This window comes from Staphylococcus microti, assembly GCF_000934465.1.
Taxonomy (GTDB): domain Bacteria; phylum Bacillota; class Bacilli; order Staphylococcales; family Staphylococcaceae; genus Staphylococcus; species Staphylococcus microti.
This window is the reverse complement of record NZ_JXWY01000042.1, coordinates 1-115343: the sequence shown is the minus strand read 5'-3', so window position 1 is coordinate 115343 and position 115343 is coordinate 1. Positions and strand designations below refer to the sequence as shown.

Below are 115343 nucleotides of genomic sequence, written 5' to 3'. Positions count from 1 at the left end.
TAAATGCGACACCTTGTGCATGGTTACCTGCGCTTGCACACGTAATGCCTTGTGCCTGCTGCTCTTCTGGTAAGACGGAAATAGCGTTGTAAGCACCTCTCAATTTGAAAGAGCGTACCCACTGCAAGTCTTCACGTTTCAAGTAGACGTTACAGTCATATTTCATTGATAAGTAATGATCTTTCTCTAATGGTGTTTGTTTGACGGTTTGTTGTATGCGTAAAAATGCCTCATCGACATCTTTCGCAGTAACGGTTTGTGTTTTTACAGTCATATCTTTCACTCCTTAGTGTTGTTGTTCATATTCAGTTATTGCTGATTCATATTGTAAAGTGATCGCAATGTCGTCTAAGCCATTAACGAGCTTATGTTTCCACGTTTCATCAATATCAAAGTTGAATGATTCGTGTGCTGTTTTAATTTGTTGGTTCGGTAAATCAATCGTGAGTTCTGTCTCTTGTGCCAGACGCTCACGTGTTGCTTGATCCAGTGCGATAGGGAGTAGTGCATTTTTCGTACAGTTCATATAAAAAATATCACTGAAGCTCCCTGCGATAATCACTTGAAAACCGTAATCTTTTAACGCCCATGCGGCATGTTCACGACTTGAGCCACAGCCAAAGTTTTCGCCTGTAATCAAGATAGTTGCGCCTTTGGCTTCCGGTTGATTCAACGCAAAGTCAGGGTTATCTGAGCCATCTTCTAAATAGCGCCATTCGTCAAACAGGAACGGTCCAAAGCCTAGTTTTGAGATACGTTTCAAATGGACTTTCGGAATAATTTGATCGGTATCAATATTGTTGTGAAATAAAGTAACCACTTTTCCTGTATATTCTGTAATTGGTTTTACTTCCATTATGCGTGCACCACCTTTCTAACATCTACAAAATGACCGTGTATTGCTGCTGCGGCTGCCATAGCAGGTGATACAAGGTGTGTGCGTGCGCCTTTACCTTGACGACCTTCAAAGTTACGGTTGCTCGTTGATGCACAGTGGACACCAGCAGGGACTTGGTCTGGATTCATACCGAGACACATGCTACAACCGGGTTCACGCCATTCAAATCCCGCGTCTTTAAATACTTGATCTAGTCCGAGTGCTTCTGCTTGTTGTTTCACTTGTCTTGAACCTGGCACGACAATGGCTGTAATGTTTTCGTGGACACGTTGACCTTTGACAAACTTGCTCGCTTCAATTAAATCAGATAGGCGTGCATTTGTACATGAGCCTAGGAATACATAACCAAGTGGTATATCCGCTGCAGTTTGTCCTGGTTGTAAGCCCATATAATCATAGGCACGTGCATCATTGCTGTTTTCAATCGTAGGGAATGGTGTTGAGAAGTTTACACCCATTTCCGGACTTGTGCCCCATGTCACTTGTGGTTCGAGTTCTGTCACATCAAGTGTAATCACTTTGTCAAAAACAGCGTCGTCATCGCTATAAAGTGCTTCCCATGCTGATTTTTTCTCTTCAAGGTTTCCTGCATATGGGCGACCAGCGATGTAGTCAAATGTTGTGTTATCTGGACGCATTAAGCCGTATTTTGCCCCAGCTTCAATCGCCATATTACAAATTGTCATCCGTGCTTCCATAGATAAGCTGGCAATTGTTTCGCCGGCAAATTCAATTGCATAGCCTGTACCAAAGTTTACGCCATGTTGGTTAATTAAATGTAAAATAATGTCTTTCGCATAAACGCCTTTAGGCAATTCGCCTGTAATATCAACTTTTAAGTTTTTCGGTTTCGTTTGCCAAAGTGTTTGTGTTGCGAAGACGTGTTCTACTTCACTCGTTCCGATACCGAATGCGATGGCACCAAAAGCACCATGTGTTGCTGTATGTGAGTCGCCACATACAATTGTTTTACCTGGTTGTGTCAATCCTGTTTCAGGTCCGACCATGTGAACGATCCCTTGTTCGTCTGAGCCCATATCAAAGAGGGTCACACCAAATTCATCACAGTTTTTTTGTAACGCTTGAATTTGTTTGTTCGCAATTTCATCTTTAATGTTAAAAATATCAACTGTTGGGACGTTATGATCGAGTGTACCAAACGTCAAATCAGGTCGGCGTAATGGGCGCTTTTGTAATCGCAATCCTTCAAATGCTTGTGGAGAAGTGACTTCATGAATTAAATGTAAATCAATGTATAACAGTTGTGGTTCTCCTGCTTGTCCTGTAATGACGTGGTTGTCCCAAATTTTATCGAATAGTGTACGTCCCATTTTTATACCTCCTTGATACGTGTTTGTAGTGCTTCAAAAATATCGGTTGTTGTTGCGTTACCGCCTAAATCAGGTGTTGTGATTTGTTGTGCAATCAACGAATATACGGCGTTTTCTAACCATGTTGCCATATCGTCACGTTGTGCTGAAATACGTAAACACATGGCAAGGGATAGCAGCATGCCGAATGGATTGGCTTTGTTTTGACCTGCAATGTCGGGTGCTGAGCCGTGAATCGGTTCATAAAGTGCGGGGCCTGATTCGCTGAAACTTGCAGACGGAGACAGTCCAAGTGACCCTGGTAGCATAGATGCTTCGTCGCTTAAAATATCGCCGAATAAGTTTTCAGTAACGATGACATCAAAGTCAGTAGGGCGTTTGAGCAAGTGCATGCTACAAGCGTCTACAAGTAAATGTTCAACCGTTACATCAGGATATTGTTCAGCAATACGATTGACCGTTTGTCTCCATAGCTTACTAGAAGCTAAGACGTTTTCTTTATCAACGGATGTCAACTTTTGACGTCGTTGCTGTGCGAGTTGAAATGCTTCATGCACGAGACGTTCGATTTCATGTGTCGTATATGTCAACGTGTCAACTGCTTCATTATTGTTCCAGTGGCTTGGTTGACCGAAATAAATGCCACTCGTCAATTCACGCACGATGACTAAGTCAGTTTGTGCAACGATGTCCGCTTTCAATGGCGATAGGTTGACGGTATGCTCACTGACACGTGTTGGCCGAATATTGGCAAATAACCCGAGTGATTTACGCAATTGCAATAAACCGTGTTCGGGGCGATTATTCGGATCTTGCCATTTAGGACCACCAATTGCTGCTAACAAAACCGCATCCGCTTGTTGACAGGCCTCTAAAGTCGTTTCAGGTAGGGGATGCCCCGTTGCATCAATCGCACTCCCGCCCATAAGATATTCTGTAACGTCATAATCAAAGTTGAATTTTTTGGATAAATCAGCGAGAACATCAAGTGTTCCCTCCATAATTTCAGGTCCAATACCGTCACCCGGTAAAGTTACGATATGAAAGGTCATTCTGTTTCACCTTCTTTATTGTTAGGTGCAGCAGCTAATTGTGAAGCAGCTTCTACATACGCTTTGCATGAGGCATACAAAATATCATGGTCAAAGCCGACACCAGTGACTTGTTTGTCATCTAGTTGTAAGCTGACGTGTACTTCTGCTTGTGCATCACGGCCTTCTGTAACAGCGTCAATACGATAGTCAATAAGTTCAGGCTGACATTGTAAAATACGATCAACGGCATTATAAATGGCAATAATAGAACCTGTGCCAATGCTGCTATCTTGATACGTATTGCCTGCTTGATCTTTTAAGACGACGACAGCACTTTGAAGGCCTTTTGAAACGAATTGTAATTGTAATGAATCCAATTGATATGCAGCGTGTTTTTCATGTTCTGAACCTTGAATCAATGCATGGATATCACGATCTGTGACATGTTTTTTCTTATCAGCAATGCCTTTAAATGCTTTGAAAAGTCCTTTTTGTGTTTCAGCATCAATGTCATAACCGAGTTGTTTCAGCTTATCTTGGAACGCATGTCTGCCAGATAGCTTACCGAGTGGCAGTTCTGTATTTTTAACGCCGACAAGTTGTGGCGTCATAATTTCATACGTTTCTGGATTCTTCAAGAAACCGTCTTGGTGAATACCTGATTCGTGACTAAATGCGTTTTTCCCAACAATCGCTTTATTACGTGGCACACGTAGTCCTGCATAGCGTGCGATCAAATCCGATGTTTGTTTTGTCGCATCTAGCTGAAGATTCGTCTGAATACCATAGTGATCTTGACGGACGTAAAGACCAAGTGCGACTTCTTCTAATGCGGTATTGCCGGCACGTTCGCCGATACCGTTGACGGTTCCTTCAATACGTGTCGCACCATTTTCAATCGCTGCCATACTATTTGCGACTGCTAGGCCGAGGTCATCGTGACAGTGGGCGCTATACGTAATCGGATGGGGCGCTTTTATTTCATCAATGAGTGTTCTGAAAATCTGACCATATTCTTGAGGATACGTGTAGCCGACTGTATCTGGGATATTGATAACTGTCGCACCAGCATCAACAGCAGCTTGGACACTTTGGATAAGAAATGGTAATGGTGTACGTGTTGCATCTTCAGGTGAGAACTGTACGATGTCAAAACGTTCTTTTGCATAACGTACATGTTTGTCGATGGAATCTAAAACTTCTTGTTCTGTCATATTGAGTTTAGATGTTAAGTGGATAGGGCTCGTTGCGATAAAGACGTGTATGGATGGAGAGACAGCGTCTTTTGTTGCTTCGTATACCGCATCGATATCTGATTTCAAGCAACGTGCGAGTCCTGTGACGGTTGTGCGTTTTAAATGACGTGCAATCGCTTGGACGGATTGGAAACTTCCTTCACTTGAAGCGGGGAATCCAGCTTCAATCACATCAACGCCCCATTGTTCTAACTGAGTTGCAATTTTAAGGCGTTCATCAAATGAAAAACTGACGCCTGGTGTTTGTTCACCATCTCGTAGTGTCGTATCAAAAATTTGAATATGGCTAGACATTTTAAACAGCTCCTTATAATAACTTGAATTTGTGTGAGTAAGCGGTCAGGGGGAGCGGGACAGAAAGTTCATTTTTACAAAAAGCTTTCGCCGTCCCACCCCGGCAAGGGTGTATCGAGGTTGTGAGCAAAGCGTTTAGGATTCGAGCAGAACCCGAGCGATGAGCAAAATTGCTTTCTAATTTTGCCGAATTGCGAAGTTCTGCCGAGAATACTGCTTTGCGAACACTGACAATAGAAGTGAAACAAGTTTGTTAAAACGCAGTTTCACTTCAGACACCTACTGCCAATTAGTGCTTTTCCTTATGTCCCCAACGCTCACTTTATTTTATTTAGAAATACGTTTTGATTTGATAAATGGCATCATTTCACGTAATGTTTGACCAACGTCTGTGATCGCATGGTCTTGTTGTGCAGCGCGCATTTCTTTAAATGATGCGAAACCATTTTTATTATCTTCAATGAAACGATTGCTGAATGTACCATCTTGGATATCTTTCAATACAGCTTTCATATTTTCTTTTGTTTCTTCAGTGATGACACGTGGGCCTGAAACATAATCGCCAAACTCTGCTGTATTTGAGATAGAGTAACGCATATTTTCAAGACCGCCTTCGTACATAAGGTCTACGATTAATTTCATTTCATGTAATACTTCAAAGTACGCAATTTCTGGTTGATAGCCAGCTTCTACTAACACTTCAAAACCACTTTGGATCAGACGTGTGACACCACCACATAATACAGCTTGTTCACCGAATAAATCAGTTTCTGTTTCTTCTTTATACGTTGTTTCTAACACACCCGCACGCGTTGCACCGATGCCTTTAGAGTAGCTTAATGCAAGATCACGTGCATGACCTGTCGCATCTTGTTCTACGGCGAATAATGCAGGAACAGCAGAACCTTCAACAAATGTACGGCGCACAAGGTGACCAGGGCCTTTCGGTGCGACTAAAAATACGTCAACATCGCTTGGTGGTTGGATAACATTGAAATGAATGTTGAAACCGTGTGCGAACGCTAAGGCATTGCCAGCTTCTAAGTTTGGTGCGATTTCGTTTTCATACACGTCGCCTTGAATTTCATCAGGTAATAATACCATTACGACGTCGGCTTGTTTCACCGCTTCTGCTACTGTAAATACGTCAAAACCATCTTCTTTCGCTTGATCGAATGAACGACCAGGGCGAATACCAACAACGACATCATAACCGTTATCTTTTAAGTTTTGTGCATGGGCATGACCTTGTGAACCATAACCTACGATTGCGACTTTTTTACCTTGTAATACATCTTGTTCTACTGAATTGTCATAATATACTTGTGCCATAAAAACATTCCTCCATTATTTATTACTTAATTTTTTTATTTTAAATTAGACGATAGCGGCAGTGCCGGTACGAGAGATTTGTTGAATACCAAAAGCAGTTAAGTCTTCAAGCAATTGATCTAACGTATCTTGCGGTCCGACAGCTTGTAAATATAATGTGCTGTCGTCTTCTTTTAAAAGCGTTACTTGTGATTGATAGTCATTTAATACATGTGTGAATTGTGTGTGATTTTCAGGTTGATTGAGCTTGATAAGTAACAATTCACTGTTAAATGTGTTGGTATCTGTAATATCTTCAACCGTGAGTGTGTTTACTTGCTTTTTCAACTGTTGAATAATCGTGCGTAAAACTTGATCGTCTGGTACTTCAGCGACGAACGTAATTTCAGTGACGCCAGCTTCCAAAGTTGGACCCGCTGTGATATTAACAATGTTGAATTGACGTCTTACGAAAGTGCTCGTTAAACGATTGAGTGTACCGGCTTTATCGAATACTGTTAATTTGAATGTACGTCTCATTCTAATCCCTCCATTTCATGGTTTGCTTTGCCACTTGGAACCATTGGTAATACAGGTTCTGTAGGGGAGATGCGAATGTCGATTAAAGCAGGTCCCTTATAACTAAATGCCGCATCAAGTGTCACTTCTAAGTCATTTGCGTTTGAGATGACAAAACTTTTAACACCATACGCTTCTGACATTTTGGCAAAATCAGGTTGATTGTTAAAAATCGAATGTGAAAAACGTTTGTCGAAAAACTTATCTTGCCATTGTTTTACCATACCGAGTGTGCCGTTATTGATGAGTACGATTTTGATGTCTAAGTTGTACTCGTTCAGCAACGCCATCTCTTGGTTCGTCATTTGGAAACCACCATCTCCGACAAAAGCAACGACTGTCTGATCTGGTTTAGCAAATTTGGCACCGATGGCAGCTGGAATACCGAAGCCCATCGTGCCAAGGCCACCGCTTGTGATAAGCTGACCGTGCGTTTTAAATGGATAAAATTGTGCTACCCACATTTGATGCTGACCCACATCCGTTGCAACGAATGCATCGCCATGTGTCAGTTTGCCGATATATTCAATTGCACGTTGTGGTTTACTAAACGCAACGTCATCTGTTTCACGGTATGAAAATGGATGTTTCGCTTTGTATTGTGCCACTTCATCCAACCATGCTTGGTGTTCACCATACGTATCGTCAAAGGCAAGTAATTGTTCAAGTACTTCTTTTACATCGGCGACAATACCTAAATCTGTACGAATAATTTTGTTAATTTCAGATGGGTCGATGTCAACATGAACGACTTTGGCATTCGGTGCAAATGCATCCGGTTTACTTGCGAGACGATCATCAAAACGTGATCCTAAGTTAATTAATAAATCACATTCAGTTAATGCCATATTGCTGGCGTAAGAGCCGTGCATACCACCCATGCCTAAAAATAGAGGGTTTTCATATGGTACAGCACCTAAGCCGTGTAACGTTGTAACAACAGGCACTTGATGACGTGTCACAAAACGTTGAAGTAAGTCATTCGCCTGTGCAAAGTTAACGCCTGCACCAGCAAGGACGAGCGGTTTTTGTGACGCACGTAATGCTTCACGTAATTGCTGGATATCTTCAGCAGCTGGTGTCGATGTGACTTGATAGCCAGGTGTGCTGACTGTTGCATCATTCGGTGTGGCAGTTGTCAGTGTGCCCATATCTTTTGGGAAGTCAATGACAACAGGGCCTTTACGACCAGAGTTAGCAACGTGGAACGCTTCTTTAATAATTTTAGGAATTTCATTAACATCACGTACTTGATAGTTGTGTTTCGTAATCGGTGTGGTAATTGATAAAATATCCGCTTCTTGGAACGCATCTTTTCCGATACCTGGAGAGGCAACTTGTCCGGTAAAGACGACGAGTGGTAAAGAGTCACTATACGCATCCGCAATACCTGTGATTGCATTTGTTGCCCCTGGACCACTTGTTACAACAACAACGCCTGGTTTACCACTCACACGTGCATAACCTTCAGCTGCGTGTGTGGCACCTTGTTCGTGTCGATAAAGAATATGTTTTGGGCCTTTTTCATCATAAAAGGTATCGTAGAGTGGTAAAACGGCACCGCCCGGATAACCGAAAATATATTCCACATTTTCTTCTATTAATGCATCGACTAATAACTCTGATCCCGTTTTAAAAGTCGTTGATGTAGGTGCTGTTTCTTGTTCTTGATCGGTTGTGTTTACTTGTGTCATAAAAATCTGCCTCCATTTCCTTGCTCGGATTTATAATAAATCTTCAGGTACTTTCATAACGCCTCCTGTATTAGCACTTGTTACCAGTGCTGTGTAGCGTGCCAAGTAACCTGTTTTGACTTTTGCTTTAAATGACGCTTGTGACGCCTTACGTGTCGCTAAAGTCGCTTCATCAACATGTAAATCGAGTGTACGTGCTGTTAAGTCGATTGTAATTTCATCGCCATCTTCAATCAGACCAATTGGGCCACCAGATGCAGCTTCAGGAGAAATGTGACCCACTGCGATACCACGTGTGGCACCTGAGAAACGTCCATCTGTAATTAAAGCAACATCTTTACCTAAACCGCGACCTACGATAGAAGAGGTAGGGGCTAACATCTCTGGCATACCTGGTCCGCCTTTAGGACCTTCATAGCGGATAACAACGACATGACCTGCCTTAACAGTATGGTTATCAATTGCTTCAACCGCTTCATCGTGGCTATCGAAACAAATCGCTTTACCGGTAAATGTTTTAATACTTGGATCAACACCACCGACTTTGATGACAGCTCCGTCTGGTGCGATGTTACCGTATAAGATTGAAAGACCACCTTCTTTGTCGTAAGGGTTGTCCAGCTTACGGATAACAACATCATTCGTAATTTCTTTGCCTTCATTGTTTTCGCGTAATGTTTTACCTGTGACCGTGATGCGATCTGGGTGTAAGACACCTTCTTTTTTCATCAGTTCGTTGATAATTGCTGGTACACCACCTGCTTCATGGACATCTTGCATAGAATATGAAGAACTCGGTGCAATTTTCGAAAGGTAAGGTGTTTTCTTCGCAATATCATTGATACGAGATAAGTCGTAATCAATACCGGCTTCTTGTGCGATCGCTAGTGTATGTAACACAGTGTTTGTAGAACCACCCATCGCCATATCTAATGCAAACGCATCGTCAATCGCTTCTTTCGTCACAATGTCACGTGGTTTAATATCGTGATTCACATTGTAAACAAGTTGTTTCGCAGCTTGACGAATCATTTCACGACGTTCGTCACTGACGGCTAAGGCAGTCCCGTTATATGGTAAAGCGAGACCGAGTACTTCCATTAAGCAGTTCATTGAGTTTGCGGTGAACATACCTGAACATGACCCACAAGTCGGGCAAGCATTTTGTTCCATTTCTAAAAATTCGTCTTTAGACATCGTGCCTTCTTTAAAAGCGCCGACTGCTTCAAACATAGATGAGAGTGTTAATGCTTTCCCTTGTGAAGAGAGACCTGCTTTCATTGGGCCACCAGAACAAAATACTGCTGGGACATTCGTTCTCATCGCTGCAAGCATCATGCCCGGTGTGATTTTGTCACAGTTCGGAATGTAGAATACACCGTCGAACCAGTGGGCATTGATGACTGTTTCAGCTGCATCGGCAATGATTTCACGGCTCGGTAATGAATAGCGCATGCCGATATGTCCCATTGCGATACCATCATCGACGCCAATTGTATTGAACTCGAATGGGATGCCGCCCGCTTCACGAATTGCTTCTTTGGCAATATCGCCAAGCTCACGTAAATGGACGTGGCCGGGAACAATATCAATATATGAGTTACAAATTGCGATAAATGGTTTGTTCATATCTGTGGGTGATTTAATTTGTCCTGTTGCATGTAATAAACTTCTGGCAGGTGCTTGGTGATCACCTTTTTTGATCATGTCACTTCTCATGTTTGTTGCCTCCTTGGTTGTTTACGGAAAATAAAAAATACGCCCCAATTTGAATTGGGACGTATTATGGAAAGTCCCATTCAACTAGAAATAGGACTTAAGCAATTTTAGTAAAAAGTTCTTACTAAAGCTCCAGTCCTGGGCGTAATAATAAAATAATGATATTAAGTTGTTGGTTAGGGAATGAATACTTGGTCATCATATTTTTACGCTCCTTAATAAGTTGAATGGTTTGTTTCTCAAATAAGCTGTTGCTAATTAAATGAATTATCTGAAAAAAGGATAAACTTAATTTAACGCATCCACATAAATAAGTCAACAGTAATTTTAAAATTTTCTGAAAAATAATGAATCGTGTTCTAAAAAGATACATATAAAGTGCGCGTGTTATATTGCTAATCAGTTTTTCAAAAACATGAAGACCTGCTTGTTAATTTTGGGGCATTAGCATTAGACACAAGTATTCCCAATTCTCCAAAGGACGAAAATTTGATACAATAGATAGGAAAATCGAGTCAGGAGTGCACATAATGAAAAAGATTCATAGTTTAGCGGATATGGAAACATTTGCACAGCAACTTGCAGGGCACCTTGAAGCGGGTGATGTGTTGTTGTTAGACGGAGATCTCGGCGCAGGCAAAACGACGTTCAGCCAATTTTTAGGGCGTGCCTTAGGGGTCACACGGACGATTAGTTCACCAACGTTTAATATTATTAAGTCGTATAAAGGATCGACATTATACTTCCATCATATGGATTGTTATCGCTTAGAAGACTCAGAAGAAGATTTAGGCTTTGATGAGTATTTTAATGATGAAGCGGTAACGGTTATTGAATGGAGTCAGTTTATTGCTGATTACTTACCAGAAACGTATTTAAAAATTACGATTAAGGTGATAAGTGAAACAGAACGTGCATTACAATTAGAAGCACAAGGTGCACATTTTGAAAAGATAAAGGAGGCACTCGAACATGTATAGCTTGTTGATCGATAGTTCGAATCAGCCATTAGCCGTTGCACTTATGAAAAACGAGCGAGTTTTAGCTACGTACACGTCAGCGATGAAAGAAAATCATTCTGTTCAATTAATGCCACAAATTGTGTCGCTAATGGAAACCGCGAGTATCACACCACAAGATTTGACAAACATCGTGGTTGCGCAAGGGCCAGGTTCTTATACAGGTTTACGTATCGGCGTCACAACAGCTAAAACTTTAGCCTATACACTTGGGATTAATTTATATGGTGTATCATCATTAAAAGCACTTGCTGCGGTGTTGCCTTACAGTGATCGTTTAATCGTGCCAATTATGAACGCTCGTCGTGAACACGTGTATGCGGGTGCCTATCAATGGCGAGATGGGCAATTAGTCCAAGTGATTGACGACCAATATATGGCATTGTCAGATTTAATAGACAGAGTCAAAAATCAAGCAAATGTATTGTTCGTTGGCGAAGATGTCCGCCAATTTGAAGCGCAGTTACAAAACTTTGATGTGTTACCATTATTGCCGCGTGCTGAAGCGATGTGGCAACATAAAGGCGAACCACAAAATATCCATACATTTAGTCCGCAATATTTAAAATTATCGGAGGCAGAACAAAATTGGTTGAACCAGCAGAACTCAAAGACCAACTAAATATTCGTCGCATGGTCAAAGAAGATGTCCCTGCAATCTTTGATATAGAGCGCGTCAGTTTTCAACAAAGTTCGTGGACGATTGATGCGTTTTATCATGAATTGGAACAAAATAATTTTGCACACTATTTTGTGATGACATACGACGAGAAAATTATCGGCTATATTGGTCTTTGGATTGTCGTGGACCAAGCACAAATTACCACAGTAGCAGTAGCGCCTGAATATCGTGGTTATGGGCTTGGACAATTGTTGCTCAACTATGCCAAAAACTTTGCGTCAACAATCGCAACGATGATGAGTTTAGAAGTGCGAGAAAACAATCATGTCGCACAGCATGTTTATCAAAAAATGGGCTTTGAATTTGGTGGCAAACGTAAAAATTATTATGGTGATGGAGAGGATGCATACGTCATGTGGGTGAATTTAGATGACTAAACAAACATTAATTTTAGCAATAGAAACAAGCTGTGATGAAACAAGCGTGAGCGTCGTTGCTGACGGGCAGTACATTTTAAGCAACAGCGTCTTAAGTCAAATCGACAGTCACAAACGCTTCGGTGGCGTTGTACCTGAAGTAGCAAGTCGTCATCATGTCGAAAATATGACTTTGATGATAGAAGATGCTTTGCAAACAGCACAAGTCACAATGAATGAGATAGACGCCATTGCAGTAACGCAAGGACCCGGTTTAATTGGTGCGCTATTAGTCGGTGTGAATGCAGCAAAAGCATTGGCATTTGCACATAATAAACCATTGATTCCAGTCCATCATATTGCTGGGCATATTTATGCGAACCAATTGGATAATGGTCTAATTTTCCCGTTAATGGCACTCATCGTATCAGGTGGTCATACAGAACTCGTTTTGATGCGTGATCATTTAGACTTTGAACTGATTGGTGAAACACGTGATGATGCAGTTGGAGAAGCATATGACAAAGTTGCACGTACGATTGGTTTACCTTATCCGGGTGGACCACACGTTGATCGATTAGCTGCACAAGGGACGGATAGTTATGACTTTCCGCGTGTATGGTTAGAGCCGGATAGCTTTGACTTTAGTTTTAGTGGGTTGAAAAGTGCGGTTATTAATAAATTGCATAACTTGAAACAAAAAGGGGAAGCGCCTATACCAGAGAATGTTGCAGCAAGCTTCCAAAACAGCGTAGTCGAAGTGTTAGTAGGGAAAGCAATCCGTGCATGTGAACAGTATGGTGTGAAGCAATTGGTTGTTGCTGGCGGCGTGGCAAGTAATCGTGGGCTACGAGCAGAACTCGAACGTGCGACACAAGCACACGACATTATGTTGTCCATTCCAGAACCAAAGTTATGTACTGATAATGCTGCAATGATCGGTGCTGTCGCTTATCATTTATACGAAAAAGGTATCACAGCAAATATGACATTAAACGGTAAAAGCAATATTTTTTTAGAAACTGTATAAATTTGAAAACACCTTAACATTGTTTAGAAAATCGCGTTAAGGTGTTTTATTTTTGGTTGAAATGTGAAGCAATTAAGTGCTTTGTAAACGCCATAGATGATAATAGGCTTGTTGTTTTTTTATCAATGATTTATGATTTCCATTTTCTGCAATTTTACCGTCTTTAAGAACGTATATCATATCAGCATTTTTGATTGTTGATAATTTATGTGATATAACGATAGCTGTTTTTTCTTCCTCCTGTATTAAAGCATCTAAATGATTCATTATTTTATTTTCTGTAGCACTATCTAAAGCACTTGTTGCTTCATCAAAAATAAAAATACTAGGGTTCTTCAAAAATGTTCTTGCTATTGATAGTCTTTGTGCTTGCCCACCAGATAAATTGGCACCGCCTTTTTCTAGCATTGTCTGTAACTGATTAGGTAACTGATTGATAAAATCCCAAGACTCAGACAGTTGACAAGCCTGTATAATTTCCTTTTCCGTTCGATGCTTATTAATACCATTTTTTAAGTTATTGCGGATAGTATCAGCAAATAGAAATGTGTCTTGTGAGACATAACCAATCTCTTTTCTTAGTTCTGATATGTTAATCTCTTTGATATTTTGTTGATCAATTAGAATTTCTCCTGCATTAGTATCATAATATCTTGCTAATAGTTTACCTATTGTACTTTTCCCACTACCACTTTCACCTACAATAGCAATTTTTTGACCTTTTTTAATTTCTAAATTGATATTTTTTAAAGTCGTTTTTCTAAATCCATATTGAAAAGAAATATTTTTCATATTGATAGATTTTTTGAAGTGATAGGGCAAAGAATTTGTATAGAGATTCTCTTCTCTATCTAAGTCTGTAATTTCAGCGATACGTCTTGCTGCAACAAATGATGCTTGTAGAGAAGGTTGAATATTAATCAGTCTTTCGAGAGGTCCCAAATAATAAACAGTTAACACATTGAAAGCTAAGAGGCTTCCTAAAGACATTTTATTTTGTATTACTAAGAATCCACCCAACCATAAAATAATTACACTTATAAAAAGCTTCAAAAAATTATTATAAGTGAGTTGTATATTAGAAAAATGTCCTAGTTTTAGCAAATTTCCGATGAGTTGATTAAATTTATTCACACCCTTATTATAAATTTCATTTTCTGACTGAAAACTTTTAATTGTTTGATTCCCTTCAAAAGATTCTATTAAGTATGAACTTAATTCTGCTTCATTTTCCGATGATTTTTGATTATAACGTTCAAAAGGTTTTTTAAGTGCATAAGATCCAATTATAAATAGCGGAATAAAAAAGACAGTGACAGACAGAAGTATAGGACTTTGTAGATATAGCAAAATACCACCTATAATCATCATCAAGCTATCGACTATTAGTGTAACTGTTGATGAAGAAAGTACTTCACGAATTTTTGAAATGTCCATAAATCTCTGCAGAATTTCACCGCTTTTACGAGTGTCAAAAAAGCTGGTAGGCAAATGTATAACATGGTAGAAATAATCTTTCATTAAATTTATATCTATCTTTAAACTGAGTTTTAAAATCAATTGATACCTTATATACATAACAATTGTATTGATGATGTAAATGAATAATATCGCTAAACCGAATATATGAAGACTATTAACGAGATTAGAAGGAATGATATGATCAGTTAAATTTTTAAAAAATAGAGCACCAAGTATACCTACAATATTAATAACGATGGAAAAAAGTACAATGACTAGTAAATTGATATAATTTTGTTTGAAAATATTAATGAAGATAGTCGAATAAGATGGTGCATCATTATTAGTTTTAAAATCGTCACGTTTCTCTGCTAAAACAACAATATTCGTCCATATATTTCTAAATTCATTCTCTGTTAGACGGTATCTTCCTTTTCCTGGATCAACGATATATAGTTTATTTTTTTTAATCTTTTCAATCACAACAAAGTGTTCGTATCCTTGTTGATTTATGATATGAGCGATTATAGGTGAATTTACCTTTTTTAATTCTGAGAATGTATCTACACGCATACCCGTTAGTTCAATACCAATTTTTTCTGCAGCATGTATTAATCCATAGATATTAGTTCCCAGTTTGTCAGTTTTAGCCCAATCTCTTAACTTAGGGATAGAGACTCTTTTCCCAAAATATTGAGAAATCATTGCTAAACATGTAGGACCACAATCTTTTTCATCATATTGTTCAATATATTTTAATTTTTTCATAGATTACTCCTATTTGTTATGTAAAATTGAATAATAGCGGAAAAGGATTAACTTTCCCACTATTACTTTTATGTTGTTACTTTTTAGTTTTAGGGTTGTATGGAATGCGCTTTGGTGCAGGTACATAATAGTCATGAATAATTTTGCCTAAGTCTCTAAAGAAATCGCCACCATTAATCTTTTTTAGTTCAGATGTGTTCAATTTTTTCATAATTAAAACCTCCAATATTTTTTGTGAGTTATCCGTTTGCTATCCCATCAGCGAGGCTTCTTACACCACCAGCTACTTTGCCTGCAATTCTACCAGCCCAGCCATTTTTATTAGTGTCACCTTGCCATTCGTCTAAACCTTCTGTGTAGCCTACTCTCATATCAGAAAGACCATCTTTAACATTGCCCCAAGTATCGCCGCCATTAATACCTTTTAATTCTGTTACGTTTAACTGTTTCATAACTGATTCCTCCAATGTTTTTGTTTTTTCAAACTATCCATTTGCAAAATCAACAACAATAGGTCAAATCTTACTAGTGAATTTTAGTATTTTAACCTAATCATTGAAGAGCACCTCCTTTGAAATGAGGTCACTTTTATTATTGTGCAAAAATATTAAGGAGGTATTAATTTATCCTTAAGTAAACTTAAAGAATGATTTTCAAGCAATTCAAAGTATTGACGAGGGGAAAATCTAAGGTAATATGTGAATTAATTATTTAAAATTAAATAGTTATTTGAATAATTAAGACGGATTTTTTGAGTATATTTCCGTGTCTATAATTAAATATATTTCAAAGAATAGAATAAATTACTTTGCCAAACTGTGATAAGTAATATAGAAAGCATTATAAAACATTAATGTAAGCGCTTTACTTTTGTTATAGCGTTTGATAAAATGACATTAAACATGTATACTTTTTATATACAAGGAGATGAACTATGGAAGCCATTTTCAATTTTTTAGGCTCGATTTTTAGTTCAATTGCATCTGCATTGTGGAAACGAAATGAAGAATCAGAAGATGAGAAACAGCTCAAATAGGCTGTAATAGTTAAAAATATAAGAGTTGAAATGCTTGAGAAGAAAACAAGTTTTTAACTCTTTTTTATATGCCTCTAGTATTCTTAAAAAATTATTAATATAAAATTAATAATATAAAGAAACTCCAATTTAATAATACTCCCAACTTAATATAATCAATAAAATACAGAGAATTTTAATAGTATTAAGTATTCGCTTAAATCCCTTAATAAAATAAGTTAAAACAACTATATAAACACATTTAAATAATTAAAAACAATTAAATGTTGTAAAAGATTGTTATTTTTGTAATGTTTGCCAATAAAAGACATTTAACGCTCTTTTCGACAATTAGTAATTATTTTATTACAATAATAATATTGTGCTAGATTAAATGCCTAATTAGAATAATAGATATTTCCAAATAATTTAAAATCTATTGAATTGAAGGTGTGAAAAATGAAATCTAGCAAGGGAAATAGCAAGCGTTTGGACTTTTTACCAAACATTCAAAACAAGTACTCCATTCGAAAGTTCACTGTAGGGACGGCATCCATTTTAGTAGGGGCGACATTAGTATTTGGTGTTAATAATGACGCACATGCAGAGGAAATGCCTTCACAACTGAATCCAACTGAAAGCACCGTAGCCACTACAGCCGATGAACCTTCTAGTCAAAATCAATCAGTGACAACAGAGACACCTACTTCACAACCAACTTCAGAACAGACAAACAACGAAACAACAATTGAAGAAAATACATCAGCAGTAGAAGAGAACACAAATCATGTAGACACACCAGCTAGTACTGACAATGAAAATGTAACTAAAGAAACACAACCTCAACAAGAAGCGAATACAACACAAGCTGAGCCTCCGAAAGAAAACGCAACCTCTCAAGAAACTGAAACTTCACAAGCAATAGACAAAACACAAGCAACAGAAGCACCTAAAGAAACAACACAATTCAAATCAACACCAGGAACAACTACTGCACAGTTAGGATCAATTTCTGAAGCGGATATTGATAGTCTTGAAGCACCAAAAACATTCGTTGATTTATATAACACATCTGCTAACCGCGAAGAATTAGTCCGCAACTTATTAGGAGACACATATGGTGAAGCGGATGTAGAAAACATTTTAAAGAATGTCAACGTAGACTATAATAATGCGTCAGCTGAAGAAGCTTTCAAAGCAGTCATTTATGCAGGCTTACAACATGCGAAAGATCAACAATCTATTTTCACATCTTATGCAATTATCAATGGTAAAGAAGCAGAAACGTTAGATGAATTTGAAGAAGCCATTTATTTAGATCCAAATAAAGGTTTAACTGCGAAAGGCACAGGAAAAACAGCGGTTAGTCAAAAACCAACAAACTATACAGTAACGGCAGTACCAAACCGTGCCAATAATACAGTAGATTTTACAGTGAACTGGAAAGTAGATAAAACAGCTACTGAATCAGGACATGAAGCGGACATTGGTGGATTGAAATTTGGTACCGGTTTCAACGTACCATCATCAATTACAGGTACGGCAATTGTAACAGGTGGTAAAACAACACAACAAACTAATAGAGTATTAGCTCCTGCGACGAGAACAAGTTACCCAGAAGGTTACGCATTAATTTCACCAATTGCGATTAATAAACAGCAATTACAGAATAACGGTGATATTACATACAAATTCAGTATCCCTGTTAAAGACTGGAATGGTGATTTGAGCTTTAACGGGCAAGTGATGATGTATACATCTGGTAATAACAATTATGATCCAGCAACATTTGATAACTACTACTATGAAACAGGTTTATTTATTGGTGATAACCATCCTGAAAATCACTTAGTAACGAAAGATGACGCGTCAGAAGTAGAAAATATTCCATTCCAAACGGACTATACAATTAGTAAAGATATTCCATTAGGCGAACAAAAAGTCGTTAAAGAAGGTAAAGATGGTAAACGTGGTAAGTTATATACTGTTATTAGTTTTAACGGTAAAGAAGTCGGACGTGTTTTAAAAGATACGTATGATGAAGCACCAACAAACAGAGTTGTAGCACTAGGTATTGGTGGTATGAATGATTCAAATATTGAAGGACCAATTGCGCCGGTTTTAGAACCACAATTATCAGGCTCTAAAGTAATCAGCGGTGAAACAAGTCCAAATGCGCAAGTTGAAATTAAAGTTGGCGATAAAACTTATACAACTCAAGCAGATGAAACAGGTCGTTTCACGACAACATTACCAGACTATACATTACAACAAGGCGACATCGTTACAGCGACATCAACAGTTGATGGCAAAACAAGTCAACCAGGAAAAGTCATTGTCCCTAGAGATGGGCGTACACCATCAATTAAAACAGATGTGCAACGTGGCGTAGATGATTCAAACAATCCAGGTAGCTGGGTTACAATCACTAATGAAGAAACAGGCGAACAAATTAGTCGATTCTTTGTGCCAGATGGTGCAGCAGGTAAAGATGGACAATCTGTCACAATCACGAACGACTATGTAGATCCAAAAACAGGCGACACGGTTATCAAATTTAGTGACGGTCGTACAATTAGAATCCCTAAAGGCGAAAAAGGTGAAAGTGGAGAAAATGGTGTTGATGGTCAAGATGGTCAATCTATCACTATTACAAGCACTTCAGTAGACCCTGATGGCAATACAATTGTCCGCTTCAGCGATGGTACAGAAATTAAAATTCCAGCAGGTCAAAAAGGCGAACAAGGTGAAGCAGGTCCACAAGGAGAAAAAGGCGAATCTATTCGTGTTGATCACACAGATGTAGATCCAGAAACAGGCGACACAACAGTTACATTCACAGATGGTTCAACTGTTAAAATTCCAGCTGGTAAAGACGGCAAAGACGGTCAGTCTATTGGTATTAAAGAAATTGTACCGTTAGAGAATGGCGATCAACGTGTTGTATTCACAGATGGTAAAGAAATGGTTATCCCTAAAGGTGCACAAGGCGAAAAAGGGGATAAAGGTGAAGATGGCACATCTATTACAATTGAGAAAACAGAAACATTAGAGAATGGTGATACGAAAGTAACATTCTCAGATGGTTCATCGATCACAATTCCAAAAGGCCAAGACGGTGCGAATGGTCAAGACGGACAATCCATCACAATTAAAAATACAGAAACATTAGAGAATGGGGATACAAAAGTAACGTTCTCAGATGGCACATCTATTACAATTCCAAAAGGTAAAGATGGTGCGAATGGTCAAGATGGAAAAGACGGTACATCAATCACAATTGAAAACACAGAAACATTAGAGAATGGCGACACGAAAGTAACATTCTCAGATGGTTCATCGATCACAATTCCAAAAGGTAAAGATGGTGTGAATGGTCAAGATGGACAATCAATTACAATTGATAAAACAGAAACGTTAGAGAATGGGGATACAAAAGTAACGTTCTCAGATGGTTCGTCTATCACAATTCCAAAAGGTGAAAAAGGCGACAAAGGAGAAGACGGAAAAGACGGCGCATCGATTACAATTGAAAGTATTACACCAAATGAAGATGGCTCAACAACAATCGAATTCTCAGACGGTAAAACAATGGACGTCCCAGCCGGAAAAGACGGTGAGTCTATCACAATTAAAGAAACAAAAGTAGATCCAGAAACAGGAGATACAACAGTTGTCTTTAGTGATGGCAAAGAAATTGTCATTCCAAAAGGTAAAGATGGTGTGAATGGTCAAGATGGACAATCTATCACAGTTAAGAACACAGAAACATTAGAGAATGGCGACACGAAAGTAACATTCTCAGACGGTTCATCTATCACGATTCCAAAAGGCGAAAAAGGCGACAAAGGTGAAGATGGTACGTCAATTACAATTGATAAAACAGAAACCTTAGACAACGGAGATACAAAAGTAACATTCTCAGATGGTTCATCAATCACAATTCCAAAAGGTGAAGATGGCGTTGATGGTCAAGACGGACAATCAATTACAATTGATAAAACAGAAACACTTGAAAATGGAGATACAAAAGTAACATTCTCAGATGGATCGTCAATCACGATTCCAAAAGGTGAAAAAGGCGACAAAGGTGAAGATGGTCAAGACGGCACATCTATCACAATTGAAAGCATTACACCGAATGAAGATGGTTCGACAACAATCGAATTCTCAGACGGTAAAACAATGGACGTCCCAGCAGGCAAAGACGGAGAGTCAATAACAATTAAAGAAACAAAAGTAGATCCAGAAACAGGAGATACAACAGTTGTCTTTAGTGATGGCAAAGAAATCGTGATTCCAAAAGGACAAGATGGTGCGAATGGTCAAGATGGACAATCCATCACAGTTGATAAAACAGAAACATTAGAGAATGGCGACACGAAAGTAACATTCTCAGACGGTTCATCTATCACGATTCCAAAAGGCGAAAAAGGCGACAAAGGTGAAGATGGTACGTCAATTACAATTGATAAAACAGAAACGTTAGACAACGGAGATACAAAAGTAACATTCTCAGATGGTTCATCAATCACAATTCCAAAAGGTGAAGATGGCGTTGATGGTCAAGACGGACAATCAATTACAGTTGATAAAACAGAAACATTAGAGAATGGGGATACAAAAGTAACATTCTCAGATGGATCGTCAATCACGATTCCAAAAGGTGAAAAAGGCGACAAAGGTGAAGATGGTCAAGACGGCACATCTATCACAATTGAAAGCATTACACCGAATGAAGATGGTTCGACAACAATCGAATTCTCAGACGGTAAAACAATTGATGTGCCAGCCGGCAAAGATGGCGAGTCAATTACAATTAAAGAAACGAAAGTAGATCCAGAAACAGGAGATACAACAATTGTCTTTAGTGATGGCAAAGAAATCGTCATTCCAAAAGGCAAAGATGGTGCGAATGGTCAAGACGGACAATCTATCACAGTTGATAAAACAGAAACATTAGAGAATGGGGATACAAAAGTAACATTCTCAGACGGTTCGTCAATCACGATTCCAAAAGGCGAAAAAGGTGACAAAGGAGAAGACGGCCAGTCGATTACAGTTGATAAAACAGAAACACTTGAAAACGGAGATACGAAAGTAACATTCTCAGATGGTTCGTCAATCACAATACCAAAAGGTAAAGATGGTGTTGATGGTCAAGACGGAAAAGATGGTGCATCTATTACAATCGAAAGCATTACACCAAATGAAGATGGTTCAACAACAATCGAATTCTCAGACGGTAAAACAATTGATGTGCCAGCCGGCAAAGATGGCGAGTCAATTACAATCAAAGAAACGAAAGTAGATCCAGAAACAGGAGATACAACAGTTGTCTTCAGTGATGGCAAAGAAATCGTTATTCCAAAAGGACAAGACGGTCAAGATGGACAATCAATCACAGTTGATAAAACAGAAACACTTGAAAACGGAGATACAAAAGTAACATTCTCAGATGGATCATCTATCACGATTCCAAAAGGTAAAGACGGTGTTGACGGTCAAGACGGAAAAGATGGAGCATCGATTACAATTGAAAGCATTACACCAAATGAAGATGGCTCAACAACAATTGAATTTTCAGATGGCAAAACAATGGACGTCCCAGCAGGAAAAGATGGCGAGTCAGTTACAATTAAAGAAACGAAAGTAGATCCAGAAACAGGAGATACAACAATTGTCTTCAGTGATGGTAAAGAAATCGTCATTCCAAAAGGAGAAAAAGGCGATAAAGGTGAAGACGGTCAAGATGGAAAAGATGGAAAAGATGGAGCATCGATTACAATCGAAAGCATTACACCAAATGAAGATGGCTCAACAACAATTGAATTTTCAGATGGTAAAACACTTGATGTACCAGCAGGAAAAGACGGAGAGTCAATTACAATTAAAGAAACGAAAGTAGATCCGGAAACAGGAGATACAACAATCATCTTCAGTGATGGTAAAGATATCGTCATTCCAAAAGGAGAAAAAGGCGACAAAGGTGAAGATGGTCAAGATGGAAAAGATGGAGCATCAATCACAATTGAAAGCATTACACCGAATGAAGATGGTTCGACAACAATTGAATTCTCAGATGGTAAAACAATTGATGTGCCAGCAGGAAAAGATGGCGAGTCAATAACAATCAAAGAAACGAAAGTAGATCCAGAAACAGGAGATACAACAGTTGTCTTCAGTGATGGCAAAGAAATCGTGATTCCAAAAGGTAAAGATGGCGTTGATGGTCAAGACGGTCAGTCAATTACAGTTGAGAAAACTGAGACATTAGAGAATGGCGATACGAAAGTAACATTCTCAGACGGTTCTTCAGTTACAATTCCAAAAGGTAAAGACGGCGTTGATGGTCAAGACGGCCAGTCAATTACAATTGAGAAAACAGAAACATTAGAGAACGGCGATACAAAAGTAACATTCTCGGACGGTTCATCAATTACAATTCCAAAAGGTAAAGATGGACAGGACGGAAAAGACGGAGAATCCGTAACGATTACAGGTCAACGCATAGATAAAGACGGTAACACAGTTATCGAATTTAGCGATGGCAACACAGTGACAGTTCCAAAAGGAAAAGATGGTTCATCAATTACTGTGAAAGAAACATCACAAGATGAAGACGGTAATACAGTAGTTGAATTCAGTGATGGTTCTAAGATCACGATTGAAAAAGGTCGAGATGGTAAAGATGGACAGGATGGAAAAGACGGAGAATCTGTAACGATTACAGGTCAACGCATAGATAAAGACGGTAACACAGTTATCGAATTTAGCGACGGTAATTCAGTCACTGTACCAAAAGGAAAAGACGGCTCATCAATCACAGTAAAAGAAACATCACAAGATGAAGACGGTAATACAGTAGTTGAATTCAGCGATGGTTCTAAGATCACGATTGAAAAAGGTCGAGATGGTCAAGACGGTCAAGACGGAAAAGATGGAAAAGACGGTGAGTCAGTAACAATTACGGGCCAACGCATCGACAAAGATGGCAATACAGTTATCGAATTTAGTGATGGCAACACAGTGACAGTGCCAAAAGGAAAAGATGGTTCATCAATTACTGTGAAAGAAACATCACAAGATGAAGACGGTAATACAGTAGTTGAATTCAGTGATGGTTCTAAGATTACGATTGAAAAAGGTCGAGATGGTAAGGACGGTCAAGATGGTAAAGATGGAGAAACTGGTAATACAACGATTATCAACCACTATGTAGATAATTCAAATAACACAATTATCGTTATCAATGGTGATCGTGAAGTTGTCATTCCTCCAGTAAATGGTGCGCCTATTACAATCAACTATTACTTTATCGATGTGAATGGTAATATCAATATTGTTTGTAAAGATGGCACGATAGTGATTCCGAATAATCCAGATGAGCCAAATACACCAGAAAACCCAGATAAACCTGATTTAGATGGAGATTCCGACGCAGATAGTGACTCAGATGCAGACAGCGATTCAGATGCAGACAGCGATTCAGATGCAGACAGCGATTCAGATGCAGACAGTGACTCAGACGCAGACAGCGACTCAGATGCGGACAGCGACTCAGATGCGGACAGCGATTCAGATGCAGATAGTGACTCAGACGCAGACAGTGACTCAGACGCAGACAGTGATTCAGATGCAGACAGCGATTCAGATGCGGACAGTGACTCAGACAGTGACTCAGACGCAGACAGCGATTCAGATGCGGATAGTGACTCAGATGCAGACAGTGACTCAGACGCAGACAGCGACTCAGATGCAGACAGCGATTCAGATGCAGATAGTGACTCAGATGCAGATAGTGACTCAGACGCAGACAGCGATTCAGATGCAGATAGTGACTCAGATGCAGACAGCGATTCCGACGCAGACAGCGATTCAGATGCAGATAGTGACTCAGATGCAGATAGTGACTCAGACGCAGATAGTGATTCAGATGCAGACAGTGACTCAGATGCGGACAGCGACTCAGATGCAGACAGTGATTCAGATGCGGACAGTGACTCAGACAGTGACTCAGACAGTGACTCAGACGCAGACAGCGATTCAGATGCAGACAGTGACTCAGATGCGGATAGCGACTCCGACGCAAGTGTGAACAATGACGTGACTTCTGACAGCGATTCAGATGTCGATAGTGACTACGACGAAGACAGTCATGCAGATGCAGAGCGTCATGTAGATGGAGATAATCATGCAACTTCTGATAAAGAAGCTAAAGATTTACCAGAAACAGGTAATGGCACTTCAGCTGATCCAACATTATTTGGTGGATTACTTGTAGGCGCAGGTGCAGCAGCGCTATACGGTCGTCGCAAGAAAGAATCTAGTGAAACGAAATAAATGAAGTAGAAGAACTGCCAATAAGGTCAATATGACTTTGTTGGCGGTTTTTTATTATGCAAAAGTCTAACGACAAGTTTTTAAAGCCGAGGGCTAACAACAATCGTATACGGACTGAGAAATAAGAAACATAAGCCGAAAAAATCGGAATGACGAAGGATTTCTACAAAACTACGAAATCTGTCTCAGTCTCAATTTTCTGATTTAAATCGATCTCGACATTAAATTTAAAAGTCAATAGGGAACGTACGTACTTATGCACAAGTTGTTAACAAAAAGGGGATGAGTTGCTAATAAATCGTGAATAACTGTTGTTTTTGTGGATAAATAGGGGAAATACACACATTTCGACTTGTGGATAACTAGAATAACTTTGTGGATAGTTGTAATAACGGGATTTTTGTTGTGAATAAAAAAAGAAAAGATGGCAGAAAATTCCTGCACATCTTCCATTAATTGTCGTCCATTTCAGCGACTAAAATTTGTAATTCTTCCCATTTTGTCATTGTTTCTTCTAGTTGCTGTTCGATAGTTGTTCGTTCTTCTGCAAGTGCTTGAATTTGTTCATAATCATCAATCACTGCTGGGTCTGTCATTGCTGCATCAATTTCTTCCAGTCGTGATTCATACGTATCAATCGCAGCTTCGTGTTCTTCAATTTGTCGTGTTAACTTACGTTTTTCACGACGCAACGCTTTTAAATCAGCATAGGTTGCTTCTTGTTCTGACTGATGATTCGCTGCACTAGGCGTAGGATTATTTTGTGCGTCAGCATGTGTTTGCAATGCTTGTTGCTGTTCCAGTTTTTCAAGATAATATTGATAATCACCTAGATAAATATGGCCACCGTTAGCGTCTAAATCAAAAATTTTGTTTGCCAATTCATTAATAAAGTAACGATCGTGTGATACGAAAATGAGTGTGCCTGCAAAGTTACGCAATGCTTGTTCTAACATTTCTTTAGAATCGATATCTAGATGGTTAGTCGGTTCGTCCAAAATTAATACGTTGTTGCGTTCAAGCATAAGCAATGCTAATTGAAGTCTTGCTTTTTCGCCACCTGAAAGATCATTGATAATCTTTTGGACATCATCCTGTGTGAAAAGAAAGCGACCAAGTACCGCACGTACATCTTTTTCAGGCATATGTCTGTATTGATCCCAAACGTAATCTAAAATCGTTTTATTCGAGCGGAATTCAGCTTGTTTTTGATCGTAGTAACCAATTTTCAAGTTTGCGCCTGGCACGATGCTGCCGGATAGGGCATCTAAACGACCGGCGAGTGTTTTAATCAATGTAGACTTACCAATTCCATTTGGTCCGATAATGGCGATGTGGTCGCCTTTCGTAATTTCTAAGTTAATCGGTTGTGTAACTGGCGTTTGATAGCCGACTTCAAGCTGGCGAATATGCATGACATCATTACCCGTATTGCGATCAAAGTCGAAACGAATATCAGCACTTCTAGCGTCCAACATAGGTTTTTCGATGCGCGTCATTTTTTCTAAAACTTTGCGTCGGCTTTTTGCCATGCCACTTGTTGAAGCACGTGTAATGTTTTTCTCGACAAACGTTTCAAGTCGTTTAATTTCATCTTGTTGACGTTCATATTCAGCAAGGCGTTTCTGATAATATAAATCACGTTGTTCGATGAATTTGGCATAGTTCCCAACGTAATGCTTTACTTCTCCAAGTGATACATCATAAATTTGCGTGACAATTTTATCTAAAAAGTAGCGGTCATGAGAAATAATGACAATCGCACCACTAAAAAATTTAAGATAATCTTCCAACCAAGCTGTTGTTTCCATATCAAGGTGGTTGGTCGGCTCATCTAGTAGCAACAAATCCGGTTCACGTAAAAGCATTTGTGCAAGTGATAACCGTGTTTTTTGACCACCGCTGAAATCATTGACCGGACGTGTATAGTCGGTTTCTGTAAAGTTTAAACCATTGAGCACGGTTTTAATTTTACGTTCGTAGTCATAGCCCCCTTGCTTTTCAAAATCATTTGAAAGACTTTCATAACGTTTGATATGTTCTTGATAGTCATCCGTCTCGTAGCGATCCGCATGTTGCGCAAGCCAATCTGTTTCTGCTTGCATTTTCTCGCCGAGTTGTTTCAGATGGACAAAAGGTTGTAACATTTCGTCAAACACTGTATTTTCTGTGTTTAACGTCATTTGTTGTGTGAGGTAGCCAACTTTTAAATTTTTAATTTTAGAAATATGACCATCTTCATAGTTTTCGACACCAGCTATAATCTTCATCAACGTAGATTTGCCAGCACCGTTGCGCCCTACAATGCCGATGCGCTCGCCAGTTTTTACTTCAAAGTTTACATTGTCAAAAATCGGTTCACCATCAAAAGATTTCGAGATTTGACTTAACTGCATTAATATCATGGGGCATACTCCTTTCATTCTCTTACATTGTACAATAAAGTATTTACCTATCAAATCATTAATGTTTCTTTCTCGCTGAAAGTCGGTTATAATAAGAATGCTAAGCTGTGAAATGCATCACATGTTTTTAGAAATAATTTTGGAGGATTGTAAAATGGCGAAAGAAATAACGAAAATTCCAAGAGCGACCTTAAAACGCCTGCCTTTATACTATCGTTTTGTGAATTCATTGAAAGATAAAGGTGAAAATCGTGTTAATTCTAAAGCAATCAGTGAAGGTTTAAACATTGATTCTGCAACGATTCGACGTGATTTTTCCTACTTTGGTGAGCTCGGCAAAAAGGGATATGGCTACAACATTGACAACCTTCTAGACTTCTTCAAATCAGAACTCAGTGACGCAGAAGAGATTCGCATCGGTATCGTTGGTGTCGGAAACCTTGGACACGCACTGATCACTTACAACTTTTCCATCCATGATGATATGACAATTACAGAAGCATTTGATATACGTCCAGAAGTAATCGGTGAATCCATCGGTAATGTTACAGTAAAACCGATGTCCGAGATGAAAGAAATCGTAAAAAAACAAAAGCTAGAAGTCGTAATTATTGCGACGCCGGGATCTGCTGCACAAGATGTGACGAATGAATTAGTAGATGCTGGTATTAAAGGGATTCTTAACTTTACGCCGAAACGTGTACAAGTGCCACAATCGGTACAAGTTCATCAAATCGACTTAGGGGTAGAGTTACAATCATTATTATTCTTCATGAAAAACTATAGTGCGACATTAAAGGCATAGACACCTTAGACATAGATCATATATAGGATTGATAAAATAAGCCGTCAAAATTCTAACTACGAATTTTGAGGTTTTTTTTTATGCCGTCGATGAGGGGGAAACGTGCTTTTATTCGGCTTAGAAACGTAAACGAATGTGAAAAATTCAAAATTCAGCTTGCATTGTCAGAATTTATTGTATATAATCCTATCATATTAGTCGGATATAAGGGGGTTATACAATGCTTTGGACAATTTTTAGCGGTTCTATTGTTGGATTGTTACTTGGTTTTGTAATGCAACGTACAAGATTTTGCTTAACAGGTGGTTTTCGTGATATGTACGTGCAAAAAAACAACAAAATGTTTTATGCATTACTCGTTGCGATTGCGATTCAAGCGGTGGGTATATTTGCGCTACAAGGTGTAGGTTTCATTACAATTGATAATGGCACATTTCCAATCGTTGGCACCATCGTCGGATCATTTATTTTCGGTGTAGGGATCATTTTAGCAGGGGGATGTGCAACAGGAACATATTATCGTGCAGGTGAAGGTTTGATTGGTAGCTGGATTGCGTTAGGCTTTTACGCACTTTTTGCGGCCATTACAAAATTCGGTGTGTTAGCACCATTGAATGAACGTTTAAAAGGCTTTACAGTCGCTAATGCAGATATATCTACATCAACAGGTATTCCTAGTTGGATATGGTTAATTGGACTCATTGCGATTACTACATTTTTCGTTGTAAAAACGTTACGAAAACCAAAACCAACGATTGCAATTCCGAAACTAAAACAACGTTACACAGGTATTCGTCACCTATTATTTGAACGTCGTTATCATCCATTCGTAGCGGCAATTGCAGTTGGTCTCATTGCGATGATTGCTTGGCCAATGAGCAGTTCAACAGGACGTGAAGGTGGCTTAGGGATTACAACACCTTCTGCACACATTGTGAAGTTTTTGACATCAGGTGATACGAGCGCACTGGATTGGGGCGTATTTCTCGTATTAGGTATTTTTGTCGGTTCATATATTGCCGCAAAAGGGTCTCATGAATTTAAATGGCGTTTGCCTGACGTGAAAACAATTCGTAACAGTGCGATAGGCGGTACATGCATGGGCTTCGGCGCTGCGATTGCAGGTGGATGTTCAATCGGTAATGGTCTTGTTGCGACAGCCGCATTGTCATGGCAAGGTTGGATTGGTTTAGCCTCTATGATTTTAGGCACATGGTTTATGAGCTATTTCTTATTTGTCAAACCATTGCGTGAAGCACGTCGACAATCACAATCTGTGCGTGCACAATCAGTTAATGCATAATCAATAAAGGAGTGTATCACATGGTATACGAATTAGGAACAGTGGGGATGGTTTGTCCATTTCCATTAATAGAAGCACAAAAGAAAATGGAAATGTTAGCTGTCGGTGACGAGTTGAAAATTGACTTCGACTGTACGCAAGCAACGGAAGCCATTCCAAATTGGGCAGCGGAACAAAGCTATCCCATTACAAATTATGAGCAACTTGGCGATGCTTCATGGACGATTACGATTCAGAAAGCATAGCATTATAAAAGCGTAAAGAGACTGATTCATGTTGAAAAATATGGCATCAGTCTTTTTTCGTATGTTCATTACCAAGAAATATAGTGGATTACTTCGGTTTCTCATCACATTATTTTTCTCGAACATACAACAGAATGGGCAATCATTTTCTAATTGTGAAGACTTGTCACAACTCGGAAAAGTTGATGTGTTTTGTGAATAACTTTTAGCGAATTTTCATGGTGGTTTGTGATAGAATAGCAGTTGATATAGTGAGGTGGAATAGATGAACATAAAAGATATTGCTGAGTTAGCTGGCGTATCTAAAAGTACAGTGTCACGTTATTTAAATAATGGCTCTGTCAGTCCGAAAACACAGCAAAAAATCCAAGAAGTGATTGAAACACATGGATATGCCCCTAACCAATTTGCCCAAAGTTTAAGAGCGCAACAGACGAAGTTGCTAGGGGTCATTATTCCACGTATGAATTCATATGCGGTTGCAAGTACAGTTCAAGGGATTAAAAAAACGTGTGAAACGCAAAACTATCAGATGTTATTGACGCTGACAGAACGCGATATGAAGCAAGAATTAGAAGCGCTACGTTCATTTCAACGTAGTAAAGTAGACGGTGTGCTGTTTATGGCGACAGCGATTACCGATGCGCATATGGAAGTAATAGCATCGATGTCTGTGCCAGTGATTCTCATCGGTCAAACGCATGCGCATTTAAGTGCAATTTACCATGATGATTTGCAAGCAGGTCAATTGATGGCGCAACGCATTATCGCACAAAACTATCAACATGTGTATTATGCGGGGGTGCCTGACGAAGATGAGGCAGTGGGGCATTTACGTTACCAAGGACTATATGATACGTTAAAAGAAGCAGGCATTGAAGTTGAGATGCATCAAGCCGCATTCGATTATAACCAAGCTTTGAATAAGATTGAGCAACAACTCGTATTACAAGCGGATACTGCATATATTGGTGCGACTGATACAATCGCTTTGGCACTCTATCGTGTTATTATGAGTGAGTCAATTACTTTTACGCCGTTTATTGGTGGTTTTGGTGGAGACCCTACGACAGATATTGTTCATCCTAAGATACATACCATTTATTATCAATATGAACATGCAGGACAAATAGCTGTACAAGCTTTGTTTAAACAATTAGCGAACAAAGATGAAAAAACGACACATATTTTAGATGTATTGCCAACAGCGCAACAGTTTTTATTTTACAACAATGGAACCGTTACCAATACATAAGGAGGTTACTTTAACAAATGAAAGAATGGACACGTGATGAACGTTATCGCAAATTAGAAGATGCGACGGCAGAAGAAATGGAAACGTTGAAAGAGACTGTTGAAAAGTCTCGCTATCGTCAAACGTATCATATCCAGCCGTCAACAGGATTATTGAATGACCCGAACGGTCTTATTTATTTTAATGGTGAATATCATATCGCACATCAGTGGTTTCCACTAGGCACTGTCCACGGTTTAAAGTATTGGGATCATTATAAGAGTAAGGATCTTGTACATTACCGACATGATGGTATTTTATTGAAACCTGACACACAATATGATAGCCACGGCGTATATAGTGGCAGTGCGTTTGAATTTGAAGGGGCACTTTATTATATGTATACAGCGAATCATCGCAATGAAGCGTGGGAACGAGAGAGTACGCAAATAATTGCGAAAGTGAATGAAGCGGGCGAGGTTGAAAAGTTGTTACCGCCTGTTATTATGAATCCACCAGCTGGGTACACACAACATTTTAGAGATCCTAAAGTGTTTATAAGAGACGGTAAATTGTACGCGATTATTGGAGCGCAACGTGCGAATGAAACGGGTTGTGCGGTACTTTATGAAGCGGAACGACCTGAAGGCCCCTGGGTGTTTAAAGGCGAAATTAAAACAGCATTAACAGATTTTGGCTATATGTGGGAATGTCCAGATTACTTCCAATTAAATGGCAAAGATGTGCTTGTTTTCTCACCACAAGGGCTTGAAGCATCTGGTGATTGTTTCCAAAATATTTATCAAAGTGGATACATTATTGGGGAGTTAGACTTTGAAACATTAGAAATGACGCATGGTGACTTCGTTGAACTAGATAACGGCTTTGATTTTTATGCGCCACAAACACTGACGGATGAGGCACAGCGTCGTGTAATGATCGGCTGGATGGGCTTACCTGATACGAACTACCCAACTGATAACGAAGGTTGGGCGCATTGCTTAACATTGCCGAGAACGCTTGTTATAGAAGATGGGAAGCTAAAACAAAAGCCACATATGAACTTGCGTCGCTTACGTGCGAATCGAGAGACAGCACTAGGCTATGCGAATAAGTTTTTAAAACAATTGCATCCATATGAAGGCGAGCAATACGAGTTGGTTATTGATATTTTGGACAATGAAGCGTCAGCGATAGAATTTCATTTGCGTGCGTCTAAAGATGAAGCGACGGTCATTCGTTATGAAACGGATACGCAACGCATTAAATTAGAGCGATTTGATAGTGGTCTGCTACCAACGCCGGTAGAAGGAACAGCACGTCAAACACAATTGGACACACCATTACAACAACTGCGTATTTTTGTTGATACATCAAGTATTGAAGTCTTTTGTAATGACGGCGAACGTGTGCTGACATCACGTATTTTCCCAAAAACAACTGCCAATAAAATTAAAGTAGCGACAGATTCAGGACAAGTATATTTGAAAATGACGAAGTATGACATCGAAGGAGCGAATCAAGATGACTAAGGCGTTTTATGCGATTGGCGAAGCATTAATTGATTTTATACCGACAGAACGTGATCAATTATTAAAAGATGTGAATGGTTTTATGCCACAAGTCGGTGGCGCACCGTGTAACGTCGCGGCTGCTGTTCAAAAACTGACAGGGCATAGTCATTTAATTACACAACTTGGAAATGATGCTTTTGGCGACCGTATCGTTGAAACACTTGCGCAACTCAACGTTGATACACAGTGGATTGAACGTACAGATGTTGCGAATACCGCATTGGCGTTTGTCAGTTTGACCGCAAGTGGGGAGCGTGACTTTTCATTTTATCGTAAACCGAGTGCAGATATGTTGTACGACCCGGCACATATTGCACGCATACCATTGTGCAAAGGCGACATGATTCATTTTTGTTCGGTTGCGTTAGTTGACAGCCCAATGAAAGAAGCGCACGAAGCATTGTTAACGAAGGCGCATGAAGTCGGGGCGACAGTTGTGTTTGATCCAAATGTCCGCTTGCCATTGTGGGAGGATCACCAAGCATATCAACAGACAATCCAGTCATTTATCCCACATGCAGATATTGTTAAAATTTCGGATGAAGAATTGTCATTTATTACACAAATCTCAGATGAACAACAAGCATTACAATCACTGTTTCAAGGACGAGTGAAAGCTGTGATTTACACGCAAGGTGGGGAAGGTGCCAGCCTTATATTTGAAGATGGCACAACTTATACCGCACGTCCGAATGCGGTTGATGTGGTGGATACGACTGGTGCTGGTGATGCGTTTATCGGTGCTGTTATTGCAGAATTAATGCAAGCTTCTGTACAACCGATTGAAACGTTAAAAACAGATGGACAAGCGATTTTAGCGTTTGCGAACCAAGTTGCGGGACACGTCGTACAACAATACGGCGCATTATCAAGTTTACCAACACGTGAAGAATTATAAATAGAAAAGCCTAGTATCGCAGGGGATTATGCGTCGCTAGGCTTTTCGTATACTACTTAGATTTTTTTAATATTGCGCACAGATACATAACACAGTTCGCCATTTTTAAAATGAACCGTTCGTGCTTTTGGATCCACATTGGCAATATTGTGGCGATTCAGCACGAAACTATTGTGACAGCGGAAGAAACGCTGATCAACTTGTGTGAGTTCTTTTAAATTACCATAAAATTCAATTTGTCGATTGTCTAAATGCGCAATAAGGCGGTGTGATTTAGGCGATGACTCAAAAAACATCACATCATCGTAATGTACATATTCCGAGCCACTTCCTCTTTTCAACTCTAAAGTTTCAACCGCTTCTTCTTTCGTGAGTAAATTCAAACGATTGAACGCTGTTTCTAGACAGTCAAAAACGCGTTTGCGCAGTTGATCCGGATCATCTTTAAAAATGAAATCCATCGCAGCGACTTTATAGACGAACGTCAGGTAGGTCAATTCACTATGACTCGTCACATAGATAATATTGCCAATCGGATCATGCTTGCGAATTTCACTACCGACTTTAATACCGTTAATATCAGATTCTAGTTGAATATCTAAAAAGTAACAGCCAATATCCGTCATATTTTTAGACGCTTCTAACAGTTCGTATGGATCGTCAGTCGAAATTTCAATTTCCATCGGTTTTTCTTCAATCATAATATATTGATTAATGATGGATTCCATACGCGCACGCTGTTTTGGATCATCTTCACAAATCAATATTTTCATACAATTTACCCCCTATGCATCAGCGTTCATAATTTCTAATTTTTGCGTAAAGTAATTGTTTTCAAGCGTTGTATCTAATAAAACATTGTCCGTACTATCCGTAATTTCTTTCAAAGTTGATAAGCCAAGCCCTCGATTTGGTCCCTTTGTAGAAAAGCCTTCTTCAAATAATGTGTGTAACTTCGGCATATTTTCAGGCGCTTTATTCATCACAATAATCAAAACAGAAGTTTCAGTTTGAATAAAAGCAATTTGAATCATTGGGTCTTCTACCGTTAAAGAGGCTTCAATCGCATTGTCCATAATGATACCGAGAACGCGACTCAAATCAATAATCGGCATGTTAATATGCGTAATTTCATCAGCCACTTCAACGCTAATTTGTATGTGATGTTCTTGCGCTTGAATGATTTTCGTCGTCATCATACCTTTAATTTCACGGATTTTTAATTTTTCAACACCGTTTAATTTAAGTGTCGTATTTTCAAAGTGATGTTTAATAGGGTGGATGTGTGTTTCGTAATACTGTTTAAGACCTTCTAAGTCATCTTCTCGCAAATACTCAGACATAGTAGATAAAATATTAATATAGTCATGGCGAAACTTGCGCATGTTGTTATTAATTTCTTCAATTTGTAACGTGTATTTGTAGTAATCTTCAATTTCTTGTTTATTACGACGATACGTTAACTCTCGAGATGCGGTAATTGAAATAATAATAACGAGTATAGCGAATGCGATAAAATAGACGATAATAACGAGTGCGATGGCTCTCATATCTTCAATGGAACGCACTTTCGCAGGCGTAAAGACGTCAATTAAAATAAAAAACGCCATAAGCATCGTTGCGAGTAATACGAGATACAGTTTATTTACATATAGCCATGAAATGCGTAAGAGTCGCATTAAAAAACGGAACAACTCAGCAAACACAACCGCACCAGAAACAAAAGTTAAGGCATATATTGTTTGGCGTAAATAAAAATTCGTATGATGAGATGTTAAATATTCGTATAATAATGTGGATAAAAAGTCACTCAAAATCAGGATAAGGACACTTAACAATACGCTAATAATGCCAATCATCCGTTGTTTTTTATAAAAGAATACAAGGAAATATATCAAAATAAAGAACAGAGTTGCTTTTCCAATTAATAGAAACAAAACAGTAGAAGGGACTACTATCCCTATAAGAATAGAGAGGTAATCCCTTCGTGTGTATGTTGGTTTGTCGATTAAAATTAAATGCGTCACTAAAAAGAAAACAAAAACTTGAAAAATAGTCAAAATCGCGATATGAATCATTTCCAATTTTATACACACTTTCTAATTATAATAGAGACTTATTTGTCTAATTCTAAAAGTTCGCGTGGAATTTCTGGCTCGTCAAAGAAGTGCGTGCATGTGTTAATCCAGCCGAAATTACCAATCGCTTTGAATAAGTTAGCAAAAAATTTAACAATCGCATCTAAAATGTTCATTTTCAATCTGCCTCCTTAGGGAAAAATATAGGTAATAGTGTTACCGCCTGAAGTGTAACGCCAAAGCATATTAATTGTTGATAAGGTGCCGGAACGACAAGGGCTATACCAAGGACGATCGTTGTTATAACGATGGACTTGATTTTTAAACCACGCTTACGAGATTCTTTAATCGGTTGCTTTTTCGTAGCAGCCGGTGCATAGATGACGACAATCAACCATCCAATGACCGACAAGACGAACATATAGCGAAACGGTATCTCATAATGTGCAATAGCGAATGGCACCAAAACGAACAACAGTACATTTTGGATATGACACATCAGTGAAGATTTTGCATGGGCACCGTGTGAAAATCGGCGCACAAAGATATAGCTTAAGTGAACAGTTAGTGTGTATAAAATGGTATTTAAGAGGAGTGCAAGTCCGTACGTAACGATTGCTTTGAAAAAGTTAATCGCAACGATTTGAATGCCTAATCGTACTTTGAGAAAGTCGATATGGTCCAAATTTTGATGTTGTTGTATTTTACGAGCCAGTGACTCAATACCGTTATCAATGATTTGCACTTCGTTTCCTCCTTAGCCATATTATAAATGATAAATTCTTATGAAAGTCGCTTTTTGCCTAACTGTTCGGTTTCAGTGCCTAACTGTCGAAAAAACGTTTACAAAGCAATTTTAACACAAAAATATAACAGTTAAGTGCGCAAAACATCAATCTAGGCAATAATTTACAAAAACTTAAAATTTAAGGTATATATATAAAAGGAAGAAATAGTAAGTATGTCTTATTTCGCACAGCCATAACGCTGTAAATGTGCGTTTTTTATTTCAGATATATTAAAGCAGCCTTAAACCATGTGGTAAATAACATAATCAAAAGAAATAGACTAACCGTGCTTAAAAATAGCTTTTGCCTAAGTGTCAGACTTCAGTGCCTAACTGTTAAGAAAAGCAGTTACGTATTCAAAACAACAGAGCAGGAATTGTAACCTTACCAGGTACTGTCAACGGTGGCACAACTTTCAGCTAATAATTAGAGGTGATATGATGCAAAAACTTTTCAATATCTGGATTGGTGTGTTGTTACTTGTGTTAATCGTGTCATGGACAATCATCAGTATAAAATTCGGCAACATTAAAACATATCAAGTCGTGATAAGTAATATGTTTATTTATATCGCTTATATTTTTTACTTATTAAGTTTTTATAAATATAAGCGTGATCAAAAAGAATACTAATTTTTAAATGAGCCCTATAGATTAGACGCTTAAAAGTGTCAATTTATAGGGCTAAATGATGTACAACTAAGCTATTTCTTCAATGCGTTTGCATATAACTTCTTAAGAAACAATATTTAGTGTGAAAATAAAAGTTTTGATATGCTCGATTTTGATCTTGTTTTGACAGACATTGACTAGGTAAAATATCAAATTTTGCCTAAGTGTTAAATCTCAATGCCTAACTGTTGAAAAAATGAGAATCTCTTTATTTCGACATAAAAAAGTGAACAGTTACGCACTCAAAACAACAAAGTAGGCACTAACGCCCAAAAAGCCTTCAAAACATGTTGTAATATAACCATAATCACTTTGGTCATATTCCTACTTCGCAATCATGTGAGAGGCGTTGCTAAGGTGTGGTTTTAGCTTAATGTTGTATTCTTCGCGCATATAACACATTAAAGTTAAAACATTTCATGATTATTTGTCTCATATATTATATAGGAGGTGGCAATAATGGTAGCAGATATCGTAGGTACTATCGTAGAATTTGTAAAACTTATTGCTGAAACTGTTAAAAAGTTTACTAAGTAATCTTGAGGGTTTCGTGCTGGTTTACATTTACGACCGTATACTATGGGCAATATGAAATCCCAAGTTTCCATATTGATTACAGTACGGCGTAATGAAATATCAGCTTTTTGCTCTATATTTCAAACTTCCCCAACCATATCATATGAAAAACTGTGATAATATTTGAAATTCATTACATTCCCTTAATACGAAAAAAACAGGCAAGCCTCCCAATCTTGCCTGTTTTTTTACGCAAATTTTATTAGTTGATTATGTGGTTATTGTGTATTCTGTTGTGCGTAACGATAAACATCAGGTCGCATATTATCGAACACAGGAATCGCTTGGCGTTGTGCATCAACTTTTGATAAATCGAGTGTCACTGTGCAAACTGTTTCTGTATCGTCTGCTTCAGCGATGATGTCGCCATTCGGATCGATGACCATTGAATGACCTGCATACGTTGTCTTACCATCTGAACCACAAGTATTCACAGCAACCACATACATATCATTTTCAATGGCACGTGCTTGTAGTAGTTGACGCCAATGATTTAAACGTACAGCAGGCCATTGAGCAACGTAAAAGATGACTTTGGCACCTTCTGCAGCAGGGTAACGCGATAACTCTGGAAAGCGTAAATCGTAACAGATGATTTGTGAAGCAGGTGTTCCATCTGATAAAGTAAAAGTGTATGGCACGTTATCACCAGCGTTTAAGTAGCGTGGCTCATCCAACATCGGAACTAAGTGTATTTTGTCATAATGGTACACAAGGTTTCCTGAACGATTGACTGTGAGTGCGGTATTATACAGTCCATCTCCATGATGATTGGAGACCGAACCTGCAACGATGTCTACATCATATTGTTGTGCAAGTTGACGTAGAAAAGGTATCGTACGTGTTAAACGACGATCTGCTTTACTTTGAAGTTCATCAAGCGCATAACCATTATTCCACATTTCAGGAAGCACAACGACATCTGTGTCAGTATCTATAGATGTCTCAAAAAGGGACGCTATTTTTTGTTCATTATGCGTAACATTTCCGGGTGTGATGTTAAATTGCAATAATTGAATTTTCATCATAAACACTCCTAGCATTTCTTATAAGTCGAGTTTACTAAATAATCGGATAATTATCAAAGTCTGTATGTGTTTATCCTTTTTAATAGGCATGTTGTTTTGAGAACTGGTAGTATTTGAAATGAAAAACCATTATAATGTGGAAGGCAAATGGGCGTTTTTATGATGCGTGACTATTTATAAAGTCGCTAGCCCCAGTTTTTAAATATTCAACAAAAAAGAAAGGACTGTTTACGATGTCTCAAACGTTTATAAGGAAATACGTCGCTACAAGTATGACATCGCTACTATTAATAGGTGCCTTACAAGTACCCGTACACGCTGAGACAAGTACGCAGGATACGACAGCTACACAGCACGAAGAGGAACCGTCGTCTGATACGTCCACAGAAGAGATGCACCCTTCTGTGGATGAGCCGGCCATCGACACTGGAGAAGCTGTCCCACCGACTGATGAAGAGAACGAAGAGTCTGATGCGTCAGAAGAAATTGAATCGGAACAGCAAAATGATGTTATAGAAGAAGATCCGTCATCTCCTGAAACGGAAAATCCTTTGCCACCAACGCAAGGAGGCAGAGAAACAGAAGGGAACAGTACGGTGAATCATCCGCCATCTTCAGAAACACAGCAAGGTGAAGGGACGTATACACCACAACACAACCCGGGTGCGCAAACGCCAACTGGTCATGGTCCGTCAGCTGTGGCAAATATAAATAGTGGCTTTAAATACAATCCAGTAGCTGCAGAAATCGCGCAACATCTGCATACACAAGGGCATACGGACGATGCTTCGATACAAGCACTCGGTCAAAAAGCAACATTCAGACAGAACCAGTTTTTAAATCGTATGCAAAAACAATCAGATTATTTTCGTTTTCAATCATTTAAACCACTATCGGCACGTGGTTATTATGAAAATCTCGATAAACAAGTGTTGGGATTAATCGCTGGAGAGATTGGTGCAATGCCAGATTTAAAGAAAAAAGATAGCAAATCAATGGCGTCACATCATCAAGAAGACAAAGAACAACAAATTAAACAAGATCAGCTGCATACGACATCAGCTGAAGTAGACGATGATAATGGACAGAAGGAAAAATCAAAAAATAGTAGCTATAAATGGTTGATTTCTGGACTAATTGGTATCGTGCTTGCAGGCGCATTATATCGTTTAGTTCAACGCAGAGAACACTAGAACACGACTTATAATACGATGAACAATGCTTTTATTATGAGGTTTAAAACGCTCTGAATATCATTCTTTTTGGATGACAACTTAAATTTGACAAAATAAAATTTTTGTAATAACAATTTTCAGAAAAATATCATGAAATGCTTGACAAAAATTGTGAAATTAATCACAATGTAAGTGTAATGAATAAATCCTTGAAAATTTGAAGTGATGGAGGTTTTAAATATGAAAGCAGTTGTCGTAAATAAAGAAAGTACTGGTGTTGAAGTTGTAGAACATGAAATGCCAACAATCGGACATGGGGAAGCACTTGTCAAAGTGGACTGTTGTGGTGTGTGCCACACAGATTTACACGTAGCACATGGTGACTTTGGTGAAGTACCAGGTCGTATTTTAGGCCATGAAGGTATCGGTATTGTCGAAGAAATCGGTGAAGGTGTGACATCACTTAAAGTAGGCGATCGCGTATCTATCGCTTGGTTCTTTGAAGGCTGTGGTCACTGTGAATACTGTACAACGGGCCGTGAAACATTATGTCGTAGCGTTAAAAACGCAGGTTACAGTGTTGACGGTGGTATGAGTGAATATGCGGTTGTAACAGCAGACTACGCAGTTAAAGTACCAGACGGTTTAGATTCTGCTCAAGCATCATCTATTACATGTGCAGGTGTAACGACTTATAAAGCGATTAAAGAAGCAGGCGCAGCACCGGGTCAATGGATTGCGGTATACGGTGCAGGTGGTTTAGGTAACTTAGCCGTTCAATACGCGAAAAAAGTATTCAACGCACAAGTTGTTGCGATTGATATTAATGATGATAAATTACAATTAGCGAAAGAAGTCGGTGCTGACATTATCGTTAACGGTAAAGAAGTAGAAGACGTAGGTGCTTACATTCAAGAAAAAACAGGCGGTTGTCATGGTGTCGTTGTAACAGCGGTATCTAAAGTTGCATTCAACCAAGCAATCGACAGTGTGCGTGCAGGTGGTACTGTAGTAGCAGTAGGTTTACCATCTGAATATATGGACTTAAGTATCGTTAAAACAGTACTTGACGGTATTCGTGTTGTAGGTTCTTTAGTAGGTACACGTAAAGACTTAGAAGAAGCATTCGCATTTGGTGCACAAGGTCTTGTCGTACCAGTTGTTGAAAAAGTATCTGTTGACGATGCACCAAAAGTATTTGAAGAAATGGAAAAAGGTACAATTCAAGGACGTAAAGTACTCGACTTTTCTAAATAATAAACAACCATTACAATTGAAATAAATAGAAAAAGGACTTCGTTCTGACTGTAATCAGAGTGAAGTCCTTTTCGTTACATATATTGAATCATGACATAGTATATCAATTGTGCTTGTTCGATCGCTTTACGCATCACATCTTCAGGAATGGAAAATTGAATGAGTGCCACAAGCGCATTTTGTGTCATATGAATCCCAATCGCAATGCTGAGGCGTTTTGTATAAATATAAAAGGCTGAAAAGATAACGCCCATCACGAAGTACACCGCAAAATGTGTTAAATCCATATGTGCAACGGCAAAAATGGCAGAACTCACTGTTGTCGCAATGGCGAATTTCACAGCTTTATGTGTTTTCAGTGCGTTGTAAATGCCACCGAATAGCACTTTACGGAAGACAAATTCTTCGAGTAATGGTCCAACAATCGCAATTAACACAATCAATATTGGCATTTGACGTGCGATACGCATAATACGCAACGTGTTCTCACTTGCTGGGTTGACACCAAGAAAATATGTACTGAGTAAGTTTGTAATAATTTGTGCGATAAATACAATGACAAGACCGACTAATATCCACACGACGATATATCGCTTTTGTTCTTTCGGTTCTGTTTCAAAGCGATATGGATTTTTAATCAGTGGTTGCATCGCTAAAATAAGTATGGCAGCTGTCACAAATGCTACCACTTGAATATATGTCACTTGTCGCAGTTGTTCCGTTGCAGTTTGCGCGTCAATCCATCCGATATTGAGTGCAAGATTAGGTGAAAACAATGCTGTCATATACAGGACAACCGTTAAAATTGAAACAACAATTCGATTCATCCGTTAGAAACCTCCTTCTACTCCACACTCATTTTAAAGGATTCTGTCGTATTCAACAAACATTAAAAGCGTTCTGCTTGATATTTTGACCAAATTTGATTATTATTGGTCTTGTATTAGCACTTGATGTTGATAAGTGCTAAATAGCGTTTCAACATAAGGAGGCACAATCAAATGTTAAAACCATTAGGAAGCCGTATTGTTATAGAAAAGAAAGAACAAGAACAAACAACGAAAAGTGGTATTGTCTTAACAGATTCAGCGAAAGAAAGTTCAAACGAAGGTGAAGTTGTTGCAGTAGGACCAGGTCGTTTACTCGACAACGGTCAACGCGTCGCACCTGAAGTACAAGTAGGTGACCGTGTTGTATTCCAACAATATGCAGGCACAGAAGTAAAGCGCAATGATACGAAATATCTTGTATTAGATGCTGAAGACGTATTGGCAATTATTGAAGCATAAATGATAAAGCAAAACATACAATATAATGGAGTGAAAATAAATGGCGAAAGAACTTAAATTTTCAGAAGATGCACGCCAAGCGATGTTACGCGGCGTCGATCAACTAGCAAATGCTGTTAAAGTAACAATTGGGCCAAAAGGGCGCAATGTGGTATTAGATAAAGAATTTGGCGCACCATTAATTACTAATGACGGTGTAACCATTGCGAAAGAAATTGAACTTGAAGATCCATATGAAAACATGGGTGCCAAACTCGTTCAAGAAGTCGCAAATAAAACAAACGAAATTGCCGGTGATGGTACAACAACAGCGACTGTATTAGCACAAGCAATGATTCAAGAAGGACTTAAGAATGTCACAAGTGGTGCGAACCCAGTAGGTATCCGTCAAGGTATCGACAAAGCAGTTGCAGTGGCCGTGCAAGCATTACATGACATTTCTCAAAAAGTTGAGAATAAAGAAGAAATTGCCCAAGTCGGTGCGATTTCTGCAGCAAATGAAGAAGTCGGTCGCTACATTTCAGAAGCAATGGAAAAAGTAGGGAACGACGGTGTTATTTCAATTGAAGAATCAAATGGCTTCAACACAGAACTTGATGTTGTAGAAGGGATGCAATTTGATCGTGGTTACCAGTCACCATACATGGTAACAGATTCTGACAAAATGATTGCAGAATTAGAAAATCCGTATATTTTAATTACAGATAAAAAAATCTCATCATTCCAAGACATTTTACCGTTATTGGAACAAATCGTTCAATCAAGCCGTCCAATTTTAATTGTCGCTGATGAAGTAGAAGGCGATGCATTAACGAACCTTGTGCTTAACCGTATGCGTGGTACATTCACAGCAGTAGCAGTTAAAGCACCGGGATTTGGTGACCGTCGTAAAGCGATGTTAGAAGACTTAGCCATTTTAACAGGTGCACAAGTCATTACAGATGACCTTGGCTTAGACTTGAAAGAAACATCTATCGACATGCTTGGAACAGCAAGCAAAGTCGAAGTAACAAAAGATAACACAACAGTTGTTGACGGTAATGGAGACCCAACAAATATCGACGCACGTGTAAACCAATTAAAAGCACAAATCGACGAAACAGATTCAGACTTTGACCGTGAAAAACTTCAAGAACGCCTTGCGAAATTAGCAGGTGGCGTTGCCGTTATCAAAGTAGGTGCAGCGACTGAAACAGAATTGAAAGAACGTAAATTACGTATTGAAGACGCATTGAACTCAACACGTGCAGCAGTGGAAGAAGGTATTGTTGCAGGTGGTGGTACAGCATTGATGAACATCTACAAAGACATTGAAGCAATTGAAGCGGAAGGCGACATCGCAACAGGTGTTAACATCGTGTTGAAAGCATTACAAGCACCTGTACGTCAAATCGCTGAAAATGCGGGTCTTGAAGGTTCTGTGATCGTAGAACAAATGAAAAATGCAGAACAAGGTGTCGGTTACAATGCCGCAACAGATGAATGGGTTAACATGTTAGATGCAGGTATCGTAGACCCAACAAAAGTGACACGTTCAGCATTACAACATGCTGCGAGCGTTGCTGCAATGTTCTTAACAACTGAAGCGGTTGTCGCAAACATTCCAGAAGACAAAGGTAGCGACATGCCACCAATGGGCGGAATGCCAGGCATGATGTAGGCTGAGACAGTCTGAGAAACAAGTGAAATATCAAATGAATAAAGATAATTAAGAAGTGGTCTACTTTTTAATTAATGTATAAAAATATAACTACTTTCCATTGTAAATTAATTTTTATGGGAGGTAGTTTTTTTATGCTATTGAAATTTGCTATACTGGACTTTAATGAAGATAGAAATATTCAAAATTATTAGGTTATGCTTAAAGACTCTTTGAAGTTTTGTGATGAAAAAGAAATAAATTGAATCAAAATAATAAACCTGAAAATTAAGGTGGCGTATGCGATGGTAATGATATTAAGAACACTATTATTTCCCATTGACAATGGAATGGGTTCTGGGCTGAATGGCGATGGTTATTCGGCAGAGTATGATGTATGGACAGGAAAGGTTACATGGCGCCACGCCACTAAAGAAACAATTAGCAAGCAACAACAATTAACCTTTACACTGTTAATGGTTTCTTCTGTTTTATCCCCTTTAACGGTTGCAGGACTATTGATGTTAACGCGTTATTTTCCTATTTTAGATATAGATTTATCTTCTAAAATAGACCGATATGCGCCAATCATTCTCGGTATTGTTTTATTTCTGGCTTTTGAAGCTTTGATGCTTGCCATAAGAGTTCGTGATCCAATTGCTAAGGAAGAACCTAGTCTGGAGAGACAACACGATTATTTTGTAAACATGTTTGACTTTGCGATTAGAAAAAATATCGGAGGAGATCGCGTTAAGATTCCTTATTTAGGAACTTATTTAGCCACCACTGTTACGCTATTATGTGTACCATTATTTTACTACGAATATTTAAATCCAGAAGCGCTTTCCAATTACACATATGGTTATTTGTCAATTCTGATTCCAACGAGTTTTCTCGTATCTTTAATTCCCAATTTACTATGGAATCTTATCTTAAAACATATTATTTACATCAAACTCATACGTAAAACGAAAGAACTTCAAAATGAATAAAACAAATGATAATTTACCAATTGGCAGTGTTGTTCTGACAGAAACGGGAGAAATCCCTTTGATGATTGTCAATCGTGCCTATCTCTATGATGATAATGATGAGATGAGTTAAATATAGGCACCCGCAACTTTTCAAACACAGGAAGTTGTGGGTTTTTTCAGTTGTGGCAATAAGTGAGTCTCGCATATGTGTCATCATGATAATCTTTATTGACTTTTCTACTTTAAGTGATATGATATCTTTAAAACATACAATAATAGTCGGAATTAGAAAGGGGACCGTTTATGAAGAAAAATAGCTTATTGTTATTGATGCTCGTCTTATCGGTAGTATTGGTTGCATGTGGGAATGGGGAAAAAGACAAAAAAGAAATTACTGTCGCAACGTCGCCAGGACCTTATAGTGAATTATTTTTAAAAGGGATCAAACCTGAATTAGAAGACAAAGGCTATACGGTTAAAGATAAAAGTTTTTCTGAATTGCTACAAGCAGATGTTGCATTACAAGAAGGTAGTGTAGATGTGAACGTTGATCAACATAAAGCTTATATGGATACGTTTAATAAAGAAAGAGATGCAAAGCTAACGAATATCACTAAAATTCCAACCGTACCTGCACAAATTTTTTCAAATAGAAATGATGATCTTAATAGTGTAAAGCAAGGAGATACCATTGCAATACCACAAGATCCATCTAACACAGCAAGAGCATTAAGATTATTAGAAAAAGCTGGTTGGATTCAATTAGATGCAGATAAAAATGACATTAAAATTACTGAAAAAGATATTGCTGAAAACCCAAAAAACTTAAATATTAAAACAATGGATTCAGCAAATATTCCTAGAATTTTAGATGAAGTAGATTATGCTGTAATCCCGGGTTCTATTGTCTATGCTTCAAAGGTAGATCCTGCTAAAGGGTTATTAAAAGAAGACTTAGTTGATGATTTATATCTTCAAGTTGTTGTAAATAGTAAGAATAAAGATGAACAATGGGTAAAAGATATTAAAGAAGCATACCAATCAGAAGGCTTCAAAAAAGTATTAGATGAAGAAAATAAAGATGATTATTGGAAAGTGCCTTAGTCATATATAAGACCCACAACACACCAGTTTTGGTAAGTTGTGGGTCGATTTTTTAAGAACGATATTGATCGTAGTCGCCTGCGAACAAACTATTAATAAAAGCAATTGTATCTTTTGTCGCATGTGGATTATCCAGCATTTCTTTTAACGTATCTTTTGTATGATCAAAGAAACGAACGGGTGCGTATTGTCCACGTTTAATCATGTTTGTGTAACGGTTTAAAAAGATTGTCAGTAACGTTACTTTTCGTGAATGTGGAATTTGTGGATGTTTCATAATAAAGTCATACACAGCGATAAAGATTTTTACAGCGTCTCTCGGCGGTGTTTTTGAATTCGTAATTTTGATTTTGAAGAATATATTAAATACAAATCATGATTGAGAAAGCGTTTGAATAACGTACTTTTTAAAAAAATACTTCCATGTAATTCGTGTTTTTGTTAGTATTTAATTATAAACATTAAACATTGGAGGATTAAAATGACAGAATATTTACTATTATTAGGTGCTGAGCAGTTTTTGCGCGAAAGGTCTTATGCAGGTGGAAAAGCAGTAGAGGATTTTCAAGTATGGACAGCAATCAAAAATGCTAAATATCACTATAATGCTTATTTTGATTTTTGCTTAGATGCCGATCCGTTAAATTATGATGCGTTAAAAAAACAAATTGATGAATATAAGATAAAAGGCTATGAACCGAAAGCGATTGTGCCGCTCAATGATTGGACATTAAAAGTAGCCAATCAATTGAATGCAACATATGGATTGCCTTATTTAAAACAAGAAGTCGTTGAAGCGTGTCGTAGTAAATATGAAATGAAACGCTTATTTACACAGCATAGTGTTTCAACAGCGAAGTCTAAAAAATTTGAGAGTTTGGCACAATTAAAAACATTAGCCAAAGAATTTTCATTTCCAGTCATTATTAAACCTGTTGATTTTGGTGGTAGTGGCGGTGTCTATTTAGCAAATAATTTAGAGGAATGTTTAGATGCGTATGCACAATCTCAAAAAGTCATGGAGAAGTATGCGGACGCATTTAAAGTGTCGAAAAATGAATTTTTAATGGAAGAATATATTGAAAGTGATGATGAAGTATCTGTTGAAGTATTATGTGGCAAAGACTTTTATCAAGTCATCACAGTGACGGAAAAGTATTTGTCACCGAAACCATGGTTTACAGAGATGGGGCATGTTGTACCAAGCCACCGCTATAACGATATGCACATTAATAAATTAGCAATAGATGCATGTAAGGCGCTCGGCATTGATCGAGGTGTTGCACATGTTGAAATTAAAGTGAAAGCACAAGAATTATTTGTGATTGAGGCTGCTGCAAGACCGGGTGGCGATGCAATTATGGATTTAATTGAATCATCTTATGGTATCAATCCATATGAATTACATATTGCGATGTATTTAAACAATGAAATACAAGATGTCTATGAATTTAAACCAACACAAACATCTGCTATTGCGTTTTTAAAAGCGCCTTTAGGTGAAATCAAACAGATTAATTATCCAGATATTTCTGCAGATAAAGAGATTGTCCGTGTAAATCTCCTTAAAAAAGTAGGAGATATTGCAGGGAATCCTGAGAATTGGAGTAGTAGAGAAGGTATAGTGCAATTTACATTCTCACAACTGCCAACAACTAAAACATTCCGTCATATTGAGAAAAGTAAGCACTTAGCAGAACGTATCTTTAATTATGGAGAGTGAACGTATGACTAGGTATCTTATGATTACAGCATTGTATCGGTTCATTTGTGGTGGATTGATTCTACTCATTAACTGGGAATTAGCAGATCCCGAGTCGGCAACAGATTTAGCGATTGCGACAGTACTATCATTTGTGCCAGCCATTTTTACTCCCATCATTATTAATACGATATTTAAGAATTCATCGGGAAGTGCGTTGACTAAGTATGCTTTTCTATTAATCTTTGGTTTAGTATTCATCATGTCATTTTTATATACGGATACACCGTTATTAATTTTAAGCAACTTTATTTTATGGATTATTTTCTTTGTGTTAGAGACAAGTTTTGAATTTTGGTTTTCTGAACTTGTTGAAGGCAAAGATGAAACATATATTAATAAATATAGCTCGCTATCCATGACAGTGAACCAAGTTGCCTTAATGATAGGACCGTTATTTATCACATTACTTACAGGTTTTCTAAACCTACGCATTATTTTTATTTTATCAAGTGTGGCATATTTAGTGTTATTCCTGATGACAAAAGCGGTCGGAAATTCAAAAATGGCGACAGAAGAAACTTCAGGAAAAACGGAATCAGTTAAAATAGTCCATTATGTTATCGGTATGTTAATGTGGCCGATACTCGGGACAATCAATTTCATGCTACCCATTTATACTTCTTACTATCACAGAAAGATATATGAAGTTGCATTTTTAGATAGTATGTTAGGCATTGGTATGGCAGTCATCGGTATGTTGCTTAGCAAGTTTTTATCGCATAAATGGGGGATTGTATTTCTGTTAATGAGTCTTACAATACCGTTATTGTGGTACGTCTTTGATGAAGTGCTGTTGATACGCTTGTTATTGATGTTATTGTTTGGTATTGCTTTTGGTGGCGCGAGAATTATGTTTAGAAAAATCATCGTTGTACAATATGCAAGTCATACCGTGAAGAAAATCTATTCAATCGGTAATGCATTCGGACTACCAGTGCTTGCTATTAGTATTTATTTAGGAATGATAGATATTGCTTACGTTTGGCTAGCGCCATTCTTGCTCTTAATTATTTTATTACTATTACTGAATGCTAATCATAAACACATCAAAGCTTAAAAAAACGACCCACAACGTCTCATAAGTCTGAGCGTTATGGGTCGTTTCGCTTTATTACGAACGGTATTGATCATAGTCACCTGCGAACAAACTGTTAATAAAAGCAATCGTATCTTTTGTCGCATGTGGATTATCCAGCATTTCTTTTAACGTATCTTTTGTATGATCAAAGAAACGAACGGGTGCGTATTGTCCACGTTTAATCATGTTTGTGTAACGGTTTAAAAAGATTGTCAGTAACGTTACTTTTCGTGAATGTGGAATTTGTGGATGTTTCATAATAAAGTCATACACAGCGATATAGATTTTTACAGCATCTCTCGGCGGTGTCTTTGAATGATGTGTCAATGCGACTTCATCTTGTTGCTCGTAGAAATAATAGTCTTTTTCGTTACCGAGTACTGTAATGCCATTTACGACACTATATGCTTGCATTAAGAACCAGTTGTCTTCACGGACTTTAATACCAGCAGGGAAGCGAATGTTGTTGGCTTCAATAATGTCACGTTTAATTAACTTGCTAATAACGTTTAACGTATTAAATAATTTTGTATTTTCAAATTGTAAGTTACCAATTGTTTGAGGAAATGAAAATGCAGAACGGCTAATTGGTCTCGTACTGTTTTCTCCTCTAAAATATGGTAAACAAATCATTTCATCTCCGTATTGATCTGCAGCTGCCAACGCATCTTCTAATGAATGTTCTGTAATATAGTCATCGGAGTCGATAAATAATACCCATTCGCCTGTCGCTACATCTAATGCTTTATTTCGCGGAATGGATGCACCACCTGAATTCGTTTCACTTTCAAGAATTACTAAGTGTGGGATTTTGTCCACAAATGTTTTAACGACATCGACTGAGCTATCCGTTGAGCAGTCATCAGAAACAATCACTTCTACTTGATTGAGATCAAATGTTTGATTTTGGATTTTTTGTAATAAGCGTCCTATCGTTTTTTCGCGATTGTACAATGGAACAATAATAGATACTTTCTTAGTCATAAGTCACCTAGATTCATTCATTATTTTTCTTGAGTCTTAACAATAGTTGTCATATTTATTTCTATTGTCACATATAAATTATATGTGTATAACCACTTTTGATATTAGCATACATAGGGTATGAAGTGAAGTGCTCGTCTCTCTTTTTGTTTTTATAAAATAATAAAAGGTGAAAAATTGTTTTTACGTATGATACGGACTGTAATGTTATTTTCTTGGTTGTTTATACCATTTCTTTAAAAATTGATATAAAACATCTGTAAATTGTTCAAGTTCGGATTGTTTCAGTTTTTCATTCGTACCATGTGCTTCATCAAGTTTACCTGGGCCGTATAGAATGGTTGGTATACCGAAATATGCCGTCCAACCGCCGTCGGTTACAGTGGTACTCATGGTTGTTTGGAGTGGTTGTTTATGAATGGAATGGTGTGCATCTTGGAGTAGTTTGAAACCGGGATGATGTTCTGGAAGTGTAAAGCTTGGGAATATTTCACCTTGATCTTCAATCATAGATGACCCGCCCCAACGATATTGTAACGGATGATGTTGTAACCAAAGATCACTGCGCGCCACTTGGTCCAAATAATTTTCAATTTCTTGTATGACAGTCTCGTAATCTTCATCAGGTAAATAATGTACTGTAATCCATAATTCGCATTTGTCGGCTATAAAGGCAGGGTGTCGACCGCCTTGAATAACGGCCGGATTAATCGTATTCGCGCCAGCCGGCATGCCCGGATACGATTTCGTGACAGCCCAATGGCGTTCTAACTCTTGTAAAGCTTGGATGACTTTCATCATTTTTTCAATGGCACTCGCACCGTGACGTCCACCACCTGCATGAATGATGTGACTTCTGGCACCATCATGAATGGTTTCATCACTTTCAATCGTAATCCAACCAGTAATGACACCGCCTTGACCCATAGCAATGGCATCGCTCGTGTCTAAGACAAGGGCAAGGTCTGCTTGTGGCGAATGTTCACAGGCGATTTTTGTGCCTGCTTCGCCAACTTCTTCACCTGCAACGATTTGAACGATAATGTCGCCCTTAGGTTGCATCCCTTCATTATGAAGTTGTTCTAACGTATAAATGAGTGCGGAGATACCGCCTTTCATGTCTGCTACGCCACGACCGTAACAATACTCGTCTTTAATGACCAATTCAAAAGGATTCGTATGCCAATAACGTGTGTCTTCAACTTCGGCGACATCAATATGTCCGTTTAAAATTAATTTCGGTGCGTCCGCATCACGTCCTTTTAACGTTGCGACAATAATACTGTCGTTATCGTAAAAAGGAATTTGTGTGACGTCAAAGCCGATTGCACATAACCATTGTTGGATTTGATTTTGGAGTGGAACGGTATTACGTGCTGGTGGGCTAACAGTCGGATGTGCAATCAATGTTTCCAATATTTCAGTATGTCGGTCATTCATGCCAACGTCCTCCTTCAAGTGTAAGTAAATATTTTTTACGATGAATACCACTATTGAAACCACCGAGACGGCCATCTTTTCGCAAGACACGATGACAAGGAACGATAATTGATAGGGGATTCAGTCCAATGGCAGATGCGACAGCGCGGACACTTTTCGGTTTGCCAATCGCCGTAGCAATCGTACTATACGTCACTTGCTCCCCATAGCCTAGTTGTTTCAAAGCATGCCACACACTTTGTTGAAAAGGTGTCCCAATGACATAGTCAACAGGTGTTTTAAACTGCTGACACGTTCCATGAAAATAGGCTTCAAGTTCGTTGGCAATTTGATGAATGATAGGGTGTGTCAAAATTTGTGTCAGCGTACCAAGGTGCTCGAATTTTGCCCAAGCTGTATCGTAATCTTTTGAGTCAGTAAACGACAAACTTAAAAGCGCATGATCATTCACGATAGCTGTCATGCGTCCTAATGGTGTTTCAATATGTTGATAATAAAAGTACATGTTGTTCTAGCTCCTCTGTGCAAGTTGTAAAGTATGAGAAAAAGAGACAGACGATTGTTGATGGCAAACGCTGTCTCTCGTGGTTTAATTAGTTTTGTAAATCTTGAATACCTTGTGCAATTTTTTCAAAAACATGTGGAATATCGTCTTTTTCAATGCAGCTAAATGCGATACGAATATCTGTATCATTTAGTGCGACGATACCGATTGAATACTGTTCAATCAAGTGTTTACGTAATGTCTCAGCGTTAACCTCTTTCACGCGTAGTGCCATGAAATAACCTGAGTTAAAGTCGTAAGGTTGCCATAATGCTTGATAATCTTCTTTATATACAAGTTCTTTTGTCACTTGATAACGTGCTTCTAGTGTCTCAATGTTCGCTTGAATATCTTTGTTGAATTGTTCTGGGTTTTCAAGAACATAACGAACGGCAGATTGTGACGGTGTTGAACCGTTTGAGTTGTTACTACGGATTAACCCCTTCACTTTCGCTTCAACGACTTGTTGAGATGTTGCATCTGATAAGCCGAATGTGATAAATCCGACACGGAAGCCCCAAGCGAAAAACTCTTTCGTTGCGCCGTCTAAACGGATTGGTAAAATACGTGGGTTATTCACATTTGTTAAAGCTGTAAAAATAGATTGTTTGTACACATTTTCATAAAATAGTCCAAAATAAGCATCATCGACGACGGTTACAACATTCACACCACGTTTTGCAAGGGCATCAATGGCCTCGACAATCGTATGCACTTCGTCTGCTGTCGGTGTGTAACCAGTTGGGTTGTTCGGATAGTTTAAAATAAGAATGATTTTGTCTTGTTGTACGGCATTTAATGTATCGACCAAACCTTGCGTCGTATAATGACCATTTTCATCAAAGATTGGATATTTTTGAATGTCTGCTTGATGACGGACACCATAAACGAGGTTGTAGTTACCCCATGTATGGGCAGGTAATAACACCGTGTCGCCCGGGTTGACGAACATATCGCCAACAAGTGATAAACCATGTGTTAAGGCGTTTGTCACGATCGGACGTGTCACTTGATCTGCTTTTAAATCAGGATTGTCACTGAGTACTTTGTTGAGCCATAAATCACGCAAAGCTTCTAAACCTTGTGGTGCTGCATAAGCAAAAACGTCTTCAGGAGAAAGATGGTTAAAGACATCGTATAAAGCATCTGCATACATCATGCCATCACGGTTCGTTGCCATACCAATCGTTGCATTGTAGTCTGCTGATTTCGCTTCTGCTGATTGTGTTAAGATGCCTTTTGGATAGTACATGTTTTTACCTAAATCAGACATCATATCGAGTAAGTTAGGGTTTTGTTCGTTCAGTTGTTCGTTGAGATTGAGTGCTAATGGGTTCATAAAATCCGCCTCACTTCTAAAATTGAAATATAACTCTATCATACCGTGAATTCTGTGAAAGTTAAAGAAAGCATATGAAAAAAATGAAAATAGCATTATGCGTCATGCACATATTTTGTTATGATACAGGAAGTGACAACATATCGAGGTGAATCATATGAAACATTTAACGAAAATTTTTGTTATCATCGCATCAATTATTTTTGTTGTCGGAATGGTTTTTCAAGTGCAAGGGGAAGAGTCGTCAGCGATTAAGTTATTTGTGGCAACGATTCTTTTTATGCTCTGTGCCTTTATTAGTCGTCATAACGATCAAAAGAAATGATAAAAACATCTAATAAGCTCATTTTGTATATAACATCTATATACAAAGTGGGCTTTTATCATTGTAATAGCAAGTTTTTAAAAAGTAACTTTACATATAAGTATATAGTGTGTATACTCAATATATACAGTTGGACGAAGGGGGGACATACGTGAAAATCTTACTGCAAAATAATAGTCCATCACCGATTTATGAACAAATTAAGCAGCAGATTAAAGAACAAATTTTACGTGGAACATTACCAGTCGGTGCACATTTACCGTCAATGCGAGAGTTGGCAAAAAATTTAGGTGTCAGCGTGATTACGACGAAACGTGCCTATGAAGATCTTGAAAAAGATGGCTATTTAACTTCAATTCGTGGAAAAGGTACGTTTGTCAAAGAGCAAGACACATCCATTTTGAAAGAAAAGCAATTTATCATCATCGAAGAACTGACACAAGCACTTGTAAAAGAATCGAAAACAATAGGGATGTCATTGTCGGAACTTCAAGACATCGTCAAGATGCTATATGAGGAGGAATTGTAATGGCACAAAATGCAATTGAACTACAACATGTAAGCTATGAAACGAAACATTTTACGCTAGAAGACATCCATTTTGATGTACCTACTGGTTATGTCACAGGCTTTGTTGGCGCGAACGGTTCAGGGAAAAGCACTACGATTCGCTTAATTATGGATTTATTACAACCGACATCAGGCGAGATTAAATTGTTTGGTCAACCGATGAAAGCTGATCCAGTCGGCATTAAAGATAGAATCGGATTCGTTTATTCAGAGTTATATTTGAATGAAAGATGGACGATTAAGAAGGCTGAAAAGTTAATCGCACCTTTTTATTCCAAATGGGATCACGAGTGCTTTATGAACTATTTAACACGTTTCGGTTTACCGTATCGTCAAAAAATCCGTGAATTTTCGACCGGAATGAAAATGAAGTTGTCGTTAGCGATTGCCTTAAGTCATCATGCGGAGTTGTTTATTTTTGATGAACCGACAGCAGGATTAGATCCAGTCGTGCGTAACGAAGTGTTGGATATTATTCAAGAAGAACTGTTAGACGAACAAAAGTCTGTTATTTTTTCAACGCATATTCTTTCAGATTTAGAGCGTATTGCCGATTACATCGTTCATTTGCAAGATGGACAGATTATCGTCAACGAAGCGAAAGATACGTTATTAGACACGCATCGCTTAGTTCGAGGAGATAGTGCCGACTTAGACGCTGAATTGAGACAATTACTTATTCACTGTGCTGAAAAAGATGGCATGTATCAAGGGATGACAAAACATGCACAGACATTCCATGAATTGTTTGGGCAACGTGTAACGATTTCACCAATGACGATTGAAGAGATTATGGTGCATTATGAGCATCATAAAAAGGGTGTGATACATCATGATGACACTGCTGAAGCGTAATCTTGACTTAAGTGATGAATCACTACTTACAAGATGTGTATTATATATGGCTTTGATTCTTTTGTTTACATGTGCATATATTTGGTATCCACAACAGTTTTTAATTTTTGTGTTAGTATATTTAGGATTGTTATCAGTTGTACCTACTTATTTAAATGCGTATTTAAATCGAAATAAATCATACATGACATTTCGTAGTTTACCAACGAGTGACCGTAAGCTATTAGCAAGCTTCAATTTATCTGTCTGGCTTATTTGTGGCACGCAAATAATAAGTATTGCCATTTTGTGGTGCATTGTACCGTTTTCAATGGTGTTTGAAATTTTAGTAACACTATTAAGCTTAACTTTTCTAATTGCGACATTGTGCATTAAAACATTTTTAGATGAAGCGGCTAACAAATGGATGACTTACGGTATTAGTTACTTTTTATATTTATTCTTTGAGTGCTTCATTATCGGACCATTATCAAATGGTGTCGACTTATATTGGTTCCGTGTGATCCCATGGATTTTACTCATTGTGTCACTGCTTAGCTTTGTCATGAAAACATGGGTACGCTACCGCCGTATTGGTCAGAATAAAATCAAATTGTAATGATATGCGTTTCAGCAAAAAGATAAAGGTCAGGGGGGCATAATATGTTTAACTTAATAAAAAGAAATTTATATTTGCATAAAATGACTATCATCATTTATATGATGCTTTTGTTCGTGTTGCCCATTTACAACTATTTCAAAGAAGATTATGAAGTTTGGTTCACACCGATTTTCATCATTATTTTTATCATTGGAATCATTGATGCTGCACATGCTTATCGGATATTCAAACATTTTGGTCACGATGAGGCGTATCTATTTCATCATAGTTTACCAGTTTCCAAACAACAACTACTCAACGCCCATTACATAACGGTGATCTTGTTAACAGTGTTCAGTGCAATTGTGATTTTCTCTTATAATCATCAAGATTTCATCAGTTTTAACAATATAAAACTGGATTTTATTTGGATATTTTTAGCATCGAATTTATTTATATTTATGATATATTTTCCAACATCAACAGAACAATCACGTAATCGACGTGACGCGATGATTGTGTACATTATTGGAATGATGTTTGCAATACCGTTTTTTATCGCAATGTGTGCCGTTTTAATCGGGCTATTTGTCTTTCATAATCCAAACCAATTCGCACATTATCATTTTGATGTGTATTACTTTGTCGTGAGTGTTTTAACAGCGATCGGGACATATATCTATCATTCAATTCGGAATCAACGTGCTTAGGAGGCGTAACAATGGAATTAAAACAAATTTCAAAAAAATATGGGAATCATACAGTGATTGATAAAGTTGACTTTGCTTTTAATGAGAGTCATATTGTAGGGCTTATCGGTAAAAACGGTGTGGGTAAGACGACACTCATGAAAATTATGAACGGGAATATCGTGAACTACTCAGGTGAAGTGAACGTTGCGCCAGAAGATGCGATTGGTTATTTAATCGAGCATCCAAAGTTATATGACAATAAAACGGGCTTATACAACTTAAAATTATTTGCACGTGTATTAGGGAAAGGATATGACAAAGCGTATACAGAAAATATTATTCGCGCATTTGGCATGGAATCTTATGTGAATAAAAAAGTTAAAAAGTATTCCATGGGTATGAAACAAAAACTTGCCATTGCCGTATCACTTATGAATAAACCGAAGTATTTAATTTTAGATGAACCAACAAATGGCATGGACCCAGACGGTTCTATTGATGTCTTGAAAACAATTGAGAAATTAGTGAAAGAATTGGATATGAAAATTTTAATATCCAGTCATAAATTAGAAGATATTGAATTAATTTGTGACCGAGCCGTCTTTTTACGTGACGGAAAGTTTGTGCAAGACGTTAATTTAACAGGTGAACAACCGTCAGAACAAACAATGATTCAAGTGGCTGTTGAAGATTTTGAAGTTGCTTGTGATTATTTAACAACACATTTTAAAGTCCTTCAAACACAAAAAGAAGCGGGAGAGATTGTTGTCAATCTGCAACAAAACTATCAACCGCTATTAAAAGGACTAGCGGCACATCACATTTATCCGAAATATATTGAAACGCATAAAGTAACGTTAAGAGATACGTACTTTAATATTAACCAACGAGGTGACAAATAATGAATCCTTTACAATTAGTGAAATTTGATATATTGAGCATTTTAAAAAGTCCATTAACATATATTGCGATTTTATTAGGTGCTTTACCTGTGACAGTTGTAGTAGGTATAGTCGTTGCGAACGGCGATGAGGTTGATCCGAACATGATTGTTACTTTTGAAAAATGGTTCTTTTCTATTATTGGGTTATTGTTTGTCGTTAAGACGTTAACGCGAGATAGCAGTCAAGGGACAATCCAGCTATACCTCAACAATCAGCGTAACCGTATCAACTATTTAATTACCAAAACATGCTCTATTCTGTTTGTGAGTGTATTTATTACAGGCGTTGTATTATTAGTTGCGTATGTTGTACAGTGGACGACGAAAGGTGGAAACTTAGAAGGTAAAACACCGTGGCTCCTGCTAATATTTTATGTCATGTTATTTTTAATCTATGGTTTATTATTGTTTATGATTAACTTAGTCGTACAAAAGGCAGCATTCGTATATACACTCGGTATGTTTTTGTTATTATTTATCCCAATGGTGTCACCATTTGTACCACTCATTCCACAAATTGGACCAAAAATTATGGAAGCATTGAATTACATCCCAATTGGCTATTTAACACAAAAAACATTGGGTGATGATTTCACTTTTACGACGTCACAATGGCTCATCAATGCGGGTTCAATGATTGTATTATTGGCAGGTAACGCCTTGCTGATTACTAAAAAAGATATTTAAAGGTTAGCAACAACACTTCTGCTTCCACTTTCAGAGGTGTTGTTTTTTTATGCCTGTATTTAAGCGTGCAATCTATTTAGGTTGTGCGTTTTTTTATCGCTTAACGCTATCTTTACTGTTCTAAAAAATATAATGCTAATTTGTGACAATCTGAGCGTAAGCGTTTACAAAATCAAAACTTTGAATTAGAATACTTGTATACAAGTTGGGGTGATGAAATATGGAGTTTCCAAAACAATGGCAACAACAGATGTCAAAAGGGGAATGGATTGCGGCATGCTTACGTTTGAATATGATGAATGGCGAGTATGAGTCGCAACAAGTCATTACTGAAAATCAAATTGCGAAACAGTTCAATGTGAGTCGCTCGCCCGTTCGAGATGCTTTTAAAATTTTGAGTCAAGATCGACTCATTCAGCTTGAACGCATGGGGGCGGAAGTATTACCTTTTGATGAAACGAAACAACAAGAGATGACGGATATGCGGTTGATGATTGAAACGTTTGCTTTTACAAAGGTCATTCAGCGAGAGGATTTGCCGTCGATTGTACATGCCATGTATCAAGCATTAGAGATGATGAAAGTCAGCGTGAAGTTTAAAGATCCTGTAAGTTTTACAGAACATGACATTGCGTTTCACGAATTAATGGTTAATGCGTGTGAACATAGTTATTTGACACATTTATGGATGCAAATGAAGCCATTGATGCTGTGTCTTGTTTATATCGGGATGTTGCGACGTATGAATGAAGACATTGAAGATTTTAACCGCATTATACATAATCATCAAAAGTTTGTTGAAGCGATTGAACAAAAAGATCGTGGCTTGATGTATGAAGCATTTCGTCTGAACTTTAGTGATTTGAACAATGACATTGGCGCATTTTGGTCTGATCAAGCGAAGTAAGGAGAGAAAGAACATGACAGAGTATATGATCGGTATCGATATAGGAACGACGAGTACGAAAGCGGTGCTCTATGATGAACAAGGGGCAGTGATTGATAAGGCGCAACAAGAATACAAGATGTTCACACCGACAATTGATACGTCTGAAGAAGATCCGGATGTCTTGTTTGATGCTGTCGTTGGTACGTTACAAGGTGTGATTAGAAATCAGCGTGTGCAGCCCGAACAAATTTCATTTATTGCATTCAGTGCGCAAATGCACAGTTTGATTTTAGTCGATCAAGAAGGGAATCCGCTGACGAATAGTATTACATGGGCGGACAACCGTGCACGTTATGCCGTTGAAGATTTGAAAAATAACTATCAAGGGCAACAAATATATGAACGAACTGGGACACCGATTCATGCGATGTCACCGTTATGTAAAATGTGGTGGCTAAAAAATGATGAACCGGAACTTTACAACCGTGCGGCACGTTTTGTCGATATTAAGTCGTATGTAATTTATCGTTTGACTGGTGAGTGGGTGATGGACGAATCTATCGCTTCAGCAACGGGACTTTACAACTTGGAAGCACGCGATTGGGATCGTGATGTGTTGGCGTTACTAGAACTGACTCCAGAACAATTACCGAAGCTCGTTTCAACAGGCTACATTTGCCAGCCGATGGATGCACAACATGCTGAACAAATCGGTGTGCATACGACAACACCGTTAGTTATCGGTGCGAGCGACGGCGTGTTATCGAACCTTGGTGTGAACAGTTATCGACCGGGGGAAGTCGCTGTAACAATTGGAACGTCAGGGGCGATACGAACGGTTGTAGATCGTCCACTTACTGACAGCAAAGGACGCATTTTCTGCTATGTACTAGATGATGACCATTATGTTATCGGTGGGCCTGTCAACAATGGTGGTGTTGTACTGCGTTGGCTACGCGATGAACTGCTCGCAAGTGAAGTAGAAACAGCGAAGCGACTCGGTATGGATAGTTATGACGTGATGACACGTATTGCGGAAAAAGTTGCCCCGGGTGCACAAGGGTTAATGTTCCATCCTTATTTAGCGGGAGAACGTGCACCACTTTGGACATCTGATGCGAGAGGTTCATTTATCGGCTTAACATTAGCACATAAGAAAGAACATATGATTCGTGCTGTGTTAGAAGGCGTCTTGTTCAATTTATATACAGTGTATTTAGCATTGATTGAGGTAATGGGAGACATTCCATCTAAAATTCATGCGACAGGTGGCTTTTCTAAAAGTGCATTGTGGCGACAAATGATGGCAGACATTTTCGACTGTGTGTTGGAAGTGCCAGAAAGCTATGAAAGTTCATGCTTAGGTGCATGCGCTATTGGTAGCCAAGCGATTGGTAAGCATGGCAGCTACGACATGATTGCAGACTGGGTTGGTAAAACACATGCCCATCAACCAAATCAAGATTACGTTCAGCGCTATCAAGAACTAGCGTCCATCTTTATTCAAGTGAGTCGCAGTTTAATGTCATCGTATAGTTCGTTAGCACAATTTCAAAGAAAACATTATAAAGTAGAAGAATAGAGGGATCATTATGGTACATGATTTATGGCCGATTATCAGTGTTGTATTAGGTATTTTAGTATTACTTGTATTAATTATGGCGTTTAAGTTAAATACGTTTGTGTCGTTGATTGTGACAGCAATCGTGACAGGACTTTTCCTAGGTATGCCATTTGATAGTATTATTAAAACGATTGAAACCGGTATGGGCGGGACACTTGGACATATCGCATTGATTTTTGGACTCGGTGCAATGCTCGGTAAGTTACTTGCAGACGGTGGCGGTGCAACACAAATTGCCGACACATTGATCAAACGACTTGGTGAACGTTACGTGCAATGGGCGATGGTTATCGCATCATTCATTATCGGTATCGCACTCTTTTTTGAAGTTGGACTTGTGCTGTTAATTCCACTCGTCTTTACCATTGCGAAACGCATGAACATGTCTCAATTAAAAATTGGTTTGCCGATGGTGACAGCATTATCTGTTACACATGGCTTTTTACCACCGCATCCTGGTCCGGTTGTCATTGCGTCAGAGTTAAACGCAAATATTGGAGAAGTCTTATTATACGGTTTCATTATCGCGATTCCAGTCACTTTAATTGCAGGGCCATTATTTGTTAAAGTCGCACCAAAATTAGCACCTACAGCATTTCATCGTGAAGGCGATATTTCATCATTGGGTGCAACCAAAACGTTTGAAAAAGAAGCATTACCAAGCTTTGCGTTAAGTACATTTACAGCATTATTACCAGTTATTTTGATGTTATTTGCGACAGTATGGCAATTAGTCACAGGTCATACAGATGGTGCAACGAATGCATTTGAAAGCTTTATTTACTTTATTGGAACAGCCGGCACAGCGATGTTAATAGCTGTACTCTTTGCGATTTTCAGTATGGGATTAATGCGTGGCATTCCGATGAAAGAGGTTATGGATACATTATCACAAGCGATCTATCCAATCGGTATGATGCTCTTAATTATTGGTGGTGGCGGTGCTTTCAAGCAAATATTAATCGACGGTGGTGTTGGTAAAAGTATTGAAACATTCTTTACAGATGCACATATTTCGCCATTATTATTAGCTTGGCTTGTAGCTGCAGTGCTTCGTTTAGCATTAGGTTCAGCGACAGTGGCAGCCATTTCAACAACAGGTATTGTATTACCATTACTTCAAACAGCAGATGTGAATTTGGCACTCGTCGTATTAGCGATTGGTGCGGGTAGTGTCTTCTGTTCTCACGTGAACGATGCCGGCTTCTGGATGTTTAAAGAATACTTTGGCTTAACAATCAAAGAAACATTCTTAACATGGTCATTAGTAGAAACAATTATTTCTGTGAGCGGTCTCGTATTTGTTTACTTCTTAAGTTTATTTGTATAAGGATTTTAATAAAGGCTGGACAGCACCATAAAAGTGTTGTTCGGCTTTTTTATACAAATTAGAGCGATTATAACAGCTTATTTAACTTTCGTGTTATAAATTGGCAGTAATATGACATTTACAATACAAATGTGTCATAGATATTCTAATTTTAGTTGATAGTTATTATAATTAAAATTAACTTTCAATTAAAAATATAGGTGCGTACAATGGATAAAATTACTTTTTTGAATGAATTAGAATATCAATTAGATAAGTTGCCGAAAGACAAAATAGATGTAGTCATGAATACATATGAAAATCATTTTTACAATGAGAATAAAAAAGGCTTTACAGACAAAGAGATTGTTCGGGCACTCGATTCACCCAAACAAATCGCTAAACAAAAATATGCGAAATATGCATTGAAAAATGCTGAGACAAAACCAAACTTTTCGCATATCATTCATGCCGTTCTTGCTACAATCGGTGTAAGTATTATTAATTTCTGTTTTATACTCATTCCCGTACTTATTATTCTCATCATTACGTTGGCAGCTACTTTTGTCTCGCTCGGCATGATACTCGCACCACTCATTGTTTTTATTTGGAACATTTGGGCAGGCATGCAAAATTTTTCATTAAGTAATTACTTATTCAGTTTTGCGTATCTCGGATTAGGCACGATGTTTTTAGTTGCTATTATTAAGTTTTTAACCACATTACGTCATATATTGCTACGTTATATGAAATGGAATATGAATTTCATCAAAAAAGGAATTATGTAAAAATGAAGAAACTATTTATATTGGGTATGAGTTGTTTTATCGTTTTTTTCGTTTTAGGTACGCTCGTCTGGTTTTTTATTGAACAACGTGATGCCAAAGTTGCAGAGGTCGATCAAACATTTAATAAAGATGATATTAATCAACTGGTTGTAAATACAGATGTTGTCAATGTGACGTTTAAAGCCGGACAACAGTTTCACGTGCATTACAAAGGGGCAGATAAGTTGAATGTCACGCGTCAAGGAAAGACTCTACAAATTATGGAACGTCTGCATTCTAAAAGAAAAATGTTAAACTTAAATCCATTCGTCACGAATAAAGAATGTTTGGTTGTTGCGATACCGCCAAACTATTTGAAAAACCTAAGTGTCACGACGCAGATTGCGAATATTGATATGAAAGGGATTCAATTAGATAATGTCATGTTATGGAATGATATGAACGGCGAATTGAATATAAATGATTGCCAGTTTAAAAACGCACAAATAAAAGGGGAAGAAACACTCGTTAATATTCGTGAAAGTCAATTTGCCAAAAGTGATATTTACGTTGAAAGAGGATTGATTAATACGCAGAAATTCAACGTACAGCAAAGTCTTTTTAAAGTAGATGAAGGGGACATGCGTCTTTTGAAAATGGCACCCCAATGTAACTTGAAAGGGGTTGTGAACCAAGGCGATATTGAAATGTCTTATGCGCAACCGCCACAACATGTGCGTTTAATGTTAAGTCCAACCAATGGAGACGCAACGATACAGTCCCCACATTTGAAGCAAGGTTTAAACGGTCAGGCGAAGCATCAAGTAGAACTTTATACAAACGATGGCGATATTGTCATTCGATAATATAAAAACAGCCTTAAAATGCTAGAGAATATGCGCATTTTAGGCTGTTTCTTTATGGCTGTCCATCTTCTGTGGTGGATAGATAATTAAAAGTACCTAGTTTTATTTATATAAAGTTAATGTGAGGCAAAGTGAATGTCTGTGTCTAGCTGGCCATGTAATGTTGTGTAATGAATCGGTTCACCCGCTAACCATGCCCCAAAGTTAAAGGCAACAGGATTTTGATTTTCACCTAATGTAATCCAAGCGGTTAAAGTCGTAGGATCATACATCGACGTATGAATTGTACCACTCCAGCTTTTAAACAATTTACTATAAATGTCGTGTGCTGGATCGTTAAAGCGTTTAAAAATATCAAATTTATCCGGTGTCGCTTGTGCAATTTGTGCTTCCATGCGTGCAAGGCGTTCTGTAGATTCTTTCGTATAATTTCGATTTTCATGCGTCAAAAGTTTAAAATGATTCGTACACGTTTGGTCATAGCGAATGTCGATACCACGTGGCGAAACTTCAATAATGGCATGTGCTCCCGTTGCATCTAGCACAATATAACTAAACGAACTACGATGTGGAATATTTTTCAACAAAGCAATCGCCTCATCGACATTCCGACAATACTCCAAAATAAGGCGGCCTACCATATAACAAACGAAACCATTCGCTGGTTTTTTACGATGCATGAAGTTGTACGCCATCACAAGTCCATGCTCATTCATCCCATCCATACGCCCTGTTGTACGTGACATCGGACCAATTTGTGCATAGCCACCATCAGTCGGTTGAAAAAGTTGATAGCGACCATCATACGTCGCAGGATGATAATCATAGTTGCGCACAAGGTAGTGATCGCCAACAAATACACTGCAACCACTATCAGGCAGTGATGTAAAGCGATAGTGAGCAAAATTTAAAATTGCTTGTCGTGTTGGAATATTTAAAACATCTTGTAAACCACGAATTTCGTCCCAAATGTGTGGGGCGAATTGTTGAAAGATTGCATACGTTTCTTGAATGTCGATATCGAAACGTGGTACACGCTTGCGCCATTCCTTCTCTCGATTTTTGAGCATTTCCGTCTGTTGAAGCCAAGTGCCGACAGCAACTCCGTAGTCGTAATGTGAGCCTCTAAAAGTTAAAATGTCTGATTGGACGTTTTGCATATTTCGACACCCTTTCTGCAATAAAATATACATAATTTGTTACGTTGTTGTAACGCACGGTTAATGGTTTTATGACGTAACATGACTATAATAAGTATATCATCAAAAACGGCAATAAATAAAAATGGAGTGTGAATAGATGGGTCAAGCATTAATAAAATTTAAAAATTGGTTTTATCGAAACTTTACATCATAAAACAAATAAAATATATGTACGAGAATTGCTGTCTATAATAGGTGGTGCACTTAGTAAGTGGTGATTGTGTGTCATCTATAGATGGATGGGCAGAACACAGTATAAATAAAAAATAGTTATGTGATCAATCTATCACTAGCTGTGGAAGTCTTTGATGTTAGGTGTAATATGAATGGATATAATGCGACTGACATTGTCTGGTTGCCTTGTGTCAAAGATAATCGAAATCATTGTTTTTTCAATTTCATGATATTCAGGCTTTTCAGATGAGTACGTATAGAAAATAACGATTTGCTTATCCTGAATATGTGCGCGTTGCACAACTTCAAAATTCCATTGTAAATGCGCGTCAGCTTCAACTTGTTTCATGCGCTTATGAAGCATGTCAATAACCACTGACTTATTGAGTGCCACTGGAACCCCACAATCATTAAAATAGTATGCTGCCACTTGATCATCTACCATATTCGTGACACCTTCAATGTCATGGTTTTTCCAATAATTGAGCAATGAAATGTATGGCATGCAATTTACCTCTTTCCTAAAATTATTTAACCATAATGTACCATATTTATATGAATTATTGAATATTTTTGGGTTACTTTGTTCGTGTTCCGGGTATTTATTTAAAGATACGCATTATATATGATATGATAATGGTGTATATATTTTGTAAACAGAGGTGATTTTAGATGTGGAACTTTATTAAAGGATTATTCAAGTTTATCTTCGCATTAACATTCTTCACAACATTAGCGGTTGGTGTTGGTGCCGCAGTATTAGCGTATGTTTTCAAGAAAGATTTTGAAGAAATTGAAAGCAAAACAAAAGAAATCGTATCAGATATTGAAAATAACTTAGGTTAAGATGAGGGACTGAAGTAGAATCCGTGTATTCTATGACAGTCCTTTTCATTAGATAATGGAGGAGGGACAGATATGGCAACGAAAGGTTACATAGGGTCTTATACAAAAAAGAATGGTAAAGGGATTTATCGTTTTGAATTAGATGAACAAACTGGAAAAATAACAACCGTAGAAACAGGATTTGAATTAAACGCATCAACGTATCTGAGCCAATTTAAAGATACATTACTAGCAGTTACAAAAGATGATCAAAATGCGGGCTTAGCGACATTTAAAATTAAAGATGATAGCACTTTAGAAGAGACGGGACACTGTTTGAAATCACTTAAAGGTTCAGGTTGTTATGTTTCTGTATCACCGGATGGTGCTTTTGCGTTTGAAGCGGTATATGGCGATGGTCTGGCACGAATTTATGAATTTGATGCAGACAAACACCAAATCGTTAAATTAATTGAAGAAGTGTATCACGAATACACACCGGGACCGAATGTGGCAAGACAAGACGCACCACATGTACATTATTTAGAAGTGACGCCTGAACAAAAATATGTCGTAGCTGTCGATTTAGGTGCAGACTTACTCGTAACATATCACTACGGCAATCAAGGGTTAGATGTCGCATACCGTACACAGTTACAACCGGGAGACGGTCCACGTCATATCGCTTATCACAAAACAGGTCGCTATGCGTACGTTGTGAACGAATTGTCAAACACAGTAGTCGTTATGGACTATGAAGATGGTCGTTTTACAGAACGTGAACGTCACTTAACGATACCGAAAGACTACTTACAACCAACGAAGCTAGCAGCGGTACATTTATCACATGACCAACAATTTTTGTATATTTCAAATAGAGGTCATGATAGTATTGCGATTTTTAAAGTTTTAGACGATGGCGCAAAACTAGAATTAGTCGATATTGTATCGTCTGGAGATGTTTTCCCACGTGACTTCAACATTACAGCGTCAGATGACTACCTCGTTGTTGCGCATGAACAAGGCGACTCCAAAGTTGTTGTATTCAAACGTGATAAAGTAACAGGTTTATTAACACAAACAGATGATAGCCAACAAGCAGCTGAAGGCGTTTGTGTGAAATTTCTAGAAGATTAATCATACGTAGCCATGGAAGGTGTAATCACACATCATGTTCCGTGGCTTTTTTAGATTTATTGTTAGTGTTGTATGACTAATTAAAGGGAATTCTGTTTTAATTTATGTGGAATATGCGTGACGCAAAAAGTAAAAATGAAGAGGATGGCGATAAAACTTTTGGCAGGGAACAGCCAAAGCGGTGTATCGACTGCTTGTTTTTTGACCATTTTTGTAATGACTTAAGTATATGTTTAATGCTACTAAGAGTTAAAACCAATCTTCGTAATATATGTCCGAATATGAAGGAATTACCTTTCCGAAGTTATAGCAAAAGAAGAGACAGATATGGTTACCAAAGAGATTTTAAATTATATCAATGTGAAGATTGCGTTGGATGCCTTTTACGAAGTGAGTGTATGAGATTCAGTACGAATCCTAATACAAACAAACGACTATATAAAAATCTGACGTGGGATTGTTTTAAAGTATTCACAAATAAACAGCTTTCAGATTCAAAAACAAGAGATATCTATAAAAAGAGAAAAATAGATGTCGAATCAAGTTTTAGAAAAACTGAAGGCTAATTTGGGTTTTCAAAAACTATCTGTTTGCACGCAATCAAAGGTTGAATGTGAACTCGGAATAGCACTTATGGCAGTATACATCAGGAAACTAGCCAGATAAGTGCTAGTTTTTTGTTTAAACATAAGATAAAAAGCCGCTAAAATCCAAACAATGAATTTTAACGACTTTTTATCAAAGAAACTGGATGCCTATGTTCTACCCCTTTTTTAATTGCTATTCAAAATATAATCTATTACATCAACATGAAGTTCACTATTTCTATAACCTTCCAAAACATCATCAATTTGCCTATTTGGAATTTCAGGAACTCCTCTTATATCACATAGAACGCTTTTAAATTCTTTTTTTGTCACTTTATCATCGTTCATTGTTAATTTAAATAAATAATCATTTAACTTCTTAATTTCATCAACGCTATAATCGTAACGTAATAAAACTAAATCTTTTGTTTTTAGATTAGGTGCTAATTCTTCTTGTAAAACATCTATAGATTGCTTAATTAACAACAATTTAGACTCTAATTCTTCGTTATTCATTCAAATCACACTCTCTTATATCAAAGTTTGACCTACTTGAGATACCCAGTAAGCAATGCTATGAACGGCTGTTTGCCTTATTTCTTAAACAGATTTTTAATGGTATCTAATTTGCCTTTGTATGGCGGGAAGAGTAGCCCGGATTCTAACTTAGTTGTTTTGAAAATATATGGTTTCTCATGTGTGAAAGTATCAAATGAATATTTACCATGATAACGACCGATACCTGAAGCGCCGATACCACCAAATGGTAGGTTAGGGTTGGCAAGGTGTAATAATGTGTCATTGATAGCACCACCACCGAATGAGAGCTCATTCAGCACACGGTCTGAGACGTTTTCATCTTCGCTAAACAGATACAATGCCAATGGTTTAGGACGTGATTGAACGAAGTGGATCGCTTCATCAAGTTGTTGATAGGTCATAATCGGTAACAGTGGTCCGAAGATTTCTTCTTGCATCAATGGATCTTCTGCTTTGACGTTATCATAGATACTTGGAGCGATTCGATGTTTGTCATCGTCACGTTCACCGCCGATGACGCATTGCGCTTGTTGTGCGTCCATAAGTGATGTGAGACGTTTGAAATGACGTTCATTGACGATATGGCCTAAGTCCTCACTGCGCAGTGGATGTGAACCGTAAAATTCTTTCAATGTACTGCGTAAGGCGTAAATAAAGTCATCTTTTACGGTTTCATCAATTAAAATATAGTCTGGTGCGACGCATGTTTGGCCTGTATTGACGAATTTACCGAAACAAATACGTTCACTTGCTACTTTTAAGTTGGCGGTTTTGTCGATAATAACTGGAGACTTGCCACCGAGTTCCAATGTTACTGGTATCAGTTGTTCGGCTGCGGCTTGATAGACTATTTTGCCGACATGTTCGCTTCCTGTAAAGAAGATATGGTCGAAAGGTTCTTTCAGCAATGCTTGAATTGTGTCGGCACCCCCTTGAGCGACGGAGACATAAGCTGGTTCAAAGGCGGTTGTAATGATGTCTTCAATTACTTTTGCGACATGTGGTGTCAATTCTGACGGTTTGACAACGGCTGTATTACCTGCAGCAAGTGCCCCAATTAACGGCTCAAATACAAGTTGGAAAGGGTAGTTAAATGGGCCAATAATCAGTACTGTGCCTAAAGGTTCTTTGACGATAAAACTTTTGGCAGGGAACAACCAAAGTGGTGTATCGACCGCTTGTCTTTTTGACCATTTTTGTAATGATTTACGCATATGTTTAATGCTACTAAGGGTAAAACCAATCTCCGTAGCGTATGCTTCAATGGCATTTTTTCCAAGGTCTGTTTCAAGTGCTTCTTTTAACGCAGCTTCGTGTTGTTTAATACTTTTTGATAGGCGCTTTAACTGCTTTTTACGAAACTTAATGGATTTTGTTTCATGTGTATGATAGTAGTCTTTTGTGCGTTGGACTTGCTCAGTAATGGATTGCATATGTTCAGTCCTTTCTATTTTTCTCTGTATAAAAAGACTGAGCGTTAACATCAGTAATGATGGCTCAGTCTTTGTGTTTCATTATGCTTTAAGTGATGCGAGTGATGCATCTCTGTCAAACTGTAACTTGACGTAGCTACATGTTGGAATGATTTTGAGTTGTTCACGTTGTGCTTTTTCGATGACGCGATTGAATAATTGTTTCGCGACGCCACCGCCACGTAATTCTGGCGATACATACGTGTGATTAACGTCAATCGTATGATCATCACGGTAAATAAATGTAATTTCAGCTTGTGGTGCGTTAACGTCTTCTCCGATATAGAACTTGTTGTCTGTTTCTTTAATATCGTATGTCATAGTCATTCACAACCTTTATGTTTAATTATTTCGTTAAAGCTGTTGTAATTTGTGGTACGATTTGTTTTTTACGTGATACAACACCTGGTAAAAATGCTGTGTTGTTATCAAGTGTTGTGTCGAATGCTTCAGCAACACTGTCTTTTTCAGCACCAACAACTAAGATTTTAGAATCACTGTTAATAATGTCAGTTACTGCTAATACAAAAATATCGTAGCCATTTTCAGCGCTTGCTTTGTTCATTGCGTTTTCAAGTGCTTCTTGACGAGCGAATACTTCGTCAATATCAACTGTGTTTACTTGACCGATACGTACTGTGTAGTCGCCCATGCTAAATGATTTTGCGTCTGCATCTAACAATGCTTCTTCAGATTTGTCAGCTGTTGAAGCACCTGCTTTTAACATTTCAAGACCATACGTATCAAGGTCTACACCCGCGATGTCCGCTAATGATTTTGCGGCGTTCACGTCTTGTGATGTACATGTTGGTGATTTGAATAATAAGCTGTCAGAAATAATTGCTGAAATCATAAGACCAGCGATTTCTGGACGGATTTCAAAGTTTTCTTCTTTGTACATTTTGTAAAGAATTGTTGCTGTACAGCCAACAGGTTCTGCACGGTAGTATAAAGGACCTGCTGTTTCAAAGTTAGCGATACGGTGGTGATCGATAACGTGTTTGATTACAGCCTTGTCGATTGTTTCAGCACTTTGTTGGAATTCGTTGTGGTCGACTAAAATAACAGCTTGATCTGTTAAATCGTCTGTTAATAATTCTGGTGCTGCTACTTTGAAATAGTCGAGTGCATATTGTGTTTCAGGGCTTACATCGCCTAAACGGTAAGCTTTTGCGTCTGCATTGCCATTTTGTTGTTCAAAGTCTGCCATAATAATTGCTGATGAAATGGCATCAGTATCTGGGTTTTGATGACCAAAAATATACGTTGTCATAGTTTTAATCTCCTTATATACATTTCTCACTCATATTTTAGCATGCGGACACTAGTTTATTCTACCTCTGCGCCCAAAGTATCTTTAAAGTGTGTTAACGCCCAATCATGTCCTGCTTGGTTAAATGATGCGACACCATCACGTGGAATGATCAAGTCATAGCCAAGGTTATAAGCGCTGACTGCCGTATGCAAAATACAGATGTCTGTACAGACGCCGACAAGTTCAACGGTATCAATTTTACGTTCTCTTAAGAGTGTATCGAGCGGTGTACCATAAAACGCATCATAACGGCGTTTATCAATAAAATGCACATTGTCTGCTGACTTGATGTTATCATACAGTGCTTTCACTTTACCGTACAATTCACGGCCATCTGTGCCCACAATATTATGTGGTGGGAATCGCTTTGTTTCCGGATGATAGGGGTCATTTTCAAAATGTAAATCCATTAAAAAGAAAATCTGATTACCTTGTGCAATATAGTCTTGAATACGTTGAACGATAAAGGGCTCAATACGTTGGCCTGCTTCGCCACACGTCAACTGACCATCTTCAGCAATAAAGTCATACGAGTAATCTACAATTAACAAAGCACGTTGGGTCATGTGGTGTACCTCCTAAAAATTTGGGTATATATCACAAAGAAGCTATTATTATGTATAGTATAACTTTTAAGTAGGAGGCGTCCACACAATTGGTATTAAATGTTTTAGATTTTGGTGCAAAAGGTCGTCATAAATGGCGTGATACGATTGGTATACAACGTGCCTTGAACCAAGCGTTGCGAGGTCCGGTGACTGTTTATATTCCGGCAGGGACGTATCATATTGTCAAAGCGTTAAAAATATATGCAGGAACGACACTTATATTAGATAAGGATGCAACGTTATTGCGGACAGGTCGTGATGCGTTGTTGAAAAATGGTTCGAGTTTAAGACGTTATCATCGTTATGACGGTCATGGCGATATTCGTATTTACGGTGGGACGTTTGATATGAATGGGAACGCCTATCCATACAATAACACTGCCATGTGTCTCGGGCATGCACGCGAAGTGGAAGTGTGCGGTGTAACGATTAAAAATGTTGTCGGCGGTCACGGTATTGATGCATGTGGACTTGATGGAGTCCATATTCATGGCTGTGAATTTCTCGGTTTTTATGATGTGAATGGCGATCGGTCGTTTTCAGAAGCGATTCAGCTCGATTTATTTGTGAAAGGGGCGTTTCCAAAGTTTGGTCGTAATGACGGAACGATTACACAACATGTTGTGATTGAGCATTGTTACTTTGGCAATTCGCATGAAGGGCACATGCAAGCATGGAATCGTGCAATCGGTTCACATGCGAGTCGTGTCGACCGATATTACGATACAGTTGTTATTCAACATAATGTTTTCGACGGCATGCAAGATTATGCGTTAACGCCGTTAAAAGGCAAAACGACATTAATTTATGACAATATGTTCCATCAGTGTGCAGGTGGCATTCGTTATTTAGGTGTGTATCAAGGGAAAAATGCGTGGACACTAGATGGCACAATGCAAGTGAAACAAGGTGGCGAAGATTTTTGTGTATTACAAAATACATTTGTAGACGTTGGGCCAAAAGATACGTTGCATTTGCGAAGTCACCGAGAAGCGCCGCATAAGCAAGTAGCGATATTAGAAAACACATTTAAAGGGGAATGTGCACCTATTTCTCTTACTGCGATTAACGGTTTAACACTTCATAAGAATGACAATATGCCGGAACGACGTGAAAAGCACGTTTTAAATTGGTCATATATATAAGCAAAAGACCCCTTCAGCACGCATGTGTTGTAGGGGCTTCGTTATGTGTGGTTATTTATTGAAACGACCAAGTGATTGAATATCAAAATCTAATGTTTCTAAAATAGTTACAATTTTGTTCAAGTCTTGTTCGTTTGGGCAATCCGCTTGAACGAAGAAGCGGTACATGCCGAGTTGTGTTTTAAGTGGACGCGATTCAATCCAAGACAAGTTGACATTGAACAAAGCGAAAGTATTTAAAATACTCGCCAATAGTCCGGGTTGATCACGCTGTGGCGTAATCACGAGCAGGCACGTATCGCCACTCGGTTGTGTGACTGTATCGGCATGTTGTAATACAAGAAAGCGCGTTTGATTATGTGTAAAATCTTCAATATGTGTTGCGAGCGGTGTGTAGCCATACATCTCGCCACTACCAAGCGGAATAATTGCGGCCGTTGTGTCATCAATATGATCTAACGCAGCAATTGTACTCGTCGTGTAATCATAAGCGAAGTGATGTTGATGAATAAACTTTTGTGTTTGACTAATTGCTGGACCAATCGAGAACACTTTTGTAATGTCACGCAGTTGTTGACCGGGTTTACCGTACAGACCGAAAGAAATATCAAGTAACACTTCATCTACAACTGTAAATGGTTGTTCGACTAAAGTATCTGCCACGATATTAATCGTACCTTCGATTGCATTTTCAATTGGAACAATCGCCTGGCTTTGCGGATCGTCTAACAATGCGGTCATTACTTCATACAGTTGTGTTTTCGCAACAAGCGTTGTTGTCTTATCTGTACCACAATATTGTTGGGCTGCAAGGTATGAGAACGTCCCTTGTGGCCCAAGATAATATAGTTTCATCATGATCACTCACTTTCATGTTAACTTGCATCTATTGTACATGAAGTTAGTGGAAAGGACAGCCAGAAGTTGTCTTTTCTTTATAAAAAAAGTTTGGTTCACGCATTTCATTGTTATAACCGTGATGATAGTTTGCTGTTAACGTTGGCGATAGCGGTGGTGCAAGCCACGACCACTTGCCGGTCACTGTACGCCCTTGTGCGTGTTCATTTTGTTCAAACTGTTCAAATTGTTTCGCAGCGGTTAGATGATCGACCATTGAAACGCCTGCTTGTCGATAAGATTGATAAACGGCGTCGTTAATTTCGACCATAACACGGTCTTTATTAAAAGAACTATTGCGTAATGTTTCAAAGTCCATCGCCTCCGCAAATGTTTCTAATAAATTGTAACGATAACGATCCGTAAAGTTTCGCACCGCAATTTCGTTTACCATATACCAACCATTGAATGGCACAGTTGGATAGGTAATGCCACCAATTTTTAAGTCCATACTTGAAATAATTGGGACGGCATACCATTTTAAGCCAAGATCCGCTACTTTAGGAAATCGGTTATGTTGAATAGGTACTTCCATAATGAGCGATTCCGGATACGTGTGATACTTCATCGGTTCGCCCGGAAGTTGATAAATTAACGGTAATACATCAAAATCTGTTCCGGCACCACGCCAACCTAAATGTTCCGCTAGCTTTGTAATGTCTCGTTCGCCCGGATCGCCTTTTTCTTCATACCCTGCATAACGAATGAGTTGATTGTTGAAAATTTGTGGGCCTGCTTCGTCCGCTTGCGCAAAAATCGTAATGCACGGTTTGATACGTCCGCCATTCGTTGCCAATGTGATATGTTCGTGAATCGTTTCAATAAACGTTGTTTCATCGCGAACGTCACGTGCGTCTCTAACGATGAGCTTATCCCAAAATAAACGCCCGATACAGCGATTGGACTGCCGCCATGCGACTTGTGCGCCGTACGTCAATTCTTCGGCTGTATGGCGATAAGTCCCTGTCGCTTTAATTTCTTGTTCAATGCTTGCGATACGTTCGGAACAAGCATCGTCTGATAGGTTCAATTCTTTATACATATCTGTAATAAATGTGCGTGCTTTTTGTAACATTTTCCCCACCTCATTATTATTATAGTGAAACATTGACCCGCATGGATAGTGATAAGGGGGAATGTCATCATTTTGTTGGAAGTAGGGGAAGAAGATAAATAAAAAAGAACGATAAAGCGATGTTTGTATGGGAGGAGTAGCGATTGCATAAGTTCTTTCATCGTAATGGCTTGATAGATAGAAAACTACATATCGTTGCTTAATTAATCCTCTTATTACGATGTGCCACCTTTAAATTTTTACGCTAAATACATCGCCTTAATTATGATGTTGAACGTCCGTCATATCATCGCCGAAAATAACAGATACAAACGCTGTTTCATTGCACGATTGACGCGTATCTATGATATGATTGTGGTAATTATAATTAAAATCAATAAATGGTGAATAGAGGGAATAATATAATGTATCAGTTTGATGATGATAGCTTGATGCTACACAACGATTTATACCAAATTAACATGGCAGAGTCGTATTGGTTTGATGGCATTCACGAGCGTAAAGCCGTGTTTGATTTATATTTTAGAAAGATGCCGTTTGGAAGTGGCTATGCGGTATTCAATGGCTTGCGCAGAGTGATTGACTTTGTCAAGAATTGTCACTTTACACAAAGCGATATTGACTATCTAAAATCTATTGGGTATCAAGATGACTTTTTAACTTATTTGAAAGGCTTGCGTTTTACAGGTAACATTCGCTCGATGCAAGAAGGCGAGTTATGTTTTAATAATGAACCGTTATTACGTGTGGAAGCACCGCTCATTCAAGCACAACTTATTGAAACGGCACTATTAAATATTATTAACTTCCAAACATTAATCGCAACGAAAGCAAGCTTGATTAAACAAGTTGCACCGAACGATACATTGATGGAGTTTGGAACACGTCGTGCACATGAAATGGATGCTGCAGTATGGGGCGCGCGTGCAGCGATTATCGGCGGATTTGACTCAACGAGCAACGTGCGTGCTGGGAAGTTATTTGACATTCCTGTTTCAGGTACGCATGCGCATGCTTTCGTCCAAACATACGGCGATGAATACGAGGCGTTCAAAAAATATGCGGAACGCCATAAAAACTGTGTCTTTTTAGTGGATACTTTCCACACATTAAAATCCGGCGTACCGAATGCCATTCGTGTCGCAAAAGAACTCGGCGATAAAATTAACTTTATCGGCATTCGTCTGGATTCCGGAGATATTGCCTATCTTTCAAAAGAAGCACGTAAAATGCTTGATGCAGCTGGTTTCCCAGATGCGAAAATCATCGCATCCAATGACCTAGATGAAGCGACAATTTCAAGTCTTAAAGGGCAAGGGGCTGCAGTAGATGTTTGGGGCGTTGGCACGAAATTGATTACAGCCTATCAACAACCAGCACTCGGTGCGGTGTATAAAATGGTTGCCGTTGAAAATGCGGATGGCGAATATGTAGATCGCATTAAGCTATCAAATAATGCCGAAAAAGTAACAACACCGAGCATGAAACGTGTGTATCGTATCATCAACACGAAGACTAACAAATCTGAAGGGGACTATATTACATTAGAACATGAAAACCCGATGGACGAATCACCACTGAAAATGTTCCACCCTATTCACACGTATAAAACTAAGTTTATTAAACATTTTGAAGCGGTAGACTTACATCATGATATTTTTGTAGAGGGTAAACGTGTCTATGATTGTCCGTCTGAACAAGAAGCGAAAGCATACTTGGCGGAGAACTTGAACTTGTTATGGGATGAAAACAAGCGTTATTTAAACCCTGAAGAATATCCAGTCGACCTTAGTGCAGCATGTTGGGAAAACAAACAAAAACGTATTTTTGAAGTTGCAGAGAAGGTTAAAGAGATGGAGGATTCATATGAATAACATGCAAGCAATGATCGTTAATGATATGAAAGTCCAGCCGACAATTGACAGTGCGGAAACGATTGAAACGATTAAAACGTTCATTAAACAATACGTCAAAGCGCATTTGTTTGTCCGCACGCTCGTCTTAGGTATTTCAGGCGGTCAAGATTCGACATTGGCAGGGAAACTCGTACAACTTGCGGTCAATGAACTGAACGAAACGGCCGAACAACCCTATACATTTATTGCAGTTAAACTACCATATGGCGTGCAGCGTGATGCAGATGATGTAGAAGATGCATTAGCATTTATTGAACCAGATCGCATTGTTACTGTGAACATTCAACCTGCTGTAGATCAAAGTGTTAAAGCACTTGAAGACGCAGGCATCATATTGACAGACTTCCAAAAAGGAAATGAAAAAGCACGCGAACGTATGAAAGTCCAATATGCGATTGCAGCAAACACGAGTGGGATTGTCGTTGGGACAGATCATTCTGCTGAGAATATTACTGGCTTTTTCACAAAACACGGCGATGGCGCAGCTGACATCGCACCGTTATTTGGCTTAAACAAACGTCAAGGACGCCAACTGTTACAATATTTAGGTGCCCCTGCACATTTATATGAGAAAGCACCGACTGCTGATTTAGAAGATGACAAACCACAATTACCCGATGAAGTTGCACTCGGCGTAACGTACGATGCAATTGATGATTATCTTGAAGGTAAAACTGTAACACCTGAAGACGCAGCAGTGATTGAACGCCATTTTGTAAGAAATGCACATAAGCGAGAGTTAGCGTACACACGTTTTACTTGGCCGAAGCAATAATGTTAATGACAAATGTGTAACCACTTGGTAAAATAAGCTAGATTTTACTGAGGGAGAGGGTACGTATGAGTATCATAAATGAAAACCCGTGGCTCATGTTAATTGCGATATTTCTAATTAATGTTGCGTATGTCACAGCACTGACGATGCGTGTCATTTTAACATTGAAAGGTTATCGCTATGTTGCCGCGATCGTCAGCTTTGTAGAAGTACTTGTATACGTAATCGGGTTAGGGCTCGTCATGTCGAGTTTAGATCAGATTCAAAATATTATTGCATATGCACTCGGTTTTTCTGTAGGGATTATTGTTGGTATGAAAATTGAAGAGAAATTAGCGCTCGGTTATTCCGTCGTCAATGTAACAACGGTCAACTTGGATATGGACTTGCCCCGTCAGTTGCGTGACTTAGGTTACGGCGTGACACATTTTGGCGCACACGGACGAGATGGGGAACGTCTCGTTATGCAAATCTTGACACCACGTCGTTTTGAACTGAAATTGATGGATACGATTAAGCAGTTGGATCCGAAAGCTTTTGTCATTGCTTATGAACCACGTACCATTCACGGTGGCTTCTGGGTCAAAGGTGTGCGAAGTAAAAAAGTAAAGGCGTATGATACAGATGAAATTTAGAGTAGAAGTGGATGAAACGATTCAAGATTGTTTAGCCCGTATGAGAGAAGCAGGCTATATGCCGGTTAAACGCTATGAAAAGCCTGTATTTAAAGAGAATAAAGATGGTAGTGTCGAAGTGTTGAGACAAGAGATTGTCTTTACAGGAAAGAAACTAGAACTGTGATACGCCATTCACAATAAGCTGAGGTATGTGTATATGCCTTGGCTTTTAATATGGTCTAAAAACGAACTTTAGGTAATTTTGTTGTTTTAATATTCGTTTTATATAAAAGGTTTTGCATGGTTGATTATTAAAAATTATAGTTAGACGCTTGATTCCGAACGATAAATTTGATTGAATAGAGAATGGATACATGTTGTAGGTTTGCTATAATAAAACTAACATTTAAGATAGGAGTTTTTGACGAATGATTGAACGTTATTCAAGAGAAGAAATGTCAAGTATTTGGACAGACCAAAACCGCTACGAAGCTTGGTTAGAAGTAGAAATTTTAGCGAGTGAAGCATGGAGTGAACTCGGATACATTCCGAAAGAAGATGTTAAAAAGATTCGTGAACACGCACGTGTAGATGTTGAACGTGCAAAAGAAATCGAGCAAGAAACACGTCACGATGTTGTAGCATTTACAAGACAAGTTTCTGAAACACTAGGCGAAGAACGTAAATGGGTACATTACGGTTTAACATCAACAGACGTTGTTGACACTGCATTGAGCTATCAAATTAAACAAGCGAACGACATTATCGAAAAAGACTTAGCACGTTTTATTGACGTATTAGCAGCAAAAGCGAAAAAATATAAAACAACATTAATGATGGGGCGTACACACGGTGTGCATGCTGAACCAACAACATTCGGTGTGAAAATGGCATTATGGTACGCTGAAATGCAACGAAATATGGAACGTTTTAAACGTGTGCGTGAAGAAATTGAAGTCGGTAAAATGAGTGGTGCTGTTGGTACATTCGCAAACATCCCACCAGAGATTGAAGCATATGTATGTAAACATTTAGGCATCGGTGCTGCACCTATTTCAACACAAACATTGCAACGTGATCGTCACGCATATTATATTGCAACATTGAGCTTGATTGCGACATCTCTTGAAAAATTTGCAGTCGAAATCCGCAACCTACAAAAAACGGAAACGCGTGAAGTAGAAGAAGCATTTGCAAAAGGTCAAAAAGGATCATCTGCAATGCCGCACAAACGTAACCCAATCGGTTCTGAAAACATCACAGGCATTGCACGTGTGATTCGTGGCTACATTACAACAGCGTATGAAAATGTAGCGTTATGGCATGAACGTGATATTTCACATTCATCTGCAGAGCGCATTATGTTGCCAGATGTGACAATCGCACTTGATTACGCATTGAACCGTTTTACAAACATTGTTGATCGTTTAACAGTGTATGAAGAAAACATGACAGAAAATATGAATAAGACATTTGGTTTAATTTATTCACAACGTGTGTTACTCGCTTTAATCGACAAAGGTATGGTACGTGAAGAAGCTTATGATACGGTGCAACCGAAAGCGATGACATCATGGCAAACGAAGACGCCGTTTAGAGAATTAGTGGAAGCGGATTCAAAAATTACAGATAAACTTTCAAAAGAAGACTTAGATATGTGCTTTGACCCTAGACATCACCTTAACCAAGTTGATACAATATTTAAAAGAGTAGGTCTAGAATAGGACAACTACACTTTGAGGTTGGGGCAAACACGATTATGACTTGCCTCAACCCCATTCCAAAATATAGGGGTTGTTTGCATGCAAATTGAGAAACTACGTGGAAAAGCATTAGATGAACTGTTTGACGCGATCCTAACTCTAGAAACGCGTGAAGAGTGTTATCAATTTTTTGATGATTTATGCACAGTCAACGAGATTCAGTCGTTATCTCAACGTTTACAAGTTGCGAAAATGATTAAGCAAGGTTATACATATGCGACGATTGAACAAGAATCGGGCGCATCGACAGCAACGATTTCGCGCGTAAAACGTTCGTTACAATGGGGAAATGACGCCTATACGATGATTTTAGAACGAATGAATATCGAAACAAAAAAATAGACGTACGATTATAACAGTGAAGATATCTATAATGGTATGTTTGCTGTTATTTTTTGTGAGTATGCGCAAACTATAAAGTTTTCACCGATGAAACATTATTGCTTAAAAGAATAGGTTATGTTACATTAAAAATATAAAAGGGGTATGCGCGAACATACCCCAAACGAGCCCGTTAAAAAGACGGTGACTAAACTGTTATTAATTTATAAAAATAACTGCCAATCTTGTCAAAGTTAGTGGCGGTTATTTTTTACGGCCAATTTTACAATTGCTACTACCAACCCTAACAAAGAAACGACAAATGAGCCGAAACTTATCATGAGGATCAGTACAACTGCAATAGGTACCATAGGGGCATCTCCTTTCTAAAGATTTCAGTTATGCCATTCATAGGCACCACCTCCTCATACTCGGATAGCCACCATCCACTTAACTTGCTCAATATCATTCTATCTCTTTTTGAAACTAGTTTAAAAGTGTATTATGTTTATTTTTTAATCAAAATTCGAAAGTACAAATCGTAAGTAGAGAATTTTACTAGCCTTATTAATATTTTATAGAAATAATACATTCATATACTATAATAATGATGTATAGAGTGTTTGAATGGGAGCGAAAATGATGAAAAAGTTATTATTAGCAGTTGGGATGTCTGCACTTGTGTTATCAGCTTGTGGCACACAACAAGATGAAAAAACAGTATCTGGGAATGAGGATGAAGTGAATGAGGCAGACAAAAAGAAACATACGGATAAAGGGAAAGACCAACATAAAGTAACACAAAAAGACGGTGTGACGTATGTCGATGGGCATGTCATTGCCAATAAAAAAGTGAACTTACCGAAAGATTATGCACCGGGTGAAAATGCGGAAGCAAGGGCACAATTAGATCGCATGATTCAAGATGCCAACGAACAAGGCGTGCAACTTGTTTATCGAAGTGGTTATCGTTCATATGACACGCAAGTACAATTATATAACAGTTACGTTGCGAGAGATGGCGAAGCAGCGGCGAATAAGTATAGTGCGAAACCCGGCTATTCGGAACACCAAACAGGTTTAGCATTTGATGTTGGGTCGGTCAATGCATCGGATGACTTTAAAACATCATTTGAAAATACGAAAGAAGGGCAATGGGTACAACAACATGCCCATGAATACGGCTTTATTATACGCTACTTAGAAGGGAAAGAAGCTATTACAGGCTATCAATATGAGCCGTGGCACTTAAGATATGTCGGCAAAGATTTAGCAGAGAAGATTCATGAGCAAGGTATCACATTAGAAGAATACTTTGATTATGGCAAGTAAATCATTGCAGTAAGGATAAAGCGATTTTGATATAAGTAGGATGACATTAACATGTTGTCCTGCTTTTTATTTGTAGCAAAACATACACTAAAACAATTTGCTTAATCGGTCGGGTTTTAATCACAATCTTAATAGGGGGATGTCCCCCTTTTTATTAAAAATGAGCCTCTTGTCTCATTCCCACATACATCACAAAAATGCTATAATATGATGTACGAAATTTTAAAGGAGCAGTGCGTGATGTACGATATTAAACAATGGCGTCATATATTTAAATTAGACCCAGCTAAAACAATTTCTGATCAAGATTTAGAAGCATTATGCATGTCTAACACAGATGCAATTATGATTGGTGGAACAGACAATGTGACTGAAGATAACGTGATTCAGTTGATGAGTCGTGTACGCCGTTACCCGTTACCGTTAGTGCTGGAAATTTCAAATCTTGAGAGTATTATGCCAGGGTTTGATTTTTATTTTGTACCAACTGTATTAAATAGTACAGATGTGACGTTCCACAATGGTTTGTTACATCAAGCATTAAAACAATATGGTCATATGATCAACTTTGAAGAATTGATTTTTGAAGGATACGTTGTTGCGAATGGTGACAGCAAAGTGGCAAAGTTGACACGTGCAACAACTGATTTAGATAGAGAAGATATTGAAGCGTATGCCCAAATGGCGAATGACGTCTATCATTTACCGGTCTTGTACTTGGAATACAGCGGTACATATGGGACACCGGAAATGGTACAAGCCGCACGTGATTGTTTGACGGAAACGCAATTGTTTTATGGTGGTGGCATTGATTCGCTCGTACGCGCGCAAGAGATGGCGCAACTTGCGGATACGATCATTGTAGGCAATGTGATTTATGACAGTGTTAAAGAAGCGCTCAAAACGACTAAAATAAAGGAGAGAACATAATGAATCCCCTCTTAAAAAATATGAATACCGAACAGAGTGAAGCGGTGCGTACAACGGAAGGTCCGCTTTTAATTATGGCAGGTGCAGGCTCTGGGAAAACGCGTGTGTTAACGCATCGTATTGCGTATTTATTAGATGAAAAAGAAGTATCTCCTTACAATATTTTGGCGATTACTTTTACGAATAAAGCAGCAAAAGAAATGAAAGAACGTGTGCAAACACTTGTTGGAGAAGCGGCAGAAGTAATTTGGATGTCGACATTCCACTCCATGTGTGTGCGTATTTTACGCCGTGATATTGACCGTATTGGGATTGAACGCAACTTCACAATCATTGATCCAACTGATCAAAAATCGGTAATCAAAGATGTGCTAAAGCGTGAAAATATCGATCCTAAAAAATATGAACCACGTTTTTTTATGGCTGAAATTAGTAATTTGAAAAATGAATTGAAAACACCGAAAGATGCGATGGAAGCCGCACATGATTTTAAAGCAATCATGGTTGCGAAAGTTTATGAAGGCTATCAAAAACAGCTTGTTCGTAACCAAGCACTTGATTTTGATGACTTGATTATGACAACGATTAAACTATTTGAACGTGTACCTGATGTGTTGGACTATTATCAAAATAAATTTCAATATATTCACGTTGATGAGTACCAAGATACGAATAAAGCGCAATATACATTAGTCAATATGATTGCGAAAAAGTTTAAAAACTTATGTGTTGTTGGTGACTCTGACCAATCTATTTATGGTTGGCGTGGTGCGGATATTCAAAATATCTTATCATTTGAAGAAGACTATCCAACAGCGAAAACCATTTATTTAGAACAAAATTATCGTTCCACTAAAACGATTTTAACCGCTGCGAATGAAGTGATTCGTCATAATACTGAACGTAAACCTAAGGGCTTATGGACATCGAATTCAGAAGGTGAACGCATTCACTACTATGAAGCAACGAGTGAACGTGACGAAACACAGTACGTTGTAAGAGAAATTTTAAAACATCAAAAACAAGGTAAGTCGTTGAAAGATATGGCGGTTCTTTATCGTACAAATGCACAGTCACGTGTGCTAGAGGAAACGTTGATGAAGTCGAACATTCCATACGTGATGGTCGGGGGGATGAAGTTCTACGATCGTAAAGAGATTAAGGACTTGCTAAGTTATTTACGTTTGATTGCTAATAGTGCGGATGACATCAGTTTAGAACGTATAATTAACGTACCAAAACGTGGGATCGGTCCATCATCAGTACAAAAAATTAAAGATTATGCGAACAATCATGACATCAGTATGTTTGATGCTTTGGCAGAAGTAGACTTTATCGGTTTATCGAAAAAAGTGACACAAGAAGCTGCAAATTTTTATATGTTGATGACGAACTTGATGAAGGAACAAGAATTTCTAGAAATTACAGAAATTGTCGATGAAGTACTTGAAAAATCAGGATACCGTCGTACACTCGAAAATGAAGATACGTTGGAATCTCGTAGTCGATTAGAAAACTTGGATGAGTTTATGTCAGTGCCGAAAGATTATGAAGAAGATACGCCTTTAGAGGAACAGTCATTAATCAACTTTTTAACGGATTTATCACTCGTTGCGGATGTCGATGAAGCCAACTTTGATGAAGGGGTAACATTGATGACGATGCACTCGGCAAAAGGGTTAGAATTCCCAGTCGTGTTCATTATCGGTATGGAAGAAACATTGTTCCCACATATTCGTGCGATTAAAAGTGGCGATGATCACGAAATGGAAGAAGAACGACGCATTTGTTATGTAGCGATTACACGTGCTGAAGAAGTACTGTATTTGACACATGCGACATCTCGTATGTTATTCGGTAAACCGCAAGCCAATAAACGTTCACGCTTTTTAGATGAAATTCCGACTGATTTGTTAGAAACGCCGAAACCACGCACACCAATTACGCCGAACAAGCGACCTGCATCAACGAAGAAACGTGGCTTCAGTCAGCGTACGACAGGTACGAAAGTGGGAGCAGCCACTACGACAACAGATTGGAAAATTGGCGATAAAGTGATTCACAAATCATGGGGAGAAGGCATGGTGTCTAACGTTAATGTCAAAGGAGAAACGGTAGAACTTGATATTATTTTCAAGTCGGAAGGACCTAAGCGATTAATTGCACAGTTTGCCCCGTTGCAAAAGAAGGAGGAGTAACAGATGGCAGAACTCAAAGAAAGAGTGACAACATTACATCAATTGTTGCACCAATATAATTATGAATATCATGTTCAAGACAATCCGAGCGTACCAGACGCGGAATATGATAAATTGTTGGCGGAACTGATTCAAATTGAAGAAGCACATCCAGAGTTAAAGTCATCTGACTCACCGACTGTCCGAATCGGTGGGCAAGCACAAGCGTCATTCAATAAAGTGCGTCATGATACACCGATGTTAAGTTTAGGTAACGCATTTAACGAAGAAGATTTACGTCGTTTTGATCAGCGTGTACGTGAAGCGGTTGGCGACGTATCGTATATGTGTGAGTTGAAAATTGATGGACTGGCAGTGTCATTGAAATATGTCGATGGTGTATTTGTTCAAGGTTTAACACGTGGCGATGGGACAACTGGCGAGGACATTACCGAAAATTTAAAAACGATTTATGCGATTCCTTTAAAGCTAGAACGTCCGATTTCATTTGAAGTGCGTGGCGAAGCGTATATGCCACGTAAATCATTTTTACAGCTCAATGAAATCAAAGCACAGAATGATGAACAGCCATTTGCGAACCCTCGTAATGCGGCGGCAGGTTCGTTGCGACAGCTTGATTCCAAATTAGCGGCTGAACGTAAGCTAGACGTCTTTTTGTATAGCATTAATGACTTTACTGAATTAGATGCGACATCTCAAAGTGAAGCATTAGCTGAGTTAGACCAACTTGGTTTTAAAACGAATCAAGAGCGTCGAGAAGTGGCGTCAATTGATGATGTATTGGACTATATTAAACATTGGACGGAACATCGTGCATCATTGCCATACGATATTGATGGCATCGTTATTAAAGTAAATGCGATTGAACATCAAGAAGAAATGGGCTTTACACAAAAGTCGCCACGCTGGGCCATCGCATATAAGTTCCCAGCGGAAGAAGTCGTTTCAACATTATTAGACATCGAATTAAGCATTGGTAGAACCGGCGTTGTGACACCGACAGCTGTTTTAGAACCGGTACGTGTTGCAGGTACAATGGTATCACGTGCATCGCTACATAATGAAGATTTAATTCATGAAAAAGATATTCGTATTGGCGATAGTGTTGTTGTGAAAAAAGCAGGCGATATTATTCCAGAAGTCGTACGTGTCGTGTTGGATCGTCGTCCTGACGGAGCAGAAACATACCATATGCCAACACATTGTCCAAGTTGTGGACATGAACTTGTACGTATTGAAGGCGAAGTGGCGTTGCGTTGTATTAACCCGAAATGTCAAGCACAGCTAGTGGAAGGGCTTATTCACTTTGTTTCACGTCAAGCGATGAATATCGACGGACTAGGTACGAAAATTATCGAACAGCTGTATCATCATGAATTGATTCGAGATGTGGCAGATATTTTCTATCTTAAAAAAGAGGATTTATTGCCATTAGAACGCATGGGCGAGAAAAAAGCGGATAATTTACTGGCTGCGATTGAAGCGGCGAAGCAACAGTCTTTAGAACACTTGCTATTTGGTCTCGGCATTCGTCATCTTGGTGTCAAAGCGAGTCATGTACTAGCAGAAAAATATGAAACAATGACACGACTGTTGACCGTTACAGAAGAAGAACTCGTTGAAATTCATGATGTTGGCGAAAAACTGGCACAGTCATTTGTGACGTATATGGCAAACGAAGATATACGTGCATTAATTGAAAAATTGGAAGCACGCGGTGTCAATATGACATATACTGGACAGAAATTTTCACAAATTGAAGGACACCCTGAATTCAGTGGAAAGACCATTGTGTTAACAGGGAAGTTACAACAAATGACCCGTTCGGAAGCAGCACAATGGTTAAAGTTACAAGGTGCAAAAGTTACAAGCAGTGTCACAAAGTCCACAGACCTTGTGATAGCCGGGACAGATGCTGGATCGAAATTGACGAAAGCAGAGTCTTTAGGCACAGAAGTATGGGATGAACAAACTTTTATTGATAAGCAAAACGCTATGCGTGAAGCGTGAGGGGGCAGGCAATGAAACGAACAATTGCGATGATGTTAGGGCTTAGTCTTGTATTAACAGCCTGTGCACCAACAGATGATGAACAGCCACAACGAAAACAAGACGGCGAACAAAATACATCGAAAAAACAAACAAAAGTAAAAGACATGGCAACCGATCAAAACGTACAAGGTGAGAATTATCGTACAATTTTACCTTTCAAAGAGAGTCAAGCACGTGGTTTGATTCAAGAAGAAATGGCGAATGGTTACAACGGGGAAGACTTTGAAGATGGTTTATTGAACATTAGCCAAGAAGTATTTCCAACTGATAAATATTTGTATCAAGACGGTCAATTTTTAAATAAAGATACAATTCGTGCGTATCTCAAACCGAAATATACGAAAAAAGAAATCGACAAAATGAGTGACGAAGAGAAAGAAAAATTAAATGCAAGTGAGAACTTAGGATTGAACCCATCTGTAAATGGCGAAGAAGATCCTGAGAAAATCGCAAAAAATTCGCCTGCTTTATTGTCGAATATTTTAGAGCAAGACTTTTATAGTACGAGTGATACAAAAGGCGAAGAAATTCAAGGTATGACGATTGGTCTTGCGATGAATAGCGTGTATTACTATCAAAAAGAACAGTATGGCGAGACGTTTAGTGAAGAACTCGATACGAAAATGGTTAAACAAAAAGGTCAAGAAATGGCTGAAGAAATGTTGTCGCGTTTACGTGAAAACAACCAATTGAGAGACATTCCAATTACGTTTGCCATTTATATTCAATCGAGTGAAGAAGACATTATACCGGGGCATTTCGTCAGCTATGCCGTATCTGATAAAAACGGTGCAAAATTGAATGAATGGAAGAAAGTGAATGCACAAACTGTGTTATTGCCATCAAGTGAAGCAGCAGACTTAGATGATCATTTGAATTCAAACTTCCAAGATTTTAATAGCAGCTTACAATCATACTTCAACAACTTTACACAAGCAGTCGGCAAAGCGAAATTTGTTGATAAAAAAGTCGATCATCTCGTTGTCGACCTACCGATTGATTACTACGGTAAAGCCGAGCTCATCGGGATTACACAATATGTTACACAACTCGCAGAAAAAGATTTTAACGACGTGCCATCATATGAGATTCATATTAAAGATGGTAGTGAACCACGCGCGTTAATTACAAAAACAAAAGAAGATTCAGAACCAAAAGTCCATATTTATAAATATTAAAATGAAACCCTAGCTAGCAATGACGTAATTGTCGTTGATAGCTAGGGTTTTATGGTTTATACAAAAATGCCCCTTATTTACAATTGGATGTAAACAAAGGACATTTTGCGCAGATGAGTCCGCTCAGATGAGTAGGATACTCATTGCTATTCTTGTATATATACGCATTGGACGAATCTATGGCAACAAATAAGTTCTATTATTTACTAGTTATACATAAAAATATAAATGAAAGGACTGTAAAACAGATTTGTGTACATGACACACGTTGCATTATGTATAATAAATTGAAGGTTATTGAATGAGGTGAACGACTTATGTCTGATATGAACAAAATAAAATAAGTCGCTAAAGCAGTTGGTATAGAAGTAAATCCTCCAGATGCAAATGGACATAAGGGACTATTCATTCGAAATTCAAATGGTGAATTAGAAAAATGGGATGCGATGCGTGACTTTGGTTTGGAAAATAAAAAGTCACAAAGTATTAGTCAGTCATTTTATGTTAAAAAATGATATATTTGCTTAACTTATCGCATGCACAGACGAGCAAAGCAAATAGATTGCTGTGAGATGGCAGTAACCTATGACTGAGAGCCACCATAGAATATTAAACGTTAGACACTTACATAAACATGTAGGTGTTTTTGTTTGCCAAAATAAAGACTGTCTTCTTGATAAAAAATCGAACGCTACGTAATACTACGTAACGTCCGATACCCCTTAATGTGATTCAATTTTCATGCCTAATTCTAATGCTTAACTTCACGTAATTGACGTTTCACTTCGTTAAGATCACGTTCAACAAAGTCGCCTGGTTTTTTCGTGAATTTTGATACGATAATTGTTACGACTAAGCTTGCGATAAAGCCTGGTACAATTTCATACAATGTAAAGAATTCATATGTTTCGCCAAGTGGATGTGCAAATACAATCCATAAAATAACCGTTAATGCACCTGCAACCATACCGGCAATGGCACCATTTCTTGATAAACCTTTCCAGTAAAGTGACAAGATGACAAGCGGACCGAATGATGCACCGAAACCTGCCCATGCATTACCTACAAGGTTTAAAATCGTATCGTTTGGTGACCATGCAATGGCGATGGCAACGACTGCAACTAAGATAACTGATAAACGGCCGACTAAAACGAATTCTTTTTCGTGTGCAGCGGCATTTGCTTTTTTACCACGAATGAGTTTGTAGAAGTCTTCTGTTAAAGAACTTGATGTAACAAGTAATTGAGAAGAAATCGTGCTCATAATTGCGGCTAAAATCGCTGCTAATAAGAATCCACCAACAAGCGGATGGAATAACACTTGACCCATTAAAATGAATAGCGTTTCTGGGTCTTTCAATTCAACACCTTGTGCTGGTACGAATGCGATACCTAAAAGTCCAACCATCACGGCACCGAGTAAGCCGACTGCCATCCATGAAATCCCGATACGTCGTGTGAATGGGAACAGTTTAATTGATCTGATAGACATGAAACGCACAAGAATGTGTGGTTGACCGAAGTAACCAAGTCCCCATGCGAAGAACGAAATAATCCCAATCACTGTTGTCCCACGGAATAAGTCAAGATTTGTTGGTTTTAATTCTGCGATTGTATGGAACGTATCTAGACCGTTAAGTTTTAATAATACAACGATCGGTACCATTACCATCGCAATCAACATGATAACACCTTGGAAAAAGTCTGTAATCGACACGGCTAAATAACCACCAAAGAATGTGTATAAAATAACGATAACCGCAACGAGTACAAGTCCAAAGCGATAGTCTAATCCGAAAGCACTATCGAAAAGTTTACCACCTGATACAAAACCAGCGTGCGTATACAATGTAAAGAAAATAACGATAATTGAACCTGAAATAATCTTGATAATGTTTGATTTATCAGCAAGACGATTGTTAAAAAAGTCTGGTAACGTAATCGCATCACCAGCAAGTTCAGTATGTACACGTAATCTTGGTGCGACAACAAGGTAGTTAATATATGCACCGAGTGTAAGTCCGATTGAGATCCAAACTGCGGATAATCCTGTTGAATAGACTTCACCAGGTAATCCCATAATCATCCAACCACTCATATCCGATGCACCGGCAGATAAGGCTGTAACCCATGGACCGATGTCACGGCCGCCAAGCATGTACTCACTTAAATTACTTGTTGCTTGTTTGTAGCCATAGTATCCAATCCCTAACAAAATAATAAAATAAAGTGCAATCATGATGTATGTTTGCCAGTTGAGATTGACTTGGCTAGATAATGTTTCGCCTATTAAAAACATAAATAAGTCCCCCTTTAGTTTTTTAGTGGCATAAACATATTATACAGTAATGAAAAGATAAGGAAAGTTCTTATTTATAGGAAGTAATTGACAAATGTGTCTAATTTGTGAATCGAATAAAGAGCGTTATAGTCGGGAATCAATCTTGTAAATGGATTTTGAAGCGGTTGAAAACATGTGTTTTTATAAAGGTGCGTGACTGACTAAAGTATTAACAGTGGTGCCTATCAAACGAAGAATGACAAAATGTGGCAAGTGATATTGCCCATAGATTCTAACTTTATCAAATAAGACTGTCGCCAGAAACGGATAGCTTTTTAAGTATAATATAGTATTGTGTGCGTTTAAACGGTGCACTTAATCAAGACTTCTATTAAATTATTTAGATTTTTAGCGTAAAGTTTGATACAATTTGGAGATAAAAGAGTATTTTTAAGGAGGCTATATTCAAATGGCTGAAATTACACATGAACAAGTCGAACATATCGCTAATCTTGCGCGATTGAATGTGACTGAAGAAGAGTCAAATGCGATGCAAGAAACATTAGCAGGTATTTTAGATTTTTGCCATCAAATTGATTCAGTAAACACAGAAGATGTTAATCCAACAAACCACGTGTTAGATTTACAAAATGTCTTACGTGAAGACGTTGCAGTACCAGGATTACCACAAGATAAAGCATTAGTGAATGCAAAAGAAGTAGAAGCAGGTCAATTTAAAGTGCCTGCGGTTATGAATGAGGAGGACGCATAAAGATGAGCATCCGTTATGAATCAATTGAAAACTTACAACAAATGATTAAGGATCAAAAAATCAAGCCTTCAGAGATTGTGCGAGACATCTATGCAGCGATTGAAGAAACTGATCCAACAATTCAATCATTTTTAGCTTTGGATAAAGAAAATGCACTTAAAAAAGCAGCTGAACTTGATGAACTTCAAGCGAAAGGCGAAATGGACGGAAAGTTATTCGGTATTCCAATGGGGATCAAAGATAACATCATTACTGAAGGGTTAGAAACAACATGTGCAAGTAAAATGTTAGAAGGGTTCGTACCAATTTATGACGCCACTGTTATGAAAAAGCTTCACAGTGAAAACGGTGTGTTAATTGGTAAAGTGAACTTAGACGAATTTGCAATGGGTGGTTCAACTGAAACATCTTACTTCAAAAAGACTGTAAACCCATTTGACCATGCAGCAGTACCAGGTGGCTCATCAGGTGGTTCAGCAGCAGCTGTTGCAGCAGGTCTTGTACCATTCACACTTGGTACAGATACAGGTGGTTCAATCCGTCAACCAGCCGCTTATTGTGGTGTTGTCGGCTTAAAACCAACATACGGTCGTGTATCACGTTATGGTCTTGTTGCATTCGCATCATCATTAGACCAAATCGGACCAATTACACGCAATGTTAAAGATAATGCGATTGTATTAGAAGCAATTGCTGGCGAAGATGCAATGGACTCTACAAGTGCACCAGATGTCGCACAAGACTTTACAGCAGACATTGGTAAAGATATTAAAGGGATGAAAATTGCGTTACCGAAAGAATACATCGGTGAAGGTATCGATAGTGAAGTGAAAGAAGCGGTATTAAAAGCAGCTGAAACATTCAAATCTTTAGGTGCGACGGTTGAAGAAGTAAGCTTACCACGTACATCTTCAGGTATTCCATCTTACTACGTTATCGCGTCAGCGGAAGCGTCTTCTAACTTAGCACGCTTTGACGGTATTCGTTATGGCTACCATTCAAAAGATGCGAATACATTGGAAGAACTATACAAAATGTCTCGTAGCGAAGGTTTCGGTGAAGAAGTAAAACGCCGTATTTTCCTTGGTACATATGTATTAAGCTCTGGTTACTACGATGCATATTACAAAAAAGCACAAAAAGTACGTACATTAATTAAAAACGACTTTGAAAACGTCTTTAAAGATTATGATGTGATTTTAGGACCTACAACACCTACAGTTGCATTTGATCTTGGCGCTGAAATCAATGATCCGTTAACAATGTATGCCAACGACTTATTAACAACACCTGTTAACTTAGCAGGTCTTCCAGGTATTTCAGTACCATGCGGCTTAGCAGAAAATGGTCGCCCAATTGGCTTACAATTAATCGGTAAACCATTTGACGAAAAAACATTGTATCGTGTTGCGCATCAATTTGAAACGCAATTTAATCTACACGACCAATATCAAAACTTATAAGGAGTGGCAAGCAAATGCATTTTGAAACAGTAATCGGGCTCGAAGTCCACGTTGAATTGAAAACAGACTCAAAGATGTTTTCTAATGCACCTGTTGCATACGGTGCAGAGCCAAACACGAACACAAGCGTTATCGACCTTGCATACCCAGGTGTTTTACCGACAGTGAATAAGCGTGCGGTAGATTGGTCAATGCGTGCAGCGATGGCGTTAAATATGGAGATTGCAACGGAGTCGAAGTTTGACCGTAAAAACTACTTCTACCCAGACAATCCGAAAGCATACCAAATTTCACAATTAGATCAACCAATCGGTGAACACGGTTATATCGACATTGAAGTGAATGGTGAAACGAAACGTATTGGTATTACACGTCTTCATATGGAAGAAGATGCGGGTAAATCAACACATAAAAACGGTTATTCTCTTGTTGACTTAAACCGTCAAGGGACACCACTTGTTGAAATCGTATCAGAACCAGACATTCGCTCACCTGAAGAAGCGTATGCTTATTTAGAAAAATTAAAATCAATTATTCAATATACAGGCGTTTCTGACTGTAAGATGGAAGAAGGTTCATTACGTTGTGATGCCAACGTTTCAATCCGTCCAGTCGGTCAAAAAGAATTCGGTACGAAAGCCGAGTTGAAAAACTTAAACTCATTCAACAACGTACGTAAAGGACTTGAATATGAAGTTAAACGCCAAGAAGAAGAATTATTAAACGGTGGCGAAATTCTTCAAGAAACACGTCGTTTTGATGAATCAACAGGTAAAACAATTTTAATGCGTGTTAAAGAAGCGTCTGATGACTATCGTTACTTCCCAGAACCAGACATCGTACCGTTGTACATTGATGAAGAATGGAAAGCACGTGTTAAAGCGTCTATCCCAGAATTACCAGATGTACGTAAAGCGAAATACGTTGAACAATTCGGCTTACCAGCATACGATGCACACGTTTTAACATTAACGAAAGAAATGTCCGATTTCTTTGAAGCAGCGGTTGCTGAAGGTGCGGACGTTAAGTTAACATCAAACTGGTTAATGGGTGGCGTAAACGAGTACTTGAACAAAAACCAAATTGAACTTCAAGACACTGGTTTAACACCACAAAACTTAGCAGGTATGATTAAGTTAATTGAAGACGGTACAATGAGCAGTAAAATCGCTAAGAAAGTCTTCCCAGAACTTGCACAAAATGGTGGCGATGCACAACAAATTATGAAAGATAAAGGCCTTGTTCAAATTTCTGATGAAGGTGCAGTCTTACAATTTGTTCAAGACGCGATTGCTAACAACCCACAATCTGTTGAAGATTACAAAAACGGTAAAGGGAAAGCAATGGGCTTCTTAGTTGGTCAAATTATGAAGTTATCTAAAGGTCAAGCAAACCCACAATTAGCGAATAAATTATTGAAACAAGAATTAGACAAACAATAAATATGAACGTATAAACAAGCAGCCACTGTTGAAAGATGACGTGGCTGTTTTGTTGTAGGTTGGAATATAGAACGACAGCCATTACAATCGGACAAATAAAATTAATTTCTTTCTATATAAAAGGCAAGGCACTTTTCGCACAACATCGGTTTGAAACTTTTATTTTTTAATGTTTTTGACTTTCATTACACTTAAGATTGCTATAATATAAATTGTGAGTATATCAAAGTAATCGAGGGATACGAATGAGAAAACGTGCAAGGATTATCTACAATCCAACATCAGGCAAAGAACTATTCAAGAGAGCCTTGCCGGATGTCTTAGTAAAATTTGAACAAGCTGGCTATGAGACAAGTACATACGCAACACAGAAGGTTGGCGATGCGACAGAAGAAGCTGCACGTGCAATCAATGAACAGTACGATTTACTTGTAGTCGCAGGTGGAGATGGTACGCTCAACGAAGCGATTAACGGTATAGCGGAAAAACCGAATCGACCGAAACTTGGATTGATACCTATGGGAACGGTCAACGACTTTGGACGTGCGTTACATTTGCCAACAGATATTTTTGAAGCGGTAGATGTTATTTTAAAAGGGAAGACAGTTCAAGTCGATATTGGGAAGATGAACAGTCGCTATTTTATTAACTTAGCAGGTGGCGGTAAGATTACAGAAGTATCTTATGAGGCGCCGAGCAAATTGAAGACAATTGTAGGACCATTTGCGTATTATATTAAAGGCTTTGAGATGTTGCCACAAATGCATCCAGTAGATGTGCGCATTGAATATGACGGCAACGTTTTTGAAGGTGAGATTACGTTATTTTTACTTGGCTTGACGAACTCTATGGCAGGTTTTGAAAAGCTTGTGCCAGACGCCAAGTTAGATGATGGGATGTTTACATTACTTATCGTTGAAAAAGCAAATTTAGCGGAGTTAGGCCATATTATGACACTGGCATCACGTGGAGAACATATCGGTCACCCGAAAGTACATTATATTAAAGCACAATCCGTGAACATTTCATCATTTTCTGATATGCCGCTGAACGTTGACGGGGAGTATGGCGGACAACTACCAGCGAACTTTTTAAACTTAGTACGTCATATTGAAGTATTTTCACCGGCAGATACGGATAATGAATTATTAATTGACGAACCAACAACTGCAACAGATTGATAAAAATAGAGAGACATTGAAATCTAAGGAGAAGCAAGCGGGTTTCATCGTCTCTCTTTTATCGTACAAAGTAAAATAAAGAAAAGAAACAAGAAAGAGTGAGAATGCTGTGCCAATCGTTGAAAAGAATCAAACATATACAGGACGTGTGGTCGATCTAACACACGAAGGACATGGTGTCGTCAAAGTCGATCGCTACCCAATTTTTGTCCCACAAGCGTTAACGGACGAAACGATACGTTATAAAGTCATTAAAGTTAATAAAAACTTTGGCTTTGGTAAGCTGATTGATGTTGTGGAAGAAAGTACAAACCGTGTCACACCACCTTGTGATTATTATCAAAAATGTGGCGGCTGTCAGTTACAACATTTATCGTATGAAGCACAACTTGATATGAAACGAGAACAAGTCGTGAATTTATTTCATCGTAAAGGTAAAATGCCAGACGTACCCATTCATCCGACAGTGGGGATGTCAGATCCATGGCATTATCGTAATAAAACACAAATACCAGTAGGAACAGCACAAGATGGGACAACACAAATGGGCTTTTATCGTCAACGTAGCCACGATATTATCGACATGGACACATGTTTAATACAAGATGAGATACAAAATCAAATTATGCGTGAGATTAAGCAATTGGTACAACAATTTGGTATTACAACGTATAACGAGCAAAAACATCAAGGACTATTGCGTCACGTCGTTATTCGTATCGGTCATTTCACAAACGAAGTGATGGTTATTTTAGTTGTGAATGGTAAAAAATTGCCACAGTCACAAGCGATTGTAGACGCATTAACACGAAAATTTCCGATGATTACAAGTGTGAAAATGAATAGACATCAAGCGAAATCAAACGTTATCATGGGACCAACATCGTATACGTTATATGGCAAAGACTACATTGAAGACACTTTAAACGACATCAACTTTGAAATTAGTGACTTATCTTTTTATCAAATTAATGTGATTCAAACACAAAAACTGTATCAAATTGCGGTCGACTATGCACAATTGACAGGTAATGAAGTAGTGTTAGACGCATATTGCGGCATAGGGACGATTGCATTGTCGATGGCAGACAAAGCAAAACACGTGTACGGCGTTGAAGTCGTGCCAGAAGCGATAGAAGATGCAAAACGTAACGCAAAACACAACGGTTATGACAATACAACATTTGTAGCTGGACCCGCAGAGTCAGTTATATTAGATTGGCAACGTACAGGCATTCAACCTGACGTCGTAACAGTCGATCCACCACGCAAAGGGTGCGATCCAACATTTATCGAGACATTAAAAGCACTCGCACCCGAACGTATTGTGTATGTGTCATGTAATCCAAGCACACAATTACGTGATGTCGACTTATTGAAAGACCAGTATGACGTTATCGAAATTACTCCTGTTGATATGTTCCCGCATACGACACACGTTGAGACAGTAGCGTTGTTGGAGAGAAGATAATTATAGGGCTCTAAATCTTTCAACAGTGACAAATAGAAAAGTGAATGAAGAAAAATTTATATGGCAAGTGCGGTGTATGATATAGAAAGAGCGTGCATGTGAATTTGAAATAGATATATTGTATTTTCAATAAAAGTATTGATGTAGTGAATAGACTAATTTGAGTATTTAAAATGGTTATTGAATGACAACGTAACGCTTACTTTAATGATAGCGTGATGATGGGGCAAAATAATAATTAATAAAAAGCAAACTTATTAGAACAAAAAATAACTTTTTCGAACAGAAAGGGTTTACATTTAGATAACCGCATGATATAAATAAAGTATAAATCAAATACGGGTAGATTGTGACTATTTCGGATAGGCGAGACTACAGATGAACGAAAGAGCGATGACTCTTTGTTTATTTGTAGTCTCTTTTTTTTACCCATAATTCGACAGGATAAGGAGGGATTACATGTATCGTGTTTTACAAGCACTCAATAATAACGTCGCACTTGTAAAAGATGCGTATGATCAGCAATTTGTTGTGATGGGACTCGGCATAACGTTTCAAAAACGTAAAGGTGACTTAATCGTCAAAGACAAGGTTGAAAAAGTTTTTTCACTCAAAAGTGCCGCATCTAGGGAGAACTTTATGTCGTTATTAAAAGATGTGCCACTTGATTTTATTACTGTTACATATGATGTAATTGAAATGTTAACTGAAAAGTATGCGTATCCAGTTCAAGAGTATTTATATGTAACGTTAACAGACCATATTCACTGTTCATATAAAGCGGTATTAGAAGACACTTATCAATATAGTAAGTTACCGAATTTTTCACAAGAATACAGTATAGAATATGCGATGGCGAAAGAGGCTTTGAACATATTTCGACAAAAACTACTGTCTACATTTCCTGATGATGAAATTGAGCGAATCGCATTACATTTTATCAATGCCAAAGGGGTAACACCAATTGAAAAAAAACAGAGTGTAGATATAACAAGGAGCGTTTTGCCAAAAGTTAAAGACGAATTAGAACGTTTGGGCATTAGACGCACAGAGTCAAATTGTAACTTTTACGACCGATTTATGATTCATCTGACTTATTTTCTGCATGATTTAGCACATAGTTCACAGGATAACAGTACTTTAATGGATATGGCTCAGCACATTCAAGTTGCCTATCCGAAAGCGTATGAAGTCGGAACAAAAATATCTGACATTATCGCTTCAGAAACAGACGTACCTATACCTGAAAGCGAGAAGTTTTATATCGCAATACATGTGCAACGTTTATTTTAATAAAAAGGAGAAATCAACATGAATAGAGAAGAAATTACACTTTTAGGTTTTGAAATTGTATCATATGCAGGAGAAGCACGTTCGAAATTGTTAGAGGCATTAAAAGCAGCAGAGCGTGGAGCATTTGAAGAAGCTGAAGCACTTATTGAATCAGCGAATATGAGCATAATTGAAGCACACAATGCACAAACAAGCTTATTGCAACAAGAAGCAGCAGGTGAAGACTTGCCATATAGCGTGACATTAATGCATGGTCAGGATCATTTGATGACGACATTACTTTTAAAAGACATAATGAAGCATATGGTTGAGCTTTATAAAAGAGGTGTGAAACAATGAATGGCTTAATTGCTCAAATTGAGAAAGGGAAACCATTTTTTGAGAAGGTATCACGTAATATTTACTTACGTGCAATCCGCGATGGCTTTATCGCAAGTATGCCTGTTATTTTATTTTCGAGTCTCTTTTTATTGATTACGTATGTTCCAAATATTTTTGGCTATGAATGGGGTCAAGAAGTTGTTGATGCTTTAATGAAACCATACAACTATACGATGGGCATCGTCGCTTTGCTTGTTGCAGGGACAACGGCTAAGTCACTAACGGATTCTTTTAATCGTCGTTTAGAAAGTACCAATCAAATTAACTATTTATCAACGATGCTTGCAGCGATTACAGGGTTCTTAATTTTAGCGTCGGATGCATTAGAAGATGGATTTTCAAGTGGCTTTTTAGGAACAAAAGGGCTTTTAGCAGCATTTGTATCAGCGTTCATCGTTGTTAATATATACAATGTATGTGTGAAAAACAATGTATCTATCCGTATGCCTGAAGAAGTTCCACCTAATATTTCACAAGTGTTTAAAGATTTAATACCGTTTACGTTATCATTATTGACGATATATGCAATAGATATCATCGTACGCTATTTTGTAGGAACAAGTGTAGCAGAAGCAATTGGTAAGTTACTCGGACCTTTGTTTACAGCAGCAGATGGTTATCTTGGAATAACGATCATTTTTGGTGCATTTGCTTTTTTCTGGTTTGTCGGAATACACGGACCATCCATTGTTGAACCAGCGATTGCCGCAATCACATACGCCAATGTAGAAACAAACTTCCAACTTCTACAATCAGGTGCGCATGCAGATAAAATCATTACATCTGGGACACAGATGTTCATTGTAACGATGGGTGGAACAGGTGCCACTCTCGTTGTTCCATTTATGTTCATGTGGTTGACGAAATCCAAACGTAATAAAGCAATTGGACGTGCATCAGTCGTACCAACATTTTTCGGCGTGAATGAGCCGATATTATTTGGTGCACCACTCGTATTAAATCCAATATTTTTCATTCCATTTGTATCTGCACCTATTGTCAATGTATGGATATTCAAAGCATTTGTAGATATTCTTGGTATGAATAGCTTCAGTGTCAATCTACCGTGGACAACACCAGGTCCTATCGGCATTATTATGGGAACAGGTTTTGGTTTTTGGTCTATTATCCTAGCCGTGACATTAATCGTAGTAGATGTACTCATATACTATCCATTTTTAAAAGTATATGACCAACAAATCTTAGAAGAAGAACGTTCAGGCAAGTCATCTAATGCTTTAAAAGAAAAAGTTGCCGAAAATTTTAATACAGAAAAAGCTGATGCTATTTTGGCAAAAGCCGACACACTTGAATCACAGGCAATCACAGAACAGACAAATGTACTCGTATTGTGTGCGGGCGGTGGTACAAGCGGCCTATTAGCGAATGCATTGAACAAGGCTGCTGAAGAATATGGAACGCCAGTGAAAGCGGCAGCAGGTAGTTATGGTGCACACCGTGAAATATTATCGCAATATCAATTAGTCATTCTTGCGCCACAGGTTGTTTCGAATTATGACGATATGAAGCTTGAAACAGATAAGCTGGGTATTAAATTAGCAAAAACAGAAGGTGCCCAATACATTCGTTTAACACGTGATGGACAAGGTGCGTTGGCATTTGTAAAAGCACAGATGGAAAATAACTAAATTGATCATAGAAAGCAAAATTAGAATAGAATTTAGTATATCTCAATAAATAGAAGAGGTGTCGATATGACAAAAAAATTACCAAAGGACTTTATATTTGGTGGTGCTACAGCAGCTTATCAAGCAGAAGGTGCAACAAAAACAGATGGAAAAGGACCGGTCGCATGGGATCAGTATTTAGAGGAGAATTACTGGTATACCGCAGAACCTGCAAGTGACTTCTATCATAAATATCCAGTCGATTTATCGCTATCAGAAGCATATGGTATCAATGGTATTCGAATTTCAATCGCATGGTCTCGAATATTTCCGAATGGTGAAGGGACAATTAATCAAAAAGGGGTAGAATATTATCACAATCTTTTTAAAGCCTGTCATCAACATCATGTAGAACCTTTTGTGACACTACATCATTTTGATACACCGAAAGTACTACATGATAATGGCGATTTCCTAAATCGTGAAAATATCGAGCACTTTTTAACATATGCAGCCTTTTGTTTTGAAGAGTTTTCGGAAGTGAATTATTGGACGACCTTTAATGAAATAGGACCTATTGGAGACGGACAATATCTAGTTGGAAAGTTTCCACCAGGTATCCAATACGACCTTTCAAAAGTATTTCAATCGCATCACAATATGATGGTTGCACATGCAAAAGCAATTAAATTATATAAAGACAAAGGTTATTCTGGTGAAATTGGTGTCGTCCACGCACTACCGACGAAATATCCATTCAATGTAGATAATCCAGAAGACGTACGTGCAGCTGAATTAGAAGATATTATTCACAATCGATTCATATTAGATGCCACATATTTAGGTCACTATTCTGATACAACGATGGCAGGTGTTAAGCATATGCTGGAGGAAAATGGTGGTTCATTGGATTTACGCGATGAAGACTTTGAGATATTAGAGACTGCCAAAGATTTAAATGATTTTCTAGGGATTAACTATTATATGAGTGATTGGATGCAAGCTTATGACGGAGAAACTGAAATCATTCATAATGGTAAGGGAGAAAAAGGAAGTTCTAAATATCAAATCAAAGGAGTGGGACGCAGAGTCGCACCAACAAATGTTCCAAAAACAGATTGGGATTGGATTATCTATCCACAGGGACTATATGACCAAATTATGCGTGTGAAAAAAGAATATCCAAATTATAAAAAAATCTACATCACTGAAAATGGGCTCGGTTATAAAGATACATTTGAAAATCATACAGTATATGATGATGCACGTATTGATTACGTTAAACAGCATCTAGAAGCAATATCAGATGCCATTACAGCCGGTGCCAATGTAAAAGGCTATTTTATTTGGTCATTAATGGACGTGTTTTCTTGGTCTAATGGCTATGAAAAACGATATGGTTTATTTTATGTAGATTTTGCCACACAGAAACGCTATCCTAAAAAATCTGCCTATTGGTATAAGAAATTAGCTGAGACACAAGTGATTGAGTAAACAATATTAGTTTATGCAAAAGTCGCCCTCCTCTATAGGTGGGCGACTTCTGCATAAACTAAGTTAAAGCGTGTGAATTAGAATATCGTTGGATCACAAGCCGGAATTTTTGTGCTATACACAATCCTTGTATTTTTAATATTTTCGACGTTCCTATTGAAGTTATACAGTTGGGAGCGGGACAGAAAGCTTATTTTTACCAAAAGCTTTCGTCGTCCCGCCCCGGCAAGGGTGACTAGAAGTGAAAAAAGTTTTTTAAAACGCATTTTCACTTCAGACACCTACTGCCATTTACAAATATTTGCTTACTTATTTAAAAAAATTTCCTATGTCCCAGCCCCAATCTAATGATAATTCTAAGTAAATTCAAAGTATAGCACGTATAAATGATAAAGCTTCTATTGTTCCGTTAAATCAAATATGTTCTTCCGAAAAAATGCCTATTGTTCCGTACTTTAGTATAATAAGTATTGAAAGAGAGGCGTATGATGATGTATATGACTGTAAAACAAGCTTCAGAACTTTGGGGCATATCAGATAGACGCATAAGAATATTGAGTAAAGAAGGCAGAATTCCCGGAGCAATTAAAGAAGGAAGAGCGTGGAAAATTCCTGTGGATGCACAGAAACCATCAGACAATAGATATAAAAAGACAGAAAGCCTTTTACCTATAATAGAAGAAAAATTTCAAAAACTATCAACTCTTCGTCCCTTAACAGCTGGAGAATTAGAGCGGTTAAATGAAGAGTTTATGGTTGAATATACTTATAATTCAAATGCTATTGAGGGCAATACTTTAACATTACGCGAAACAGATATGGTTTTGCGCGGCTTAACGATTGATCAAAAGCCATTGAAAGATCATATGGAGGCAATTGGGCATCGTGACGCATTTCAATATGTTCGAACACTTGTTTCTGAAAATCAAACTTTGACAGAGCAAGTCATTAAAGATATTCACTACTTAGTATTGTCTGATAAACAGCATGACCGCGGCATTTATCGTAGAGTACCAGTTCGTATTATGGGCGCGGCTAATGTACCTGCTCAACCGTATATGATTCAGCCTTTAATGGAACGACTATTAATAGAATACAGAGAAAGTATGGATAGCTTGATTACTAAGATTGCACGGTTCCATATTGACTTTGAAAGTATTCATCCATTTATTGATGGCAATGGACGTACAGGAAGACTTTTGGTGAATTTAGAGTTAATGAAGGCGGGGTACCCTCCTATTGACATTAAATTTACAGATAGACTTGCTTATTATGAGGCATTTGATAGTTACCATTCAAAAGGTACTTTATCTGCTATGGAAGATTTATTTGCAAAGTATATTAATAAAATGTTGGACAGGTATTTAAATATTTTAGGGTAGTAGTTAATGTTTTTATAAACTGATAAATAAATTTCTAACAGTTCTTTTTTATGAGACCTAGTAATATAAATTTAACGATATTAAGTACTGGATGGAGTGGTATATTATGATTCATTATGTCATTGTTGGGCATCCTATTCGTCAAAAAATAGAAAATGTTGAGATTGAAGGTAATGTGTTTAATATTAGTTTTGATGGATTTAGGGAATTAAATAAGAATGAGGACCCATATATTTTTGGAACAGAATTTTTATATTCATTTTGTCATTCAGAGAGTGCGTTGTCTAGTGATATACGTAGGCTAGTGGAAAAGAGAGAGAATGAAGTATATTTTATTTTTGTAGCAAGAGTAGATAAAAAAAGCACAGTTTTTGAAATAGACACAGTTTTAAAAGCAAAAAACATCTGGGAGTGGCCAAAAAGAGGAGAAAGGTTTGAACATAATCTAGATACAAATATTTTTTCAATGGATGCCATAAGATATCATTTGCCCGAAATGAGTAATGGGAATTTAAATGAGCATAATAGAGAGAAATTATACACATGTGTAGCTGATAAAGATAAATCATTTTTGCCTATGGTAAGAAAAAAAGATGTTTTTGTTCCCTTTCAATTTTCTCTAGAAATATCAGAAATTATTTTAAAAATGTTAACCAGGGGAAATGAGACTGCCAAAACTTTTTATGTTGTCAAAAGTCCAACGAATAGAACGAATTACAAAGTGGATATAGATGACTATCAAGCAGTGTCTGAAGTTATTGAAGAAAGGGTTATTACTAAAAAAGAAACTGATAATTTCATTAAATTAGTTGGAGAGCAATTAATTGATATTTCTGCAAGATATAGAAATAATTCATAATATTGATCAAAATAGAATTAAAAGAAATTTGATTACAGATGATTTTTTCTATATAACTAATGGACTAAGGAGAGCGATAAAAATGGAATATATCACATTAAATACAGGTGCACGTATGCCGCTTCTAGGTCTAGGAACTTGGAATCTAAGAGGCGACACATGCACATCCCTTGTTTCAGAAGCATTACAATTAGGCTATCGTCTTATTGATACAGCTCAAATGTATGACAATGAAAAAGAAGTAGGTCAAGCGATCGCCCAAACATCAGTAAAACGAGATGATTTATTTATTACGACAAAATTAGATAGTCGTAGTAATGGCTATCAACAAGCATGTGAAGGAATCGTGCGTTCTCTAGATAACTTAAATTTAGAATATATTGATCTGATGCTTGTTCATGAACCATATGCGCATGATTGTGCGATGTATGAAGCATTGGTTGAAGCTTATGACGAAGGAAAAGTTAAAGCAATCGGCATTTCAAACTATGATGAAAAACGTTTTGAACAGTTTATTCAAAATGTACAACCAATACCTATGGTCAATCAAGTGGAGTGTCATTTACAATTTCAAAAATGGGCATTACACCAAAAATTAAAAGCGCATGGAACGGTTATGCAAGCATGGTCACCATTAGGACAAGGAAAAATCGACATCGCAAAAGAACCAGTATTGGTGCAACTTGCAGATAAATATAAAAAGACACCTGCGCAAATTGTATTGCGTTTCATGACACAACGTGGGGTAGCAGTCATTCCAAAAACAAAACATATCGAACGTTTAGAAGAAAATAGTCATATTTTTGACTTCAAATTATTGCCAGAAGAAATGCGCATGATTCAGTCTTTGGATAAAGGGACAACTTTATTTTCATGGACAGAATATTAAGTAGATTTGATGTTTAACTCGAGGGAACATACTTGTAGAGGTTTATCATTGTCGTTTTTATCAGTAAAATTGATTTTTATCAAAATTTTTGATAATATACAAATATATTGATAAAAAGAGGGAGCGCAATGGAAGTTACGAAAATAAAGAAAGTATTTCAGGCTTTTCATTTTGAAGTCAAGGTTCAATCTACAACGCTAAGTTTGCCAATTATCTTTCAAAAACGTTATGAGTATGCAACATTAAATATTATGGAGAAATCATTTCTACTAATAAAAGAGAAGAGAAGTGGGAGTTTAGAGAATTTTGTTAAGCAGGCTCAAGCGATTGAAAAACAAGTGAACAAAGATATTATATTAGTGTTTAGCCAGTTATCAGATACGAATAAAAAGAAACTCATGCAGATTGGTGTTCCTTATCTCGACTTTCAAGAAAATGCGTATATCCCACAATTAGGATTTCTCTTTTCTTCAAGTAAGAATCTTCCATCTTTAAACCAATTACTTACCTCAACAGAACAACGCGTATTAATTGCCTTATTGTTGCATAGTTCTAGCACTGTGATTGATATGGAGAAGATAAGCCAAGTGACAAATCTAGCAATTCCTAGTTTGTATCGAACTTTTAAAGTTTTAAAGAACAGAGGCTGGCTGACAAATAAACATCAATCATATCAATTTTTGAAACCGAAAGAGAACATTTTTCAAGAAGCTATACCATTTTTGAAAAACCCAGTAAAAGAAGTAACTATTATTAGTGATGACGATTATCAAAAGTTTAGAAGAGAAGTAACTTTTAAGACTTCATATTTAAAAGCACTATCATATTTAGGTATGTTATCTCATACAAAACAACGTGGAAATTATGCTTTGTCTAAAAAAGAATACAAAACAATTGAAAAAGAACTAGAAAAAAATGTGTTTGAAGGTCATAGAATAGAAATATGGGTATATGAGCCGATACCTTTTGAATATGAACAGACAGTTTGGTCCATATGGCACCAAGAAAATAATGAAATGATGGTTGACCCAATTTCTTTATATTTAACTTTAAAAGATGACGATGATCCAAGAATTGAGGAAGAGATAGAAATCCTAAATCAGAAAATTATTGATTATTTAGGAGGAAACAATGCCAGCTAATCTAAAGCCTATTTTTTCGTGAAATGTTTCAAGATTATAGCGATTATTATGTACTGATTGGCGGAACAGCAACATCTATTATTTTAGATGCACAAGGTTTTGAAAGTCGTACAACTAAAGATTATGATATGGTCATTATGGATGAATTAAAAAACAAAGCATTTTATGATACTTTGACTAAGTTTTTGGAGCAAGGGGAGTACACTGAGAGTAGAAAAGGTAATAAAACACAACTATTTCGATTTACAACTAAAAAGCCTGGTTTCCCAGAAATGATAGAACTTTTTAGTAAGCTTCCTGAATATCCATTGAAAAAAGTCAGTAGAGAAACGCCAGTGCATTTTGATGAATATGCTAGTCTTTCAGCTTTATTACTAGATGAGGGTTATTATCAATTGTTAGTACATGAACGCAAAGTTATTAACGGTTATTCTGTATTAAGTAATCGTGGACTTATTGTGTTCAAAGCAAAGGCATGGCTTGATATGTCTAAACGTGCTAAAAATGGAGAACGCGGTTTGAGTAAGAAAATCAAAAAGCATTTGAATGATATTACAAGATTAACTGCATTGCTTTTTGAAGATGATATGTTATCTAATTTAAACGTATCTGAAACGATTAAATTGGATATGCAAGAATTTATCGAGTTATTATCCAATGATATTCAATCAATACCTGAAAATAAAGATATTTTGTTTTCAAAGGATGAAACTTTTGAGATATTACAACAGTTTTTAACGCAATAAAAATATAAGAAAGCTTAAGGAGTAAACGGTATATAATTATCTAGATTAGTATATTTGATTTCAGCGATTATAATTCAAGAGTAAAATACTTTCCACAATTTCATCAATAATTGCGTCTAAATGCAATTCATTACCATCGTAGTAGAGATAAAATGTATTGTATGAACGTACAAATTTCCTTTACTGAGATGGTAGGGGATTTTTTTTGCTGTTATAAAGTTAAAAAGTTTGCTTACTTTACTGAAATCAATTTATTCAGCCACGCAGTGCATCTCTATGTCACTTTAAAATACTACCGTTTATAAATTTTCACTATGCCTCATTCTATTTCCTACGATTCCTAGAATGACTGTTCGGAACTTACTTTTGATAGGGAAACAAGCATAATATTGAACAAGTTCACGAATTATAATAAGAATTTTGAAAGGTGATTTGAAAAAGTTTTTCTTTTGCTTCTTCTAATGTGTAGTCGGTATGGATGATCCAATATTCTATAAAACCTACAATGCCACTAGCAATATAATATATGTAGCCTGAATCAACGTCAGAATTCATTTTTTCAGAATTGGTACGCATAGCTTGGACCATGCTATTCTTCAAATTGTTAGAAAAATCTACTTGTTTGTTTTCTAGTAGTTGAGATAAAATCGGTCGATGTTTTTCGACAGTATTCAAGATATTAGTTAAATATTCTTTAGATTCTGTGACACCAATGTCGGAAAGCTTCTCAACAACAGGGCGGCAACTATCTTCTATATCTAAGATAATATCCATAAGAATGGCATTATACAGATTTTCTTTACTTTCATAGTGTAAATAAAATGCGTTTCTAGAACATTTTGCTGTTCGACATATATCGGTCACAGTAATTTTATGAAAGTCTTTTTTCCTTAATAGTGTTAATAGGGCATCCCTTAAATTTTCTTCTATTCTTCTAAATCTTAAATCTTGCATGATACAAAACTCCTTTAAAGATTATAAGTGACACTTATGCCAAAAGTGTAAATTGACCACGCTAAATTACAAGTGTACAATAAATAACTAACAAAAATAAAACGAAAAAACAAGTATTACGTATAAGGAGAAATTAAGATGTCAGAAAATAAAAAGCAAATGATGCTAGGGTTAGCCATGTTTGGTACGCCAGGTCTAAGCTTTAAATCTTGGACAGATCCAAAAATAAACTTTGAAACATATCCTGATGTATCATATGACATTAAGGCAGCCCAATTAGCAGAAAAAGGGAAATTCCAATTTATGTTCTTTGGTGATTTTCCGGGAACAAAAGAAACTAACAATGGAAATGTCCAAACTATGGGCGTAGATCCTTTATTAATCGCAACGGTTATTGCGCACAATACGAAACATATAGGATTAGGAATTACAAAAGCAACATCTTGGAATAATCCTTACGAAGTTGCGCGACAATTTAAATCACTAGATGCTATTAGTAAGGGACGTGCTGCTTGGAATGCTGTGACGGGTGCTAATGGTGTGAGTGCGAGTGCTTATGGCGTTAAGTTATCAACGAGTTTTGATCGTTATGGAAAAGCTTATGAATTTACTGAAGCGGTTCAAACGTTATGGGGCACTTGGGGAGAAGATGCTTTAAAACTTGATAGAGAAAATAAAATTTTTGCTGATTATGATGAAGTTAAATCAATATCTATCAAAGGTAAATATGTTGAAAGCACAGGAACACTTCCAATACCACCATCAAAACAAGGACAACCTGTTATTTTTCACTCAGGCGGTTCTGCCAATAGTATTGCTTACGCAGGAAAATATGCGAATGCGATGATTGGAGAAGTTTGGACGATTGAGCAAGGGAGAGAAATGCGTAATGCGCTGAGACAGGCTGCTGTTGATAATGGTCGAAATCCTGAAGAGATTAAATATATCGCAGGTGTTATGCCGTTAATAGGAGATACGAAGAAGGAAGCTTTAGACCGTCATGCGCAATTTATGGATGAACAAACATTCTATCAAAGGGTAGCACAAATAGGATATGCATTAGGTGTACAATTTTCAATGGCTGATATTGATAAGCCAATTGATTCTAAAATTTTGGATAGCGTCGTTGTCACACCGTACAGCGACCCGAGAATAGAAAATATTATAAAAGTAGCACGTGAAGGCTGGTCGCTTCGTTACGTCGTTTACCACTCTGTGATTGACTATCACCCAGCAGCAGTAGGGACACCAGAAGATATCGCGGATCATTTAACTGAATGGTTTGAAGAAGGTGGCGCAGATGGATTCTGGGTCATGCCTAATGTTTATGAAGTTGACTTGCAACGATTTGTAGATGAAGTAGTACCAATTCTACAAGAAAGAGGTATTTTCCATAAAGATTATGAAGGCGATACGTTAAGAGAAAACTTCGGCATACCGTATCAGTATGGTTTGGAAAAAGAAGAGAAATAATGAGAACAGTACTATGAAAAAGTAGTACCAGTTCTTCAAAAACGTGGACTGTTCCATGAAGATTACGAAGGATCCACATTACGTGATCATTTAGGTATCGACAAGCAGTATGAGCCAAGAGACTAGAAGTGTCATGTAGAAAAATTAATAAATAATAAAAAATGGAACGCGTAGGAATGAGATACGTGTTCCATTTAGCGCATTATAAGGCTGACGGTATGATATCACTGAGGTGAACACTATGAATGGGTACTACTAAAACCATAGAAAACTCTACATTGATAATTTTGTGGATTCTATAAGATATACGGGAAATGATTGAAAACAGAAGTACTATAAAATGCAAATTAGTATGAAGGGATGAAAGTGATGGAAGTATCTCTGGAAAGAACGTTTAATTATTTTTATAAAATTTGCTGCTATGACCAACTTCAAGTGCTAAAATAATGGCTTTATCATCTTGTATGTCACACAAAAGCCGATAATGGCCGATACGGTATCGCCATTGATTCGTACGATTTGCTGTTAAAGGTTTACCAAGTTGGCGAGGGCTATCGGTACCCTCTAAATTTTTGTCAATCCATGACAATAATAAATATTGAACAGAGCGATCTAGTTTTTTGATTTGTTTTTGTACTTTTTTAGTGTATGCTACCTGAAACATATTAGAACCCCAATTCTTTCTTAAAATCAGCATGAGAAAGTGTTTGTGTATCTTTTTGATAGATTTCATAAGCTTCTTTATATGCTTTTAAATCATATTCATCTTCCATTTGTTTGGTTAATGCCTTTTTTAAGAGTGTAGAAATGCTTTGTCCTGAAATTTCAGAATAACCATTAAATAGTGCTTCTTCACTTTCATTCAGTCTAACAGTAATCGTCGTCATTGGTTTATCCCCCTTTCTATAGTTAGTGTAACACATTGTATCACAATATCATCTTTTTATAAGTACCAATTAACACGTACATCATTGTGAAAACATTAAGCTAGAAATGCCTTCTTGTTTAAAATAATAAGGATCAGCATTTTCACAAGCATAAATCGTGAGAAGTTAGTCCATATTCTATCCCAATTACGTTATAATATTTAACACGCTTAAAGAGGGATGTCTTATGTTGAAACATACAAAGCTATTCTAATGATGATTGATTTAGAAAACTAGCAGCTAATGTTAGAAACGTTATAGCTTGAACCTTGAACGAACAGGTACTTTAGAAATTGTAAGACAACCAGAAAAAGATAGTAGTGGATATTGATTCGGATAATTTATATATAAGTAGAGAAATATAATGCGATAGTAGAATAGGAGTGTAAAAAGGTGGAAGTAATCAAACCAATGAATTGTGGCAATGCACCTAAACAAATGATGTTACTTAATTATGTGATTGAACAAATGACAGAGGAAAAGATGGACACGATTGAAGTGATGTACATACTTTCTCATGGTAAATTGTCATCATTATATGGGAATGCGAAAAAGGACGAGAGACAATATAGATTTTCATATTTTGCTGAATTTGAAAATCATAAAAAAGATAGTGCGATAAAACATGTGGAAAAAATAATAGAAGTTCAATAGTTAAATGGACGATGTACCTGAATAGGTATGTTATCCATTTTTTTATTGATATCAATGAAAAGTAAAACATATAACTTTTATAGGTTATATAAGAATGTAAATAGTAATCTCAGACTGACCATTTCTTTATAAGGTTAATAAAAATTCACAAAATATTAATATTTGACAGTAAATATTTTTATACATAAATAATGTTAAATAACATGAAATCGCTTTAATTTAATGCGTAAAAGCAAGTCTAGGAAAAATTCTGTTGCGCACCAGTAATTTTTGCTAGACTTGCTTTGGATAAAAATATATAATTCTTCTTTGTAAACCATATAATACTTTTATATAAAACAAAGAAAATATCATTTATTGGTACAACTATTAAAAATGTAACTTGATTTTGTAAAAAATAAGAGATACTTTTATATTGGTTACAAATAAACCTAAACTCCAAATAATTTTTGGTGTGAATTAATATTCGATTAAATACTTTGCATTTTTAGATTTAGTTTAAATTAAGGTGCAAAAGGAGGAAACATATGTTATTTAAACAAAAACACCGTTTCTCAATCCGTAAGTTTTCTTTTGGTGTATGTTCTGCATTGTTAGGAACTGCATTAATTATGGGTGCTGATTCTGCATCAGCGGCTGAGACAACAACATCATCAGAAACACAACCAGCTGATTCATCATCTGACGCATCAGCAACGGGTGAAACTAGTGGAAGTACGGCAACAGAAGATGCTTCTTCTACAGCTTCGGAACCGGTATCAGACACAGCAGAACCAACTGCTGATACAACAGCTGAAGCGCAACCAGAAGCGTCAAGCACAGATTCAACAGCAGCAGATACAGCAACTACTGAAGCTGCACCTGCAGAAAGTACTGAGGCAACTGAACAACCAGCAGAATCAACTGCTACAGTATCAGCGCCAACAGATTCAACAGCGTCTGAAAATACTTCAGAACCAACAACAGCAACACGAGCAGCAGCGACTGAAACATCAGAACCTGCAACAACATCTGGTACGCAATCAGTACCAACAACATACTTACGTGCAGCTGTAGAACCTGTAGCACAAACAGCGCCAACAGGTACACAAGTAACACCTGAAGTAACAGTAATTAGTTCACATAGGGGTTTAGATGAAACACCTACTATTTACAACAACGCAGGTACAAGCATTAAATTCTCATTTGGTGATCAACCATTACACCAAGGTGACTATTTCTTCGTTGAAACACAAGATGTACCGATTGCTTTACCTAGAACTTTCCGTATGAAATCATCGACAACTGATGGTGAAGGTCCAGTTATTGCAACAGTTGAACGTGTTAACTATGAAAGTGACTTCGTTAGAGGTACAGATTCTGAAGATCAATCACGTTTTAACCTTAAAAACGATGGTAGTCTAACAACAATGGCGATTAAATACAAAGTTACTTTCACTGAAAATGTGGAAGGTTTGAAAGATGTTACAGCAACAGTTGCTGGTAACACATCTAAACAAACATTAGCAGGTACTGAAGATCGTCAAACACAATTTAAAGTAAAAATTAATGATAAAACTGTATACACAAGTGCGTATACGCTACCAGCATGGGACGATGCAAATGCCCAAAACTTCAAACGTAGTATTTACAATACAGGTTTCCAAGGTCTTGTAGCTCAAAATGACGATAGAAGTAAGGCTGATTATGATACAGGTAACCGTACAAACTTACACGCTTTTGTAGGTATGGATGCAACAGTTTATGACTATCGTACTAACACGCCGGGATCTGACGTAGGGTTCTTAACTGAAACAATTAGTGATGGTCTTGTACAACTTTCAGGTCAAGTTGGTGGGATGCCAGATGGTTTCGTAACGACAGTTTCATCACCGACTGATCCGAATAAAAATACGTATACATGGGATACTGATAAGCTTGAAGTTGGTCAACGTTTACCAGTTTACTATATCCCATTTGAAGATATGGATACGAAACAGAAAAATGCGAATGCAGATGGCGGTAAACTTTATGTAACGCCTGATAATATGTACTACACAATTGAAAAAATTTCTGATGACAAGCGTACGATTACACTTCGTTTCCATGGAGATTACTCAAAACCAGGTCGTATTATTACATCATTCCAAAACCCAATGGATGATTTTCAAACAGGTACTTCTTCACGCTTAGGTATTAAGTTTGATAAAGATACGTTTGTTAATGTAGGCGGTACGCTAGACAACTCAACAATCACTGTTAAAAAACCAGATGGTTCAGATTTAACGTCTTACGAATTCAAAGCAACAGGTACAGTTAAACCTGAAGAAGGGGAAATCCCGGTTATTCAACCAGGTTTAGATGCCTTTACATCTCGTGCGGTTCACTTGAACTACGATGCAAGTGCAACAGGTATCCCGGTAGAAACAACGAACCCAGAACAAATTAATAAAGGTACTGTTATTGTTCAATACGTTGATGAAAATGGTAATGTTCTTAAGGAAGAAGTTGCAGATGTCACAGATGTTGATGTTGAAACTGACTACGATACAGTTTCAGACAATCGTCCACAAGAAATTACTGTAGGCGATAAAACATATGAACTTGTACCAGCAGGTGATTATGTTGTAGGTTCTGTTTCAGAGCAAGGTAACTTAACAACAAGTAAGTTAAGAGATGTCTATGGTGCAACAGATGTTAACGGTGCCTACCCAACAGGTAAAGTAAGACAAGGTACAAACTATGTAACATATGTTTACAAAGAAAAACCAGCCATCATTAAACAAGGTATTGTTACAGTTAACTATCAAGATGAAGAAGGCAATGTGATCAAAGACCCAGTCGTTGATACACCTAATTCACCAGTAGATACACCTTACGATACAAAGGATAACCGTCCTGAAAAAATTACAACTGAAGACGGTAAAACGTATGAACGTGTACCTGAAAAAACAATTGGTAACGAAGAAGGTAAAGTCGTAGAAGGTAACACGGATGTAACATACGTCTACAAAGAAGTGAAAGGTAATGTATTAGTACACTACATCGATACAGAAGGTAACCCAATTGCAGATGATGCGATTGATACACCGACAACATCAACAGGCGTTGACTACAACACAGCTGATGACAACAAGCCAGCAACAATTACTAAAGATGGTGTGAAATACGAATTAGTACCAGCACTTACAAAAGGTAATGAAGTCGGTAAAGTTGTAGAAGGTACAACTGAAATCACATATGTGTACAAAAAAGTTGAAGCACCAACACCTGAAGCACCAACTGGTGACGTAATCGTTCATTATAAAGATGAATATGGCAATACAATTGCTGAAGATAAAGTTGATACACAAGACAGTAAAATTGACTCACCTTATGACACAACAGACAACCGTCCAGAAAGAATTACAACACCAGACGGTAAAACGTATGAACGTGTACCTGAAAAAACTGAAGGTAAAGAAACTGGCAATGTAGTTGAAGGTACAACAGATGTAACATACGTCTATAAAGAAGTAAAAGGTGATGTAGTTGTACACTACATCGACACAGAAGGTAATACACTTCAAGCTGACGCATTAGACACACCAGCAACATCAACAGGTGTGGACTACAACACAGCTGATGACAACAAACCAGCGACAATTACTAAAGATGGTGTGAAATACGAATTAGTACCAGTTCTTACAAAAGGTAATGAACAAGGTAAAGTCGTAGAAGGCAGAACAGAAGTAACATATGTATACAAAAAAGTTGAAACACCAGTAACACCAGAACCAACACCGGAAGCACCAACAGGCGATGTAATCGTTCACTACCAAGATGAAGAAGGCAATAAAATTGCTGAAGATAAAGTTGATACACTAGGTAGTAAAATTGATACACCATACGATACAACAGACAACCGTCCAGAAAGAATTACAACATCAGACGGTAAAACGTATGAACGTGTACCTGAAAAAACTGAAGGTGAAGAAACTGGTAGCGTTGTAGAAGGTAAAACTGAAGTCACTTATGTTTACAAAGAAGTGAAAGGTGACGTAATCGTACACTACATCGATACAGAAGGTAACCCAATTGCAGATGATGCGATTGATACACCAACAACATCAACAGGCGTTGACTACAACACAGCTGATGACAACAAGCCAGCAACAATTACAAAAGATGGCGTGAAATATGAATTAGTACCAGTTCTTACTAAAGGTAACGAACAAGGTAAAGTCGTAGAGGGTACAACTGAAATCACATATGTGTACAAAAAAGTTGAAGAACCTACAACACCAGAAGTACCGGTAGAAGAGCCAGGAAAATACATTCCGTATATTCCAGTAGATCCGGAAAATCCAACGGACCCTAACGATCCATTGAACCCACCAGTAGATCCAAATACAGGTGACCCAATTGATCCAATCGATTACGATGAAACACCAGAAGATCCAACGGATAATCCACCGTTACCAGACATCGATGGCTTCATTCCAGTAGATCCAAAAGATTCAAGTGAACCATTGAAACCGAAAGATCCAAACGATCCAACAAAAGGTTATGAACCACCAACACCGAAGGATCCGAACGATCCAACACAAGATACACCAGTACCATACGTACCAGCAGGTACAGTAACAGTGCATTACGAAGATGAAAACGGTAATGTGATTAAAGATCCAACTGTAGATACAGCGAAATCACCAGTAGGTACTGAGTACAATACAAACGAAAACGGTACAGAAATTCCGAAAGAAATCACTGGTAAAGACGGAAAAGTATATGAACTTGTAAAAGTGAAAGACGGCGACCAAGAAACTGGTAAAGTAGTAAAAGGTAACACAGACGTTACTTATATCTACAAGTTGAAAGATCCAACAACACCAGAAGTACCAGTAGAAGAGCCAGGAAAATACATTCCGTATATTCCAGTAGATCCAGAAAATCCAACGGACCCTAACGATCCATTGAACCCACCGGTAGATCCAAATACAGGTGATCCAATTGATCCAATAGATTACGATGAAACACCGGAAGATCCAACGGATAATCCACCGTTACCAGACATCGATGGCTTCATTCCAGTAGATCCTAAGGATCCAAGTGAACCATTGAAACCAAAAGATCCAAACGATCCGACAAAAGGTTATGAACCACCAACACCGAAGGATCCGAACGATCCAACACAAGATACACCAGTACCATACGTACCAGCAGGTACAGTAACAGTGCATTACGAAGATGAAAACGGTAATGTGATCAAAGATCCAACTGTAGATACAGCGAAATCACCAGTAGGTACTGAGTACAATACAAACGAAAACGGTACAGAAATTCCGAAAGAAATCACTGGTAAAGACGGTCAAGTATATGAGCTTGTAAAAGTGAAAGACGGCGACCAAGAAACTGGTAAAGTAGTAAAAGGTAACACAGACGTTACTTATATCTACAAGTTGAAAGATCCAACAACACCAGAAGTACCTGTAGAAGAGCCAGGAAAATACATTCCGTATATTCCAGTAGATCCAGAAAATCCAACGGACCCTAACGATCCATTGAACCCACCAGTAGATCCAAATACAGGTGACCCAATTGATCCAATCGATTACGATGAAACACCGGAAGATCCAACGGATAATCCACCGTTACCAGACATCGATGGCTTCATTCCAGTAGATCCTAAGGATCCAAGTGAACCATTGAAACCAAAAGATCCAAACGATCCGACAAAAGGTTATGAACCACCAACACCGAAGGATCCGAACGATCCAACACAAGATACACCAGTACCATACG

At 37.8% G+C, this 115343-nt stretch carries 103 protein-coding genes and 1 pseudogene (1 of these 104 running past the window's edge); 66 read left to right on the top strand and 38 right to left on the bottom strand.

The features are described 5' to 3' along the window. The 9 genes from ilvA to ilvD all read right to left on the bottom strand — a co-directional run. Positions 1–274, bottom strand: partial view of a threonine ammonia-lyase IlvA gene (ilvA, locus tag TP70_RS07565; RefSeq protein ID WP_044360712.1) — the beginning only. It extends 995 nt beyond the left edge of the window; 274 of the gene's 1269 nt are visible here — the first part of the coding sequence; it begins with the start codon at positions 272–274; the stop codon falls past the left edge of the window. Positions 275–286: 12 nt separating this feature from the next. Beyond that, positions 287–856 (bottom strand): 3-isopropylmalate dehydratase small subunit, encoded by a 570-nt coding sequence (gene leuD, locus TP70_RS07560; protein ID WP_044360710.1) that lies wholly within the window; start codon positions 854–856, stop codon positions 287–289. Next, positions 856–2229 carry a 3-isopropylmalate dehydratase large subunit gene (gene leuC, locus TP70_RS07555; RefSeq protein ID WP_044360708.1) on the bottom strand — a complete coding sequence of 458 codons (1374 nt, stop codon included), beginning with the start codon at positions 2227–2229 and terminating at the stop codon, positions 856–858. Before leuC ends, leuD begins: the two co-directional genes overlap by 1 nt. A 2-nt stretch (positions 2230–2231) precedes the next feature. Further along, complete coding sequence (gene leuB, locus TP70_RS07550) at positions 2232–3281, bottom strand: 3-isopropylmalate dehydrogenase (RefSeq protein WP_044360706.1); 1050 nt, start codon at positions 3279–3281, stop codon at positions 2232–2234. After that, a complete protein-coding gene (locus TP70_RS07545) occupies positions 3278–4813 on the bottom strand; it encodes a 2-isopropylmalate synthase (protein WP_044360705.1) in 1536 nt (511 codons plus the stop codon). The genes leuB and TP70_RS07545 overlap by 4 nt, the downstream gene beginning before the upstream one ends. Positions 4814–5140: 327 nt before the next feature. After that, positions 5141–6145 carry a ketol-acid reductoisomerase gene (gene ilvC / locus TP70_RS07540; protein ID WP_044360704.1) on the bottom strand — a complete coding sequence of 335 codons (1005 nt, stop codon included), beginning with the start codon at positions 6143–6145 and terminating at the stop codon, positions 5141–5143. A 45-nt stretch (positions 6146–6190) separates the two neighbouring features. Then, the gene (ilvN, locus tag TP70_RS07535) at positions 6191–6664 is read right to left on the bottom strand and encodes an acetolactate synthase small subunit (protein ID WP_044360703.1); all 474 of its coding nucleotides are present in this window, start codon (positions 6662–6664) and stop codon (positions 6191–6193) included. After that, positions 6661–8397: a biosynthetic-type acetolactate synthase large subunit gene (gene ilvB / locus TP70_RS07530; protein WP_044360702.1), complete on the bottom strand. Its 1737-nt coding sequence runs from the start codon at positions 8395–8397 to the stop codon at positions 6661–6663. Before ilvB ends, ilvN begins: the two co-directional genes overlap by 4 nt. Positions 8398–8427: 30 nt before the next feature. Beyond that, positions 8428–10116, bottom strand: coding sequence for a dihydroxy-acid dehydratase (ilvD, locus tag TP70_RS07525; RefSeq protein WP_044360701.1), 1689 nt, complete (start codon positions 10114–10116; stop codon positions 8428–8430). 530 nt (positions 10117–10646) lie between these two features. On the opposite strand from ilvD, the gene tsaE reads away from it, so the two are divergent. Genes tsaE through tsaD form a run of 4 tightly spaced genes read left to right on the top strand, consistent with a single transcriptional unit; the run spans position 10647 to position 13203 of the window. Further along, positions 10647–11096: a tRNA (adenosine(37)-N6)-threonylcarbamoyltransferase complex ATPase subunit type 1 TsaE gene (tsaE, locus tag TP70_RS07520; protein ID WP_044360700.1), complete on the top strand. Its 450-nt coding sequence runs from the start codon at positions 10647–10649 to the stop codon at positions 11094–11096. Continuing rightward, positions 11089–11757, top strand: a complete 669-nt coding sequence (gene tsaB, locus TP70_RS07515; protein ID WP_044360699.1) for a tRNA (adenosine(37)-N6)-threonylcarbamoyltransferase complex dimerization subunit type 1 TsaB — start codon at positions 11089–11091, stop codon at positions 11755–11757. The genes tsaE and tsaB overlap by 8 nt, the downstream gene beginning before the upstream one ends. Before the next feature lie 11 nt (positions 11758–11768). After that, the gene (rimI, locus tag TP70_RS07510) at positions 11769–12194 is read left to right on the top strand and encodes a ribosomal protein S18-alanine N-acetyltransferase (protein WP_044360722.1); all 426 of its coding nucleotides are present in this window, start codon (positions 11769–11771) and stop codon (positions 12192–12194) included. After that, the gene (gene tsaD, locus TP70_RS07505; RefSeq protein WP_044360698.1) at positions 12187–13203 is read left to right on the top strand and encodes a tRNA (adenosine(37)-N6)-threonylcarbamoyltransferase complex transferase subunit TsaD; all 1017 of its coding nucleotides are present in this window, start codon (positions 12187–12189) and stop codon (positions 13201–13203) included. Before rimI ends, tsaD begins: the two co-directional genes overlap by 8 nt. 72 nt (positions 13204–13275) lie before the next feature. Here tsaD and TP70_RS07500 read toward each other — a convergent pair whose 3' ends face one another. From TP70_RS07500 to TP70_RS07495, 3 genes are all read right to left on the bottom strand, one after another. After that, complete coding sequence (locus tag TP70_RS07500; protein WP_044360697.1) at positions 13276–15432, bottom strand: peptidase domain-containing ABC transporter; 2157 nt, start codon at positions 15430–15432, stop codon at positions 13276–13278. 76 nt (positions 15433–15508) lie between these two features. Continuing rightward, complete coding sequence (locus tag TP70_RS12250; RefSeq protein ID WP_115301254.1) at positions 15509–15643, bottom strand: bacteriocin; 135 nt, start codon at positions 15641–15643, stop codon at positions 15509–15511. 28 nt (positions 15644–15671) lie between these two features. After that, positions 15672–15884, bottom strand: a complete 213-nt coding sequence (locus tag TP70_RS07495; protein ID WP_044360696.1) for a hypothetical protein — start codon at positions 15882–15884, stop codon at positions 15672–15674. 1106 nt (positions 15885–16990) lie between these two features. Between TP70_RS07495 and TP70_RS07490 the strand changes: the two are divergent. Next, positions 16991–24790: pseudogene (locus TP70_RS07490) on the top strand (LPXTG cell wall anchor domain-containing protein); the annotation flags it as partial. Between the two features lie 452 nt (positions 24791–25242). On the opposite strand, the gene TP70_RS07480 reads toward TP70_RS07490, so the two are convergent. Beyond that, on the bottom strand, positions 25243–27195 hold the full coding sequence (locus tag TP70_RS07480; protein ID WP_044360695.1) for an ABC-F family ATP-binding cassette domain-containing protein: 1953 nt from the start codon (positions 27193–27195) through the stop codon (positions 25243–25245). A 154-nt stretch (positions 27196–27349) separates the two neighbouring features. Here TP70_RS07480 and TP70_RS07475 point away from each other — a divergent pair, with 154 nt between their 5' ends. The 6 genes from TP70_RS07475 (at position 27350) to TP70_RS07450 (ending at position 33254) form a co-directional block, all read left to right on the top strand. Beyond that, entirely contained in the window at positions 27350–28000 is a 651-nt protein-coding gene (locus TP70_RS07475; protein ID WP_044360694.1) for a redox-sensing transcriptional repressor Rex, read from the top strand. A 220-nt stretch (positions 28001–28220) separates the two neighbouring features. Then, the gene (locus tag TP70_RS07470; RefSeq protein WP_044360692.1) at positions 28221–29303 is read left to right on the top strand and encodes a YeeE/YedE family protein; all 1083 of its coding nucleotides are present in this window, start codon (positions 28221–28223) and stop codon (positions 29301–29303) included. A gap of 20 nt (positions 29304–29323) precedes the next feature. Then, positions 29324–29548, top strand: a complete 225-nt coding sequence (locus TP70_RS07465) for a sulfurtransferase TusA family protein (RefSeq protein WP_044360691.1) — start codon at positions 29324–29326, stop codon at positions 29546–29548. 265 nt (positions 29549–29813) lie between these two features. Continuing rightward, on the top strand, positions 29814–30803 hold the full coding sequence (locus TP70_RS07460) for a LacI family DNA-binding transcriptional regulator (RefSeq protein WP_044360689.1): 990 nt from the start codon (positions 29814–29816) through the stop codon (positions 30801–30803). A 17-nt stretch (positions 30804–30820) separates the two neighbouring features. Beyond that, positions 30821–32314, top strand: a complete 1494-nt coding sequence (locus TP70_RS07455) for a sucrose-6-phosphate hydrolase (RefSeq protein ID WP_044360688.1) — start codon at positions 30821–30823, stop codon at positions 32312–32314. Next, complete coding sequence (locus tag TP70_RS07450; RefSeq protein WP_044360687.1) at positions 32307–33254, top strand: carbohydrate kinase family protein; 948 nt, start codon at positions 32307–32309, stop codon at positions 33252–33254. Before TP70_RS07455 ends, TP70_RS07450 begins: the two co-directional genes overlap by 8 nt. A 56-nt stretch (positions 33255–33310) precedes the next feature. Here TP70_RS07450 and agrA read toward each other — a convergent pair whose 3' ends face one another. The 4 genes from agrA to TP70_RS07435 are packed head-to-tail and all read right to left on the bottom strand — an operon-like array spanning position 33311 to position 36077. Continuing rightward, positions 33311–34027, bottom strand: coding sequence for a quorum-sensing response regulator AgrA (agrA, locus tag TP70_RS07445; RefSeq protein ID WP_044360686.1), 717 nt, complete (start codon positions 34025–34027; stop codon positions 33311–33313). Between the two features lie 12 nt (positions 34028–34039). Continuing rightward, positions 34040–35332, bottom strand: coding sequence for a quorum-sensing sensor histidine kinase AgrC (gene agrC / locus TP70_RS07440; protein ID WP_411914112.1), 1293 nt, complete (start codon positions 35330–35332; stop codon positions 34040–34042). Positions 35333–35370: 38 nt separating this feature from the next. Continuing rightward, entirely contained in the window at positions 35371–35508 is a 138-nt protein-coding gene (gene agrD / locus TP70_RS12005) for a cyclic lactone autoinducer peptide AgrD (RefSeq protein WP_084207673.1), read from the bottom strand. Positions 35509–35510: 2 nt separating this feature from the next. Further along, the gene (locus TP70_RS07435; RefSeq protein WP_044360682.1) at positions 35511–36077 is read right to left on the bottom strand and encodes an accessory gene regulator AgrB; all 567 of its coding nucleotides are present in this window, start codon (positions 36075–36077) and stop codon (positions 35511–35513) included. 483 nt (positions 36078–36560) lie between these two features. On the opposite strand from TP70_RS07435, the gene TP70_RS07430 reads away from it, so the two are divergent. Both TP70_RS07430 and TP70_RS13000 read left to right on the top strand, forming a co-directional pair. Further along, positions 36561–36752 carry a hypothetical protein gene (locus TP70_RS07430; protein WP_044360680.1) on the top strand — a complete coding sequence of 64 codons (192 nt, stop codon included), beginning with the start codon at positions 36561–36563 and terminating at the stop codon, positions 36750–36752. Positions 36753–37250: 498 nt separating this feature from the next. Then, positions 37251–37328 (top strand): delta-lysin family phenol-soluble modulin, encoded by a 78-nt coding sequence (locus TP70_RS13000; RefSeq protein WP_142381183.1) that lies wholly within the window; start codon positions 37251–37253, stop codon positions 37326–37328. A 257-nt stretch (positions 37329–37585) separates the two neighbouring features. Here TP70_RS13000 and TP70_RS07425 read toward each other — a convergent pair whose 3' ends face one another. Then, on the bottom strand, positions 37586–38392 hold the full coding sequence (locus TP70_RS07425; RefSeq protein ID WP_044360677.1) for a carbon-nitrogen family hydrolase: 807 nt from the start codon (positions 38390–38392) through the stop codon (positions 37586–37588). Positions 38393–38667: 275 nt separating this feature from the next. On the opposite strand from TP70_RS07425, the gene TP70_RS11815 reads away from it, so the two are divergent. Both TP70_RS11815 and adhP read left to right on the top strand, forming a co-directional pair. Beyond that, positions 38668–39588, top strand: a complete 921-nt coding sequence (locus TP70_RS11815) for an SdrH family protein (RefSeq protein ID WP_103369423.1) — start codon at positions 38668–38670, stop codon at positions 39586–39588. 222 nt (positions 39589–39810) lie between these two features. Then, a complete protein-coding gene (gene adhP / locus TP70_RS07415) occupies positions 39811–40827 on the top strand; it encodes an alcohol dehydrogenase AdhP (RefSeq protein ID WP_044360676.1) in 1017 nt (338 codons plus the stop codon). Between the two features lie 74 nt (positions 40828–40901). Here the strand turns inward: adhP and mroQ are convergent, their stop codons facing one another. Next, positions 40902–41654 carry an intramembrane glutamic endopeptidase MroQ gene (gene mroQ / locus TP70_RS07410; protein WP_044360675.1) on the bottom strand — a complete coding sequence of 251 codons (753 nt, stop codon included), beginning with the start codon at positions 41652–41654 and terminating at the stop codon, positions 40902–40904. A 174-nt stretch (positions 41655–41828) separates the two neighbouring features. On the opposite strand from mroQ, the gene groES reads away from it, so the two are divergent. The 5 genes from groES to TP70_RS07390 all read left to right on the top strand — a co-directional run bounded on the left by groES (position 41829) and on the right by TP70_RS07390 (position 45833). Continuing rightward, a complete protein-coding gene (groES, locus tag TP70_RS07405) occupies positions 41829–42116 on the top strand; it encodes a co-chaperone GroES (protein WP_044360674.1) in 288 nt (95 codons plus the stop codon). A gap of 40 nt (positions 42117–42156) precedes the next feature. Next, positions 42157–43776 (top strand): chaperonin GroEL, encoded by a 1620-nt coding sequence (gene groL, locus TP70_RS07400; protein ID WP_044360673.1) that lies wholly within the window; start codon positions 42157–42159, stop codon positions 43774–43776. Between the two features lie 284 nt (positions 43777–44060). Next, entirely contained in the window at positions 44061–44747 is a 687-nt protein-coding gene (locus TP70_RS07395) for a hypothetical protein (RefSeq protein WP_044360672.1), read from the top strand. After that, positions 44740–44859: a DUF4176 domain-containing protein gene (locus TP70_RS12720; RefSeq protein ID WP_218018516.1), complete on the top strand. Its 120-nt coding sequence runs from the start codon at positions 44740–44742 to the stop codon at positions 44857–44859. The genes TP70_RS07395 and TP70_RS12720 overlap by 8 nt, the downstream gene beginning before the upstream one ends. Before the next feature lie 173 nt (positions 44860–45032). Next, entirely contained in the window at positions 45033–45833 is an 801-nt protein-coding gene (locus TP70_RS07390) for a MetQ/NlpA family ABC transporter substrate-binding protein (RefSeq protein WP_044360671.1), read from the top strand. A gap of 52 nt (positions 45834–45885) precedes the next feature. Here the strand turns inward: TP70_RS07390 and TP70_RS07385 are convergent, their stop codons facing one another. Beyond that, a complete protein-coding gene (locus tag TP70_RS07385; RefSeq protein WP_103369421.1) occupies positions 45886–46110 on the bottom strand; it encodes a hypothetical protein in 225 nt (74 codons plus the stop codon). A 204-nt stretch (positions 46111–46314) separates the two neighbouring features. On the opposite strand from TP70_RS07385, the gene TP70_RS07380 reads away from it, so the two are divergent. Beyond that, on the top strand, positions 46315–47556 hold the full coding sequence (locus TP70_RS07380) for an ATP-grasp domain-containing protein (RefSeq protein WP_044360669.1): 1242 nt from the start codon (positions 46315–46317) through the stop codon (positions 47554–47556). Positions 47557–47560: 4 nt separating this feature from the next. Further along, a complete protein-coding gene (locus TP70_RS07375) occupies positions 47561–48655 on the top strand; it encodes a hypothetical protein (protein WP_044360668.1) in 1095 nt (364 codons plus the stop codon). Between the two features lie 54 nt (positions 48656–48709). On the opposite strand, the gene TP70_RS07370 is transcribed toward TP70_RS07375, so the two are convergent. From TP70_RS07370 to TP70_RS07355, 4 genes are all read right to left on the bottom strand, one after another. Beyond that, positions 48710–49660 (bottom strand): glycosyltransferase family 2 protein, encoded by a 951-nt coding sequence (locus tag TP70_RS07370; RefSeq protein ID WP_240626964.1) that lies wholly within the window; start codon positions 49658–49660, stop codon positions 48710–48712. Between the two features lie 207 nt (positions 49661–49867). Continuing rightward, on the bottom strand, positions 49868–51100 hold the full coding sequence (locus TP70_RS07365) for an acetylornithine deacetylase (protein WP_044360667.1): 1233 nt from the start codon (positions 51098–51100) through the stop codon (positions 49868–49870). After that, on the bottom strand, positions 51093–51605 hold the full coding sequence (locus tag TP70_RS07360; protein ID WP_044360666.1) for a methylated-DNA--[protein]-cysteine S-methyltransferase: 513 nt from the start codon (positions 51603–51605) through the stop codon (positions 51093–51095). The genes TP70_RS07365 and TP70_RS07360 overlap by 8 nt, the downstream gene beginning before the upstream one ends. 88 nt (positions 51606–51693) lie before the next feature. Continuing rightward, positions 51694–52983 carry an aminotransferase class I/II-fold pyridoxal phosphate-dependent enzyme gene (locus tag TP70_RS07355; protein ID WP_044360665.1) on the bottom strand — a complete coding sequence of 430 codons (1290 nt, stop codon included), beginning with the start codon at positions 52981–52983 and terminating at the stop codon, positions 51694–51696. Positions 52984–53140: 157 nt separating this feature from the next. Between TP70_RS07355 and TP70_RS12400 the strand changes: the two genes are divergently transcribed. The 12 genes from TP70_RS12400 to TP70_RS07295 all read left to right on the top strand — a co-directional run bounded on the left by TP70_RS12400 (position 53141) and on the right by TP70_RS07295 (position 63090). Next, on the top strand, positions 53141–53308 hold the full coding sequence (locus TP70_RS12400) for an SE1626 family protein (RefSeq protein ID WP_044360664.1): 168 nt from the start codon (positions 53141–53143) through the stop codon (positions 53306–53308). A gap of 151 nt (positions 53309–53459) precedes the next feature. Beyond that, positions 53460–53837, top strand: coding sequence for a PSM export ABC transporter transcriptional regulator PmtR (pmtR, locus tag TP70_RS07345; RefSeq protein WP_044360663.1), 378 nt, complete (start codon positions 53460–53462; stop codon positions 53835–53837). Continuing rightward, positions 53837–54733, top strand: coding sequence for a phenol-soluble modulin export ABC transporter ATP-binding protein PmtA (gene pmtA, locus TP70_RS07340; protein WP_044360662.1), 897 nt, complete (start codon positions 53837–53839; stop codon positions 54731–54733). Before pmtR ends, pmtA begins: the two co-directional genes overlap by 1 nt. A 46-nt stretch (positions 54734–54779) precedes the next feature. Continuing rightward, positions 54780–55331: a hypothetical protein gene (locus TP70_RS07335; protein ID WP_142382273.1), complete on the top strand. Its 552-nt coding sequence runs from the start codon at positions 54780–54782 to the stop codon at positions 55329–55331. A gap of 44 nt (positions 55332–55375) precedes the next feature. After that, positions 55376–56023 carry a phenol-soluble modulin export ABC transporter permease subunit PmtB gene (gene pmtB / locus TP70_RS07330; RefSeq protein WP_044360660.1) on the top strand — a complete coding sequence of 216 codons (648 nt, stop codon included), beginning with the start codon at positions 55376–55378 and terminating at the stop codon, positions 56021–56023. A gap of 11 nt (positions 56024–56034) precedes the next feature. After that, the gene (gene pmtC / locus TP70_RS07325; protein ID WP_044360658.1) at positions 56035–56907 is read left to right on the top strand and encodes a phenol-soluble modulin export ABC transporter ATP-binding protein PmtC; all 873 of its coding nucleotides are present in this window, start codon (positions 56035–56037) and stop codon (positions 56905–56907) included. Next, positions 56907–57635, top strand: a complete 729-nt coding sequence (gene pmtD / locus TP70_RS07320) for a phenol-soluble modulin export ABC transporter permease subunit PmtD (protein ID WP_044360657.1) — start codon at positions 56907–56909, stop codon at positions 57633–57635. Before pmtC ends, pmtD begins: the two co-directional genes overlap by 1 nt. 220 nt (positions 57636–57855) lie before the next feature. Further along, complete coding sequence (locus TP70_RS07315) at positions 57856–58542, top strand: GntR family transcriptional regulator (protein ID WP_044360656.1); 687 nt, start codon at positions 57856–57858, stop codon at positions 58540–58542. Positions 58543–58555: 13 nt separating this feature from the next. Next, positions 58556–60106 carry a gluconokinase gene (gene gntK, locus TP70_RS07310; protein WP_044360655.1) on the top strand — a complete coding sequence of 517 codons (1551 nt, stop codon included), beginning with the start codon at positions 58556–58558 and terminating at the stop codon, positions 60104–60106. Positions 60107–60116: 10 nt separating this feature from the next. After that, on the top strand, positions 60117–61478 hold the full coding sequence (locus tag TP70_RS07305) for a gluconate:H+ symporter (protein ID WP_044360654.1): 1362 nt from the start codon (positions 60117–60119) through the stop codon (positions 61476–61478). 209 nt (positions 61479–61687) lie between these two features. Next, complete coding sequence (locus TP70_RS07300; protein WP_044360653.1) at positions 61688–62245, top strand: HAAS signaling domain-containing protein; 558 nt, start codon at positions 61688–61690, stop codon at positions 62243–62245. 2 nt (positions 62246–62247) lie between these two features. Beyond that, on the top strand, positions 62248–63090 hold the full coding sequence (locus TP70_RS07295) for a DUF4097 family beta strand repeat-containing protein (RefSeq protein WP_044360652.1): 843 nt from the start codon (positions 62248–62250) through the stop codon (positions 63088–63090). A 116-nt stretch (positions 63091–63206) separates the two neighbouring features. Here TP70_RS07295 and TP70_RS07290 read toward each other — a convergent pair whose 3' ends face one another. Continuing rightward, a complete protein-coding gene (locus tag TP70_RS07290) occupies positions 63207–64250 on the bottom strand; it encodes a C45 family autoproteolytic acyltransferase/hydolase (RefSeq protein WP_044360651.1) in 1044 nt (347 codons plus the stop codon). Positions 64251–64581: 331 nt separating this feature from the next. Further along, on the bottom strand, positions 64582–64971 hold the full coding sequence (locus TP70_RS07285; RefSeq protein WP_044360650.1) for a hypothetical protein: 390 nt from the start codon (positions 64969–64971) through the stop codon (positions 64582–64584). A 167-nt stretch (positions 64972–65138) separates the two neighbouring features. On the opposite strand from TP70_RS07285, the gene TP70_RS12395 reads away from it, so the two are divergent. From TP70_RS12395 to TP70_RS12995, 3 genes are all read left to right on the top strand, one after another. Further along, positions 65139–65312 (top strand): hypothetical protein, encoded by a 174-nt coding sequence (locus TP70_RS12395; protein WP_169743614.1) that lies wholly within the window; start codon positions 65139–65141, stop codon positions 65310–65312. A gap of 72 nt (positions 65313–65384) precedes the next feature. Then, complete coding sequence (gene pglS, locus TP70_RS07280) at positions 65385–66428, top strand: 6-phosphogluconolactonase (protein WP_044360649.1); 1044 nt, start codon at positions 65385–65387, stop codon at positions 66426–66428. A gap of 104 nt (positions 66429–66532) precedes the next feature. Next, positions 66533–66994 (top strand): transposase, encoded by a 462-nt coding sequence (locus tag TP70_RS12995; protein ID WP_084207671.1) that lies wholly within the window; start codon positions 66533–66535, stop codon positions 66992–66994. 207 nt (positions 66995–67201) lie between these two features. Here the strand turns inward: TP70_RS12995 and TP70_RS07275 are convergent, their stop codons facing one another. The 5 genes from TP70_RS07275 to TP70_RS07255 all read right to left on the bottom strand — a co-directional run bounded on the left by TP70_RS07275 (position 67202) and on the right by TP70_RS07255 (position 70908). Continuing rightward, positions 67202–67531 carry a hypothetical protein gene (locus TP70_RS07275; protein WP_044360648.1) on the bottom strand — a complete coding sequence of 110 codons (330 nt, stop codon included), beginning with the start codon at positions 67529–67531 and terminating at the stop codon, positions 67202–67204. A gap of 77 nt (positions 67532–67608) precedes the next feature. After that, positions 67609–68988 carry an aldehyde dehydrogenase gene (locus TP70_RS07270; RefSeq protein ID WP_044360647.1) on the bottom strand — a complete coding sequence of 460 codons (1380 nt, stop codon included), beginning with the start codon at positions 68986–68988 and terminating at the stop codon, positions 67609–67611. Between the two features lie 81 nt (positions 68989–69069). Beyond that, positions 69070–69348, bottom strand: a complete 279-nt coding sequence (locus TP70_RS07265; protein WP_044360646.1) for a GNAT family N-acetyltransferase — start codon at positions 69346–69348, stop codon at positions 69070–69072. Positions 69349–69373: 25 nt separating this feature from the next. Continuing rightward, positions 69374–70300, bottom strand: a complete 927-nt coding sequence (locus TP70_RS07260; RefSeq protein ID WP_044360645.1) for a manganese-dependent inorganic pyrophosphatase — start codon at positions 70298–70300, stop codon at positions 69374–69376. Positions 70301–70356: 56 nt separating this feature from the next. Then, entirely contained in the window at positions 70357–70908 is a 552-nt protein-coding gene (locus TP70_RS07255) for a cysteine hydrolase family protein (RefSeq protein WP_044360644.1), read from the bottom strand. 89 nt (positions 70909–70997) lie between these two features. Between TP70_RS07255 and TP70_RS07250 the strand changes: the two genes are divergently transcribed. Then, positions 70998–72095, top strand: coding sequence for a glycosyl hydrolase family 28-related protein (locus tag TP70_RS07250; protein ID WP_044360643.1), 1098 nt, complete (start codon positions 70998–71000; stop codon positions 72093–72095). 51 nt (positions 72096–72146) lie between these two features. On the opposite strand, the gene TP70_RS07245 is transcribed toward TP70_RS07250, so the two are convergent. Both TP70_RS07245 and TP70_RS07240 read right to left on the bottom strand, forming a co-directional pair. Continuing rightward, positions 72147–72950, bottom strand: a complete 804-nt coding sequence (locus TP70_RS07245) for a prephenate dehydratase (protein ID WP_044360716.1) — start codon at positions 72948–72950, stop codon at positions 72147–72149. A gap of 46 nt (positions 72951–72996) precedes the next feature. After that, positions 72997–74067: a nitric oxide synthase oxygenase gene (locus TP70_RS07240; RefSeq protein ID WP_044360642.1), complete on the bottom strand. Its 1071-nt coding sequence runs from the start codon at positions 74065–74067 to the stop codon at positions 72997–72999. A gap of 404 nt (positions 74068–74471) precedes the next feature. On the opposite strand from TP70_RS07240, the gene TP70_RS07235 reads away from it, so the two are divergent. The 6 genes from TP70_RS07235 to TP70_RS07215 all read left to right on the top strand — a co-directional run bounded on the left by TP70_RS07235 (position 74472) and on the right by TP70_RS07215 (position 79480). Then, positions 74472–75941: a nicotinate phosphoribosyltransferase gene (locus tag TP70_RS07235; RefSeq protein WP_044360641.1), complete on the top strand. Its 1470-nt coding sequence runs from the start codon at positions 74472–74474 to the stop codon at positions 75939–75941. Beyond that, positions 75934–76758 carry an ammonia-dependent NAD(+) synthetase gene (gene nadE, locus TP70_RS07230; protein WP_044360640.1) on the top strand — a complete coding sequence of 275 codons (825 nt, stop codon included), beginning with the start codon at positions 75934–75936 and terminating at the stop codon, positions 76756–76758. The genes TP70_RS07235 and nadE overlap by 8 nt, the downstream gene beginning before the upstream one ends. A 65-nt stretch (positions 76759–76823) precedes the next feature. Continuing rightward, positions 76824–77393, top strand: coding sequence for a DUF2179 domain-containing protein (locus TP70_RS07225; protein ID WP_044360639.1), 570 nt, complete (start codon positions 76824–76826; stop codon positions 77391–77393). Beyond that, the gene (locus TP70_RS11995; RefSeq protein WP_084207670.1) at positions 77383–77559 is read left to right on the top strand and encodes an NETI motif-containing protein; all 177 of its coding nucleotides are present in this window, start codon (positions 77383–77385) and stop codon (positions 77557–77559) included. Before TP70_RS07225 ends, TP70_RS11995 begins: the two co-directional genes overlap by 11 nt. A gap of 244 nt (positions 77560–77803) precedes the next feature. Beyond that, positions 77804–79099, top strand: a complete 1296-nt coding sequence (gene purB, locus TP70_RS07220; RefSeq protein WP_044360638.1) for an adenylosuccinate lyase — start codon at positions 77804–77806, stop codon at positions 79097–79099. A 78-nt stretch (positions 79100–79177) separates the two neighbouring features. Beyond that, positions 79178–79480 carry a YerC/YecD family TrpR-related protein gene (locus TP70_RS07215; protein ID WP_044360637.1) on the top strand — a complete coding sequence of 101 codons (303 nt, stop codon included), beginning with the start codon at positions 79178–79180 and terminating at the stop codon, positions 79478–79480. 233 nt (positions 79481–79713) lie between these two features. On the opposite strand, the gene TP70_RS12715 is transcribed toward TP70_RS07215, so the two are convergent. Continuing rightward, positions 79714–79830 carry a putative holin-like toxin gene (locus TP70_RS12715; protein ID WP_240626963.1) on the bottom strand — a complete coding sequence of 39 codons (117 nt, stop codon included), beginning with the start codon at positions 79828–79830 and terminating at the stop codon, positions 79714–79716. A 271-nt stretch (positions 79831–80101) separates the two neighbouring features. Here TP70_RS12715 and TP70_RS07210 point away from each other — a divergent pair, with 271 nt between their 5' ends. The 5 genes from TP70_RS07210 to TP70_RS07190 all read left to right on the top strand — a co-directional run bounded on the left by TP70_RS07210 (position 80102) and on the right by TP70_RS07190 (position 87149). Further along, positions 80102–80791, top strand: coding sequence for a M15 family metallopeptidase (locus tag TP70_RS07210; protein ID WP_044360636.1), 690 nt, complete (start codon positions 80102–80104; stop codon positions 80789–80791). Between the two features lie 240 nt (positions 80792–81031). Continuing rightward, positions 81032–81721 (top strand): heptaprenylglyceryl phosphate synthase, encoded by a 690-nt coding sequence (gene pcrB, locus TP70_RS07205; protein WP_044360635.1) that lies wholly within the window; start codon positions 81032–81034, stop codon positions 81719–81721. Continuing rightward, the gene (pcrA, locus tag TP70_RS07200; protein ID WP_044360634.1) at positions 81721–83919 is read left to right on the top strand and encodes a DNA helicase PcrA; all 2199 of its coding nucleotides are present in this window, start codon (positions 81721–81723) and stop codon (positions 83917–83919) included. Before pcrB ends, pcrA begins: the two co-directional genes overlap by 1 nt. Positions 83920–83922: 3 nt before the next feature. Next, positions 83923–85929, top strand: a complete 2007-nt coding sequence (gene ligA / locus TP70_RS07195; protein ID WP_044360633.1) for an NAD-dependent DNA ligase LigA — start codon at positions 83923–83925, stop codon at positions 85927–85929. 11 nt (positions 85930–85940) lie between these two features. Beyond that, positions 85941–87149: a CamS family sex pheromone protein gene (locus TP70_RS07190; protein WP_044360632.1), complete on the top strand. Its 1209-nt coding sequence runs from the start codon at positions 85941–85943 to the stop codon at positions 87147–87149. Between the two features lie 751 nt (positions 87150–87900). Here TP70_RS07190 and putP read toward each other — a convergent pair. Beyond that, entirely contained in the window at positions 87901–89448 is a 1548-nt protein-coding gene (gene putP / locus TP70_RS07185; protein ID WP_044360631.1) for a sodium/proline symporter PutP, read from the bottom strand. A 451-nt stretch (positions 89449–89899) separates the two neighbouring features. Here putP and gatC point away from each other — a divergent pair, with 451 nt between their 5' ends. From gatC to TP70_RS11990, 14 genes are all read left to right on the top strand, one after another. Continuing rightward, positions 89900–90202 carry an Asp-tRNA(Asn)/Glu-tRNA(Gln) amidotransferase subunit GatC gene (gatC, locus tag TP70_RS07180; RefSeq protein WP_044360629.1) on the top strand — a complete coding sequence of 101 codons (303 nt, stop codon included), beginning with the start codon at positions 89900–89902 and terminating at the stop codon, positions 90200–90202. Positions 90203–90204: 2 nt separating this feature from the next. Beyond that, complete coding sequence (gene gatA, locus TP70_RS07175; RefSeq protein WP_044360628.1) at positions 90205–91665, top strand: Asp-tRNA(Asn)/Glu-tRNA(Gln) amidotransferase subunit GatA; 1461 nt, start codon at positions 90205–90207, stop codon at positions 91663–91665. 14 nt (positions 91666–91679) lie between these two features. Beyond that, positions 91680–93107, top strand: a complete 1428-nt coding sequence (gene gatB / locus TP70_RS07170) for an Asp-tRNA(Asn)/Glu-tRNA(Gln) amidotransferase subunit GatB (RefSeq protein ID WP_044360626.1) — start codon at positions 91680–91682, stop codon at positions 93105–93107. A gap of 245 nt (positions 93108–93352) precedes the next feature. After that, positions 93353–94288, top strand: coding sequence for a diacylglycerol kinase (locus TP70_RS07165; RefSeq protein WP_044360625.1), 936 nt, complete (start codon positions 93353–93355; stop codon positions 94286–94288). A 109-nt stretch (positions 94289–94397) separates the two neighbouring features. Beyond that, positions 94398–95759 (top strand): 23S rRNA (uracil(1939)-C(5))-methyltransferase RlmD, encoded by a 1362-nt coding sequence (gene rlmD / locus TP70_RS07160; protein ID WP_044360623.1) that lies wholly within the window; start codon positions 94398–94400, stop codon positions 95757–95759. Positions 95760–96218: 459 nt separating this feature from the next. Continuing rightward, complete coding sequence (locus TP70_RS07155; RefSeq protein ID WP_044360622.1) at positions 96219–97052, top strand: PRD domain-containing protein; 834 nt, start codon at positions 96219–96221, stop codon at positions 97050–97052. A gap of 18 nt (positions 97053–97070) precedes the next feature. Beyond that, positions 97071–97391, top strand: coding sequence for a PTS lactose/cellobiose transporter subunit IIA (locus tag TP70_RS07150; RefSeq protein WP_044360620.1), 321 nt, complete (start codon positions 97071–97073; stop codon positions 97389–97391). After that, positions 97388–99082 (top strand): lactose-specific PTS transporter subunit EIIC, encoded by a 1695-nt coding sequence (locus TP70_RS07145; protein ID WP_044360619.1) that lies wholly within the window; start codon positions 97388–97390, stop codon positions 99080–99082. The genes TP70_RS07150 and TP70_RS07145 overlap by 4 nt, the downstream gene beginning before the upstream one ends. A 66-nt stretch (positions 99083–99148) precedes the next feature. Then, entirely contained in the window at positions 99149–100555 is a 1407-nt protein-coding gene (gene lacG / locus TP70_RS07140; protein WP_044360618.1) for a 6-phospho-beta-galactosidase, read from the top strand. A 497-nt stretch (positions 100556–101052) separates the two neighbouring features. Continuing rightward, positions 101053–101937: a Fic family protein gene (locus TP70_RS07135; protein ID WP_240626962.1), complete on the top strand. Its 885-nt coding sequence runs from the start codon at positions 101053–101055 to the stop codon at positions 101935–101937. 106 nt (positions 101938–102043) lie between these two features. Beyond that, complete coding sequence (locus tag TP70_RS07130; RefSeq protein WP_044360616.1) at positions 102044–102796, top strand: hypothetical protein; 753 nt, start codon at positions 102044–102046, stop codon at positions 102794–102796. 82 nt (positions 102797–102878) lie between these two features. After that, positions 102879–103685, top strand: coding sequence for an aldo/keto reductase (locus TP70_RS07125; RefSeq protein WP_044360614.1), 807 nt, complete (start codon positions 102879–102881; stop codon positions 103683–103685). A gap of 128 nt (positions 103686–103813) precedes the next feature. Next, positions 103814–104827, top strand: coding sequence for a helix-turn-helix domain-containing protein (locus TP70_RS07120; RefSeq protein ID WP_044360612.1), 1014 nt, complete (start codon positions 103814–103816; stop codon positions 104825–104827). Between the two features lie 23 nt (positions 104828–104850). Further along, on the top strand, positions 104851–105573 hold the full coding sequence (locus TP70_RS11990; RefSeq protein ID WP_206168156.1) for a hypothetical protein: 723 nt from the start codon (positions 104851–104853) through the stop codon (positions 105571–105573). A gap of 399 nt (positions 105574–105972) precedes the next feature. On the opposite strand, the gene TP70_RS11810 is transcribed toward TP70_RS11990, so the two are convergent. After that, complete coding sequence (locus tag TP70_RS11810) at positions 105973–106527, bottom strand: TetR/AcrR family transcriptional regulator (RefSeq protein WP_052502890.1); 555 nt, start codon at positions 106525–106527, stop codon at positions 105973–105975. A 138-nt stretch (positions 106528–106665) separates the two neighbouring features. On the opposite strand from TP70_RS11810, the gene TP70_RS07105 reads away from it, so the two are divergent. Continuing rightward, positions 106666–108000 carry an NtaA/DmoA family FMN-dependent monooxygenase gene (locus TP70_RS07105; protein ID WP_044360610.1) on the top strand — a complete coding sequence of 445 codons (1335 nt, stop codon included), beginning with the start codon at positions 106666–106668 and terminating at the stop codon, positions 107998–108000. A gap of 394 nt (positions 108001–108394) precedes the next feature. Here TP70_RS07105 and TP70_RS07100 read toward each other — a convergent pair whose 3' ends face one another. Continuing rightward, positions 108395–108664, bottom strand: coding sequence for a type II toxin-antitoxin system RelE family toxin (locus TP70_RS07100; RefSeq protein WP_044360609.1), 270 nt, complete (start codon positions 108662–108664; stop codon positions 108395–108397). Position 108665: 1 nt separating this feature from the next. After that, positions 108666–108887: a type II toxin-antitoxin system RelB family antitoxin gene (gene relB, locus TP70_RS07095; RefSeq protein WP_044360607.1), complete on the bottom strand. Its 222-nt coding sequence runs from the start codon at positions 108885–108887 to the stop codon at positions 108666–108668. A gap of 432 nt (positions 108888–109319) precedes the next feature. Between relB and TP70_RS07090 the strand changes: the two genes are divergently transcribed. Then, positions 109320–109580 (top strand): hypothetical protein, encoded by a 261-nt coding sequence (locus tag TP70_RS07090; protein ID WP_044360606.1) that lies wholly within the window; start codon positions 109320–109322, stop codon positions 109578–109580. A gap of 527 nt (positions 109581–110107) precedes the next feature. Beyond that, the coding region (locus TP70_RS07085; RefSeq protein WP_044360605.1) for a MucBP domain-containing protein at positions 110108–115343 on the top strand (5236 nt) is incomplete at its 3' end.

What these genes read in the sequence shown, in the direction of transcription:
- TP70_RS11995 (WP_084207670.1), top strand. Translation starts at nt 77,383, where the DNA reads ATGAAATTTAGAGTAGAAGTGGATGAAACGATTCAAGATTGTTTAGCC.
- TP70_RS07450 (WP_044360687.1), top strand. Translation starts at nt 32,307, where the DNA reads ATGACTAAGGCGTTTTATGCGATTGGCGAAGCATTAATTGATTTTATA.
- TP70_RS07125 (WP_044360614.1), top strand. Translation starts at nt 102,879, where the DNA reads ATGGAATATATCACATTAAATACAGGTGCACGTATGCCGCTTCTAGGT.
- pcrB (WP_044360635.1), top strand. Translation starts at nt 81,032, where the DNA reads ATGTACGATATTAAACAATGGCGTCATATATTTAAATTAGACCCAGCT.
- TP70_RS07165 (WP_044360625.1), top strand. Translation starts at nt 93,353, where the DNA reads ATGAGAAAACGTGCAAGGATTATCTACAATCCAACATCAGGCAAAGAA.
- tsaB (WP_044360699.1), top strand. Translation starts at nt 11,089, where the DNA reads ATGTATAGCTTGTTGATCGATAGTTCGAATCAGCCATTAGCCGTTGCA.
- pcrA (WP_044360634.1), top strand. Translation starts at nt 81,721, where the DNA reads ATGAATCCCCTCTTAAAAAATATGAATACCGAACAGAGTGAAGCGGTG.
- TP70_RS07145 (WP_044360619.1), top strand. Translation starts at nt 97,388, where the DNA reads ATGAATGGCTTAATTGCTCAAATTGAGAAAGGGAAACCATTTTTTGAG.
- rimI (WP_044360722.1), top strand. Translation starts at nt 11,769, where the DNA reads ATGGTCAAAGAAGATGTCCCTGCAATCTTTGATATAGAGCGCGTCAGT.
- TP70_RS07395 (WP_044360672.1), top strand. Translation starts at nt 44,061, where the DNA reads ATGGTAATGATATTAAGAACACTATTATTTCCCATTGACAATGGAATG.
- TP70_RS07295 (WP_044360652.1), top strand. Translation starts at nt 62,248, where the DNA reads ATGAAGAAACTATTTATATTGGGTATGAGTTGTTTTATCGTTTTTTTC.
- TP70_RS07300 (WP_044360653.1), top strand. Translation starts at nt 61,688, where the DNA reads ATGGATAAAATTACTTTTTTGAATGAATTAGAATATCAATTAGATAAG.
- TP70_RS07135 (WP_240626962.1), top strand. Translation starts at nt 101,053, where the DNA reads ATGACTGTAAAACAAGCTTCAGAACTTTGGGGCATATCAGATAGACGC.
- gatC (WP_044360629.1), top strand. Translation starts at nt 89,900, where the DNA reads ATGGCTGAAATTACACATGAACAAGTCGAACATATCGCTAATCTTGCG.
- TP70_RS07275 (WP_044360648.1), bottom strand. Translation starts at nt 67,531, where the DNA reads ATGAATAACGAAGAATTAGAGTCTAAATTGTTGTTAATTAAGCAATCT.
- TP70_RS12995 (WP_084207671.1), top strand. Translation starts at nt 66,533, where the DNA reads ATGTGGAATATGCGTGACGCAAAAAGTAAAAATGAAGAGGATGGCGAT.
- pmtD (WP_044360657.1), top strand. Translation starts at nt 56,907, where the DNA reads ATGAATCCTTTACAATTAGTGAAATTTGATATATTGAGCATTTTAAAA.
- pglS (WP_044360649.1), top strand. Translation starts at nt 65,385, where the DNA reads ATGGCAACGAAAGGTTACATAGGGTCTTATACAAAAAAGAATGGTAAA.
- TP70_RS07430 (WP_044360680.1), top strand. Translation starts at nt 36,561, where the DNA reads ATGCAAAAACTTTTCAATATCTGGATTGGTGTGTTGTTACTTGTGTTA.
- TP70_RS07370 (WP_240626964.1), bottom strand. Translation starts at nt 49,660, where the DNA reads ATGACTAAGAAAGTATCTATTATTGTTCCATTGTACAATCGCGAAAAA.
- groES (WP_044360674.1), top strand. Translation starts at nt 41,829, where the DNA reads ATGTTAAAACCATTAGGAAGCCGTATTGTTATAGAAAAGAAAGAACAA.
- TP70_RS07225 (WP_044360639.1), top strand. Translation starts at nt 76,824, where the DNA reads ATGAGTATCATAAATGAAAACCCGTGGCTCATGTTAATTGCGATATTT.
- gatA (WP_044360628.1), top strand. Translation starts at nt 90,205, where the DNA reads ATGAGCATCCGTTATGAATCAATTGAAAACTTACAACAAATGATTAAG.
- TP70_RS07365 (WP_044360667.1), bottom strand. Translation starts at nt 51,100, where the DNA reads ATGAATGACCGACATACTGAAATATTGGAAACATTGATTGCACATCCG.
- TP70_RS07155 (WP_044360622.1), top strand. Translation starts at nt 96,219, where the DNA reads ATGTATCGTGTTTTACAAGCACTCAATAATAACGTCGCACTTGTAAAA.
- nadE (WP_044360640.1), top strand. Translation starts at nt 75,934, where the DNA reads ATGAATAACATGCAAGCAATGATCGTTAATGATATGAAAGTCCAGCCG.
- leuB (WP_044360706.1), bottom strand. Translation starts at nt 3,281, where the DNA reads ATGACCTTTCATATCGTAACTTTACCGGGTGACGGTATTGGACCTGAA.
- TP70_RS07360 (WP_044360666.1), bottom strand. Translation starts at nt 51,605, where the DNA reads ATGTACTTTTATTATCAACATATTGAAACACCATTAGGACGCATGACA.
- TP70_RS07105 (WP_044360610.1), top strand. Translation starts at nt 106,666, where the DNA reads ATGTCAGAAAATAAAAAGCAAATGATGCTAGGGTTAGCCATGTTTGGT.
- ilvN (WP_044360703.1), bottom strand. Translation starts at nt 6,664, where the DNA reads ATGAGACGTACATTCAAATTAACAGTATTCGATAAAGCCGGTACACTC.
- TP70_RS07355 (WP_044360665.1), bottom strand. Translation starts at nt 52,983, where the DNA reads ATGAACCCATTAGCACTCAATCTCAACGAACAACTGAACGAACAAAAC.
- mroQ (WP_044360675.1), bottom strand. Translation starts at nt 41,654, where the DNA reads ATGAATCGAATTGTTGTTTCAATTTTAACGGTTGTCCTGTATATGACA.
- TP70_RS07455 (WP_044360688.1), top strand. Translation starts at nt 30,821, where the DNA reads ATGAAAGAATGGACACGTGATGAACGTTATCGCAAATTAGAAGATGCG.
- groL (WP_044360673.1), top strand. Translation starts at nt 42,157, where the DNA reads ATGGCGAAAGAACTTAAATTTTCAGAAGATGCACGCCAAGCGATGTTA.
- agrD (WP_084207673.1), bottom strand. Translation starts at nt 35,508, where the DNA reads ATGAACATTTTAGATGCGATTGTTAAATTTTTTGCTAACTTATTCAAA.
- ilvD (WP_044360701.1), bottom strand. Translation starts at nt 10,116, where the DNA reads ATGAGAAGTGACATGATCAAAAAAGGTGATCACCAAGCACCTGCCAGA.
- TP70_RS07285 (WP_044360650.1), bottom strand. Translation starts at nt 64,971, where the DNA reads ATGCCATACATTTCATTGCTCAATTATTGGAAAAACCATGACATTGAA.
- tsaD (WP_044360698.1), top strand. Translation starts at nt 12,187, where the DNA reads ATGACTAAACAAACATTAATTTTAGCAATAGAAACAAGCTGTGATGAA.
- TP70_RS07375 (WP_044360668.1), top strand. Translation starts at nt 47,561, where the DNA reads ATGACTAGGTATCTTATGATTACAGCATTGTATCGGTTCATTTGTGGT.
- TP70_RS07210 (WP_044360636.1), top strand. Translation starts at nt 80,102, where the DNA reads ATGAAAAAGTTATTATTAGCAGTTGGGATGTCTGCACTTGTGTTATCA.
- adhP (WP_044360676.1), top strand. Translation starts at nt 39,811, where the DNA reads ATGAAAGCAGTTGTCGTAAATAAAGAAAGTACTGGTGTTGAAGTTGTA.
- TP70_RS12400 (WP_044360664.1), top strand. Translation starts at nt 53,141, where the DNA reads ATGAAACATTTAACGAAAATTTTTGTTATCATCGCATCAATTATTTTT.
- gatB (WP_044360626.1), top strand. Translation starts at nt 91,680, where the DNA reads ATGCATTTTGAAACAGTAATCGGGCTCGAAGTCCACGTTGAATTGAAA.
- TP70_RS07290 (WP_044360651.1), bottom strand. Translation starts at nt 64,250, where the DNA reads ATGCAAAACGTCCAATCAGACATTTTAACTTTTAGAGGCTCACATTAC.
- TP70_RS07305 (WP_044360654.1), top strand. Translation starts at nt 60,117, where the DNA reads ATGGTACATGATTTATGGCCGATTATCAGTGTTGTATTAGGTATTTTA.
- TP70_RS07190 (WP_044360632.1), top strand. Translation starts at nt 85,941, where the DNA reads ATGAAACGAACAATTGCGATGATGTTAGGGCTTAGTCTTGTATTAACA.
- ligA (WP_044360633.1), top strand. Translation starts at nt 83,923, where the DNA reads ATGGCAGAACTCAAAGAAAGAGTGACAACATTACATCAATTGTTGCAC.
- TP70_RS07245 (WP_044360716.1), bottom strand. Translation starts at nt 72,950, where the DNA reads ATGAAACTATATTATCTTGGGCCACAAGGGACGTTCTCATACCTTGCA.
- TP70_RS12715 (WP_240626963.1), bottom strand. Translation starts at nt 79,830, where the DNA reads ATGGTACCTATTGCAGTTGTACTGATCCTCATGATAAGTTTCGGCTCA.
- TP70_RS07335 (WP_142382273.1), top strand. Translation starts at nt 54,780, where the DNA reads ATGGCTTTGATTCTTTTGTTTACATGTGCATATATTTGGTATCCACAA.
- TP70_RS07390 (WP_044360671.1), top strand. Translation starts at nt 45,033, where the DNA reads ATGAAGAAAAATAGCTTATTGTTATTGATGCTCGTCTTATCGGTAGTA.
- TP70_RS07150 (WP_044360620.1), top strand. Translation starts at nt 97,071, where the DNA reads ATGAATAGAGAAGAAATTACACTTTTAGGTTTTGAAATTGTATCATAT.
- TP70_RS07315 (WP_044360656.1), top strand. Translation starts at nt 57,856, where the DNA reads ATGGAGTTTCCAAAACAATGGCAACAACAGATGTCAAAAGGGGAATGG.
- TP70_RS07380 (WP_044360669.1), top strand. Translation starts at nt 46,315, where the DNA reads ATGACAGAATATTTACTATTATTAGGTGCTGAGCAGTTTTTGCGCGAA.
- TP70_RS07470 (WP_044360692.1), top strand. Translation starts at nt 28,221, where the DNA reads ATGCTTTGGACAATTTTTAGCGGTTCTATTGTTGGATTGTTACTTGGT.
- agrA (WP_044360686.1), bottom strand. Translation starts at nt 34,027, where the DNA reads ATGAAAATATTGATTTGTGAAGATGATCCAAAACAGCGTGCGCGTATG.
- TP70_RS07215 (WP_044360637.1), top strand. Translation starts at nt 79,178, where the DNA reads ATGCAAATTGAGAAACTACGTGGAAAAGCATTAGATGAACTGTTTGAC.
- tsaE (WP_044360700.1), top strand. Translation starts at nt 10,647, where the DNA reads ATGAAAAAGATTCATAGTTTAGCGGATATGGAAACATTTGCACAGCAA.
- TP70_RS11990 (WP_206168156.1), top strand. Translation starts at nt 104,851, where the DNA reads ATGTTTCAAGATTATAGCGATTATTATGTACTGATTGGCGGAACAGCA.
- agrC (WP_411914112.1), bottom strand. Translation starts at nt 35,332, where the DNA reads ATGATTCATATCGCGATTTTGACTATTTTTCAAGTTTTTGTTTTCTTT.
- TP70_RS11815 (WP_103369423.1), top strand. Translation starts at nt 38,668, where the DNA reads ATGACATCGCTACTATTAATAGGTGCCTTACAAGTACCCGTACACGCT.
- TP70_RS11810 (WP_052502890.1), bottom strand. Translation starts at nt 106,527, where the DNA reads ATGCAAGATTTAAGATTTAGAAGAATAGAAGAAAATTTAAGGGATGCC.
- TP70_RS13000 (WP_142381183.1), top strand. Translation starts at nt 37,251, where the DNA reads ATGGTAGCAGATATCGTAGGTACTATCGTAGAATTTGTAAAACTTATT.
- pmtA (WP_044360662.1), top strand. Translation starts at nt 53,837, where the DNA reads ATGGCACAAAATGCAATTGAACTACAACATGTAAGCTATGAAACGAAA.
- TP70_RS07130 (WP_044360616.1), top strand. Translation starts at nt 102,044, where the DNA reads ATGATTCATTATGTCATTGTTGGGCATCCTATTCGTCAAAAAATAGAA.
- TP70_RS07385 (WP_103369421.1), bottom strand. Translation starts at nt 46,110, where the DNA reads ATGAAACATCCACAAATTCCACATTCACGAAAAGTAACGTTACTGACA.
- relB (WP_044360607.1), bottom strand. Translation starts at nt 108,887, where the DNA reads ATGACGACGATTACTGTTAGACTGAATGAAAGTGAAGAAGCACTATTT.
- leuC (WP_044360708.1), bottom strand. Translation starts at nt 2,229, where the DNA reads ATGGGACGTACACTATTCGATAAAATTTGGGACAACCACGTCATTACA.
- TP70_RS07425 (WP_044360677.1), bottom strand. Translation starts at nt 38,392, where the DNA reads ATGAAAATTCAATTATTGCAATTTAACATCACACCCGGAAATGTTACG.
- TP70_RS07475 (WP_044360694.1), top strand. Translation starts at nt 27,350, where the DNA reads ATGGCGAAAGAAATAACGAAAATTCCAAGAGCGACCTTAAAACGCCTG.
- TP70_RS07495 (WP_044360696.1), bottom strand. Translation starts at nt 15,884, where the DNA reads ATGAAACAGTTAAACGTAACAGAATTAAAAGGTATTAATGGCGGCGAT.
- purB (WP_044360638.1), top strand. Translation starts at nt 77,804, where the DNA reads ATGATTGAACGTTATTCAAGAGAAGAAATGTCAAGTATTTGGACAGAC.
- ilvC (WP_044360704.1), bottom strand. Translation starts at nt 6,145, where the DNA reads ATGGCACAAGTATATTATGACAATTCAGTAGAACAAGATGTATTACAA.
- TP70_RS07480 (WP_044360695.1), bottom strand. Translation starts at nt 27,195, where the DNA reads ATGATATTAATGCAGTTAAGTCAAATCTCGAAATCTTTTGATGGTGAA.
- TP70_RS12720 (WP_218018516.1), top strand. Translation starts at nt 44,740, where the DNA reads ATGAATAAAACAAATGATAATTTACCAATTGGCAGTGTTGTTCTGACA.
- leuD (WP_044360710.1), bottom strand. Translation starts at nt 856, where the DNA reads ATGGAAGTAAAACCAATTACAGAATATACAGGAAAAGTGGTTACTTTA.
- TP70_RS07100 (WP_044360609.1), bottom strand. Translation starts at nt 108,664, where the DNA reads ATGTTTCAGGTAGCATACACTAAAAAAGTACAAAAACAAATCAAAAAA.
- TP70_RS07260 (WP_044360645.1), bottom strand. Translation starts at nt 70,300, where the DNA reads ATGACAACGTATATTTTTGGTCATCAAAACCCAGATACTGATGCCATT.
- TP70_RS07240 (WP_044360642.1), bottom strand. Translation starts at nt 74,067, where the DNA reads ATGTTACAAAAAGCACGCACATTTATTACAGATATGTATAAAGAATTG.
- gntK (WP_044360655.1), top strand. Translation starts at nt 58,556, where the DNA reads ATGACAGAGTATATGATCGGTATCGATATAGGAACGACGAGTACGAAA.
- TP70_RS07265 (WP_044360646.1), bottom strand. Translation starts at nt 69,348, where the DNA reads ATGACATACGATATTAAAGAAACAGACAACAAGTTCTATATCGGAGAA.
- TP70_RS07235 (WP_044360641.1), top strand. Translation starts at nt 74,472, where the DNA reads ATGTATCAGTTTGATGATGATAGCTTGATGCTACACAACGATTTATAC.
- pmtB (WP_044360660.1), top strand. Translation starts at nt 55,376, where the DNA reads ATGTTTAACTTAATAAAAAGAAATTTATATTTGCATAAAATGACTATC.
- TP70_RS12250 (WP_115301254.1), bottom strand. Translation starts at nt 15,643, where the DNA reads ATGAAAAAATTGAACACATCTGAACTAAAAAAGATTAATGGTGGCGAT.
- lacG (WP_044360618.1), top strand. Translation starts at nt 99,149, where the DNA reads ATGACAAAAAAATTACCAAAGGACTTTATATTTGGTGGTGCTACAGCA.
- ilvB (WP_044360702.1), bottom strand. Translation starts at nt 8,397, where the DNA reads ATGACACAAGTAAACACAACCGATCAAGAACAAGAAACAGCACCTACA.
- TP70_RS12395 (WP_169743614.1), top strand. Translation starts at nt 65,139, where the DNA reads ATGTGGAACTTTATTAAAGGATTATTCAAGTTTATCTTCGCATTAACA.
- TP70_RS07460 (WP_044360689.1), top strand. Translation starts at nt 29,814, where the DNA reads ATGAACATAAAAGATATTGCTGAGTTAGCTGGCGTATCTAAAAGTACA.
- TP70_RS07120 (WP_044360612.1), top strand. Translation starts at nt 103,814, where the DNA reads ATGGAAGTTACGAAAATAAAGAAAGTATTTCAGGCTTTTCATTTTGAA.
- TP70_RS07465 (WP_044360691.1), top strand. Translation starts at nt 29,324, where the DNA reads ATGGTATACGAATTAGGAACAGTGGGGATGGTTTGTCCATTTCCATTA.
- TP70_RS07255 (WP_044360644.1), bottom strand. Translation starts at nt 70,908, where the DNA reads ATGACCCAACGTGCTTTGTTAATTGTAGATTACTCGTATGACTTTATT.
- TP70_RS07270 (WP_044360647.1), bottom strand. Translation starts at nt 68,988, where the DNA reads ATGCAATCCATTACTGAGCAAGTCCAACGCACAAAAGACTACTATCAT.
- TP70_RS07545 (WP_044360705.1), bottom strand. Translation starts at nt 4,813, where the DNA reads ATGTCTAGCCATATTCAAATTTTTGATACGACACTACGAGATGGTGAA.
- pmtC (WP_044360658.1), top strand. Translation starts at nt 56,035, where the DNA reads ATGGAATTAAAACAAATTTCAAAAAAATATGGGAATCATACAGTGATT.
- TP70_RS07500 (WP_044360697.1), bottom strand. Translation starts at nt 15,432, where the DNA reads ATGAAAAAATTAAAATATATTGAACAATATGATGAAAAAGATTGTGGT.
- putP (WP_044360631.1), bottom strand. Translation starts at nt 89,448, where the DNA reads ATGTTTTTAATAGGCGAAACATTATCTAGCCAAGTCAATCTCAACTGG.